This window comes from Clostridium sp. D5 (genome assembly GCF_000190355.1).
GTDB lineage: Bacteria > Bacillota > Clostridia > Lachnospirales > Lachnospiraceae > Faecalicatena > Faecalicatena fissicatena_A.
Genome location: NZ_GL870819.1, coordinates 1 through 107,872, shown reverse-complemented (window position 1 = coordinate 107,872; position 107,872 = coordinate 1). Strand labels below are relative to the sequence as shown.

Sequence of the window (107,872 nt, the reverse complement as noted above, 5' to 3'; positions counted from 1 at the left end):
GGGACGGACTGTGAAAAACACCTGTCCTGTTGGAAATGCATTAAGCGAGCCCTAGCAGCAGTTAGAGGAAATCCGCAAAATCAGCCTGAAAAAAGCTGCTTCCGAAGCAGCTTTTTAGAACGCCTGAGGCGTTTAATCATCAGATTAAACGGTGAATGCGTTCGGTTCAGACTGATTTTGCGGATTTCCTCTTACTGCTGCTTGGCGCAGCGGCCTGTATTTCCAACAGGACAGGTGTTTTTCACAGTCCGTCCCGGTTCCCGGTAAGCGTCCCCCCTCCTAAATCTCGTTCCCTAAATCCATCTCTTTTTTTCCAGTTTCCAGAATCAACAGTTTCACCAGAATCTCCGCCGCCTTCTCAAGTGCATGCATAGCACCAAACACTGATGAAAAATCATTCCCGGTCATAATAACCCCATGATGCGCCCAGATCACCACATCATGATCCCGGATATATTCCGTGGTTAAACTGCTGTTTTCTTTCCCCGTCACCTTCCAGGGGATAATTGCCACACCTTTTTGTATCACCTTTTCACATTCGGCGCTGATCTTAGTCAGCTCTTCCGAAAACTTTTCATTTTTTAAAGGGAGATAATAAGTTAGCGTAATCAGATTACTGGGATGGGCATGATAGACCACTCTTGCGTCCCCACCCATGTTCTTCCTTTCTTTATGACATAAAAGATGAATGGGTAAAGACAGAGTGGGTTCCATCCCGTTTTCAGCGCCCCACACTATACGGTACCGCTTCCCCTCTTTATCCAGTTCGATCATGCAGATCGTTTCCCTTGGAGCATCCATAATGTCCCTGAAACTAATCCCTTCACACGACACCAGAATGAACTCTTCCGCCAGTTCCGGGACACACACAGCAAGCGCTTCCCACTCCTCCGGCTGCAGTTCTTCCCTTACATTTTCAACTTCGCCGGCCTTCACCCTGTAAGAAAGATTTCCACCATGTCTTTCATTCCAGTTATGCTCCCACCCATCATTAGCCAAACGAATAAAGCCATTTACAAAATCCGCATATAGAAAATTCATAAGCGCCTCCTTAGATGATAAAAAATTAGGAATCCTCACTTCCTATCTATAATCTATCATAACTTTTTTCAAATAAATCCACAACTAAAATTCATTTCCAAGTGATTATTTCTGCGAGATTTCACTGTTGTTCATCCAGTCGGCAGGAAAGGTCTTCTCAGGCAGTGGATATTTACGAACCGGTGCGCCGGATGGAATTGAGGCATTGCGCTTCTCCCAAGGCTCCCTATCCCTCCGTTCGCGCCGCAGCTGCGGCCGCACTCTAATTCCCTATAGTAAATTTTTTTTGTTTGTGCTAGAATGAAGAGGGTTTTGGCACTCTTTGCCAAACCTTAGATACTAAATTTTGATTAAATATAAAGGAGAACAATTATGGCAGTCATCCGACCCTTTCAGGGCGTGCGGCCCGCAAAAGAACTGGCTTCGTCTATCGCCGCACTGCCTTACGATGTATATAACCGGGAAGAAGCCAGAGACGTGGTGGACAAAAACCCGCTTTCTTTTTTGAAAATAGACAGGGCTGAAACGCAGTTTGCCCCGGATATGGATATGTATTCACAGCCTGTGTATGACAGGGCGAGGGACACTCTGGAGGAGATGATCCAGGATGGCTCTTTTGTCAGGGATGAGGCTCCCTGCTACTATATCTATACTCTCACCATGAATGGACTGACACAGACCGGACTTGTTGGCTGTGCTTCGATTGATGATTACATGGAGAATAGAATTAAGAAACATGAAAACACAAGGGAAGATAAAGAACTGGACCGGACGCGCCACGTGGACACGCTGAGTGCACAGACCGGGCCGATTTTTCTGGCATATCATGCCCGCCCTGAGATGAACACTATTCTGACGGATGTAAAGATGACCGCACCGCTCTATGATTTTACAAGCGAAGATTCGGTCAGACATCAGGTATGGAAAATCAGCAGCACTGAAAATATTACACAGATCGCTCATATTTTTGAGGAAATTGATAATATCTATATAGCAGACGGACATCACCGGGCAGCTTCCGCTGTGAAGGCCGGGCTGAAGCGCCGCGAAGAACATCCGGACTTCAGCGGCAATGAGGAATTCAACTATTTTCTTTCCGTCCTGTTCCCGGCAGAAGAGCTGCACATCTATGATTATAACCGGGTTGTTTCAGATCTGAATGGTTATGCATTTGATGATTTTCTGGATATGCTCAGAAGCGGTTTTGAGATCTCCGATCCGGGCAGCGAGGTCTGTCGTCCTTCCTGCAAGGGCGAAATCGGACTTTATGGAAACGGCAGCTGGTACCGCCTGACTGCAAAACCATTCCTCCTGTCGGAAGATCCTGTTAACAGGCTGGACGTATCTATATTGCAAAATGTAGTACTGGGTCCGCTGCTGAATATCCGTGATCCCAAGACAGACAAACGGATCAGCTTCGTAGGTGGAATACGCGGGCTGGACGCGCTTGCACAGACAGTGGATGAGGGCGGCGATGGCGCTGCATTTGCCATGTATCCGACCTCTATGGAGGAACTGCTCGACGTAGCGGATGCAGACAGGCTGATGCCGCCCAAGTCTACCTGGTTTGAGCCAAAGCTCAGAAGCGGATTGTTTATCCATCAGTTCGAGAGATAGATTACAGCTGTTCAGGTTCATGTACAGCTGCAATAGATTGCAGATACAGTTCCATCACATGAATAAAAAAGGAGATGTAATGAATGGAAAGAAATGACCTTTGCTGGTGCGGCAGTGGAAAGAAATATAAAAAATGCCACATGGCAATTGAAGAAAAGTTGAAATTTCATGCGGACAAAGGCGAGATCGTCCCGGACCGTAAACTGTTAAAAACTCCATTCCAGATTGAAAAGATCAAAGAAAGTGCTGCCCTGAATACAGCAGTGCTGGATGCGGTCGCAGAGCAGATTCACATCGGAATGAGTACCGAAGAGATTGATAAAATCGTCTATGATGTAACAACAAAAAACGGCGGTATTCCGGCCACCCTGCATTATCAGGGTTTTCCGAAAAGCGTGTGTACTTCGCTGAATAATGAGATATGCCACGGAATTCCGGATAAAAATATCATTCTTGAAGAGGGTGATATCATCAATGTGGATGTATCTACTATATTAAATGGATACTTTTCTGATGCTTCCCGCATGTTTAAGATGGGTAAAATATCTGACCGCGCCGAGCGCATTATAAAAGTAACTGAAGAATGCGTCGAGCTTGGCCTGGCAGAAGCCAAACCCTGGGGACATCTGGGCGATATCGCTGATGCAATCAACACACACGCTCAGGCAAACGGCTATTCCGTTGTGGAGGAGATCGGCGGTCACGGCATCGGGCTGCAGTTCCACGAGGATCCATTTGTCAGCTATGTGACTCCTAAGGGAAGCGAGATGCTCCTCGTTCCGGGAATGATGTTTACAATTGAGCCTATGATTAACGAAGGAAGCCCTGATTTCTTTATTGATGAAGAAAACGACTGGACCGTTTACACCATTGACGACGGGCTTTCTGCACAGATCGAATATATGGTCATGATAACCGAAGATGGAGTCGAAGTATTAACCAAATAAGAATTTAATATAAAAGGCCGCCCAAAGGGGTCAGACCCCTTTGAGCGGAATGGACATATGGGCGCGGTATATAGGCCCTTTATGGCATTACCCTTCCAAAGTTACACCAAGCTTTTCAAAAAATACCGCTAAATTACAATAGCGTCTTAAAGAATTTCCATGATTCATAATAAACTTCCAGGTCTCTTCGTAATCGCCCCCAACATAGAAATCTCCTTCATACAATAACTTCAGAAATTCCTCCGGATGGCCGCTGTAATAGTCTGCAAACTCATAAGCCAGCTCTTCTTTTTCATCACTCCTTAAATCAGTGCTGATATTATGGAGTACATGTTCCAAATTTCTTGAAAAATAATAGATCTCATAAGGTATTGAGGCTTGAAACGATTTCGTCATGTTTAATTTTGCCAATTTCATTAAGTGAAATACAACGGCTCTTTTGCTGATATTTCTTCGCACAAGCCGGTTTTTATCCTTTGCTTCAATATAGGTCTCAAAGTATTTCGTCTTTTCCGTATCCGACTGCACAATCTGGGAACCGGAAACAAATGCACCGTCCGTGTCAATAATTTGTACCACTTTTAGAATATCTTTTATTTTAATAAATGGATTCTTATATAAATATGCAGCAACTTTTTCCTGAACGGCCTCTTCAATGTATTTTGCCGTCATATTTTCCCCCGCCGTAATGTCTCCGTGAACCACTCCAAAGGTAATTTCCTGTTCCCCAATCAGCCTGGAAAAAACCAATGCCAGCGTATCCTCATCCGATGGACCCTCAACCATAATTAAAATAATTTTCTTAGTCATCCGGTTCAACCTTTCCCGCTCTGCGCATGGCCAGCTCTATCTCATATATATTTGTTTCATGATACAGCCGCTCTTTCTGCCCGCCCAGCTTAATGCTTCTAAGATAAGAAAGTCTCTTATTCTGCGTATTTTTAATATAAGATGTCTTAATATACCGTTCCTTTGGATTGACAGTTGTATACATCAAAGAATCATTTTCCAGCACTTCCAGGGGACGCAGATTATGAGACGTAAAAATCAGCTGACCCTTAGCTTTGTCCTGCATTGCATCAAGCAATTCTCCTAGCAAATACTCATACACACCGGAATCCAGCTCATCCACCACCAGACAATAAGATTCCCGGTTATAACATGCCACCAGGCTGCTGCAGATCGAAATAATTTTTTTAATTCCTGCAGACTCATACATAAGCGGTATCCGGGCTCCATTGCGTATAGTTATGACCTCAAAACGAATGCCGTCTTTCCCATTTTCCATTAACTTATCGAACTTGTTATAGATCTTCAGTTCAATTTCCGGTACCAATGCTTTTAACACAATGTTTATCTGTTCGATCGCAGCAGAAATATATGGAAATATGTTTTTATCAGCTTCATTTACCTCTGTCAGATTCAGCATAAAGCCCCCCGGTCCCTGCTTCATCTTTGGCCATTCAATATTGACCGGCAGTGCACGTAAATTAAGCGCCGATAAGCCATACTGTGAATTCTCAACTACAGTCAGGCTGCCTGCAGCAAATACCTGCAGAATATGGCTCAGCTTATAAATCTTTGCAGCCTCTCCTTCCGCCCGGGCAAACACATTCTGCGACCTTTTTGAGAACAAAAAAGAAGCTGGTTCCGGCCTCCGCTTTTCGTCATTATAGTCCTCCGTGAACTGCCGGGCTATTCCAAGCGAAACCAGATGGTTCATATCTTTCTTAAAATAGTGATAATACTTTAATGGATGGAAAAGCTCTTTCCTGCCCTTTGAATAATCAAACACAGGTGACAGCCTCGTGGGTTTATCCGCATCCAACTGTTTCACACTTAAATTTTCATGGCTGATACAAAAACAGTCTTCACCGTTTTTTAACAACTCTATCTCATATTCAGTATAAAATACATTTCCATCATCCATAATTTTAAAACAGTACTTAACCCGTGCCGTTTCACTTTCGGATCGTATATAATAATAAAACGCTGCCGGAATGCGCCAGCCACTCAACAGGTATTTCAACAGCACCATACTATCCGCCACAACCGTTTTCCCCGATCCATTCTGCCCGTATAAACCGAGAATATTTCCCTTATCTCTATCAGTAAGTGTAATCTTACCATGTACAACATTTTTAATATCACATATCTCTACAGAAATAAGACGCACAACATTATCCACCATAGTCCCTCCCGATTCTTAATTTATCCCCATTATATTCTATCATTTCCACATTTTCAATTCTTATACAGTATTTGTTAATATTTTTAACGTTTTTACATTAAATTAATGCCAAGGCGAGTCCGGCGCCTGGCGGGGCAATATCTGCTGGTAAAAATCCCTAAAGACACGCTTAGTACTACAGCAAAATTTCAATCTTCGTCTGCAAAATGAACGATAGGCACAATGGTTTTTTCTGATATGATAACATATGATATTTCAGCGTTGCCGCACAGTCTATTCAAAACGCGGATATGCCCTGCCGGGAGGGATCCCTGCAGGGCATATCTTCATCTGTGTAATGATGCCTTTTTGCCATTTCTGTTTTGTATTTTCTGGTCAGTATTATTGGAGAATGTGCCGCTTTTTTATTCTAAAGTTTTGGATCTCCATTGAACTCCCTCACCGCATTGAACATTGCCAGCATATTTTCCAGCGGAGTTCCGTGCTGCACATTGTGGATTGCATTGAAGATAAAACCGCCGTCTTTTCCAAAGATCTCACAGCGTTCCAGTACCTGCCTCCGTACATCTTCCGGTGTTCCGAACGGCAGCACCTTCTGCGTATCAACTCCTCCGCCCCAGAATGTAATGTCTTTTCCGTAGGTATCTTTCAGTTTCTGTGCATCCATGCCTGCGGCCGAACATTGTACCGGGTTTAATATATCGAATCCTGCCTCTATAAATTTGGGAATGTAATCAAATACGGCTCCGCAGCTGTGTTTAATTGTCTTCCAGTCCGTATGATCATGAATCCAGCCATTGATCTTTTTAAAATGCGGCATCCAGAATTCATCAAATTTATCAAGCGGGAAAAATGTACTGTTCTGCGTACCAAAATCTGTTCCGCAGACATAGATGACATCCACTGTGTCCCCCATGATCTCGTATAATGTTTTCAGTGTCTCCAGTGCAATTTCCGTCTGGCAGCCGAAAACTTCATGGATGTAATCCGGGTATAAATACGGAGCCATATACCAGTCATCAATTGCCCTTATTCCTTTTGGATATTTTAAAAACGGTGCCGGCACGTTTGCGATATCTCCCAGGGCCGTACTTCTGGTTCCTATGACCACTGCCCTGCTGCAGTCTTTCAAAAGCTCCGCCTGCCTGCGGTAAAATTGCTTTTCTTCTTCTGAGAAAAGCTGGAATTCTTCCACATTGTCATGAAAATCCATATGATCCTCGTCAATTTCCGGCTGACGTATGATACTGTCAAAATAGTATCCGCCCTTTGGCAGATGGGCACACGGCGGAGAACTTGTATCTCCTTCCACATAGGTATAATAGCCGCCTTTGCCGTCATCCGTAACCTGGAATTCTTCCGGAACGAGCAGGGTCTGCCCAAAGTAATCCCATTCTTTATATTTGTCCGTATGACATGCAAATAAATTCTTGTAAAAATCCACTCCCTGCACATCAATGCCTATGATATCTCTCAGATCGTCTTCGAAAATCCCCAGCATGCCGAACAGATCAGAACATTTTACCGGACCTTTCAGACCAAAATATTCCCTGAGATCTTTCAGACAGCTGACGTGCATCCCTGAGCATGCCTGCGCTCCGAAGTCGATTGCCACCTTATCCGGCTGCCTGTGGTTTAATGATGTTAAAACTCTTTCCTTTGAATCCATGATTGTCCCTCCATTTTCCGTTCCTATTCTGTAAAGCCTTAAGTCTAAGTTTTATGGGGCTTTGACAATTTTTTATACCTCTAAAACAGATACCAAATCTTAGAATACATCTTTCCACTCATTAATATTGGAAGAGTCAAACTTAAACAAAGGCCCTAAAACAACTTCTGTTCCGCCATCTTTTGCCTTAATAATCTCGTAATCACCCAAATCTCCGGCTTTAAAACTCTCTCCTTCGGCACCTGTAATTTCACCATTTACCAGTGCCATTGCCGTATAACCGCCGAGCTGCCCGAGCTCGATCGGATTCCACAAATACATATACGGACAGGATTTGTCATCACCGTCTCCCATATACTCTGCCAACTCTGAAGGCAGTCCAAGTCCTGTCAGCTTAACAGAAGAATGATCGTCCTGCAAAACTTTTGCTGCCGCATTGATTCCAACGGTTGTAGGTGAGCAGATCACTTTCAGATCCGGGTATTTAGAAAGTAGCGCCTGTGTCTGATCCGTTGATTTTTGCGGTTCATCATCACCATAAGCGATCTCTGTTAACTCCAGTTTTGAATACTTATCATCCTTCATTGCTTCCTGCATAGCAGCGATCCAGGCATTCTGATTAGTTGCCTGTGAAGTTGCAGAAAGAATTGCCCATTGTCCTTCTCCCCCTGCAATATCATAGATTGCCTCCATTAAAGTCTTTCCTATCTCCGCATCTGAGGCCTGATTTACAAATACCTGCCTGCTGTCGGCATTTGTAGCAGAATCTAATCCGGATATTTTAATTCCTGCATCCATCGCCTCTTCTAGCGCTGCCTGCAGCGCGTTCTGGTCATTTGCCGATACGGTGATAGAATCGACTCCCTGTGAGATCAGAGACTGGATAACAGATACCTGGGCATCAGCCGTAGCAGCCTCCGGATGTCTGACAATTACTTCTCCACCCGCTGCTTCAATCACATCAGTAAATCCACCGGCAATGATATCCATAAAAGGATTCCCTGCTGATTTTGTCACAAGCGCGTAGACCTTCTTGCCGCTGTCATCTGCTTTTTTTACATCTTCAGCTTTTGAGCCTTCCTTGTCCGCTCCGCCGTTTCCGCAGCCAGCTATAAGACTGACAACCATTGCCACACACAACAACATACCTACCATTTTTTTCTTCATGACTTTCTTCCTCCTTATTTTAAATTCCTCGTCTATACAAAGCACACAATGTGCCTGGTATCTTTTTATCTTATTTCATCTCTATACTTTTACTCTGCAATTTAACTCCGCGGAAAATATTCGGCAGTAATACGGAGAGTACAAGCAAAATTCCCAATATGATCAGGATGATCTGCGGATTAAGGTTGATCAGCCCAAGCCCGATCCTCAGACAAATAATAATAAAAGCTGCAATAATCCCTCCCTGCAATTTGCCTTTGCCGCCATTCGTTGAGATGCCGCCGAATACCGCCATTGCTATCGCATCCATTTCAAATCCGTTTCCTGTTGTTGTGTTTGCCCCATAGAGAACGGATACAAGAAATAATGCCGCAAGCCCTGACATAAATCCAGTAACAGAATATACAATCAGTCTGGTTCTTTCTACCTGTATGCCGGCATAGTAAGCTGCCAGCTTATTGGAACCAATTGCATAAAGTCTTCTTCCAAATGTAGTGGCGCAAAGCACGACCGTGAATCCTGCCGCAAGAATAATGACAAGAAATACGATATAAGGAACCTTACCCACTTTTCCCGATATCATCCGGAATCCATCTGCCTTTGTCAGAGAGACAGAACCGCCGCTGCCAAGTGTAATCTCCGCAATTCCTCTGAATATGATCTGGGTCGCAAGAGTTACAATCATCGGAGGCAGCTCTGTAAATCTGGTAAGAATAATTCCATTTACAAAGCCACAAGCCATACCGGTCATCAGACATATGAGCACGACTGCTATAAAGGGGATTCCTTTGTTATATGCCGTGCAAGCCATCGTGGCTGACAAGCATACGATTGAACCTACTGAAATATCAATATCACCCATGATCAAAATATAGGCCATTGGCAGGAGAATGAACACCTCCGTCAGGTATTTCGGCATCTCACGTAATACATTTGAAAACTGATACATAGAGGAAATATTTATACAAAAGATATTTACAGCAATAAATAACACAACCAGCATACCTTCCCAACTCAGAATTCTTTTTTGCCAAACCTTTTCAGGTTTATTGGCAATACTTCTTCCTGATTTACCAGCCATAGCTAAATCTCCCTTTCTTTCAGATTATTTCTGTCAATTGTTCTTTGCGTAATTACATTCAGTATAATTACCACTAAGATGATCACTCCCTTTACTGTATTCTGTGCAATCGCCTCTATCCCCACCAAAGGAAGTGCCTTTGCAATAACAGCCAGAACCAGGCCGCCAAGCAGCGCCCCTGCAACGCTTCCTCTGCCGCCGGACATACTTACTCCGCCAATTACGCAGGCTGCAATGATATCCATTTCTTTCCCGTAGAGCATATTGGGCTGTGCTGATGAATACACAGATACTGCAATTGTTCCGCAGATACCTGCCAAAATACCCATGATTACATACACGAACAGTTCTACATTGCTTATATTAATACCAGAAATCGATGCGGCTTCTTTATTGCTGCCTACTGCATAGACCTTCCGTCCAAGCCTGGTCCATTTCATCATAACGAAAAATAACGCATAGACGCCAATCAAAACCCAGATCACATAGTTGATCCCCCAAAATTTATCCAGGGCAAAGCTGCTGAACGTCCCCAGATCCTCTGCACTGACCCATTCATTATTTGCAACCAGATATGCGAGCCCGCGGTAAACATACATAGCCCCCATCGTCGCTATGATAGGCAGTACCTTGCCTCTGGAGATCACAAGTCCATTGATCAGACCACAAAGGCCGCCTATTGCCATTGCAATCAAAAAAAGTAGAAACACATTTTTCACCACTCCATATTTCATCAGCATTCCTGCTGTCATGCCTGAAAGGGCCAGTGAAGATGCAACCGAGATATCTATCCCGCCTACCAGCAAAATGCCCAGCATTCCAACTGCCATAATCATTGTTACAGTATTGTTCCTTAACATATCAATGATAGATTTATAAGTCATAAATGATGGACTTTTTATTGTAATAGCTGCACAGAGCAGTACCAGCACCACGAGCAGGCTTATTTCCCTGGATGTCGTAATCGTCTTAAGAATTGATTTGTTCTTTTTCATATTCTGCCTCCTGCAAATCTGATGACTTTTCCATTGCCAGCTCCAGAATCCGTTCCTGTGTCGTTTCATGTCCGTTCAGCTCCCCAGTCACCTTTCCATTACACATGATCACGATCCTGTCGCTCATGCCGAGTATTTCTGGCATCTCAGAAGAAATCATGACAATGGCGTATCCCTGCTCCGCCAGATCCCCCATTATCTGATAGATTTCGGCTTTTGCTCCGACATCAACACCTTTTGTCGGTTCGTCCAGTATGACAACCTTCATCTCTTGTCCCAAGGCCTTAGCAACTACGACCTTCTGCTGATTGCCTCCTGACAGAGAGGAAGCCTGATCAAAAATAGTAACTGCTTTCGTATCAACGGATTCCAGTAACTCCTTCGATATTTTACGCTCTACTTTATTGTTATTAAATCCCCATTTTGCATGTTTGTGCATAATCGGAAGGGTTACATTGTCACCCAGTCCCCAATTCAGAATAAGCCCCTGCTTCTGCCTGTCCTCGGGCAGCAGAATGATCCCGTTTTTAATGGCATCTGCAGGTTCTTTAATCTTCACCTCTTTTTTATTTAGATATAATTTACCCGAATCCGGTTTGGTAACCCCGCATATGCTTTCTACCACTTCTGTTCTTCCAGCCCCGACCAGACCGGTAATTCCTATAATTTCTCCTGCTCTTACACTGAAAGAAACATCTTTATAATATCCTGCTCTTGTAAATCGCTCTACTCTAAGTACCTCTTCCCCCAACTGTACACTTGGTTTTGGAAAAAGATCCTTTATTTCTCTTCCTACCATCGCTTTGATCAGCTCTGCATTGGTAATGCCATCCACCAGATATGTATTGATGTACTGTGAATCCCTAAAAACCGTAATCCTGTCTGCCAAACGGTACATGTCCTCAAACCGGTGTGATATAAATATGATGGATACTCCGTTTTCTTTTAATCTGTCTACAATTGTATAAAGTTCTTCAGACTCATTCTTCGTCAGAGCAGCCGTCGGTTCATCCAAAATAATGATTCTCGCATTCGTTGACAGAGCTTTCGCTATCTCCACCATTTGCTGCTGAGCTACAGAAAGCGTTCCCATTTCATCCGTTGGTGCAAAATCTGTATTTAATTCTTTTAAAATCTTTGCTGCCTGAAGGTTCATCTCTTTCCACTGGATCATCCCATATTTCAACATCTCGTGTCCCTTAAATATATTTTCGGCCACAGACAGATCCGGATATGATGTTGGGTGCTGATATACCGCTGCTATCCCGGCCTCCTGTGCATCCCTTGGCCTTTTGAACTCAACCTTTTTCCCGTCAAGGAACATCTCCCCTTCCTCTGCTCTATGTACCCCGGTAATAACTTTAATAAGTGTAGACTTACCTGCTCCGTTTTCTCCCATCAGTGCATGTACTTCACCTTTTTTAAGTTGAAATCTGACGTTATTAAGCGCTTTGACTCCCGGAAATATCTTCGTAATTCCTTTAAGTTCCAATATATACTCTGACACCTTTCACCCTTCCCTTCCTTAAATTAATTCCCTTTTTCCAATGATGACTTTACTTTTCCTCTCAAATTTAAAATCAGCGGGCTTAAAATATATTTTGAGAAGTGTTTACTTTTATTTATTTTCAATTATATTTCTTATATCCTTCTCGAAAAATATGATTCAAGACTAAAAATGATATAATTAAGACTTGTTTTTCCTCACATGTTTTTGTATAATTTATCTATATTTCTTTGCTTTTTCTTTTTATTTTTGTTTCTCCATATATTTAATAACTGAATTTCCTCTGTAAAATTAGATATTTTATGACATATCGAGCATTTTTCAGCAAGGAGGCTCTTATGATTTTCACTTTAAATTTTCAGTCAACACTGGAACATGAGGAAATTCTTCCTGTAGATCCTGTGGAATTTCCATACATTTGTAATTATGCTGAATTAAATAATTGTATTGACCGATGCTTCCCTTGGCATTGGCATCCATTTTTCGAATTGGACTATATCGTGGAAGGTGAAATAGAGCTCAGAACAGCGGATAACGTATATAATCTGAAAAAGGGAGATGTCTTTTTTATCAATTCTGGAGTTATGCATAGTGTTCATGCAAAAGATAAAATGTACGGATGTAAAATCTATGCCCATTTATTTGATATGCATTTTCTGTCTGGAACGTATAATAGCCTGTTTGAACAAAAATATTTTCTTCCCATTATAAAAAACCAGGATTTTCAAATTTATCTTATTCATTCAGACTCTCATCGAAGAATTCGGATGATCCAAATTTTTTTAAGAATGATAGAATTGAATAAACAGGAACCTTTCGGATTTGAGTTTGAAATCCGGAGGGAATTATGCAACTTTTGGTGTATGCTACTTGAAGAAACTGCAGATTTACGTAAGCAGAATACTGAAAGGAACACCATTGATGTCGACCGTCTAAAAAAAATGATGCAATTCATCCATGAGCATTATGCGGATAAAATAACCCTCGGGGATATTGCTATTTCCACTAATATCAGCACCCGGGAATGCAGCAGATGTTTTCAGCGCTGTATTAAAATATCTCCGATTAATTATTTAAATGAACACAGGATTCGTATGGCAGCGCAAATGTTGCTCCAAACCGATAAAAATATTATTACTATAAGTGAAAACTGCGGTTTTAGTTCAAGCAGCTATTTTAGTAAACTTTTTCAAAAAATAATGGGATGTACTCCCAAAAATTATCGAAAAAAATAGAGAGGGATTTTAATCCATCTCAGACTTTTTTAATCTATCTATAGACCACCTACAATGATACCTGTCATTCCGCCTTTGCGGTATCTGTCCCCCTCACCTAACACCAATTTCAATCTCAACAGGATTGCCAAGGCAGTCATAGGCGCTCCAGCCGCGTTTCATTCAGGATGCTGTGGAACTGATCCTTCAGAACTATACACAAAAACTCACATTGGATGATTTTTCAAGAATATTTTCGGTTAATAAATATTATTTTCAGAAACTATTCAAGAGGTATATCGGCTATACCCCCAAAGAGTTCCTTACACTGACGAGGATTAACAATGCCAAAAAACTGCTCCGCTCACAAGGTTCTTCCATTGATCAGATCGCCGAAGCGGTCGGTATTGATAATGCCAGCCATTTTATAAGTATTTTTAAGCGCCACGAAGGTATGACGCCTAAAGAATACCGCATTCAGGAAGCTTCAAAATTGTAATGACCATAATAAAAAAGGAAACGCTGCACTCACTAATACAGGAATGCCGCGCTAAATATTTAGTGCGGCACTCCCTCTCCTCCAGCTATATGGCATTACTTTATAACTCTGCCGTTTATGATTCACCGGTTTTATTTTGATGAATCACTGTTCGCTCTTCCTTATTTCCGTCCCTGCCAGCATTTCATAGTATTTCGCAATAGCGCTGTGATCGTTCCCGCCACAGTCATTTGCATGGAGATACTGCAGAATATCCAACACCATGGATGTCAGCGGCATAGGAGAACCAACGCCATGCGCCGTGTCCAGTGCATTATTGAGATCCTTGATATGCAGGTCTACTTTAAAGCCCGGCTTGAAGTTTCCTTCCGTTATCATTGGTACTTTTGCATTCAAAACCGTGGATCCTGCCAGACCGCCCTTAATAGCATCGAATACCCTGATCGGGTCAACTCCTGCCTTCGTGCTGAGCATAAAGGCTTCCGAAACCGCGGCGATATTTAATGCAACAATGATCTGGTTTGCTAACTTCGTCGTGTTCCCGGCTCCCAGATCCCCGCAAAGTACAGCAGTGCTTCCCATAACCATAAACGTGTCATACATGGCATCGAAGACTTCTTTTTCCCCCCCTGCCATAATGGATAAAGTACCGTCGATTGCTTTCGGCTCCCCGCCCGATACCGGAGCATCCAGCATTTTAACACCCTTTTCTCTGCATGCCTTTCCGATCTCCTGAGAGGCCAGCGGAGCAATAGAACTCATATCAGCCAGTATCGTTCCGGGAGCCGCCCCCTCCAGAACGCCATTTTCACCTAAAACAACCGTTATTACATGAGGAGAGTTTGGCAGCATTGTAATAATATGGGAGCACTGCTCTGCTATATCTTTTGGGGATTTACCTGCTTTCGCACCCTCACGCTCCATTTCAGACAGATTTTCCTTAACAATATCATAGGCAATCACTTCATACCCTGCCTTTAACAGATTGCGAACCATTGGCTTCCCCATAATTCCAAGTCCTATAAATCCTATTCTCATTTTAACAACCTCCTGCCATTTTTCTTATAGCTTCTATGATAGTTTCTTTTGTAAGCCCGTGATAAGCAAGAACATCCTGATAACTGTGGGCGCTGCATCCGAATGTATCCTGGATCCCCACAAACTCTATTGGTTTACATTCTTTACAAAGCGATTCCGCAACTGCACTTCCCATGCCGCCGACAACATTATGTTCTTCTGCCGTAACTACTGCCCTGCAGTCTTTTGCCAACCCGGCAATGATCTCTCTGTCCATTGGTTTTATTGTAGACACATTTATTACTTTCACAGAGATTTCCTCTGCCAGTTCCTGCGCCGCCTCAAGTGACAGCCCCACCATATAACCTGTTGCAAACACTGCCACATCAGAGCCTTCCCTGAGTACCGACGGTATCCCTATCTCAAATTTTGCTCCCTCTTTTGTTACATTCGGATAATCATTACGGTTCAATCTTATGTAACAGGGGCCCTGCATCTCAACCATTGCCTTCACTGCTTCTGCTGCTTCGTTCGCATCGGCAGGGCACAAAACTGTCATATTCGGAAGCGCCCTGAAAACAGCCAGATCCTCCACGCACTGGTGTGTTGCGCCATCCCCGAAGTCGGAAAGGCCGGAGGAGGAACCACAGATCTTTACATTGAGCTTCCCGATGGCGATCGTCTGGCGGATCTGATCGAAAGCCCTTCCCCCGGAAAAAACTGCAAAGGAGTTTGTAAATGGAATCTTGCCGGTCTGAGCGAGGCCTGCTGCCACGCTTGTCATATTGGCCTCCGCAATTCCCATCTCAAAATGTCTTTCAGGAAATCTTTTTTCAAAAATATTTCCCATGGTTGATGCACCCAGATCCGCATCCAGAACTACGATTCTATCGTCCGTTTCTCCAAGTTCTGCCAGTGTATTCCCATAAGCCAGTCTCTGATTTGTGTAACTCATAGTCATCCTTCCTTTCCTTAAGCCAGTTCCTCCAGTGCTTGTTTATAAGTTTCCTCTGTCAGCTGTCCATTGTGGTAGCCGACTACATTTTCTGCAAAGCTTACGCCCTTTCCCTTGACTGTATTTGCTACAATCACACTTGGAACGCCTTTTACTTCATCCACCCGGTCCAGTGCCTCCAGAATTTCTTTCATACTATGCCCGTCAATTTCAATTACGTTCCATCCAAAGCCCAGGAACTTTGCCATAATGTCACCCGAATTCATTCGTTCCTTGGTTTTTCCGTTCGCCTGCAGACCATTCCGGTCCACGATGGCCACCAGATTATCTGCATGGTAAGCGCTGGCTGCCATGGCAGCTTCCCATACCTGGCCTTCCGCAATTTCTCCGTCTCCGAGCAGTACATAGGTCTTCCTGCCCAGCTGGTTCATTTTCTGCCCCAGCGCCATTCCCAGGCCGATGGACAGCCCCTGTCCCAGTGAACCTGTCCCCGCCTCTATTCCCGGAGTCTTATTCACATCGGGATGTCCCTGCAGATAAGAACCGATTTCCTTTGTGGTTTTCAGATCCTCTGCCGGAAAATATCCGCTTTCAGCCAGTGCGGCGTACTGCAGGATCGCAACGTGGCCCTTGCTTAACAGGAAGCGGTCGCGGTCCTCCAGTTTGGGATTTTTGGGATCGTGTTTCATCTTATAGAAGTATAAGGCAGCAACAATATCTGCCGATGAATTTGATCCCCCAATGTGACCTGCCACGCCTACGCCAATGCTGATAATGACATCTCTTCTGAGCCGTTTTGCAGTTTGCTGTAATTCTTTTATTAATTTCTCAGTGTATTCCATATGTAAGACCTCCTACTTGTCTGTAATAACTACCTTGACCAGTTCGCCCGGCTGATGCGCCAGTTTTTCAAAATATTCCGGGACCTGTTCCAGGCGAATCTCTCTGCTGATTAATGGTTTCACATTTAAACTGCCGCTGTTTAACATTTCCACCACTTCTTTAAACTCTCCGTATCCATATAAAAAAGAACCAAATACAGATAACTCCCTCGTCACAATTTCCTGCATATTAATCTCTACCATTGGTTTGTTGTTCCCAATCCAGACGGCCTTCCCGCCAAAGGCAAGTGCTGACATTGCCTGCTGCACCGTGGGGGTTGCCCCAACTGCCTCAATAGCCACATCTGCCCCCAACCCGTCTGTTTCTTCCAGGACTTTTTTCTTAAAATCTTCCTTGCCGGGATTGATTAATACATCTGCCCCCATTTTTTTTGCCAGCTCAAGGCGGCTGCCGCTCAAGTCAGAAACCAGTATTTTTGCAGGATTCTTCATCTTTACACATGCCAGCGCCAGCAGCCCTATCGTTCCGGTTCCTATCAGCAATACATTTTTTCCTTCCAGTTCCCCCGCATGAGAGACGCCCCTGTAAGCAACTGCCAGCGGTTCCATCAGAGAACCGATGGCCCATGATATCTCTTCTTTCAGAGGAAAGCAGCACTTTTCAGGAACACAGATATACTCGGCAAATGCACCGTCTACATCCAGAACACCGTATGCCTTTTTATTCATACACAGATGAACATTTCCTTCCCTGCACATTTTGCATTCCCCGCAGAAGTCTACCGGATAAACTGCGACTCTGTCTCCTGGCACGGCTTTTCTGACTCCGTCTCCGGTTTCAACGATCACGCCTGCAAATTCATGCCCCATAATCATAGGTTCCAGCCTGCGCCCCGTCAGGCCAAGATAACCATGAACGTCACTTCCGCAGATTCCGCAGGCTTTCACCCGGATCTTTACTTCTCCTGTTCCTGGCTTTACCTCAGATACATCCTGATACACTAATTTCTCAGGACCTTCATAAACAATTGCTTTCATACTTCACCTCATAAATTTTTATAATTGCCTCTATTTAGGAATTTCACAGATATAAGACTCTATTTCTCTTAAGACCGCAGGCTCCAGCCCCAGCCGGTTTCCGATCCCTAAAAAGAACGGAAGCTTTGACATTTCGGGCAGAGTCATATTCTGAATCTCCGCCTGATCCGTATGCTTTAACATCGGAACACTGCTGTAAAGAAATTCTTTAATATCGTGATTTCCTGTGAGCTCTTTTACACTGTCCGAAAGGCTGTAGTGTGCACGGTACTCCTTCCGCAGATGATATTTTATTTCGTAAACGCCGTTTTCGGCCTTCAATATCTTCCCCTCTTGATACTGCAGCTTTTTCCCATTTATGGATATCTCCCCATCTACGGAAGGAAGTACAATATCTGCACATGCATCAAAAGGAATTCTGCATCTGAAATAAAGTTCACGGTTCCCCTCTATCTTCCAGAAGACCTCATACTTTCCCGCCATTGTCTGTAAGTGCAGATCCAGCCAGCCAACTTCCGGATGAATCTCTGGTTTGATCACAACTTTTGAAAATCCTGCGCCGTCCTCCCTCGGACGAATCCCCGCCATATGGCAGTACATCCATTCCTGAATGGATCCGTTCGCATAGTGATTCAGAGAATTCATACCAGTGTCACTCATGCTCCCATCCGGATTCAGGGCATTCCAGCGTTCCCATATGGTGGTTGCGCCAAGTGTCACAGGATAAAGCCAGCCCGGATATTCTTTTCCAAGCAGCAGCCTGTACGCAAGATCACTTCTCCCACAGTCCGACAGCGCGTCCAGTATCAGGGGAGTTCCTACAAAACCGGTCTTCAGAGTATAGCCATCTTTCCGGATTCTCTCGATAAATCGTTCCCTGATCTTCTCTCTTTTTGCTTCCCCCTTCACAAGGCCGAATTCTAATGCAATGATATAAGCAGTCTGGGTATCAATGCACAAATTGCCGTTTACGGTAAAGTACTCTTCCTGAATTGCCTTCTGGATTGCATCTGCCTTTTTATGGTATTTGATATGGTCCGCCTCTTTTCCAAGAACTTCTGCTGACTTGGCCAGAATTTCCACAGAATAATAAAAATACGAACTGGATACGTAATATACGTCCGTACCCCCAGTCGGCATATGATAATATCCCCCATCCAGAGCAAGCCAGTCACCATAGTGGAATCCATTCTGCCACAAATCAGGGTTCGTTCCATTCTCAAGATTCTGCTGGTCTATGTAGGCAATCCAGCCCTTCATGCTCTCGTATTGTTCTTCCAGAATGCTTGTATCCCCGTAATACCGGTACATCTTCCACGGAATAATCAGTGCGGCATCCCCCCATGCGGCAGATGTCCGGTCATTTCTTCCTACAGAAGGGACAACCTGCGGAACCAGTCCGCCTGTATCTTTCTGTTCCAGAGCTATGTCATTCAGATATTTGCGAAAAAATGCGTAACAGTCCATATTCAGGCATGCGGTCCCGGAAAATATCTGTGCATCCCCGGTCCACCCCAGTTTTTCATCCCTCTGAGGACAGTCTGTTGGAATATCCAAAAAATTTCCTTTCTGGCTCCACAGGATATTTGAAATCAACTGATTCAGCAGCTCATTTCCAGTTGTAATCTCCCCGGTCCGATTTAAATCCGAATAAATAACTTCGCCCTTAAAATCTTGTATTTGTACCTCCGTAAAGCCACACAGCCGCACATAGCGGAAACCGAAAAAGCACAGCCCGGGGCCAACCTCTTTTTCTGTGCCGTCGGAAATATAATCAAACCTGGCTTTTGCGGTCCGGTAATTTTCGTTGTAAAAACAGCCATTCTGCAGTACCTCTCCATACTCAAGGCTAAGTTTCTGCCCTGCCCTTTCCCGGCAGATAAAGGATACCCACCCCACCATGTTTTGTCCCATATCCAGAACAATTTCGCCCGCCGGAGTCCGAATAACAGCCCGTGGAGAAATAATTTCCTTTCTTTTGATAGGAATACCGATCCTATCCTTCACTATCTTTTTATCCAGCAGACCTTTTTTTACCGGATAATACTTTCCATCGTCCGCTGTATCGTCCCTGAATTCCCCGTTATAGATATCGGATAATATGGTTTTGCTTTTCTTTACTTTCCAGGAACCGTCCGAGCTTAAAACACATGCTCCGTTTACATAGAAATCTGCCAGCAGTTCAAATGCCTTCCCCTGCCGGTACTGGTCGTTCTGACGGTATCCATACATGCCCTTATACCAGCCGTCCGCCGCCCGGACCTCCAACAGGTTTTCTCCTTCCTGAAGCATGCCAGTAACATCATAAGTCTGATACTGTATATAATGGTCGTACGCCGTTATGCCCGGAGCCAGAATCTCATCCCCTATGCGCCTGCCATTCAAAAATGCTTCATATACTCCCAAACATGTTATATAAAGCCGCGCTGTTTTTACCGGCTGATCCAGCCTGAATGATTTAACATACACTGGATGTACCGCCGGATCCAGGTCCGGAGAAATGCACTCTCCCCTGAACCCCTCTGCAAGCAGCCCGGTTTCGAACCATGCCGGTTTGCTTTCCGAGCACCTGCCCGCGCGATCCCATACCTGAACCTTCCAGAAATAACGGTGCCTGGGTTTTAGCTCTATGTTGATTCTCGTTCCAATCCCCTGCACCGATGCGGAACGCTTTGTATCAAAAACAACGTTATTTAACGCTTCATCCTCATACACAACAATACGTGCGCCGTCAGTCTTCTCATCATTACTTCCCTCTACGATATAACTTGCTGTGATTGTTTTAAATAAGTATCCCAGAGGGTTTTCTATGTGGTTAATTTTAAGGCTGTGTATCTCCATCCGCTTCGTTCCCCTTTCCCTGCACTTTTCATCTCCTCATTTATCTTCTAACCTTTTACGCTGCCAGCCGTGAGTGATGAAACAAAATATTTCTGAAGGAACAGGAATACCAGATACAGCGGTATAATAATCATACAGATTGCCGCGCACAGCAATGGCCAGTTGGTTCCGAATTCCCCTTTAAAATTCATCAGTCCTACCGTAAGCGGAAGCCCTGCGGTTGTGGTAAGCGTTGCCGTCTTGGCCCACATAAGTTCTCCCCAGATAAAAGTAAAATTCATAACAATACAGGTTGCAAGTGCACCTTTCATAAGCGGAAGAACCACTTTAAAGAGGTTCCTGATCTCGCCGGATCCGTCGATTCTGGCCGCCTCCAGCAGCTCCTTTGGGATCGTGTCGAAAAAGTTTTTCAATATAACCGTAGTTCCGGGGATGGACCATCCTACATATGCAATTATAATCGGTATATACTTTACTCCCAGCATACCGGCTTTGGACATCATCATATAAAGCGGTATGATAATCGTTTCCGTCGGGAGAAGCTGGATTGCAAAACAGAGCATAATAATCAGTTCCGTATGCGGAATGCGCAGTCTCGCCAGGGCGTATGCTGCCATGACGGATATTACCTCAATACAGACAAGGGAGACCACTGCTATGATGATACTATTCAAAAAGTATTCCCCTATGTGCCCCTGTGTAAATGCCTTAACAAAATTATCGAGTCCCAGTTTCTGCGGAAGCGCCCATATATCTGCGAAAAATTCTTCCAGTGTTTTAAACGAAGTCTGCAAGGAAAAAAGAACCGGATACGTCCATATCACCACAAGCAGGATCAGCACGATCCTGCTGGCAACCGGAAACAGCTTTATCTTCTTCCGGCTTTTTCCTGTATGTACCGCCGCTGCATTAGTACTCATATTTGTCACCTCCGATTCCTTTCCTTAAAATGCCCAGGATCACCACAACAATGATTGCATATATCACACTGTTTGCTGCGGCAAGTCCATATTTATTAAACATAAATGCCTGCTCAATGATTTTCAGCGGGGCGGTCTTGGAGATATCTCCCGGCCCTCCGCCGGTCATGGTAAATACAATATCATAGGTTTTAAATGCACTCATAACGCACATGGACAGTGCAAGCTGAATAGTTGGTTTAATGAGGGGAAGGATAATATGACGTACCTCCTGCCTGTAAGTAGCCCCGTCCAGCTTGGAGGACTCAAAAAGGTCAATTGGAAGTCCGATAATCCCCGTATACACAAGCATCATTACCGTGCCGCTGCTTCTCCATCCCTGCACGATTCCTATTACTGCCAGCACCGTTCCTTTCTTTGCCAGCCAGGCCGTCTGCAGGTCTCCCATCCCAATCAGTCTCAGAATATTATTCAGCAGACCTTCATCCGTTGCCAGAACCAGGGTAAACAAAAGCCCTACCACAGACAGCGGGAGCATGACCGGACTATAGAATACAAAACGGTAAACCGCACCTTCGATCCTGCTCACCTTATAGATTAAAAGTGAAAGCCCAATCCCCAAGGCCATTGCCACCGCCGTAGCGATGAGGGCGATCACCAGTGAAAAGCCGATTGCCTTCAGGCTGGCCCTGTCAGCAAAAAATTTGAAATAATTACCTGCACCGTTGAAGCTCATTCCCGATACGCCGTCCCAATTGCAAAAACTCAGCACAACATTCCATATAACTGGTATTATAGTTGCAAATGTTACAATAATCAGTGCCGGGATGCAAAACACGCCGCCAATCATCTGCAATTTTACGGTCGTGCTTAACCCGCTTTTTCCCACTTTCTTCATTTTAGCGGACACTCTTTACTCCTCCTTTCATTATTTTGCTCACCATATCCAGTTATTTTCTCCTGAAAAAGGGCAGAAAAATACTGCCTTAAAACAAACTCGCCGTTATTTCAAGGCAGTACCCGCTTCAAGTGAACATGTTAACAATATGCTATTTATCCAGAGCTGCTTCTCTTAATTCATCCAGTTCGCTCAAAGCTGTCTCTCCATTATAGATATAGTTCGCCGGCATCTGGTTCTGCATGTAATCAGAAAGCTCGGCATCCACATTTATAATCTCTGAAGGATAAATCTGATCAATACATCTGGAAATAGACTGCATAAACCCCTCATCAACTGCTGCATCCTCCGCAATTTTTGCGCATGGAACCTGTCCGTTTTCTGCACGGTATGTCATAATCTCTTCCCCTGTCAGCCATTTCATAACTTCCACGGCGCCCTCCACGTTTTTCGCACATGTTGGAATAAAGTAACCGTCACAGCCGCCCAGCAGAGGGTTTGTCGGATTATTTCCCATGATCGGGAAGTCGCAGACTTTAAATTCCTTCAGTCCGGAATTGTCGATCGTCGTCTTCATCGCAGTGGAAGAATCAAATATAAATCCGATTTTGTGAGCGGAAATCGCTCCGTACAGCTGATCTCTTGTAACTGCAAGTGCACCGTCTCCCGGATAAAACAGACCTTCATCAAATACAGCTTTTACCTTATCAAGTGCCTTTACAACTTTTTCATCCTTAAAAGAAATCTCACCTGCATTCCACTGATCCAGTTCTTCATCCGTATCCCATGCCTGCATCACTGCGTTTCTGGATAACCAGCATGCGTACATATCGGCAATTCCTGCACCTGAGGCGTCTGTATTTTCCTCGATCTTCCGGCTTAAATCGCAAAATTCTTCCCATGTCAGCTGGTCACTCAGTTCCTCATCCTTGATTCCCGCGGCACGAGTCACTTCCAGGTCCACCAGCATTGCTGGATACACTGTCTTATACGGTAAATTATAAAGTTTCCCGTCATAAGTTCCGATGTCCAGCATACCCTCGTTGAATGTGGCTTTCCATTCATCGTCCATATATTCATTCAGATCTGTGGCAAGCCCCACCTCCGTAAAACTGTTCATCTGATTCGGCCAGTATTGAACCAGATCCATCTGCTCGTCCGCTGCCGCCGCTGTTTTTACAGTCTGCTCTACAGATGCCGCATCCCAGGGTTTTGTGACAATATTGTATTTGTCACCGAACTTTTCAATCAGCTTTTCTTCCACTGTGTTGTTTACATCCCCCGGGTTTGTAATCAGAATAACCAGGTCCTGTTTTCCGTCAGAGGCCTTGTCTTTGCTTTTGCCCTTATCTTCGTCCGCACTTTGCCCGCAGCCGATAAGCGACATTGTAAGAATCCCTGCCAACAACGTTGCTAATAACCTTCTTTTCATTTTCTTTCTCTCCTTCTCTTTCTTTGATGTTTTTATTATATCAAGCCAGTTAACCTCTCATTTATGACAAAATTCTATAAAAATATATCACTTTTCTATACTCCACGTATTATTTCGAAAATAATTCTTTAAATATCAAAAGGCAGAGAAATAAGCAAACTTTTTACTTTTCTCTGCCCCGGAGCGTATCTGATCATTCGTATGTCCGGCCATCTACATTGCTCAGACGGACGTGATGTATACGCAGACGCGCACTGCTATATATTCTGTTTCAAGAGTACTTTCACTATAATGTCAAACTTTCAGGGATTGCTGTTCAGCTTTGTTTTTCCTTCCTTATGGCTCCTGCACTCTTACCAGTACATCTGTGAAAAGTCCTTGAGAAGTATGCATAACTCCCAAATCCTGTTTTTGCGGCGATCTCGTGTATGGGAATGCTGGTATATCTCAGCATGCTGACAGCTTTTTGAACTCGAAGGCTGATCAGATAATCCGTAAAGCTTTTTCCCACCTCTTTTTTAAACTTCGCAGAAATATAGTTCGGGGTGCGGCCAAAAACACTGCCAATAGATTCCACACTGATCGGTTCTCCGTAGTGTTCTTCCATATAATCACAGATATTTCTAATCAGCAGGGAAAACTCCTCCGCATTGCCGGATGACCGTTCCCCGTTTAAGGACCACTTCAAATATTCTTCAAATTCCTGGATACTTTTTTCGAAGTGGGCGGCATCCTCAATCACACTCTTTTCAAATTCGGGCCCGCTTTCCATTCCCCCCCGCTGCAGCAGCGACAAATAACAGTGCCTAAAAAAAGCCGCCATTCCGGATTTCCGGTATCTTTCCTTTTCAGCCAGTTTGCTGAGTTCCGAAAATATTTCGTGCAGTTCTTTCTGCTCCCTGCGCAAATAGGCGTCCACGATCCGGTTCTGATAATACTTCTGCCGCTCCTCCGGAAATTCAGCCTTCTGGCTCTGCTCCCCGGTTATATATAAGATACATTCTCCGCTTTTCCCATAATATGTCCGGTCCAGCGCATCGTTTGCATGCTGGTAAGCAGTATGAAGTTCCTTCAGCCCCAGTGAATCAGAAATTCCGGCAGTCAGTGCCAGTCCTTCCTGCAAAAGCACTTCGTTCACTTCGCCAATCGCCTTCTTAATCTCATACTGAAAGTTTAAGTTCCTCATCTGTGAACTGTCCCCCTGGCAGATCAAGGCTAAACGGTTCTCCTGAATGACAAATACGGCACCTTTGTCCATGAGCCGTTCTTTAATCTGCGTGATTGTTTTTTCTTTTAATGGCTTTTTCAGCATTTTCCCATTGGAGCGTTCAATCTGCACTAATACCAGAAATGAAAGGTTGCCTGTAATATCGTATCCATACTTATATGCCAGAAGCTGTTTCAGTTTATCCTCATTCCCGATTGCTTCCCCTTTTGACAGTAAGTGAAGAAAGCTTTTCTCATAGATGCCAAAATAGACATCCTGCTCCTCGATCCTGGATGAAAGCTCTCTGGCATTTTTCATCACGATGTCAATCAGCTTATCCGGTTTCACGGGCTTCAAAATATAGTCATCCGCTCCCAGTCTGATTGCCTTCTGGGCATATTCGAACTCAGAATATGCGCTCAGAAGAATATACCTACAGTTGTCCAGATTTTTACGCACGACTTCCAGCAGCTCCAGACCATCCATATCAGGCATCCGGATGTCTGCAATGATAATGTCCGGTTTCTCCGCCGTCAGTTTTCTGGCTGCCTGCGCGCCGTCCGCATAATCAGTCACCTCTGTAAACCCATACTTATCCCACTCAATTCCGTAACGGATCCCTTCTCTGACCTGCCTGTTGTCGTCCACAATCATTAATTTCATGCTTTCTCCTCCATACCGACCGTAACCTTTACTATGGTGCCCCATCCGCGCCTGCTGTAAATCTTAACCCCAAACTCCCCGCCGAAACGCAGCCGGATTCTGTCATTTATATTTCTAAGTGCAAATGCTGATTCAGGGTTTCCGTCTTGCAAAATTCGGTTTAATCCCTCTGCATCACATCCGATTCCGTTATCTATCACAAAAATATGCAGCCTATCGTTCTTTTTCCTTATCCTGATTTTTACTTTTCCATTCATTTTCGTTTTATTCAGCCCATGCCCTACCGCGTTTTCTATGAGGGGCTGGGTGATCAGCTTTGGAATCACATATGCCTTAAGCTCTCCCGGAACATCTTTTATAAACTCGATCCTGTCTCCCATTTGGAAATCCAGTAAAAATATATAATCATTTATGAATTCCAGATCTTCCCGGATAGGGATCATCCCCTCCCCGGACGCCAGTATTTTGCGGTATATATCCGCCAGAACCTCCAGCAGTTCGCTGACTTCATAATCCTTATTGCGAATCGCAAGCCAGTGGATAGAATCAAGAGAGTTATATAAGAAGTGAGGATTTATTTTAGCCAGCATCATCTCCCGCTCCGCTTCCTGGGTTTTAATAGTCTGAACATAGACCTGATTAATCAGTTTATTGATGTGAGACACCATATCCTCAAATCCGCTCTCAACATTACCGATCTCATCCCCTGCCACTTCATACTCTTTTTTTTCAAGAACGCCCTGCTTTACCACGTGAATACGCTCTGCAAGATGATGAAGAGGCTTTATAATCGTTTGATTCTGAATCATCCCATAGATACATCCAAACAATACACACAATAATATAACAGAAAAGATAAATATGAATTGTGTACCCAGATAAGATATTTTCTTTTCTGTCTGCAGCATATACCAGCCGCTCTCATCGCATTTTGCATAAAGGGCAATCTGCGGGCCTTCACTGCTGTCCACAGTAAAATATCCGGTATCTTTCCGATTATCCTCCGCCCAGATATTGGATCTGCACAATTCAATCATTTTAGAATCATCTGAATTGGACAGAATCACATTTCCGTCTTCATCAAACAGAACAATATCCTGTCCTATTTCATTATCTGAATAAGGCAGCAATTTTCCCAGTACCGCTTCCTCATCAATATGTATACTTAATACGCCTTCATTCTGAAGCGTCAGTTTCTTCATAATGCTTGTATAAAATGAAATCTGAGGCCTTGTTGTAACATGAATCCCCGGCTTAAAGTTTACCTCGTTGCCGGCCGTCCATAGATAGAGGACTTCGTCTGACTCAATTTTATCGGTGAATTCTTTATTCTCTGACTCCTCCATATAACTGGATCCACGCTGAAATAGCACCTGCCCGTTTTTGCTGACCGCAATCACGCTGCAGAATTCGATCTTATCCACCGCTGAGTTCATTTTCTGCGCAGCATTCTTATAGTCCATAACCGTTGCATTTCCGGACAAAATGGCATTGATAGAATCATCTCCTGACAACACGGCGGCCTCTCGGGTAACATTTTGATTCAGGGTATCGATATCATTTGCCGACCGCAGAAGCTGGTTGATCTGCATTTCATACTGGTTCCGCTCACTCAGCCGGAACATCCTGACACTGAACAATATCCCCAGAACAATAATGGGGATAATCACAAAGAGTATCAGGGACATAATCATCTTCTGGCGGATCGCCATTTGATTATAGTATTTTTTTAAATATTCTCTGAAATGGGGTTTTTTCATTGTATTCTCTCATCCTCGTATTAAGTAAGATAAAAAAAGAATGGGGTTACCATCCTTATTATTGTTTTCAGGAAGTCCTGTTTTACATTCCTATATTTTCCATCTACAGTCTACCACAAATTGCACAAGAAACAAATGATAATTCTCTGGTAATGAGTGGAAATAACCAATTTAATAAAAGCGAAGTGTACTTTATACATACACTTCGCTTTTCATCCTACTTTTCCACCGGCACACGTACTACTTCTTCGCCCACATAAAAGAGCAGCTCGCTTACATTTTCATAATCCGCCATTTCATAATTATACCCACGCCCTCTGTATTTCGTTCTCTCCTCATTCGTATACTGGCTGTTAAGATGCTGAAGTACATTTTCACGCACACTTCCATCCTCATACACCAGACCCATAGGATATGGAGGATCAACAACATGTTCAAATTCAACCTCCACAGCTTAGTATGTTTCCCGCATCCAGCTCCCTTCAGATTCCACCTCACGATGGACACCCTTGCCTTCGGCTATATCCTTCCCACTACGGAGCGGATTCCAGACTTACACTGGTTAGAAACGTGCGCCGCCGGGCGCACTACTAAAAAATCGCTCAGACCTCACGGTCCGGGCGATTTTTCTTTTAGGGAAGTTCTTTTACTTCCCCTATAAAGACGGGGTGCCCTAAGGCGCCCCGCAAACCCCCAATTTTATTTTATAGCCTTTTCTTCTTCCAGATGATAAGGACTGTTGTGCCGCCTGCCAGCAGGCAGATTATGAATAACATAATAAATGGAGAGTCATCTCCTGTCTTAACCGTATGATTCTGGCCTGACGGAACCTTAGATGGGTTTAATGGTTTTGTTGGGTCTGATGGCTTCGTTGGCTCGGATGGTTTTGCCGGCTCTTCGCCTGCTGAAGCAACTGTAATCATAAACGGAGATAATGAATCAATTGTAATCGTGATTTTCCCATCTTTAACAACTGTTTCCTTAGCTTCAATCTCTCCATCTTCTTTCATGTGATATACAATTGCATCACGCCCATTGTGCTTCTCACCAACCTGGAAGGTAAGTATAAACGATCCTTGTGCTTCTCCGGTTACAGACACCTCATAAGCGCCTAATGCTTCCATGCCTTCCGCCATTTTTGCCTCCAGCGCTTTATATGTATCGTTTTCCACTGGTATTACAGCCACATTCAGAACTGCATCCTTACTAAATATTCCTTGTATCTCTGTAGGTGGTGTGGTACCGTCCCCCTTGTTGATAAGTATATCCTTCTTATCATCTGGATCTACCGGCGGATTGCCTGTTTTTGCTGGGACACGGACCGTGATAGTCTTTTCAGCACTCACAGTTTCGTCTGCCACACTTGTGACAATAAAGGTCACATCAACATCTGCTACTTTATCCTGTGGAACGATTGTCCCGTCCAAAGCTATGATATTTTCATTGCTGGTAGACTTAATCGCGATACTAAAGCCCTCCGGTACCTCCGGCATAGTCAGCTTTGTTTCGTTTTTCCCCGGCATGGTGACTGTAAGGGAATCTGCTACCTCTTCCACCGTCATTGTTCTGGACGGCACTGTTACTGTGATTACCTTTGACGCTGATTTTCCATCTTTTGTAACCGTAAAAGTCAGCTCAACGCTTGTCACCTCTGAAGGTGGAATAATTGTGCCATCCAGAGCAATCACATTAATATTGCCGGAGGCTGTGAGAGCTACGCTGAATCCCTCAGGTACTACAGGCATCTCCAGCTTCACTGCATCCTTTTCCGGCGGGGTGACGGTCAGCGCATCCGCTACCATCTCAACCGTAGCCGTTTTTGCCGGCACTGCTATTGTAATAACCTTTGTCGCAGATTTACCGTCCTTTGTGACGATAAATGTCACATCAACATCCATTGCCTGTTCAGGAGGCGTTATCGTTCCGTCCAGAGCGATGACATTTTCATTGCCGGACGCTGTAATGGCTACACTGAATCCGTTTGGAACTGCAGGCATGGCCAGCTTTGTCTCGTCTGGCTGCGGCATAGTCACTGTCAGCGCGTCTGCCACCATCTCAACCGTAACGGTTCTTGGCGGAACTACGACAGTGATGACCTTGGATGCCGAATCTCCCTCATCTGAAACGGTAAAGGTCAGTGCAACGCTTAGTGCCTCATCCGGTGGTGTAATTGTGCCGTCCAGTGCAATCACATCTTCATTGCTGGACGCTGTAAGGGCAACATTGAACCCAGTCGGCACTGTCGGCATCTCAAGCTGTGTTTCGCCAGGTGCAGGCGGCCTAACTGTCAGACTTTCGGCTACTGTATCCACCGTGTCAACCGATGCTGACACTTCTTGAATAAACTTCGCGTCAGCCCAGTCTGAATGGTCGCTCCAGTCATTCTCGCCCTGTTCAACCACCAGAGTTATTGTTTCAATGCCTTCGTCAAGCGGTATGTTCACCGCCTTCTGCTCCGTGTTAAATACCATCTCTCCGCTGTCAAATACTGCGTTTGTCTCGTCACCATTCAGATATACTTTAAAGGTAACTGATGCATTGAAACCGTCCGGGTTCTGTGAGTAATCAACTCCTACCATAGCTTCAAATGAAGTATATCCCCTGTCCTTGATATTGTACGTAATTTCTGATGGAGCGTGGACTCCAAGTCCCTTTTCGTATGTAACAGGTGCATTGCCTGAGCCGGTAAGCTGTATAGCAGCTCCGCTGTGACTCACATCCTTGCCGATGCTTCCGCCGTCACCTGAAGTACCGCTTGTCCACTCCAAATCGGATAAGTAATCCAATGCCGCCACGCTCTTGATCGTGACACTTTTCGTCCCAAGCAGCTTATCGCCCTTGGAAACCTGTAATATAAGGGTCGTGTTTTTCACATCTTCATCGATGCTTAATACACCCTTATCGCTGATAACTACGCCTGCAACAGGTTTCTGCAAGCTCCATTCACATTCAAAATCCGGTATAGCTGTTCCATCCGCGGTAAATATTTCGGCTGTATAATTTGCTGTTAAAGCTGTGCCTTCCACCTTTGTCAGGATATCTTTTCCCTGAATTTCTGCATGGTCGGCCTCTGTTGAATCCATATACTGGACAGTTGAAAGCGCGCATGTGGCATCCCCACCGTTGTTGCCGTCAGGATCCATAACCAGCTGCAGCTTATCACCCTTTGCTACATCCGCTGAAAAGGATATATTCAGGGTTCCTGTGCTGCCCAGCACTTTCCACTCACTGTCTGCTGGCCATACCTTTTTCCCGTTCTTTAGTACCTTAAATGCAACACTCCCAGCCTGTCCGGTATATTTTGTGGCATCCGTCTGGAACATAACCGTTCCATCCTTAGGCACTTCAAAGGTTCTGACCGCTAAGGTATTCTCTGCTGAATGCAAGAATCTCGGCCCGGAATAAATCCAGTTGCCATTTCCCTTGCCCCATGCAGATTCGCTTTTGATGTAGCCGAACGCATTGTCTGGCATTGAAGTAATCTCGCCGCTGTTTTTGTCCATGGTCTGGTAATACCAGTTATTTGCGCCGTTCTTACCCGGAACTAAGCACTTGACTGCCGGGAAAAGGTTGTAGTCATTTTTCCCAGTTGTTTGAACAATGTATGTCTTGCTACCCAGCCCGTCCGGTGAAATAACTTCAAATACTATCTGTCCGTCTTTATTCAGTGAAACCTTGGTGTAGTCTACGTTGTCTAAATTAGTTTCCTTATGCGCGGGCATCTCAGTACCGTTGATTTTGACTGTAGACTCGCTGTTTACCGGCAGAGCCTTCACATAGAAGTCCTTTTCATATCCCTCCAGAGGCATTGTGTAATCTGTCGTTTTGGCATCAAATGCGATGTCCTTGCCACCTATAGAAAAGCCCTTGAGGTTATAGTTATTAACAGTATCAACGCCTTTATCTGCATAAACCTCAAATTCCTTTATGGAAGCCCTTGGCTCTCTGCCCTCGCCTCCTCCCTGTGTCAGCTTCACATCAGTAAATTCAACCTTAATATACTGCACGCCTTCTGCCGTAAACTTATCCAGATTGTCATTGCCGTGCGCTGTCTTGGAACCAGTAGCTTTTTTATCCCACTTATTTCCGTCTTTGGAGGTATAGATATCATACGTACACTGCAGATAGTCATGTTCTACCGCCAGCTTTGCATTCCGTATATTCTTAGCTTCTCCCAGGTCAAGCTGCCATGACTGGGGTTTTCCTTTCGTCACATCCTTCCCGCTTCTCCATAATGTAGTGATATTGCCGTCTACTGCCGAAGCAGGGGGCGTATCTGTATCAGAGGAGGATGCCTTTGCTGTCTTATTCAGCGCCAGGTTCTCTCTCAGCTCACTTTCATCCGGCAATGTGTTTCCTTCATAAATATAAGGGGAAAGCCACAAAAGGTTGCTTGTGTTGGCGCCGGTTATATCCTCCCCGACCAGTGTCATTGTCTGGGCTCCGGATAAGTCAATATCAATATCTACGATATTATCCCTTACAGGACTGGATACATAGCGCAGGACACCGTCCAGGTAAATTTTAAAGACTGCCCCGCCTGTTGTATTGGAAGAATCCTTCAATGCCGCCTTTGCCGTCAACCGGCTGTACGTGCCTTCCAATGCATAGTTGACACGGGTCATATTCGTAAACTCAATGCTGTTGTTGTATGGATTCTCGTTTACAGTAACAGTGCCTTTGGTAATATCCTGTACGTCAAATCCGGGGATTGTATATTCTTTCTCAGTCAGAAACATGGATGCAGTATCCAGCGGAGGTCCTGCTGCAACCTCTTCATACGGCACATACTTCTGTGTAAACTCTTCTGTAGTGATTGTGGCTTCTGCCGATGTCAGACCGGCTGCTTCCACCTTCACTTTAACCGGACCGGCTGTCATTCCTGCCTGTATCATGACACCCATGATACCTGCCTCTGCGTCCACCGGGTTGGATCCGACACGCCTGTTACCATCGCCAATAATTTTCGCATCTCCCTCTAAACTAAAGGTAAGCGTATTTGTTGCTTCCTGGCAAAGGTTGCCGTCTGCATCCAGCACATAGGCATAAGCCATGGCCGCGTCAGAGCCATCTGCTACCAAATTCGCCCCGCTTTGGTCTACTTCAATTTTTAACTGTGCAGGTACGCCGGCTGTGTGCATCTCTTTTGTAAGTATAACATCACCGCTGCCGGAAAGTCCCTCTGCCTTCAGATAAGACCCTGCTGTATAAGGAACATTTTCAAACAGGTACGGCGGATGATCCAAAAGTCCTGCCGTTTTATCGTTAATCGGATTATGGGTCTGCGTCCACAGCTCTGTCCCGTCTGCGCCGATTACCGATAGCCTTACTTTATCCGTGTTACTGTATACATAGATAATTCTGTTTGTATCTGTGCCCACCGGGGTATTCTTTTTATCAAGAATTGGTGCGTTTGCCCCCCAGCTGCTTGCAATAAACATGGACGGACCAGTTTCCGCTCCCTTTGACTCCAAGTAAGCGTCCCGTTCAACTGGACGTTGGCTCTCAAACGCATAGTAGGAGTATTTGGGGATCCTTCTGAGATCCATTATTCCGCATGGGGACATGGTGTCATGATAACCCCTGTTATGGTCAATCCCAATCCACTGTACGACCCCTACGAAACGTTTATCGCTCCGGTTATAGTTCTGGATGCCCTGGGACAAGGAGCAGGCTCCTGTGCCGATAAAGGTGAAGCCGTTCCACAGCTTATTGTTTCCCTGAGTCACCATAGCAGCCTCGCCGCCCGGATAGAAGGTACCCGGTCCCCGTGTGACACGGCAGAAATCCTTAACCAGTCCGTTCTGCTCTTCCCAGTGGTCTCCATATTCACGAATCAGGGACATGGCTGTATCAGACCAGCTTGCCACTTCCTCCGGTGTACCGTACAAAACATCGGCAACTGCACCCTTGTGCGGATTCTCTGCTGATGTCTTGAGTGAGGGATGCTCCTTCTTCGCCAGTGCTTCACAGTCATTTGTAAAGTTGGCAGGAACGCCAGGAGATTCATTTAAGGAAATCTCAAAGGTAAAGATGGATGGATGGTTGCGATCCCTTCGGATCATCTGCTGTATATCGCTCTTTACACGCTTTCCAAATACAGGGTTGCTGTCCCAGTACTGCCAGCCAGGTACACAGTCCATAACAAAGATTCCCAGCTCATCACAGGCATCCAAAAAATCGGAAGAGGGGACATGGTGTGCAACCCGGACGATATTGAACCCGGCTTCTTTAAATTTGATTGCATCTCTTCTCTGCAGACTTGTGGAAGCCGCAAATCCGATATAAGGATACTCCTGATGCCGGTTTACACCAGAGAGGAAGCCCGGATGCTCCCCATTAATCAGTATCCCGGTTTCTTTGCTCATTTCCACCTTGCGGATACCGATAGGGGTTTCTACTTTATCAATCTCTTTGTCGCCCACAGTGACGTGGGATACCAGCTTGTACATATTAGGTGTTTCCAAATTCCAAAGCTTAGGCTTTGTTACCTTGATAGACTGCTCAAAGGTATCTGCCTCCCCGTTTGTTATACGCTTTGTATCTGTTCCCTGTGCTACAACGCTGCCTTCACTGTCCACTACCTCTGTTTTCAACGTCACATCCTGTGGGGCTTTTGCCTCGTTCCTGATATGTGTTTTAACCGACACTGTTGCTTGGGACTTTGATACCTTGGGATAATCCACAAGGACGCCTCCACCGGCTACTACATCTTCAAAATTTGCATTCGTAATATGTATCGGATTTGTTACCTCCAGCCATGCATTGCGGTAAATGCCTCCAAAATAACTGTAATCCAACTGCTTTTGCGGTTTTCCCGGTGGCACGAGACCGTTGTCGCTGTTGTCTGCAAGCACGGTGATGACATTGCGTGAGCCATCACATTTTACCACATCCGTAACATCTAATATGATTGGCAGATAACCACCGTAAAACGTATTTGTCCCGGTTTTGGCCGCTATTGGGGACTGCAGGTGCTGACCGTTTACCCATACGTCGGATACACCCATAATTGCTTCAAACTCAATATAGAGCTTTTTCCCCTGATAGGAATCGGGCAGGCTAAAATGCTTGCGGTACATAGCCTGTCCCTGGTAGTTGCCGCCATTTGTTCTTCCGCTGTTCTGATAAGGCTCCTCGCGGACAGTATGGGGTAGGTTGACATTCTCCCATCCTTCCAAGTCGGACATTGGATAATCAACCCCGGTTGCATCAGGAATGTTTCTTCTTATAAACTTCCACCCCTGATTGAAATTTAATTTCTCTCTTGAACCTTCATAACTAATGTTTAGCGCTGCCCCGGATTCCGGTGCCGCCTTTGCTGGAATTGGCTGTAATGTAAATATCAATATAAAAACATACAAAAATGATAAAATCCTTTTTCTCATGGAAAATTTTTCCTTCCTTTAGTTTCTTGGCACTGAAAAACACCTGTCGACTTTCATCCTTTTTATAAAGTTATAACATCTCCTTTCTACTACAATATATTTATGGTTCATACCCCTTACAACCAGTAAGGATTTACCCATCTTGTTACTTAAACTGTTAGAATGTAGGTAGCAATCGGTATACCGGCTACCTTTCCTTTAGGGTACAATTAATATTGTAAAACTGCTGCTGCCTTTTGCTGTAACTTGCCATGAACCATTTCTTTATTCCCACGGGCAACGGTTATAAGTGCCAGTGGCACTTGTTTAGAACGAACCGCAGTGAAACCTAGACCCCAAGCCATACCTGCATGTTCTTGGCGACTGCCGCGTAGGTCGCGAAACGTCCAGTGGACGTTTGTTCAGCAACGACCGGAGCGGAGCATAGACCAAATCCCCTGCTGCTTGCTGCGCTGCAAATTTGATGCCCCGTTGCTTGCAGCGGGGGCTTTGACTAAACTCCAGGCATTGACTGCCTATATTTGACGTTTCTTCTTCACTGTTATAGCAATCACTGCTCCTCCAGCCATCAGGCCAATCAGGGTTGCTGCTACCGGGCTTGCATCGCCTGTTTTCGCAGCTGATGGCTTTCCTGTGGTCTGACCCGGTTTTGATGTATCTGGTTTCTGTGGATCTGGTTTTGGTGTATCTGGTTTCTGTGGAGCCGGTTTCTGTGGATCTGGTTTCTGTGGACCCGGGTTCTGTGGATCTGGCTTTTCTGGTTCCGGTTTTTTACCCGGGTCAACTGCAACCATAAATGTAGCTAATTCCATGGGGTTCTCAATTGTAACCTGACCGTCCTTTATCTCTGTTTCCCATGATACGATTGTGTGGTCACTGGTCAAAAGCTTAACAACAGCCCTCTTCCCATTGTATTTACTATCGACAGGGAAATGAAGTGTTACAGCACTTACGTCAACCCCTTCCGGCAGTCCTTCCAACGCCACCTGGTACGCGCCTAGTATGTCTTCCTTGCCCACTAGGGATGCAGCCAGTTCCTTATAACTTTCTTCAGAATCTCCAACTGGTGTAATATTAAGTGTTGGATTCGCATCGCCCAGCAGTTCCTTGGGTATCTCTGCCTTTATGCCAGTGCCGTTGACATCTTCTATGACTGCCTGAGACTCCTTCTTAGCAAACACAGCCGATACTGTAATATTTTCCATTACGTCAGCCACTGTATACTGGCTGCCTTCAAGTAATACCACCTGGCCGTTCACAGACGCCTCTATGATATGGCAGCCTGCGTCCGGTGTAAAGGTATAAGTTACACTGCTGTGCTCCCGAAGCGCATCTCCCTCTGTGCTTGAGGTAATCACGCCGTTCTCAGCAGAAGTGATTGTCTGGCTGTAATACTTAACCGGCTCCTCACCCTTAGCAAACTCGGCTGATACTGTAATATTTTCCGTAACTGTATCTACGGTATACTGGTCGCCTGTCAGCATTACCTTTTGACCGTTGACAACTACCTCCTTAACAAAGTAGCCTTTGTCCGGTGTAAAGGTATAAGTCACGCTGCTGTTTTCCAGCAGCTTGTTTCCTTCCACACTTGAAGTGATTACGCCATGTTCGGCAGGAGTAATTGTCTGTGCATAATATTTAACTGGTGTTGCTTTGAAATCTGCAGTAAGCTTGATGTCTGCCCAGTCTGCATGGTCACTCCAGTTATTTTCTCCCTTGAGGGCCTTTAATGTAATCATGTCTGTATTACCAATGTCAACGTCGAATTTTTTCATTGGAGTCGTTGACAGCATCACCTCACTGTCAAATAATTTTGTATCTCCGGCAAAAATCTGGAATTGGACACTTGATTCATTTGAACCATATTTTGCGTAGTCAATCCCTACATAGCCTTGCAGCTTGTTAACACCCAAGCCTGCCACATCGTAGGATATAATCGACTCGGCGTGTGTTCCGATACCTTTTTCAAAGGTGACAGGATTACCGTCTTTATCAGGTATGCGGATAACTGATCCGCTGGATGCCTTATCCTTCTGTATCTGATCATATCCAACAGTTGCTCCCGACTTCCAATCTAAGTCAGAAAGATATACCGCTTTTTCCAAGTCTATATAGTAGGACTTTTTCGTTTTACCATCACGGGCCGTAATCTCAATATCTATAGCAGGGGTTTCCTTATAAATATTCAGGGATTGGATAAGGCTGCCTTTTCCTTTAAATACTTCCTTGCCGCTGGATACTTTTATATCCGCGCCTTTATCCTCTGCCTGGATTTTCATAACTACCTTGTCACCAGGTATCGTTGTAGACAATTTTCCCCTGTCGTCAAACTTGTCTGCTATGTCTTTTTCGTTAAGAGCAATGCCAAGGACATTGGTATTCTCTTTATAAGGCTTAACCACCTTAATGTGATAGGTCTTCCGTGTAATTCCGTCACCGGCAAGAGCCATCACATATACGTCATTAACACCATTCTTCAGAGAAGTGGACTCTAACTCGCTTCCGATAACCGTATCCTGGTTAATAGCAAGGCGGAGACTTCCGTCTGATTCTGCTGCAACTGCTAACTTGGACGCATCTTCCGGTAATTCAGTGACATATTCATACACATCCGGGTCAAATCCGTCAATACTGCTGCCGTTTAAGGTAATGTTCTGAACTGTGACGTCACTGTTTGCATTATAAATTACATTGATAATATATTTTTTCGTAGTTATATTGTCCTTTGCTGTTACAACAACATAATAGGTATTCAGCCCATTTCTGAAATTAACCTCTGCTGAATATTGCTCTCCTGACTTTGTGAATGGAACTGGCTTGCGGTAGTGGTCGCTCTGGAGCTCTACCTTGCCGATGGAAGCATCTGCAGTGATATTAATCATACTGCCTGAGGCTTCCGTATTCACAAGCCAGTTTCCGGGCGTAAAGTCACTTATATCAAGTCCAATCTCTGGCATGGTAATGCCTTTTATAGCCACATTGTTGCTTTCAATGCTGTGGACGTTAATCTTATAGATGACATCCTTGCCTCTCTCAACTGAGATAACATCCTTGTCCTTTAAGCTTTCAAGCACAAGCGATCCGACATTCTGCGGGTCTGCTGTTACCGCCTTATCTCCCACGGAAATCTTAATGGTTCCCTCGTCCGGCATGATTGAATGGTAAGACAGTTCAACCTTCGTTAAATCAGCCGGTAAGTATACATCAAAACTTCTCTTTGACATATCGTCTTTTAAAAGCTCTTCCCCGTTTATCTCTAAGCTGTCAAGGGTAAGGTCAACACTTCCTTTCTCCACGCTTATGCTCTGCTGGGCAGGGTATCCGGGTGCACCGCCGGCATCCTTTGGATAAACCTCACATTTCAGCGTGCCAGAGGCTTTTGCCGTAAACCTTGGGACATCCGTTACCTCCTGCTTTTCCACACCATCTTGCGTATAGTTCCACAGGTACAGGCTTGCACCCTCGCTGTCGTTGTCAGCATCACTGAAATCATAGCTTATCTCAGCACTTTCACCCACATAGTAACTTTCTTTTGAGAAGTGCAGGTTATTGACTTCTGGAGCCTGGTTTACATTGCCCCATGAAATTGTCGCCTGGTTCTCAAGATCCTGATATGACACATCCGAGCCTGCTGCCCTGAAATCTGAGAAGGTGACTTTTGTGCCGCGCTCATCATTCCCCCATGTAGCAAAACCGATTTTGTAGTTGTCCCCCAGCATAGAGGCATCCAGGTCTCTTAGCTTCTGCCATTCTCCATTCCCAACTTTAAAATCAAGGGAAACGGAATCGCCGTTTTTGGTGAACCCAAGCAGGGCAGTTGACACACTGTTTTCAGAACTATTCCCGCCGGTCTCTACGGCGGCTCCTCCAACTTCCCGGACACTGGTAATGCCGTCATAATGTGACTTTTTGCCAATTGTAATGTAATTGTTGTCATCCTCGTATAAGATGAAGGCTCCCGTATCCCATTGGTCGCTTTCCCTTACCGGGAGATTGTCTACCTTTACAATAGTACGCATCGCGTTTTTATCAATTGAATCCGGTAATGTATACAGGAACAGGTTCTGTACATTATTATCAGACTGATATAAATCTCCACTCTGCATGTTTATAGTCAGACTATCGCTGTTTAATTCGTAGTTACCCTTACTCTCCCTTACGATACTGAAGGCAGGGTTTACTTTTTCAGTGGGCAGTGAAACGACAACCGGAATCTCGGTCTCCATACCTTCCACACTAGCTTTAACCCACACAATACCGTTCTGTTTTGCAGTAACAACCCCGCTTTCATTAATTGTTGCCACTTCCGTGGCACCGCCTGTCAGGAAATCTGACACACTCCAACTGATAGCAGATGATGAGCTGGTCGTTGCAGTGATTGTCTTCTGCTCGTCCGGCTGCTCTAAGATTACCGGCTTTTCTGTCGTAATTTCAAGACTTGGTTTTACTGCCGTATCAGCCGATACTGTAACGCTGATGGCGTTGGATTTGATAATCGTGTCATTCCATACATAATACGCGTAAACTTCAGCCGTCCCCTGCTTTTTCGCATAGAACTTTCCGCTGTCGTCCACAGTAACAACCGAAGGGTCAGTGCTTGCATACCGGATGTTCCTTACAGGGTCTGTTACGACACCATCGCGATTATCCATAACCTTGATGTCGCTGTCCTTGTTTGTCAGGTAGGATTCTGGCATACCACTTAATACAGCATATTTTTTCAGACCGTCATCATAGGTATTGCCCTCCAGGATAACATTTTTACACTTCGTAAATTCAAAGACGTTATCCTGCGGACGGGTGTTGGTGTCTCCTGTGGCGGTGGTGGTTACCGCTCCGACCTCCCCGACAGCAAGCTGGTTCTTGTCCTCTGCAATTTGGATGCTTACATCCGGGTTTTTCCGCCATACCTTATTATTGCGGATTGTTAGGTTTTCCACGCTCTCTGCCTTAACAACCGTGTCCACATCCATATGGAAGGTATTGTCCTCAATCGTGATGTTCTTATGGATTGGGTTGTCGGCAGAAGGAAGACCTCCGCCCTTTGTAACCGGATGGAAATAAACCGCTGGGGCATATTCCCAGGAGGTCCTTCCGATATTTTTAATATGAAACGTATTGTTCCTGATCTCCATATCGCGGATCGGTCCGGACTCATACCACTGATCGGAGTCGTTGGAGAGATATATCGTGGCCATTGACATATTTAAAAATGTATTGTTTTCAATGAGTACTTTATTTCTCGTTGTACACAGGATACCCCTGGTCGGCACATTTTTAAATGTGTTATTCCGTATTGTCACAGCCGGTGCATAAGTGACATTTTCAGCCACATATTTAGGTTCACTGCCAATCCTGTCACTGAGATCCACCGGCAGGGTTTCCTTGAAGCGAACCTGCATTGTCCTTAAATCATTACCGTCCTGTCCCGGATCAGTCACTGCCTCAACGGTATACAATGTTTCGTTATCCGTTGATTCCAGCGTATCCCTTGTGAAGAATGCTACCTTATCGCCCACATGGAACTGCGGAAATCCCCCCTGCTGCTGGTGGATATATTTTAACACCAGATTATGGTCATCTACCCGGTTCTCCACGCGGGTGAATGTGCCGTGCAGATTAATCGGATCATCATGGGAATTGGAGAAATTACAGTCCTCAATCAAAATCTGGCCCGCTGCACCAGAAGCATGTATAATATCCGCATAGCTCACGGTGATATGCCCCGAGTTCTTCCGCGGCATAAAATTACATTCTCTATAAGTCACATCCTTGCTCATCTGGATAAGCCAGCCAAACCCATGCATAAAATGGACATTGACCTTCTCAGCCAAAACGTTTGTAGATTCCCATGTAAATGCCCCTGCTGTTTCGCGCACAGCACTGCTTGCAAGCTCGAGAACCATGCCCGCCTTCTGCATCGCCGGGCGGTTGTTGCCGGTATAGGTTATCCGCACAACGGTGTCGCTAATCTTTGAGATGGAGGATACGTTCTGGAAGGGTGTTTCGCTGGTGAAATACGCCCTTGTCATCTCCTCATCCGGCTGGTAGCCTACAATTGAATATGCATTATGTATCCCTGTTTCGGTCCAGTAGTACTCGCCGGTATATGGACTTTTCTCACTGTACCATTTGATTGTGCTTCCGCTGATCTCAAATGGGAAGCATTTGGGGATATAGAAATCAGTATAAGCTTGTCCCCCATCCATGCCCATATCCATGATAGTCATCTCTGACACCGTCGGAACCGCAAAGTCCCATGAGAAGTTCCTGAGTGTTATATTATCGGACTTCACAACCGCAAGGGCCATCATATTGCCATGCATCATAAACAGTGAGCCATTGCCTTCAACCGTAAGATTCTTATGCTCCTCAATCAGAATGCCTATTGTTTTTTCAGGATGCTCGATACTGTTTGTGTTGGAAGTATGATACTCCCTTACCTCTGCATAGTCCTTGTAGATGTGGTACTCCCCTTTAGGGAAGTTCAAAGTTACTTGATTACGCCCGTCGTCCTCTGCCTTCTTGGCGGCCTTCAACGCCTTCTGGATTGCTACTGTACTGTCCTTAATTCCTGTGGGGTCGGCACCGTAATCCAGCACATTGATTACCTTTCCCGCCGCCTTGGGAGCCTTCGCTAATACCAAAAGCCCCTGGCTTAAAACCATACAAATGACTATGCCTAGGGCTATCAGCCTCTTCGCAGTTCTTACCCCCTTCACTGCTTTTGTTCTTTTTGAACCCATACCTTTCTTTCCTCCTCTATAACAGCATAAATTCTCGGAATTCCCAGCCCTTATTTTTTCAAGTCTTTCCCTCCCTTTATACAGTAAAAATCACCCACTTTTTTCGCCAAAAAGCTTGGCAAATTACCAAAAATTTGTGGCGAAGCCGATTGAATATATCTAATTTTTATCGACTGGAGGCTATTTTTATGTTACCTTGTAACATCGGCGGACATGCTGCCTATCAGGACTTTGTCCTGACTGAACTTTTTCATAACTATCCTGATCCTTTTGCTCTTCTCAAAAAACCCTCTCTATGCGATTCTCAACGGCTTCTCTTTTTGGGATGTTCCTGGTGTTGGTACCCTTTATGATTTCTGCACCCGTTTATGGGATTCCGATTCCTTTAGTGACCTTCCTGTTTTCCCTTTACTGGAACGGGCTTCCAGACACGATATGCTTTCTGTTTTGGCATTATTTACGCACAAGATATTTTCTCATATCAATTGCGCATGCCACAAGAATAATTAAACCTTTGATTACATACTGCATGCTCTGGTTGATAGATAAAAATTGCAGCGCAACAAAAATGATACGTAATATAAACACACCAAGTACAACGCCTCTGATCTTACCGGTACCACCTACGAAAGAGACACCACCTATGACGCAGGCCGCGATCGCATCCAACTCATAGTTGGCTCCGGTTCCCGCTCCGTTTGAACCGATACGTGCGGCTTCAATAAATCCGGTAATACCATACATACATCCTGCCAGCGTATGTACCAGAATGGTTGTTCTCATAACATTTACACCGGATACATTTGCCGCTTCCGGGTTGGAACCAACGGCAAACATATTTTTACCGAATGTAGTTTTGTTCCACATAAACCACATAAACGCAATCACAACACATGCATACCATACATAATTCGGAATCGGTACTCCGAAGAATTTCACAAAACTTCCTGTTACAAAATCCTTGTAAGAGTTGTCAAGTCCTGATAACGGCTGTCCGTTATTGCCGTTTACCATAACGAACATTAATAAAACACCATATACCATTAACTGCGTTGCAAGTGTTACAATAAACGGATGTAATTTAAACTTCGCCACAGAAAAACCATTTACCCATCCGACAATACCGCCGACTACAATAACACCCAGAATTACCAGCGGAATGGGCACAACCGGAAGATTTGGAAAAATTTTTGTAGCATAGGATGCAGACTGCAAAAGTGCTGCGGAAATACAGGCTGTCAGACCTACAACGCGTCCTGCGGAAAGGTCCGTACCTGTCAGTACAATCGTACCTGCAATACCACAGGCAATCGGAATATTTGCCGCAGACAGTGAAATAATATTTACCAGTGACGATACGGTTAAAAACCTTTTATTTTGTGTGTATGTATAGATGATAGCTATGATAATCAACACAAAGATAGCGTTATTGATAATCGCTTCTCTCCAAAAGGTTGATTTTTCCTTACCATCCAGTGATTTGTAATTCGCATAACTTGCTTTAAAATTATTAATTGCTTTCATCTAACCGGATCTCCTTTATACGTATTGGGCTGCAAAAGTCATAATTTGTTCCTGCGTTGCTTCTTTGGCATCAACTTCCCCTGCAAGTTTTCCGCCGGACATAACTAAGATTCTGTCGCAGATACCAAGCAGTTCGGGCATTTCCGAAGATACTACCACAACCGCCTTTCCTTTATTTGCCAAATCTATGATAAGTTGATAAATTTCATACTTCGCACCTACATCAATCCCTCTTGTAGGCTCATCTAGTAATAATACTTCCGGATTAGTCAAAAGCCATCTTCCGAGAATTACCTTCTGCTGGTTTCCACCGGACAGGGAACGAATCTTTGTCTCCTGTGTAGGCGTTTTTGTACGCATGGCGTCAATGGACCATTTTGTATCTTCTTTCATTGACTTTTCACTCAGATACAGCCTATGCTTTTTATGCTTCTTCAAATTTGAAATAACCGTGTTCTCCCGGATACTCAAAATACCGAATATACCGGTTGCACGCCGTTCTTCCGTTAAAAGTGCAAATCCGTTATTAATGGATTCGCGCGCGTTACGGTTTAGTACTACTTTTCCATCCAACTTAATTGTACCGGATTTCCTGGTCGCAATCCCAAAGAGATTCTCCAGTGTTTCTGTACGTCCGCTGCCGTCAAGGCCCGCAAGACCCACGATTTCTCCCTTGCGCACTTTAAAAGAAACATTATTGAGCAGAGAATACTGTGCGCTTAAATGCTCCACCTCAAGCATTACTTCCCCTGGTTTATTTGTTTTTGGCGGGAACTGATTGGTCAGTTCTCGTCCAACCATCAAACGGATAATTTCTTCCATCGAAAGGTCAGCGGCCTTTTCTGTTGCCACCCAGGTACCATCCCGCATGATCGTGATTTCATCCGATATCCGTTTGATTTCTGCCATTTTATGAGAAATGTAGATAATTCCACATCCCTGATCTCTTAACATATTGATAATTTCAAATAAATGTTCCACTTCTTGTTCCGTCAGAGATGATGTTGGTTCATCGAACACAATAATCTTAGAATGAAATGAAACTGCCTTTGCAATTTCCACCATCTGCCGCTGTGATACCGGCATTGTGCTCATAATCCGGTTTGGATCTACATCAATGTTTAACTCTTCAAATACTTCTAATGTATCATGATAAACCTTTTTCTGGTCTACCATAATCCCTCCCTTTTTGGGGTAACGCCCCAGCCAGATATTGTCCATGACATTGCGTTTCAATGCCTGATTCAGTTCCTGATGCACCATGGCCACACCATGCTCCAGCGCTTCTTTGGAATTCTTAAAATCAATTTCTTTTCCTTCCAGTGTAATGGTTCCCCCATCTTTTGAATACATTCCAAACAGACATTTCATCAGTGTAGATTTTCCAGCGCCATTTTCTCCCATCAATGCATGTACGGTACCTTTTTTTACGGTAAGGGAAACATGATCTAATGCTTTCACGCCAGGGAACTCTTTTGAAATATCCGTCATTTGTAATAAAACATCTTGTTCCATAATATGCCCTCCTATCTCTCATCCCCGCAGTCTCCAGCGGGCTAATTGCCATCTGTGCATCTTTGGCAAGTTCTTTCCTAAGAGAAAACGGCCGCCAACCAGTGGCTGCCGTCTTTCTTTTTGGCAAGATCTGTTTTATTTTCCTGTATATTCTGCATAAGGAATGTAAATCTTGTTGCTTACATTCTCAGAAATGTTGTAAGAATCTGTTCCATCCATTAAATCTTTTCCGCCTGTCGCATTCTTTGTAAGATCAGCGATACAATCAGCCATACCATCAGCATCCTGTTTAATTGTTCCTACCATTTTACCGTCAGCGATTAACTGTTTTGCAGCATCTGTAGCGTCAACACCAAATACTGGAATCATTTTATCGCCTTCTTTACCTGTGTTATAACCTTTATCATTTAATGCCGCAATAGCACCTTCTGCCATTCCGTCATTGTTACAGATAATTAATTCGATCATGTTCTTATTGCCTTCATTGTATTGAGAAAGGTTTGTTGTCATATAATTGTTAGCAGCTGCAGTACTCCATGAACCATCCTGGTCAACCTGGTACTTGTCAGAATTAGAAGCATCAAAGTATTCTAATGCCGGCTTTCCTGCTTTTTTAATGACTGCGTCCGCATCTTCTACTGCAAACTGTGTACGGTAGATTGCTTCTGCGTTTCCTAACTGTCCCATGAACATTGCATAAGATATTTTTCCATCTCCGTTTAAGTCCATCTCTTCAAAGTTTTCTACTACGTAGTTACCGATCATCTTGCCTTGCATATGACCTGCTTCAGGAGCATCTGTTCCTACAAACGCACATTTGTCATAGCTTCCAAGTACAGTACCTTCTTCCTCTCCCTCTACTGCGCGGTTGAAGAAAATAACAGGAATATCTGCCGCTTTTGCTTTGTCGATGATCTGTGTAGACGCATCTTCGGCACCAGATGTTACGATATTTACGATCAATAATGAAGCACCTGTCTGAATTGCAGTATCAATCTGCTCATTCTGAGTTGTCTGGTTGTTATTTGCATCATAATCCTGGTATTCAACATCCATCTCATCCAATTTCGCATCCAATGCAGTACGTACGGAAGCAATGTAAGTATCTGAATATGTATAGTAGAATACTGCTACATTCCCATCTGCCGAAACCTTTTTGTCAGACGAACTTTCTTTTTTTTCAGACTTGTCTGTTCCGGAATCACTTCCCCCGCCGCAGCCTGCAAGCATTCCCATAACCATTGTAGCTGCCATTAAAACAGCTAAAACTCTCTTTTTCATAATATACCCTCCTTTTGGTATGTCTTATTCGACACAAAGTATAGCATCCCAATTTTAGAAATCCCATAGGATAATCTATTACAATTTTACAAATATCTATGCAAAAAACTGCCGTAACTCAAAAATGATCACCCGTTGTTCACGGGTTATTTCTGATTTACGGCAGTTTTCTCTATTTCAAATACGCATTGGCGTATTTGAAATGTTAATATTTCTGATCAATGGCAAACAGCATCCTTTGGCTCTCTTCACTATACATGGTATCTTTCGTCACAAGTTTTACCGCAGTATTGATTTTTTTTCCCTCCAATGCATGATTATTTAACAGATTATATGCATTCTCCACGCCGAGATACCCCATGGCATAAGGATTTTGTACCACCAGCGCATCCACTTCTCCGGTCTCCATCATATCCACACAGGCCACGTTACTGTCAAATGCAACCACTTTTGTGTGATCCGCAGCGTGCAATTCTTTCACCGCTTCGGCTACTCCAATACTGGTCCATTCATTAAAAGTAACAATGGCATTCATTTCCGGATGCTCTTTCAACATCCGCTTCGTTTCTGTTTTAGCTGATTCAATCGAAGAAAGAACATTGACCGACTCCACGATCACAGCCCGCTTATCTTTTTCTACTGTCTCACGGAAGCCTCTTTCCCTTGTCTGCCCGTTTTCTGTAGTTTTATCAAAATTCACGATCCCAATATAGAGTACTGCATCATCACTGTCAAGAACTGCTTCACCAGCCGTACAACCTGCCTCATAATTATCGGTTCCGATACGGCAGCTCACTTTTTTGCTGTTCACATCACTGTCTATGACAACAATCGTAACCCCGGCTTTTGCCGCTTCGTCAATCGCCTCTGCATTTGCTTCATAATCCACTGCTGAGAATACAATTGCATCAACACCTTCCTCCACTGCTTTTTGAATCATATGATTCTGTGTTTCATAATCTTCCTCGTTGGCAGGGCCTTCAAAAGAAAGATCCATATTATACTCGGTCGCGGCAGCACTTGCGCCGGAATATACAAGCCCCCAAAATGCAGAATTGGTGGATTTTGTAATCAGTGCCACTTTTTGCTTCTTTAAGGTTCCTGTGTCCGTTTCCTCTTTATCTATATAGGCTTTCACGTTTTTACAGCCGGACAACATGCCGGTACACAAAGCCAGAGCAATAATCGTAAACAGCCATTTCCAATACTTTTTACTTTCCATCGTACTCTCCCTCCGTCACTTTCGGCATTCTGATTGATACACATGTTCCCTCATCAAGTTCACTGCTGATCGTAAGCCCGTATTCTTTACCAAAATATATCTTAATACGGTCATTTACATTTTTAATCCCGATGCCTGTCCTGCTGCCGGATTCTTTGTGCAGGATTTCTTCACATTGTGCTTCTGTCATTCCCACACCGTTGTCTTCCACAGTAAACACAATTCCCGTTTCATCCTGATGTATTCCGATCCTTATTTCCCCTTCATCAACCATCCGGTTCAATCCATGATAAATTGTATTTTCAATAATTGGCTGAAGTGTAATCTTATTGCACAAATATGCCAGACAGGATTCATCCACATCAAATGTATACGTAAACTGGTTTTTATAACGGAAATTCTCTATTTTTAAATAACTCTCCGCATGCTGTATTTCCTTTTCAATCGGTATTAATTCATGACCTTTGCTGATACTGATCCGGAACAGTTTTGCAAGTGCATTGACCATTTCTTCCGCATCCTCATTTCTTCCGTCCTCACACAGCCAGGCGATTGCATCCAACGTATTATATAGAAAATGCGGATTAATCTGCGCCTGCAATGCTTTTAACTCTGTTTTTCTCAGTGTAATTTCTTCTTTTCTTACCTTATCCATCAAACGCTGGATACGGATTACCATATGGTCAAACGAATCAGACAGCGCGACAATTTCTTCGGTTCCGCCCACCTGTTTAAAAGTAAAATTTTCTGCATTCTTTTCAAAATCCCGCATTGCCCCGGCAAGACTTTTTGCCGGTTTTGAAAAGAGGCCGGATATCACCATTCCAACTAGCATAGCCGAAATAAGTACTGTAGCAAGAATAAAAATCAAAAGTCCCACCAGACCTTCTACCTTTGCGGTAATCATCTCATCCACGTAACATACCCCCACAATACGCCAATTGGAATTATTGATTGTATGTGCGGTGTAAATTGCATCTGTTTTGATCTCAGCACCATTTTCGACTCCGGTTCTTTCCACCTGTTTTACACCGGAATAAAGCAATTGTTGTCTTGGATGGTAAATGATATTTCGGTCTGTATCTGTAATATAGCAGTATCCTCTCTGTCCGATCCCCACATCATCCACGTAATTGGCAATTTTGTCAAACCGGATATCCATGGCAATACGCAACACATTTCCCGATGCATCTTTCACATCTTTTGAAATGGTGACCACCCATGGATAATAACTGGAAAACAGCGATTCCACATGTGGTTTACTGATTTCTACCTTCCCATATGTATCACTTGGCTTTACATAAGACAGATTGCGGTAAACTTCTTCTTTTAACTCCTGTCCATTGGACCACCAGTCAAGCAGCCTGCCAGTTTCATTATACATGGTTACGGCAACCACGTCCTCACGCATTTCTACAAGCCTCTGGATAAACTCTTTCCGTTCTAGTTCCTCTTTTTTCATGCTGTCGCAAATCGTATCCATCACCATTTCCATATCGCCGGTATAAACCCCTACCATATTCTGCACCTGAACAACTGCCTGTTCACTGCTTCGGATTGCATTCTGCTCCATGGCTTCCTTATAAATTTTGATAAATACCAGAATGATTATAACGGACGTGATTAATACAATCATCACGACTAATGACGTAAAAAGCCCGGAAAGAGACGGTTTGCTTCTCTTGTCCTGATTTTTTGTATTTTCCATGTTACTGTCCATTTTCCCTCCTGTATTGATTCGGAGATATTCCCATCGTCTTTTTAAAACAATAACTGAAATAATGTTGGTCTCGGTATCCGCATTCTTCCGTGATTTCCCATATTTTCATAGATGTACAAAGCAGTAGTTCTTTCGCTTTCTCCATTCTTTTTTGTGTGAGCAATTCTACAAAGGTATTTCCAGTCGTTTTCTTGATCAATGAACTTAAATAATTCGGACTTACGGCGATTTCTTCACTGACTTTGGTAAGCGATAATTCCTGGTCTTTATATCTGGTGCGGATCATCTCCAACGCTTTATCACATAGTATTTCCCCGCTTTTCTTGCGCTGCTCTGCAATCAGTTCTTTCGCCGCCAGGCAAAGCGAAGCATATCGCCCAAAAGCCTCTTTCACCTGTCCGACCGTGTTATGATTTTTTAAATAATACTCACTTTGCAGTTGTTGTACGAACTCCTCTCCCACAACAGAATAAACTACTTTAAAGATGACCCCCAACATCTGTGACATCAGAAAATCGGCCAGTGCAGGCGCAATCTTCCCTCCACTGATGTTTTCCGAAAATGCATGTAAAAATGATTTCAGTTCTTCATTACTTCCCCCGCGCAGTAACTCTTCCATTGTACTGACCGTAGATTCCATCAGTTCCCGGTTCACATTCACGGCACGTTCCTCATCCGCTATAAAATATACATTACTTTCCTTCTGGCTGGAATAACTCAGCGCATTGATCGATTCCAGATAGCACTCCCGGCAATTTAACAAGATATCCGTACTTCTGCTGATCCCCACCGTACAGTTCAAATGCATAATACGTTCCACACTTTGAACAATTTCATCTACAATAATATGAAGATACTTCTGAAATCCGGCCGGAGTCGCAGCCAAAATAGACACGACTCTACCCTTTAAATAACAACTGACCGACCTGACATACTTCTTCAAAATCATATCCACGGCATTCACACTTGCCCGCGTCGTCCTACCTTCTTCTCCTTCCGAAATTCTGGTTACCATAACAACATAATTCATATGTTCCGGCTTTGCATTTCTAAGAAGTCCACACGAAATCGCATTTCGCATCACTTCTTCACTATCCTGCACCGCCAATTCTTCCTGCAAACCATCCAGCAGAAGCGTCAGCATAAATTCAGACTTTTCCATCCGCTCCTGCACAAGCGACTTCGAAGAAAACTCTTCAAATTTACTGTCAATCATCCCCTTAATCTTCCAAAGTTCTTTTTCCAGTTCCCCCGAAGAAATCGGCTTCAACATATAGCTGACAATATTATACTGAATTGCCTGCTGTGCATAACTAAACTCATCAAATCCACTCAAAAATGCAATCTGCACCGTAGGTCTGACTTCTCTGACCTGCCGCGCAAGCTCTATCCCGGACAAAAACGGCATCCTGATATCCGTCAGCAACAAATCCGGCTCCAATTTTTCAACAAGTTCCAAAGCTTCAATCCCATTTTCCGCTTCTCCAACCACCTGAAACCCGATTTCTTCCCATTTCACCTTCCACACAATCCCCCTGCGGATCTCCTCTTCATCATCAGCCACGATAACAGTATACATACAACCTCCTTCATATCCCAACAGCCTTCTAAAACAATTATCTTAACATTATATCTTCTCTTCCCAATATGCACAACGAATTTATTCCCCTTTTATATTACTCTAAAGAAAAAGGGGAATTTCTATCATGTTACTCATAGATAAGTACGCCGAAAAAATTTATGGCATCATTACCTGCTATGACCGTGTGAACATACAGGGGTATATCCCCAGTTGGAGCCATGCTGAAGCTATGACCACTTATATCATACTTAATGGAATCCGTATTTTTGATTATCATAATTTCTCCCATCCCCTTACAGAGCAGGTTCGGCAAAATACAGAGAAGATTGCTCAGGAAAATGGAGTTGAAATTGAATTCATCCGCAAGCTTCACGCCTTCCGCAAAGATGACGTATCCAGCAGATTATTTCCGACTCCGGGAAATCAGAAGGTATAATCCATATCTTCTCTGCTATGGAATGCTGCAATACTTATAAACCTTGGCATGATAAAACAACAGGAAAGACATCTCTGAAATTTGATCATAGTAAATACCTTCACTACTATTTTTATTTTATTGACAGGGAACTTGGTCTCTGTTATCTCCGTGTCCCGACATGACCACCTTTCCGGCCTCAGTTTATATAAACGTTCACAACCTGCTTGCCCGCAAACCTGATAAAAAAACAGATTGACTATCGGATGCTGGATAATGCGTTCCTTAATATCTCCGATATTGAAACCGCCCAGAAACTTTCCGACCGGATTAACCCCGAAGGACTCCATAAAGTGCTTGAAGTCTGTACCAGCTGCTCACGATTCTGAAATTAGCGAACTACCGTTACCTTGAGTTCATTTCATCTTTTGATGACCACAGCAGCGGCAGGAAGAAGTGGATGAAGTCAGCCGTCCCCAGAAAGAAAAGGAACGTTCTTACCGCGGGATCAACCTTTTTGATTCCCAGGACCTGTCAGTGCTGGACGCTATCAGCAAAGGGGAATAAATGACCTCCTTTCCCTCATGGCAGTAACAGTGCTTTGCATACTCTCTCGTCCCTTCCTATCCCTCATTTGTTCACAGTATCTTACCACACGCACACTCTTTTCAAGACCTTCCATCTCAAATCCAGTAATATCCCAGCATTCGATCCGCTTATTTACTATCCTGAACCCAGGACGCTTTCCTTCTCCTTGTTCAAATAATTTCCCTGCATCTTGGTAAATCTGACGTGTTTCGTCCTTCAGGTGAATGACTGCATCCAGATGGCAGCCAAGAACGGTATTTATAAACGGAGCATTGAGATACAAGGCGATTGCTACGATAAAAAATTAGAATCAGCAGGAGGTTCCTCCTCGAAATAGTGCACATCTTTATATTTTCCAAGCGGTACTGAAAAACAGTTTACAAGATTATAAGTTAAACTGGGGTAACAGAAAGAAATGTAGACATTTTTTACCATTTGTGATATAAATAAAATACTTAGGAAATTGTGTTTTTATAGAGAATATTTATGTGAATTTATATTGATTATGGGATGTAAAGAAAATTCTAAAATTTGTTCCATTTAATTTGTACTTTTTCTTGACATAGAACCAATCGGAATTTGGATAATATTTACGTAGATTCCAACGTCCTGATAGGCAGCATGTCCGCCGATGTTACAAGGTAACATAAAAATAGCCTCCAGTCGATAAAAATAAAATATATTCAATCGGCTTCGCCACAAATTTTTGGTGATTTATCAAGCTTTTTTGCGAAAAAAGTGGGTGATTTTTATTATAAAGGGAGGGAAAGCCTTGAAAAATAAGGGCTGGGAATTCCGAGAATTTATTCATGCCGAAAGGGAGGAAAAGACAGATGGAAGAAAAAAAAGCAGCGGAGAACAATGGGTGGAAAAACAGGGTCAGACCGGCCATCTATTCAATGGCAGGCGTGTATCTGGCAGGGCTGGCTTACAGTATGTTTAAACAGATATCTGTCACCTCCGGCAGTGAGCAGATAATTACGATCATATTTACGATTTTGTTTGCGGTTCTGGGGCTTGCGTTGATCCTGTTCGGTCTCACCGTAGGTTATAAAAATTCTAAAAAGATACGAAATATTTATCAAATAAAATCTACTGATGCTCAAGACAATGGGGATGAAAACCAGTAATTGGCAGTATGGAATTGAACAAGGTCTTCTTTGCTTAAAATTCATTGTGAAGAAGACCTGTTTTTTTAATGAAAATTGTTGGTTATCTCACCAATCCCTTGATTTCACGGCATATTCGTAAGACTTCCCAACTTAATTTACTGCCAATTTACTACTAATGGATTTGAAATAAAGTCATATAAGAATTTTTGAAGGAATCTTTTCAATCAATCCATGAAGTCTCAGTCGTTTAAAAATCCTTGTCATCGCAGATGACGTAATCTCAGGAAGGTGCTGGCGGATGTTTTTCCCCTGCATCCCAAAGGCCATGTATTCCCCTCTGCTGATAACTTCCAGTACTGACAGGTCGCGAGAATCAAAAAAGTTAATCTCACGGTAAGACCATTCCTTTTCTTTCTGGGGACGGCTGACTTCATCCACTTTCTTCCTTCCGCTGCTGTGGTCATCAAAAAATGAAATAAACTCAAGGTAACGGTAGTTCGCTGATTTAAGAATCGTGAACAGCTGGTACAGACTTTAAATACTCTTTTTCAGGGGCGCTTTCTGGACACTACTGGTACTGTCTCTATGGTTCACTTCCCTCTCCACACGGAAGGTACTGATATAGTTGCAGGTGCATTCAATCCGTAGCAATAATATAAATAAGGTCAAAAAGAAAAACTATAATAAGAATTATTTTTGTTTAAAAATGAAGCCTTAACACAGGTAGTATTATCACTGCCTTCATTGGCAGCAATACTTTCCGAATTTGCCCACGTCTCAGTTACAGCTGTCTTATCTAATAATTCATAAAAATTATAAGTACTCCAAAATAAAACATTCACAGTTAAGCAAATAGCAAAAAGAAGCATAATGAAAAAGGCTCTAATATAAGATAGCTTATATTTCTTATTATTTATCTCCATTACAATTCCCTTCTTAGCCGCCGCTGCGACCAATGTGGTCAACTTAAGCTGCGTTTCTTTAAATTCTATATCTTGAAATATCAGATAATTCCGATTTATTTTATTATAACAGAAAAAAAGCAAAAATATAGCACTGCATATTCATTTTCTAAATATACAATGCTTCATAGCATAATTTACTTTGTCTACAGTCTGAACGGCCCTATAGACAGGGCCGTTTGTATTTTCTTATTTAATATCCAGTTCCGGTGGTTCATCCAGATGCTCTGAAACATATTTTCCATCTTTTTTTCTCTGCCGTACACATTCCGACAGAAGATATTCAATTTGTCCGTTTACAGAGCGAAAATCATCTTCCGCCCAAGCGGCAATGGCATTGTACAATTTCTCGGAGAGCCTTAAGGGAACCTGTTTCTTCTTGGAATCTGCCATACTTAGTATAGACTTCCCGTATTTACGATGGGCTGCGTGTCATGATTGCCGCAGAGCACCACCAGAAGATTGGAAACCATAGCCGCTTTTCTTTCTTCATCCAGTTCCACAATCTCTTTTTCATTCAACCGGTCCAGGGCCATCTCGACCATGCCAACCGCACCGTCCACGATCATCTTTCTCGCATCGATAATAGCGGATGCCTGCTGCCTCTGAAGCATTACAGCAGCAATCTCCTGTGCGTAAGCCAGATAAGTAATACGTGCCTCTATCACCTCAAGACCTGCCTCTGATACTTTCTGCTGGATCTCGTCCCGGATTCTGGAAGCTACTACTTCACTGGAACCACGCAGGCTGCCTTCATCTGCAACTCCATCGCCGGTCGTATCCACATTCGGCGCTACATCGTACGGATAGATCCTTACAATATTGCGGAGCGCACTGTCACACTGCAGGGACAGGTATTCCTTGTAATTATCTACATTGAATACAGCCTTTGCGGTATCTGTCACCCGCCACATAACTGCAATTCCAATCTCAACCGGATTACCGAGGCAGTCATTGATCTTCTGCCGGTTATTATTCAGTGTCATGATCTTCAGGGAAATCTTTCTGCTGGATGCCTCCCCAAAGGAAACTTCGTTTTTAACAGTGACTGCAAATGCCTTCTGGGCTCCGCCGTCCACATCTCCGCTCTGATTCAGCTTTGTCTTTGCCGCCGGATTGACGCTGGTGCAGAATGGATTCACATAGTAAAAACCGTCATTCTTTAAGGTACCCACATACTTACCGAAAAGTGTCAGTACCAGCGCTTCCTGAGGTTTCAGAACCTTCAGACCGCAGTACGGAATCCATCCAATGCAAAGCCAGATTATGCTGATAATCAGCAGAACAGGCAGTCCGCCGTCGTTCACAATCATTCCGCCGAAGATACAGCCTGCGATAGCTGCCAAATAGAGCAGTGTGGTGATAATTAAAACAAGCATACCATTCTTTTTTGTACTAAGGACCTTTTCATTCATAATAATCCCTCTCTTTCAATTCCTAGTTGTAGTTGAATCTTGTTCATATTTGAATGATATCACTTTGATATCATTTTGTCAATATATGCCAGACAGGAAAATTAAAATGAATTATTTAATGCTTTACAAAAAAACAAAGAGCTTAAGAACGGGGGCGCTGCCTGTAATTTTTACATCCTGCTGATCTCCCGATTCAGCAGTTCAATCACCCCATCCATATCTTCCTGCCTCACCGCATACAACCCACGCACGGCATAAAGCGGCAGCTCCTTCAATTCTTCCCGCAGATAAAAGGCATTAGAATCTGTGCCATGTATAATCTCATCCAGCTTCGGGCAGGCCTGTGCCAGATAGTCCAGAGCCATCTGCCACAATCCCTGATAAGGCGAAATTTCACTCATCAATGTATCCATACTTACACAAACCGGGACTTTCTTCTCATCTTTCTGAAGGCAAACCTCTAAAGTATCCCGAATGTCCCTGGAAGATGCCCCCACCTGAATGCAGTACTTCCCACCGCTGCAGTACCAGTCCTTAATTTCCTCGTTATACCAGGCAAAGCTCCTCCGGTCAAGCTGGAAGACCACTGTTTTCGTTTCCCCCGGCTGCAGCGCAGTTTTCACAAATCCTTTCAGTTCTCTGCGGGGCCTGGAGACGGTTCCCTCATTTTCCTGAACAAACACATTGCTCTTCCTGTCGACTTCCCATTTTTTATTCTGCTGGTCCGTCATATCCGAAACATAGAGCTGTACCACTTCTTTGCCGAATCGTTCTCCCGTATTTGTTACATCCACTGATACTTCCAGGATATCTTCTTCATCGAAGTCTGTCTTATCGGCCCGCAAGTTATGATAGGCGAATGTGGTGTAAGAAAGCCCATGTCCGAAAGGAAACAGTACTTCCATATCCTTCACATCATAATACCGGTATCCAACAAAAATTCCTTCCTGATAATGCACCGTTTTCCCATCTCCCGGGTAATTCAGATAGGACGGCACATCCTGCAGCCGGACCGGATAAGTCTCGGCAAGTTTCCCGCAGGGATTCTTTCTGCCATAGAGCAGATCCACTGCTGCCGTTCCCGTTCCCTGTCCTCCTGTATGCATCTGCAGGATGGATGATACTCTCCCAGCCCAGGGCATCTCTACGGCGGAACCTGCACACAACACCACCACTACGTTTTTCTGAACCGCACAGACAGCTTCGATCAGCTGATTCTGGCAGAAAGGCAGTCTCATGTCCGGGCGGTCATAGGACTCGCTCTCGAAAATCTCCGGAAGCCCTGCAAAGATAACTACCGCATCCGCACATGCTGCCGCATCCAAAGCTTCCTTCTGCCACGCCTCATTCACACAGTCTTCTTCCTCCGTAAATCCCGGTACATAGGACACCCCGCTGATTCCGGCGGCCTCCTGCCGTGCATTTGTCAGCTTAAATGGATTCACACATGCACTGCCGCCGCCCTGAAATCTGGGTGCCTCTGCAAACCGTCCGGTAAATACAACCTTCCTGCCTTCTTTAAGAGGAAGCAGCTGATTCTCATTTTTCAGAAGCACCGCCGATTCAGCTGCCGCCTCAACAGCCAGTTCATGATGCTCTTCCCTGGCAAAATCTTCACCCGTCGGTGTATTTTCATACTGCAGTACTTTTCCGATGATACGCCCGGCAGCCTCATCCAGCACACTCTCCTCAAGCCTTCCCAGGCGGACTGCCTCCACAAGCTGTTCATCCGTGATTCCATTGCATCCCGGCATTTCCAGATCCATACCGGCTTCCACTCCGGCCGGCCTGTGGTTGGAAGCTCCCCAGTCGCTGACTACAAAGCCTTCGAATCCCCACTCTTCCCTGAGGATGTCCGTAAGCAGATGGCGGCTCTCCGTCACATGCTCCCCATTTACTCTATTATAGCTGGCCATCAGCGCACACGGCTGTTCCTGCTTCACTGCCATCTCGAATCCTGCAAGATAGATTTCCCGCAGGGTTCGCTCGTCAATACGGGCATCAATCTTCATCCGCCATGTCTCCTGATTATTGCAGGCATAATGCTTCATGCATGCCCCCACATTCTGGCTCTGGATTCCCCGGATCTCCGCCGCCGACATCTCACCTGTCAGATACGGGTCCTCCGATAAATATTCAAAATTTCTGCCGCAGAGCGGATGTCTCTTAATGTTGGAAGCCGGCCCTAAAACCAGGGAAACTCCAACGGCCCGGCTTTCCTTCCCGATTGCCGCTCCCACACGCTCCATCAGTTCACGGTCAAAGGAGGAAGCCATGGCGCATCCCGTAGGATAACTGACCATCTGCGTACTGGCATGGACTCCCATATGATCATCTTCTCCCGACTGAAAGCGGAGGCCGCTTGGTCCGTCGCACATCCGGATCGCCGGAATTCCTCTTTCCGGTATTGCCTTCGTATGCCAGCAGTCGGCTCCGGAACACAATGACGCTTTTTCCTCAAGGGTAAGTGTCTCTATGATTTGCCTGATTTTATTCTCCAATTTCATTCCCCCTTCTTTTCACCGTATGCCAGGCCTGATATGGGGCCTAAGCTTTCTCCATTTGTTTCCACAACCTCTTTGTACCAGTAAAAGGAATCTTTTGGTATCCGCTCCAGAGTCTCATAATCAATATAGATTAATCCAAAACGTTCATTGTAACCCTGTGTCCATTCGAAGTTATCCATCAGGGACCAGTGGAAATATCCCCATACACAGATCCCCTCCTCCGAAGCCCGCTCAAGCTGCAGCAGATACCGGTTCAGATAGTCAATCCGATTCGGGTCATGCACCCTGCCGTCCAGGGAAACCGCATCATGGCAGGAAAGGCCGTTTTCTGTAATCACCACTGGCGTCTGATAGCGCTCATATAGGAAACGTGGTCCCCAGTAAAGTGCTTCCGGATCAATGGGCCAGTCCAGAGCCGTCTTCGGATGTCCGGCGGGCCTCATTCTGGGAACCGCTTTCCCATCCTCACCCAGACGGACAGTATTCCCGCTGTAAATGTTCTGTCCGTAATAATCCAGCGGCTGGCAGATCGTTTTCATATCCTCCTGCCATCCTTTTGGCAGATATTTTCCAAATTTCTCAAGCCCGTCTTCGGGGTAACTTCCCAGCATCAGAGGATCGCTGTACCAGGAAAGGCTGAAGGAAAGCTCCTCCATGGTATCTCCCGCCTTAAAGTAAAGCTCGCGTGCAGCCTCTATGGATCTTTCGTCCTCCAGTTCCGGTATCACGGGGTCTGAGCACAATGCCGCCCCCACCCGCGCATCAGGTATCCTCTTTCGGATCGCCTGAACCGCCAGACCGTGCGCCAGCAGCATGTTGTGAATCATCTTAATTACATCGCTGTCCGCCATCCGGTATCCGGGTGCCAGATTTGTACTCACAAAGGTATTGCCAAACATCATCTGTGGCTCATTAAACGTATAGAAATCCCTGATGCAGTCTCCCAGTTCATCTGCAACGGCAGCCGCATACTCTTCAAACCAGCGTGGGCTGTCCGGGTTCAGCCACCCGCCCTTTCTCATAAGAGCCACAGGGTAATCCCAGTGGAACAGTGTAGCATAAGGGGTAATCCCCTGATTTTTCAGCTCTTCTGCAAGGTTTCTGTAGAAACGGACTCCTTTTTCTTCTAACCTGCCCAAGCCATCCGGCAGGATCCGGGTCCAGGAAATGCTGAACCGGTATGCCTTGATTCCAAGTTCCTTCATCAGGGCAATATCTTCTTTATATCTGTGGTAATGGTCACAGGCCGTATCCCCCGTGTGCCCCTGAAAAATCCTGCCCTCCTGACGGCAGAATTCGTCCCACACGGACAAGCCCTTTCCGTCCTCAAAAGCGGCGCCCTCAATCTGATATGCGGAAGTCGCAGCTCCCCATACAAAGTCGTCTTTAAACATGATTTTCTCCTTTATAAATGCTCTGATTCAACACTGTATCTCTATACAATTCTAAAGTCCCATATGAATACGTCCTGCAAAACAGGCATCTTCTATTAGTACATTGAAAATTTAGGTCAGTATAACAGGAAATTAATTATTATTCGATGTACTAAGCAAGAACTTCCCGTTTCTTCGCCGCCCTCTGATTCAATACGATCACGCAGACCAGAACGCAGCATAAAAAGCACATCTGCAATACTGGAAGAAGCTGGAATGAAGTCACCGTAAACAGTTTTCCAAACAACGGCGGCATAACCGTAATCCCGGCATAGGCGCTTGCCACCTGGACTCCCATCAGCAGCTGCAGATTTTCCTGTGGAAAAAAGGATGGGGTCTGATGCAGCATAGCAGGATAGATGGGTGCCGTGATCAGTCCCAGCAGCAGAAACACTGCCATTGCGATTCCTGCCCCGTTTGTAAATAAAAGCACCAGATCCAGCATAGCGGCGGTCATGACACTGCCGAAAATCATGGTCACATTCCCGATCTTTCCGGCCAGCATACCGCCCAGGAACCTGCCCGCCGTAATTCCCAGGAAAAACATGGAGACACCCCGTGCGGCCGAAGAAGCTTCCATTCCCTTTGCACCGATCAGGTAGCTGGCGCCCCAGAGCATCATTGCATTCTCCATGGAGCAGTACATAAAGAACTGTCCTACTACAAATGCTTTTCCCCGCACAGATACAGAGCGCCGTACCGAAGCTTTTTCGCTTTTCTCCGCAATCTTACCATTCCCGGTGCCCTGCACCTTTTTCCAGAGCGGAAGCGTGAACAGAACAGCCGCAATTAAAACAGCTTCTGCCAGAGCAACCGTAATATATCCGCCCCTCCAGCCCGCTGCCGTCTGGCCAAATGCAGAGACCAGCAGAGGACCCGCCACGGCCCCGATTCCCCAGGAACCGTGCAGCCAGTTCATATGGCGTGCAGAATAGTGTTCCGCCACAAAATCATTGAGTATCGTCTGCAGCAGCCCGCTGCCGAATCCCAGAGGGACACAGCAGAAAAAAGTCCATCCAAAGGCCGGAGATATGACATACCCCGCCAGCCCGATCAGCAAAAATCCAAGTCCACATACTGCCGCCTTACCAAATCCAACCTTCCGGATCAGATGGCAGGCCGACAGGCTGGCTATAATAATCCCAATGGAAATTGTCATAGACAGTATTCCGGCGCTGTCCACGCCAACCTGGTACTCCCCCGCCATAAATGGCCAGGCGGAGCCCAGGAGGGAGTCCGGCAGCCCCACGCCTACAAATACAAAATAGATCAAGATCAATAAAATCATGCTATTCTACTGTCCCTCCAAAGCTAATCAGGTCTTCCTGTAAAACATCCTCCCTGTCTCCAAAGACCTCTTCGTAAAGAGCCTTAATGTTCTCCAGCGGAGTATCCGGCATAATCCCGTTAGCCGCAGCCAGAATCAGACCGCCGTCTTCTCTGCCAAAAAGCTTTTTGGCACTGCGGACCTCCTCGCGGATTTCCTTGGGGGTTCCCATGGGAACCAGATGCTGTACGTCAATTCCATACAGAAATGTAATTTTACCGCCGTATTTTTCGGCAACTGCTTTTTCATCCATACAGCCCTTCTGGATCGGATGCAGGACATCGATCCCCGACTCCACCAGGCTGTCCATTAACAGCGTATTATCCCCGCAGGAATGCAGCCACACATGCATCCCCTTTTTATGGATATGATCCACCAGTTCTTTGTACAGTGGGAGATGCACCTCTTTAAACACATCGGGCTGCATCATGGGGCCGGTCTGGAAGCCCAGGTCATCCGAAGTCATGATTCCGTCAAATCCCGCTTCTGCAAACCGGTCCACGATCCTTTTATGGAATTCCAGCACCTTCCGGCCCAGGATCTTTAAATTATCAAGATCTTCCACATAATCACCCATCACATTTTCCATTCCCCGGATCTGCCAGAAAAACTCATGGAATACCTGCCAGAACAGGCCCAGCCTGTAGCGGTTTCCTGCTTTTTCAAGTCCTTTTACCGCTCCGTCCAGAATTCCGGGTTCATCCGGGTCCGGAAAGTCGGCAAAAAGCTGATCCAGTTCGTCCCATTCTTCCATCAGGACTGGTGTCCGTGCAATGCTGTGGGTTTCAGCATTTGTATAGTCCTTATATCCCCACCTGTATGAAGGTCTGCAGGAAGCTGGGGCCTCTGCCCGTCCCGGCTGCAGCAGTTCACCACAGTAAACATCGGAAGGATACTCCCGCTCCAGTTTCGTCAGCTCCTCCCCATATTTTTCCTCTGTTCCGGTTCCCCACCAGTTCAGCAGGAAAGACGGTACATGCTCTGCCGCACCTTTTCGTTCGATAACAGATATCATCTCTTCTCTGGTCAAATATTTTTTCATCTCTTCATCCTTCCTTATTACTTTATTTTATAATGGGTGATTCTATATGCGTTACTGTGCACAGTAAACAGTAACCTATATGCTGCACATAACAGAAAATCTCGACAGCGCCCTTGACCATATAAAGAAATTTGTTTATAATCTCTTTATAAAGGAGGTGCTATCATGCCAACAATCCGTTCAAGCGCAGATTTGCGTAATAGCTACAATGAAATTTCTACCTTTTGCCATGATTATTCTGAGCCTGTTTTCATTACCAAAAACGGTAAGGGCGACCTTGCTGTTATGAGCATTGAGGCATATGAACAGCTCATCGGACGTTACGAATTATACGGTATGCTCCAGGAAGGGCTTTCTGATGTTAATGAAGGAAAAACCCGCCCGTTTTCCGAGACCATGTCCGATTTAAGGAACCGGCATAACCGGTGACCTATCAGCTTCATATCACATCAACTGCGGAAAGGGATATGGCGCAGGCCGCGGATTATATTGAATTTGTTTTAAAAAATCCTCGGACTGCAGACAAGCTTCTTGATAAAGCAGAGCACCAGATCAATGCCCTGGCGCAGCTTCCGCAACAATTCGCTCTTGTAGGTGATAACCTACTTGCTTCATGGGGCATCCGTTTTACACAGGTAAACAATTATCTTGCCTTTTATGTGATTTCAGAGGAAAAGCAACAAGTAACAATTATAAGAATCTTATACGCCAAGAGTAACTGGACGTCTATCCTGAGACTCGGTTTCCCTCTTGTATAGAAATTCTTTTAAGTTCCCTGCATTTTTACAGCAGGGAACTTTTTATTTCATTTCCTGGCCGCGCTTACCCCTTGACTGCCCCTGATGTCAACCCTCTGATAAAATACTTCGAGCCGAAAATAAACAGAATCACTAAAGGAACCGTGCCCATTGCCAGGGCTAATATCTTGGCCGCGTAGTCTGTGCGGTACATTCCGTTCAGCATTGCGATGCCCAGCGGAACCGTATATAAATCCATGTCGTTGATGGTGATAAGAGGAAGCAGGTAATTATTCCATGACCACAGGAATAACAGCAGTGCTATGGTAATCAGCGCCGATTTCACAAATGGCAGTACGATGGAGAAAAACACACGCATTTCGGAAGCTCCATCGATCCTGGCGCTCTCCATAACCTCATCAGGCACGGCCCCCTCTATACTCTGCTTCATCCAATACACTCCAAAAGCGTTAAATGTAAATGGAATGATAACCGGCCACAGTGTATTTAGAAGATGAAAGTTCCTCATCTCAATTACATAGGCGATTAGACTGATCTGAGAGGGGATCATCATGGTAGCTATAATGATCTTCGCGATCAGGTCGCGGTATTTAAAGCGGTACTTGGACAGGGCAAATCCTGCCATGGCACTTGTCAAAGTTCCGATCAGTGTAGCGGCCGTAGAGGCCACAAGGCTGTTTATGTAAAATTTTCCAAACGAACTGCTGCCGACGGTCTTCAGATTCTCCAGCAGATGACTTCCCGGAAGCAGAGTCAGCCCCTGAAAAAGTTCTGCCGATGTCTGGGTGCTCATACAGAGCATCATATAGAACGGAATGATCGTAATAAATGCCAGGACAAACAGCACTGCCATCGTCCCGATTCCTTTTCTCTTACTCATTCGTCAATGTCTCCTCTCCTTTTTGCCAGAGTTTTCTGCGTACGGTTCCACAGCATAACAACCAGCATGATTAAAAGAAATGCACTGTATCCAATGGCGGCACCCTTGCCATACTGCAGGTTTGTACCATTTCCAAATGCTGTATCATACAGATTCCATACAATGGTCAGACATGACCGGTCCGGTCCCCCGACCGTCTGTCCTACGGTTGCCCACCCATTAAGCAGAAGCATGGGCTCCTCCATCACCTGGCAGCCGGATATAAAACTGGTTAGAATCAGGAAGCTGGTTACCGGCTTCAGCATGGGTATTGTCACATGCCAGAGAGTCTGCCTGTGATTTGCTCCATCCAGCTTTGCCGCTTCATAGACATCTTCCGGTATACCGGACATACCGGACAGGTAAAATACGGTACAATACCCGAAATATGCCCAGAAGAGCATCAGGGCGGTCACCACCCTGGCAAGCCCCGGTGTGCCCAGCCAGTTAATACCGCTGCTGATAATGCCAAACTTCATCAGCACGTTATTCAGTATCCCGGTCTGCCAGTCAAAGATCAGAGCAAACATCAGGCCTACGGCTACAGCCGTTGTAATATTAGGCAGGAAGAATGCAACCTGGAAAAACTTTTTGAACTTTGTTCTCTTGCTGTAGATCAGGTTGGACAGCAGCAGTGCAACAATAATGGACAGAGGGATATACATCAGCATCAGCAGAGCTGTATTTCCCACAGACTTCCAGAAATACTTGTCTTCGGTAAATAATCTGATATAATTGCTCAGTCCCACAAAATTAACATCTTTCCCAAAGGTCCAGTCGGTGAGGCTGATATAGAAGGAATGTATGATAGGAAATAACCCGAATACCAGATATAAGATTACAAAAGGCGCCAGAAACAAAACAGCGTATTTTGTTTTTGTTTTCATTTTCTTTGCTTTTTTTGTCTGCATCACATTTTTACCTTTCTCTGAGGGCAAAAAACGAGACAGCCAGTGCTACAGACTGTCCCGCTATGTCATTCTTAGTTCACTTTCAAATCCGCTGCCTGATCCTGCATCTCACTGATGTACAGATCCACCGCATCCTCCGCGGTCATCTTATAGTCCGCATTCAGACTGCTGAGAACAAGTTCTATTGTGCAGATATCCGTATAGTCATACTCTGTGATCGGATTGATATGGATGGTAGGAAGGATTTCGTTGATAAATACTTCTCCAATCTTCTGTCCTGAAAAATATGTATTCTCTTCACTCACCTTTTCCTCGTCCATATAACCGGCGCCGCTTGGAATCTCTCCGTTTGCATATCTGATATCCGCGCCTTCCTCAAAGGAATCAAACTTTACAAAATCCCAGGCCAGAGCCTTATTTTCGCTGTCTTTTGTAATTCCCCAGCAGGTGCCGCCCCAGTTGAAGCCGCCCTCCGGAGGAACAATCAGGCCCCAGTTGCCTTCTCCTTCCGGGTCATTCGGTATGATAAAATTATCAAGTCCGAAGCTTGGCATCGGGCTGAAGATACTGTCCTTTCCGCCGAAGGAAGCATACCATGCCGGTGTCCACTGCTCGATCTGACTGACGATTCCCGCATCTCTGAATTCACAGACCTCTGTGAAAAGATCCTTTACCACCTCTGTCTGAATGGTACCGTCTTTTATCCGCTGCTCTTGTGACTGCCCGTTTGCAATATAGTATACATCCCCCAGTGATGTCAGCATGGATACCTTGCCGCCGCTCTTTTCTTTGACCGTCTCCCCAATATTGATAAATTCATCCCAGGAGGTAATCATCTCTGTCAGCTTGTCCGGATCATCGGTTCCAAGATATTCTTTGGCCAGATCTCTCTTATATGCCAGTCCGCTTGGATTGATGTTACGCTCCAGCCCCACCGTTCTGCCTTCCTCATCGATCATTGTTGGCAGTACGCTCTGTTCCACCAGACTTGTATCCAGGTTATAAGGCTCTGCTTTCAGATCGTCTAATATATCCATGGCAAAGAGCTGGCCTCTGTTCAGGCTCTCCCCCCATACCAGATCCGGAAGCGTTCCGCCGGAAGCCAGTGTGGTCTGGATCTTTGTCATATATTCCCCTGCATCCACTACGACCTGTTCAATCTCTGTTCCCGGATGGCTCTCCTCGTATGCCTCGATCTCATCGCTGATGTCGAACCATGTCCACATCGTAATTTTCCCGCTGATCTCATCCATGTCCGCGTTTTCTGAGGCCGTACCGGAAGTTTCTTTTCCCTCTTTTGTGCTGTCCGTTTCTTTGCCGGACCCACAGCCTGTCAGCTGCGTCATAAGCATAATTCCTGCCAGTAACATTACCAGTTTTCTTTTCATTTTATTAATTCCTCCTTTTGTCATTCCGTTCTCTCGTGTTGTTGCACAAATTATACCAACAATCCAGAGGAATCGTGTAGCATGTAATCCAACTTTTTTGTTATGAAAACCACTTTTTCCGTGTTTTTTTCTATTATTTTTTTATTTTATCTCATCTTTTTATTGATTTGTCCCAAGTGGAATCAATACTTCTACCTGTGTACCTCCGCCTTCTCTTGCCCTGATGCTCAGCTGATATTCGTCTCCATAAAGCAGGGTCAGCCGTTTGATAATATTCTGTACGCCAATGTGATTGCGTGATACATCCGTAAGCCTCATACTACCGTCCATAATTGCCCGCACCTTTTCTTCCGATACTCCAACGCCCTCGTCAGACACACAGATCCGTATATACCCAGACTCATTTCTCACTTCCCTGCGCAGCGTCAGCCAGATTCTGCCCGGATGCCCAAGGGGCACAATCCCATGGAAAAGCGCATTTTCCACAAGGGGCTGGATCACAGAGGTGGGGACATGCTCTTTTTTAAGCTCCTCGGAACAGTCTACAATCATTTTAAACATATTCTTATACCGGTAATTCTGAATACAGATATAATTGCCTATAATCCACAGTTCCTCCTCGACAGTTGAGTAATTCTTGTTGTCCGACAATTTAATTCCATCCTGCAGAAGATCGATCAAAGCTTTGGTGATTTTGACCACATCGCCCCCCTGCTCCTTTTTAGCCAGGTATATAATTGTATTCAGTGTATTATAGATAAAGTGAGGATTAATCTGGGCAACCAGCACTTCATATTCCAGATCGTGCTTATCCTTCTCATGTTGAAGCGAGGCCTGCACGGAGGCATTCAGCCTTACCACCATCTGATTGAAATCCTTACCAAGTGTCTCGAATTCATCCCGTGTATGGATATCTACCTGCGTCTCAAGATCCCCCTCTCCCACCTTCTTCATGGCATTTGTCAGCACAGAGACCGGATGCATCAGCCGAAGCATCAGCGGGATTAAGATGGCTGCAATTAAAAATACACCGCCAAGCAGCACTAACAGCAGAATCTGAACGTCTGTGCGCTGGGAATCAAATAAGCCCGGATCGCCCAGCACTGCTGTAATACTTCCGCCCATCTTTGTTTCCTGCTGCAATTTAAGCGGAAACCGCTCTTTGTCATTTTTCGTCCCGGGCTGATCAAATATTTTCTCATCCAACGTGCTGTCATTCACATACACCATCTCTTTGTCATTGTTAAAATAGCCAAGCGCATCAAAGTTTGCACTATGCCGCTGTATGATCTCATCAATCGTTTGGGTATCTATATTAATAATCAGACTCCCCCAGCGTTCACTCACATGTCTGGAAGAATAGCTGGGAATACAGATACTGATCAGGCTTTGGCCGCTCTGCCCACCTGTCCGTGAATAAGAAAATGTGTAAGGTCTGCTCACCGTATACCGGCCGTCATCACCAGGTTTGCCTGCATCCGCAGCTGCACTGCTCATCTGCTCATACCATTCCTGGCACAATTCCATGCTGATTTTATCCCAAAAGGGTACATATGACCACATCATCTCCTCTTCGCCCTTCACTAAAGCTATACTGCTGATATGTTCGGAAAGCATGATGACCTGGTTTATATAGTCCAGTATTTCATTTTTCTGCTTGAATGCCTCCACAACAGAGTCAGGAGCATCCTCCGAGAAATATTCCTGCACGGACTTATTGATCAGAATCTGCTGTCCGTACTTTTGTGCCTCCTCATAGATATTATCGATTTCCGAAGACAGCTGGTTCACAGTCACCTGATTATCTTTTTTCATCTGGTTCATCATGACATTGGAAAAATAGCGGTACAGTACAATCCCGCTTATATTGCTGACCACCAGAGTAATTCCCAGAATAATCAGGACCACTTTCACGCTCAGCCTCTGATATTTTTTTCTGCCTATTTTCATATCCTACTTCGCCTCTCCTCTGTGTGCCATATATTCCATGGGTGTATATCCGGTCTCTCTCTGAAAAAGCTGGCTGAAATACTGCGGGGACGTGTATCCTGTCATCTCCGCAATCTCATAGACCTTATAATCTCCATTTACAAGCAGATATTTTGCTACATTCATCCGGTAATTTGTCAGATAATCGCCAAACGTCATCCCCAGCTCTTTTTTAAAGAGATTGCTGAAATAGACCTCACTCAACCCCACCTGTGCCCCTACCTGTCTGGCCGTCAGCTTTTTCTGATAGTGTTCGTGGATATACTGAAGGGACTGGTCGATTTTCCGATTGTTTACCCTTTTTCCTGTGTCCGATGCCATAGATGCCAGTTCCAGAAATTCATGGACAATCCACTGCCAGATCTGCTCTGCCGTAATCAGCTTTGAAATCTCTTCTTTCTGCCGGGTCACATACTCCTTCAAAGGGGTCAGAGCATTCTCATTTCTCATCTCGTCCAGATGATAAAAAAGGTGTCGGCATATATACCGGTATTTTCCCAAATCAGAATAAGGCGTGGAATACTCTTTTTTCAGCCTGTCCAAAGATTCACAGAGCGCTTCCTTCCTGCCCCTTTGGGCTGCCTCACGGACCTCCCCCATGAGCTCCCGCAGTTCCCTGTGTCCAGTGTCTGTATTACAGCAGCGGTTTTTAAACTGTATGTACGGCACAATTTCCTGCCTGTCCATAAAGATACAGCATCCGGAAAAATCCTGCATCTCGTGGAAAGAAGCTTTCAATACGTCCGGTCTGATGATCCCCACGTCAAAAAGTGCAATTACCCGGGCCGTATGTTGCTCCCTGAAATAATCCTGTATCCTGTTCAGAAGCTCCCGAAGCTGATCCTGTTTTTCTGTAAGTGAAAAAAATTCCTTTCCCTTTTCGCCGACCAAAAGTCCCCAGCTTGTAGAATCAAGCCAGAACATCTGCAGAAGTTCCAGGTCTCCATCGGGAAGCAGGAGTTTTTCTATATCTTTCTGGCTGATCGTGATGTCTTTTGTACCGCAGTCCGCCAGTTCTTCCAGTATATAGGGACTCCTTCGTTTCAGAAGGATGCGGCAGCACTGTCTGGACTCCCCCTGTACACCTGCTTCTTCTTCCGGCAGCATATTCAGCATCAGGCTCTGGTAGTAATGATTCTGGCTGATCCCCTGTCTGCGGCGCTGCTCCTCAATCTCCCCGGAAAGACGCTCCAGAAGCGGCAGAACCACCTCTTCCTCGATCTGATTTTTCAAAAGATATTCGGTCACCCCGCAGGAAAGCGCTTTCTGTGCATAGTCAAAATCCCGGTATGCGGTCAGAATCACCATCTTCACATCCAGATTTTTCTCCCGGACTTTTTTGCACAACTCCAGGCCGTCCATGATAGGCATACGGATATCCGTAAATACGATATCCGGCTTTTTATCTTTGATCAGCTGCAGCGCCGCCTCGCCATTTGCCGCACACCCCAGAAGCTTATATCCGTACTGGTCCCAGTTCAGCAGTTCTGCAAAGCTCTCCAGCGCCAGCGGTTCATCATCCACTATAATAAAACTTGCCATCCCGATTCCTCCTCCTTGTGTCCCTCTCCCGTTCCTTTTATCTCCTGTAACCCTTATGTTTTCCCCTTAAAATGCGCAACAACGCCAGACTGATCGAAAAGGTATCAGTCCTGGCGCTGTCTGTCTTATTCTTTATTTGTTATCCAGCCGGATATGCTTGATTGTCCGCTCTACCATATCCTCCAGCCGAACCTTCCCCACGCGGAAAATGTCCGTGTCCAGCTCGTCCCGAAGCGGCTTCACCCACTCCTCGGGTATCTGGTCATACCCTTTCATCATACCTACGATTGATCCTACCGTTGCACCATTGCAGTCTGTGTCAAACCCGATCTGCACCGCATAGCAGATGGATCTGGCAAAATCCCCGTCCCCGTAAAGCAGTGCTGCCGCCACAATCATAGCGTTGGAAATCGTATGATCCCAGTGATGGACATTCTTTTCATCGTATATCTGGAAGATCTCACCGATTACTTCATCGTAAGTCTTTCCCTCCTGCTTCCATGTGATCACCTGTATGATGCTTTCGTACAGCCTGGAAGTCACCGGGATCTCATTCAGCCCCACCCGGATTACTTCTTCCATATCCTGGCATACAGCCGCCCATGCCAGCATGGCCGCCACAAACATTTCTCCGTAAATCCCGTTTTTCACGTGGGAGATCACTGCATCCCGGTATGCCATTTCCGCGGCTTCCTGGGGTTTTCCAGGATTGATATAACCAAAATAGTCACCCCGGATCTGTGCCCCGATCCATTCCCTGTATGGATTCTTGTATATGGCAGATTCCGGCGGCAGGTACCCGTTCACAAAGTTACGGAAAGCGACGCGTTCCGCCGTGCAGTATGCTGACTTGGGCTGCGTCTCCAACCAAAGTTCCGCCACGTTCCTGGAGGTAAAATTCCTTCCGTAGCGCTCCACAAGCTCACTTGCCAGAACTACATAGTTGGTATCATCGTCCGCCGGTGCACAGGTCAGTGTATCTGCATAACACCTGTCATACACATTGAAATCAAACTGTTTCCTGACATCCTCTGTGATCGCCTTCTGGTATATGTAGGTCTTCATCGGCCAGTTCCCGGTTCCCTCAAGAAGCCGTCTGATCTCATCCGACATAAATCCTTCGATCGGCTTGCCCAGAAGACAGCCGCAGACCCGGCCGTACCAGGCACCTTTTATTTTGCTGTAAAGAACGTCATCTGATATCACATTTCCTTCAGATGTTCCGCCGTCAGCTGCCGCACCGGCCTCGGGGTTCTGCGTGCACAGATGCCGTATCCCCGTATAATCGGAAGGCTCACGGTAGGAATACCCTTCCCGCATTGGTGCCTTCATGACCATCTGGAAGAGAACATCCGAAATCTCTTTTTTCTCTCTGCCCTCCGGCAGCCTGTCTACCTCGGCAAAAAGGCCTTTGAGAGGCTTCATATCCTTCCCCTCATCACAGCACTGATCGTACTCCACCATAAGCTGTGCCGAATAGTTTTCCCATGTATGCATTGTAGAATAAGAAGGCTCTATTTTTCTGGTGAGTACCATCTCCTCCGTATTCTGATAGTCTTTGCCATTAATCAGATAGTCCAAAGATACATCAAAATATTCCGCAATACGTACAAGATTATCCAGATCCGGAACAGAGGTGCCATTCTCCCATTTCTGTACCGCCTGCCGGGATACACTGAACATCTCCGCCATCTTTTCCTGTGAAATTTTTCTTAATTTTCGTAACTTTCCTATTTTATCCGCCAGCATCTTCGTACCTCCTCTTTTCATCCACTATACAGAAGTCGAGAGGTTATTACAAGCATTTGTAAGTTAGCAGAATTTGACAACCAATGGTTGTCAAAACGATAGATAACCCAGGAGAAAGATCGGGGAGAAGATATTCCCAGAACCTGTTAGGAAGAATACCAGTAGAAAGGACAATGGAATGGAATTTGATATTTATTATGTTATTCAAAAAAGGCTGCCGTAAATAGGGGCAGCGTGATTCATGCAATTATTACGCGATTGTATTATTACCATTACTATAGTACCATTTATTTACGGAGCAATCGTGTACAGAGTAGCAGCCTCCCATACTTAACAGAAGAGGGGAGGTGGTGCGTATGAATACTTATGAAGTTCTTAGCCTGTTGTTTTTGGGCGGTACTTTTCTCATTGCACTGCTTGCCTACATTGATAGGAATAACAAGCGAAAACAAAAAATGCCTACCTTTGTACTTGGCCGTCTTAGGTAGGCATTTCGTCAACTAGAGGCTAACCACTTTGTGGGCGGTTGCTCCTATTTCTGCTTTTATTATAGCATAATTTCTTTGAATATAAAGGAAGATTTTATTACACGTCTTCTATATCCAACTATTAGGCTGCTGTTCATACCCCAGCCAGCACCAGGGAACAAGCTTTAGCCTTGTGAACGGCTTGCGGCGATCCCTTCATTTCGCTGGTACATTCAATTCAACAAACTTATATATGTATTCAACTTTATCCTCTTCTGCCTCAACTGCTATTTCATTTTCCTGCGGCACGCTTAGACTTCTTTATAGGCATTATCCTCTCCAGCCTTCTTTAATAACGTCAGGAGCACATCAAACCACTCTCCACACCAATAATGTATTGAATATTTTTCATCGTACTCCCGGAATGTCCGTATATTTTCCTTTCCTGTTTTTTCTTTAAATTTTGAAAAAGCCTCGAATAAATAAACCCTATTTCTTTTTTCAGCAACTTCCTCAGGCTCCGGACTCCATATTGGATGCGGCCGATAATTCAATGCCAGATAAACCAGCTTATCGATCTCTATGCTCTCGGAATCAAAAAAATCCTCCAGATAGATTCTGTTCCAAATATAACTGCCCCATTACTTTCAGCACTCCGCCTCTGACAAAATCATCGATATCCGGAATATTAACAGTCTTTTTCTGAATTTCCAGATCTCCATTATATGTATTATAAAGAATATCCTGCAGGCTTGATGTAATTGCATCTCCAATCAGATAATCCAAAGTATCACCTGGAAGAGATATCAGTTGCATAATTTTAGGAAAACATTCTCTGTCCTGAAATTCCCCCAGCAGATGCAGTGCATAAAAATGCAGCTGATAGTTTTCATCTAGGTCATCTCCCTCTGAAACGGCTTTCTTTATTGCATCGATCAGGCAGGGAACTGCAACGTCTTTGTTTTCACTTATAATACGGAATGCTCTTCTGGGAATTTACTGCTTCTGTAGGTAATATCCTGTATTGCTTTTTGTACTAATTCTTCCAATTTTACTTCACTCCTTTGTCTTGTTATGGGCCTATTCATCTCCGGCGTACGATAATGGTCGAACAGCAGATTTCTTTCTCTATGACTGTATATATTATAACAGAGTTTACTTTATCAACCCATTTATCGTTCAAAGAAAATCTTTGTTTTTCCAGCAAGCCTCTGAATAGCCGTTCACAATTTCCCATTTTGGAGATTTTTTCATTTTGGAATATTCTGCAATTGTGCCTGATTTACCACGACAGATATACAGCGGTATTCTGTTTTACCTGCCCCCTGCTCCCGGGTAGGATCTGCATTTACAGCCTTATCACTCTCCCTGCCCTCTCTGACTGCACAATAAAAGTGATACAGATTCCCATCCTTTTCTATCACACACGGTTTATGGGCATGCAATTCGTCAATCTCACCTGCATTTCCATATTTCAGAATTGGCATTTTCACCTTATCCCAGTGATACAGGTCTTTTGAAAATGCAATACCTTCCTGCGCATGTTCCCCGTCATATCCATAGTAATACATCCCCCATAATGAACCATGGAGATTCAAAGCCTGTCTCTATACTGATTTCCATAATTGATTTATCCGTCCGCGTTAACAGATCCTTGGCAACCAATATCCGATAATACTGAATATATCCCATAATGGTATACCCGGTATTTTTCTTAAATTCTCTGTTCAGATGATCGCTGCTTAAATGCACCAGCTCTTCGAGATTTTTTCGGGTAATTGTTTCATTTATAATGCTCTTCGAGATATTTTTTTACCTTCTCTATAGCGGTTGCATCCTCCATGCACACCGCTTTTTTGTTCTGGCCCGCCCAGACACGTTCCTGTTCAATTTTATGTACTGCACTCTGCACAACTTCTTCCAGCTCCTGAAAAGATACGGGCTTCAGCAAATATTGGTAAACCCCCAGCGATATCGCGCTCCGGGCATAGTTAAATTCGGGAAAACCGGTAAGGATGATATTAATAATCTCAGGGTGCAGCCCCTGTATCCATTTAATCAGATCTAATCCGCTCTCTTTGGGCATCTCAATATCGCAAAGGGTAATGTCTATTTTTTTGATCGTGAGGATTTCCTGTGCCTCCATCGCACTATTCGCAGTATAGACCTTTTGTATCCCAATCTTTTCCCAATTTACTGCTTTTTGTAAAATCTGAATTGCAGTTGCCTCGTCATCGACCATTAAGATATTCATGTCCGCTCATCCCCCACTCAACTGTAAATTCTCCTACATAAATTTTGTATACTTATGTAGGAGTAAGTTGTTATTTATTTGTTTCCGTTGCTATACCTTATTTCCTTTCGCTTGTCAATATTTGTTTCAATATCTTTCCCATCACTGTTCATCTATCTGTCAATAAGCCGCAGCCTCTTCCACTTCTTCCCAAACCACTTCCGCTTCTTTTCCCCGATGTGCCAGTCCGATGTAGCAGATCTTCCCCTGCAGCCCCACACCATACTTTTTCTCTTTCACCTGCCGGATCGCTTCCTCCGCAAGGAGGGTCAGATTCTGCGTCTTTACTTTTGTATATTTGAATTCCAGTATGAAATGAGTATACTTCCCGGTCAGATTTTTCAGGATAAGGTCGCCTCTTCCCTTGCCGCTCTCCCTGTTACTCTTGATCTCATACTCACCATACAGACAGGAACACATTCCCAGCACCATCATATGATAGCTGTTCTCATCCTTGAGATCATGATAGGACGGCAGTTCCAGTAAAATGCGGCGGTATGCATCTGCGAATCCTTCCAGTTTTTCCAGACAAAGCATATCTCCCAGTTGTGACAGGCTGCCTCCCGATACTCCCAGATGATGTGCGGTCAAATCCTCGAATGCCCGGCCTACCTCATGATTCGGAATTTGAATTCTGCTCATCCCTCTATCCGTTTTTTCTTTCACTGTCACCATTCCGGCATTGATCAACAATCCCCAGAGTGATGCCGTACTTGCCTGTTCGTAAAAGGAACTTTCCAGTTCCACCTTTGTTGTCACAGTTCCCATCTCAATCAACTGCTCATAACCTTCCCGAAAGTCCTCTCCGCACCGGTCCATGGCATTGCGGATCATGCTGTTTTCACTGGTGTTTACCCAATAGGGATCCATGCGCTTCCGAAATGCATACATACAGATCGACCAGGGATTATACAGATCCACATTGCCGATGTGGTAGCCATCGTACATCCGCCTGACCTCATCTGTCAATTCCAGATTATAATAATTCAAAAGCGCTTCTGTCTCTTCCTCTGTGAATCCAAAATATTGAGCATACTCTGCATCATTGACAGTGCTGACCAGCAGGTTGTTTAGGCCGGAAAAGATATTTTCCTTTGCCACACGCTGGATTCCTGTCAAAAATGCTTTATCAAGAAAGGCATTTCCTTTCAGTGCAGAAGACAGTAATTGAGCAAGAACACCTCTTACTTCCTCATAATAACCACTCACATTTGCAGCAATAAACGGAGTGTCGTACTCGTCAATCAGCAGGAATACTTTCTGCTCATAGTACTCTTCCAACACCTGACAAAGCAGCTGGACAGCTTCGGTGATATCATACTTTTTCTGTATATCTCCACTTTTTATTTCCCACAGAACCTCCAGCAATTGTTCCACACTTTTTCGGCATGCTTCGGACACCCGCTCACTTTCCCATGCGAACCGGTATCTTTCGTACTCTGCCAGCAGCACATTTACGAGCCATCCCCAAAAGCCTTTTTCCACATCCCCTTTCACATTTAAAAAGGATAAATACACCACCGGATATTGATTTCTGTCTTCCCAGGTCTCTGTCTGTGCAATCGCTGTTCCTTCGAAGATCTTTTCTGCGTCCTTTGTACAGTCCAGAAATTCTGCCATCATAGACATGTTCAGTGTTTTTCCGAACCTCCTCGGCCGGGTGATCAGAACTACAGTTTCATAAGAATCCAAAAATTGTTCCACCAGCATGGTCTTGTCTACATAATAGCCGCCCAGCTCACGTAATTTGCGGAAGTCCTGCTCACCGATTGCCAGTCCTTTTCCAAGTCCCTTTTTCTCTCTGCGGCTCCTGCGCCTTTCTAAGGAATTCGGTCGTTTCGGCCTCTCTGTCTGCAGTTCTGCGTAATTGCCAGACTCGGATTCCCGGACCAGGGATGGATAACCGGGCATTGATTCGCGCCCCATTGACGGAAGATAACCGGATACCGTTTCACGAACTGCCGCCGGACAATTGTTCCCTATATATGGCATCGGGGTATTCCGGCCCACAAGTTCATCCAGCGAGCAGGTAAACACATCGGCAATCTTGATCAGCATCTTCAAATCCGGGGTGCGTTTCCCCACTTCATAGTTGGCATAGGTGGATCTGGATATTCCCAGCAGCTCCGCCATCTGTGTCTGTGTCAGGCTGCTGCCTGTCCGTAATGCCGTCAGCCGTTCGTGGAATTCTGTCTTCGCCATATAATCGCCTCCTCAAAACGTATGTTCTGTTTGTTGTTTCAAGTATAGCATGGTTGCTTTCATTCTGCAACTTTATTTTCAATATGAAACTTTTATTTTTACCAAGTAGAAATATTTATGAACCACCATTTCATTATTTGAACATTTATAATCATTCCCTTTTTTCATCATACTTGAGCCGCCAGACTTGCTTTAATCAATATTGCTGATAGGTTAACTGCCTATTCCTTTGCCACCTGCGAGGGCAGGCAGTCAAAATGTTTTTTAAAGGTCTTCGAAAAATGCTTTTCACTAATATACCCCACCCGTTCTGCCACCTCTTTTACAGATAGAGACGGGGTGTTCCGAAAAAGCTCCATGGCCTTTTTCATTCGGACTGCCGTTACAAAATCAATATATTTCTCCCCCGTCTTTTGACGGAAAATCCGGCTGATATAGGATGGACTTATATCAAATCGATTCCCCATTTCCGCAATGGTCACATCATTCATATAATTAGATGTAACATACTCCTTAATTTGCTGAATGATATCCTGATTTCCAGAATTGTGCTCCCACATAGCATTTTGCAGGAGCTTTTGGAACTGCCCAAGCAGATCTGTGTATTCTTCCCCTTCAAAGCTGCTTTTCCAAATCACAGACAAATACGCCCTCAGTGGGTGACTGTCTATTTTTTCAAAACTTTTTTTCAAACCGTCTTCATGCTCCATTTCCTGAAGCAATTCGTTTGCCAGTCCATAGTTCCCCGTCATATAGCTGGCTGTAAGCATTTCTATCTTTTCACATAAAAACCTCTTTTCCATCAGGTCCTTCTGTTCATTTAACTCCTGTAATGAGATGGTCTTATAATTTTCCTCCAGAATACGGACACCTGACAGTGCCAGTATAATCTGCTTATTCATATACAATTCCTTAAAATCCTTTGCCGCCGCCCAGACAGCTGCTACTCTTGTATTCATATCAAACACATCCGTATGGTGGCGCAGATAGGAATGAAGCCTCATATATTTTTTTCCCTCTACGATCAGGCAAAGCTCACTTGTCTGCAGAAAGAACAATGCATAGCGGTCCCTTCCCTCTATGTTCTTCTTCAGATAACTGGATAGATTTTCGTACAGCTTTGCATACAGTTCCTGGCGTTTTTTATTTTCATCTGTATCCAGAAAGAATACATAAATACTGTAAACCCCATCCTTTTGTACGGGCTGCATCTGCTTTATTCCCCCTGCCATATCTGCAAGGGCAAACGCCTGGCTCACACTGTTTTCAAAGATCTGATTTAGATTCTGAAGCTTTCTCAGCTTTTCTTTTATCATATTTTCCATCAGCTCCTTCAATTGGTCAATGTCCAGAGGCTTCAGCAGATATTCCTTAACACCAAGTCTAATAGACCGCTTTGCATATTCAAACTCTGCATATCCGGTCAGAATGCACCACTGAGTTTCCGGCGACTTACCACGGCATATCTCCAGGGCATCCAGCCCATTAATTTTCGGCATATTGATATCCACAAAAACCATATCGTAAAAATCTTTTTCCACCATATGAATCATCTCTTCCCCATCTCTGGCCTGTGAAATGTGATGGACACCTGGATACAGCTCCTCCAGCATGGACAGTAAACTAATCCGTACCAGCCTCTCATCGTCTGTTATTAAGATATTCATAATTTATCCTCTCTTTCCCCCAGGGATAACTTTTCTTCTTTTGCAATCAGCAGGTTGCATACCGTCTGGAACCGCCCTTTTCTTTCGTACCAGAAAAAGGAGTCTGGATATGTGATGAAAAGCCGATCCCGCACACTTGTAATTCCCACCCGGTCTTTGGTGCTGATATCCTTCTCCTTATATGGAATACCGTCATTTGCCACTTTAATCCATACGAAGGCTTCTCCGTTTTTGCTTTCTATCTGACAGACCTCAAGCAAAATGCTTAAGGAATTTCCATCCTTCGGCATTCCATGCAGCATCGCATTTTCAATCAGAGGCTGAAGTAAGAGCTTGGGAATAGAGAAGTCCCAAAGCCCCTCCTCCACTTGAATGTCATAGTACAGCCGTTCTTCAAACCGGACTTTTTCCAGCATGAGATAGCTCTCAATAAACTGGCACTCCTTCTGAATACTGGAATCATATCCGGGCTCACAGGTATAACGAAACATTCTGGAAAGATTTAAAATTCCCTTTTCCAGATTCTTCGTATCTCCTATCCGATTCAGCGCCTGAAGAGAATTCATTACATTATAAAAAAAGTGGGGATTAATTTCAGCCTGCATAGCCTTATATTCTGCCATCTGCTGATTCATTTTCCAGATATACTCGTGCTGTACCAGATCCGTGATCCGCTCTGTCATCTCTGTCATTGCCAGAGATATTTCCGAAAACTCCTCAATAGGGATTGGAAGCATGTATCCGTTGCTCTCCCGGTCTCCCAGACGATACTTCTGGATATACGAGACAATTCTTTCTGTAGAAACCGATATCCGGCGGCTCAAATTCATAAAAATGAAAAATGCCGCAGCCATAGCACAAAACCAGAACAGCAGGATCACAAAGGAGGTTCTGTTGGCCTCCCGGAATATGGTGCTCTGAGGCAGTATATAATCAATGCCAAACCCATATTTTTCTTCCTGCATATGGTACAGATAATGTGTTTTTCCTTCTATCTGTATCTTCCGTCCCATAAACTCCTCTGTGTCATCCGCGTTGTCCTGTGCAGTAACAAAACGTTCTTCAGTGGCAAAAGCAGGAGTCCCATCCGGAAAATAAACGACCATTCCTGCGCCGTCAGGCAGCGTAACCTTTTTGCTCAAATCTGAAAATACCGTTTGGGACAATTCCGTAAACACATATCCCTGCCGGGATGCCGTTTCCAGCTGGTTCACCGGGCACAGCATGGTGAACACAGGCTGCTCCTCATGATAGTCCGGACATCCTTTCATAAGACTGCCGGTAAGAAATATCACTTCCCCCGATGCCAGTTTTTCCAGTTTCTCATACAGCATATCTGCTTCTTTCTCATACCGCAGGATTGTCCCGCCATACTTATTCAGATAAAAGAAATTTCCCCTGTTCGTTTTTTCCGGCAAAAATCCAATGCCCCTGTGATTAGAATCCGAAACTGTCAGATACTCATTCAATGCACTTCTGTACTTGACTGAATATCTGATATACTCATATAAGTTCTCCTGGGACACATCAATTTCATTGTGGTTAACATATTGATAAAACCTTGCAATATTGGTATCAACCAGGTATTGCAGAAAAAAATGCTCCGCATTCTGCATAGAACTGCCCAGTTGGTTCGTAAGGGTCTGAAGAATAATCCGGTTGTTTGTATTATAGCTGTTCAGGAGCTGGTGATTGAAAAAGCTCAGTAGAATGAGACTGATGACAATGAAAGGCATAAGCACAGAACTTGCAAATGCTCCATACAAAGATGATTTCAGAGAATTTTTTTTCATTTTGCCCTCCTTTCATTTTTTCAGAATATTCAGAAAATGGAGCGCAAAGGGGTCTGACCCCTTTGCCCCCCTTGCAGCGGCCTTTATTTATAATTTCAGTTTCTGCATTTTCTCGCAGTAATATTGAACTACCTCGAATTTGGCATCGGGAGCAATTCTATGATCGGGGCATGGGATATATCCCCCCAGCTCAATCAGCGGTTTTAATCTCTCTATTTCTTCGTCGACCGCCTTGTAATCGCGGGCGAAAACAGTCTTGTTCATACCGCCCACACCGCGTAGTTCTCTGCCATACTGTTCCCGCCATGGAGCAATGCTGGCATTCCAGGTGCCCACCTCAATGGGGAACATGGTATTCACACCATTTTCAAGCCAGACAGGGAGCAGCCGGTCGATACAGCCATCACAGTCCACAGAAACGATATCAATATCATGCTGTTTAAGCAATGCCGTATACTTTTTATAATGAGGACCCACATATTCCTCAAAGACGGTTGGCGCAATCAATGGGCCGTTCTTAAAACAGATGTCCTCCCAGAAATGGGCATAATCAAATTTTGCACCTGTCTTTAGAACCTCCTCCAGACATTTATAACCCAGTTCTGCAATGGTGTCAATGATCTCTACATATAAATCCTCATCATCCACATACAGATAGCTTAACTGCTCTACACCCAGCAGATTTCTCATATATCCAATCAGGGAGCCGCAGTGCAGGCCAATAGGGATTTCCCTGCTGTCCCGGGAAGGAAGGTTTTTGAAAAATGCGCTGTCCACGCGCGTCTCCTTCCACTGAAGTTTTGGCAGATAGAGCTCTTCCCAGGCCTGCCGGTCCATAAGCGATGTTCCGATTTCTGCTGAAATCGAAATAATATTGGGTTTTTCCAAAACAATCAGGCCCTGCTCATCCCTTACAATCCTGCTGCCGTCCGGCTTTTCTTCCAGAAGCTTTTTTTCAAAAGCCGGAAACAGCTGATTTTTTGTGCCAGGACAGGAATTCCAGTTAAAATCAAAGCCTAACCGCTTCATAACTGAATTGTCTGCGGGGGAATTATCCCCCTCCCTCCGGTATCCGTCTGCCTCCTCCTGGGTAATATGGCCTTTCTGTGCCCACTTGTCCAGGGTTTCTTCCCAATATCCAAATGAAACTACCGGGAAGTGTTCAAATTTCTGGTAATGCAATATTGCCAGTACGTTTTCACGAAATGTCATACTTAAATCTCCTCATTATTTATTCATAATATTTGAATTGCGGCAGATATTCTTTATTTGCCTCAAACATTTCCCTCACCATGGATTTGATTTCTGCAAGACTTAAAACTGCTGATGTCAATGGGTCAAAATAGCAGGCCTGATAAATCTTCCGGGGATCGCCGGTAATGGCTCCTTCCACAGCCAGCTCCTCGATCCTTGCGCTAACATTATTTAAAAGTGCCAGATGAGGAGGCAGCGGACCAACGTGAATCGGCTCCAGCGTACCTTTGGATGCAAGCACCGGCACCTCCACACAGCAGCCCTCTGGCAGATCGTCAATTAAGCCAAAATTTCTCACATTCCCGTTGAATTTATACATCGTACCATCTCCAAACATTGCATTGAATATATGTGCTGCATACTCATTTCCACGTTTCAGATTCACTGCATTGTCAGCCCACTCCAGGAATTCCTTCTTCCAGGTATTTTCTCTTTTTTCATACTCGGTTTTCACCATAAAATAGTGCCCGGGGTTCCAGCCGGTGCCATGAGTACAATATTTTTCAATAAGATCCGGACGCTTGCGGAACCATGCCACATATTCAGAGGCATGTCCGCTGGACTCTGTCACATAGTAGCCCAGGTGGCGGAGCATCTCGTTCCGCACAATCTCCTCCTGATAATGCTCTTCTGCCGCCTTCTTAATCAGCGGATAGGCATCCTGCCCCTTCCATTTATAATCCAGATAAAAGGCCTGATGATTGATGCCGGCACAGGTATAGGTGATATCCTCCATATCGGCTCCAATCCACCTTGCCAGCATTTCTGCCGTCCCCTGGACACTGTGGCAGAGCCCCGTCACATTCACCTTTGTTTCGCTCTGCATCCCCCTGCACAGCATAGCCATGGGGTTGGTATAGTTCAAAAATATTGCACCCGGACAGTAGTTTTCGATATCCTTACAGATATCAAGCATCACCGGCAGGGTCCGCATCGCCCGGAAGATTCCGGCCGGTCCTCTGGTGTCTCCTACATTGATATCCACACCGTATTTCTTTGGAATCTCCATGTCATTCGCCCATACATGAATGTCTCCTACATTGATCGTGCTCACAACGCCATCCGCATCCTTAAGAGCCTCAATCCGGCTTTGGGTAGAAATCACTTTTGCCGGGTAGTTCCCTGATTCAATAATTTTCTCCACAGATTTCGCGGCATACATCAGTTTTTCTTCATCAATATCCATCAGGGCAATCGTGGCATCCTGAAATGCCGGAAACGTCATCAGGTCCCGCACCAGGCTTCTGGTAAAAACAACGCTGCCTGCGCCTATAAATGCAATTTTCTTCATCTTAATTTACTCCTTGTATTGTTTCTTCTTATAATAGAACGGCGGCGTTTTTATCAGCCCTTTACCGCGCTGTCCATCGTTCCCTGGACAAAGTATTTCTGTAAAAACAGATACACAATAATCACCGGAACAATGGCAATCACCGCACAGGCGGCGGCCCCGTTTAAGTCCTTCATCTGTTCCCCGAAAAACTGCTTTACGGTCAGGGTCACATTATACATTTCCTTCTTCTGCAGAATATAAAGAGAATAGCCATATTCATTCCAGGTTGAAACTGCCTGCATCAGCACGACTGAAGCTGTCACCGGCTTTAGCTGCGGAAGGATGATCTGAAAAAAGGTTCTCAGGACTCCTGCACCGTCCATATAGGCTGCTTCATCCAAAGATATCGGGATCGCCCTGATAAAGTTGCAATACATGTAAATAGACATCGGCAGTCCAAACGCCGCACTGACAGCAATAATTCCCCAATAGGTGGAAATAGCGTGGATGGAAACAAGGGTGGAATAAATTCCCACAACCATAGACATTCCCGGTACCATCATCACACCCAGTACAAAGGTCTTCATTGATTTGCTGAGCCTGTTTCTGTGCCTTGCCATAGGATAAGCCGCAAGGCACCCTGCCACTACTACAATCAGTACTGTTCCCACTGTAATAATGAAGGAATTTTTAATGGCATTCAATATATTGCTGTTTTGAAATGCTCTTACATAATTTTCCCAATATATCTCCGTCGGTGGAAGCAGCCTGGAAGTGTGATCTGTCACAGGCTTTAAGGATGTAACTACTACCACATAAATCGGCAGTAAATACACGACCAGTATGCATACTGCTATCAGATACTTCCACCAGTTTTGTTTTACCCGTTGTTTTAATGTTGCTTTTTTCATCTGTTCACCGCCCCGCTTTCTTTACATATCTATACTTTTTCTCTCAAAGTAGCGATTACTGAACAGAGAGACCGCCATAATCATAATAAAGGTGGTAATACCTATAGCAGATGCATAACCGGCTTTTTCCGAAAGAAAATACTGGCTGTTCAAATACGTCATCATAGAATGTGTGCTGTAATTAGGTCCGCCATTTGTCAGGGAAATGATTCCGTCAAAAATTTTGAGTCCCCCAACCAGGTCTATCATGACCGCACTTGTGATAGCCGGGATCAGCATAGGCAGGGTAATGTAACGAAAACGTGCAAAACATCCTGCCCCATCAATTTGTGCCGCCTCTATGTATACCTTTGAAATATTCTGAAGTCCGGAAAGATATATAATCATGCAGTATCCTGCATATTGCCAGGTGTTAATCAGGGTAATAAACAGCACTCCATTCTTTCCGTCCGCCAGCCAGTCCACTGCCCCCATACCAAATGCCCCAAGAATATCGTTGAGCACCCCATTGTCATAGGTCAAAAAGAAATACATGATGTAACCCATAATCAGGCTTGATATCATAATGGGCATATAGATCACCACCCGAACCAGGTTGTTCCCCTTAAAGCGGGAGTTGACAAACAGCGCAGCTCCCAGCCCGATTACGTTCTGAAACACAGTGGACACCAGACCGTATATGAGTGTATTGATAAATGCTGTCAGGAGCCGCTTGTCCGAAAACATTTCCATGTAATTTTCAAATCCTATAAAGAGTTTTTGCGGCGAATAACCATTCCACTTACACAAGGATACGTATACAGTCTCACAAAATGGCCTTACTACAAAAAACAAGATCAGACAAATAGCCGGTATGTAAAAACAACTCATTTTTACTGCTCGTTTCCTCATATTGCCTTCCTCTCTTTCACTACCGGTTATTCTGCTGCCACGTATTTATCCTGGAACGTATTCTTTAAATGCTCCAGCCCGGCACTTACTCCTTTTTCAGATGGATCCATAAATACCTCTATGACTGCATCCGCATCTGCATTAAACATTCCACTTGGAAAATATTCTCTGTCAAACAGGTTGTCGTAGAATATATCACCGTCAAAGATTTCCTGGCTCTCTGAGAATGCCTTGTAGCTTACATTTTCCGTATCCATGTCTTTAAGTGCAGGCAGTCCCCCGTCCAGGGCCATAATCTTGTCCGCCACTTCCGGTGTGGAAAGGTAATTTAAGAACAGTTTTGCTTCATCCATATTTTTGGTATCTTTCCAGATTCCAAAGCAGCTTCCTTCACCGATCATATACTGAGATTTTCCTTCCTCTGTCGTACATGGAATCGGCATAATGCCAAGCTGAGCATCGGGTGCTACATTTAATACCTTCACAATCTCAACTTCTGTACTAAATCCACAGGCATCTTCACCCAGGGCTGTAAGGGTCGCTGAATTATCTGCGGTAACAAGATCTTTATTAAAATATCCGGCCTGTACCATATCCGCGATCTCTTCCAGAACGCAGCTTCCCTTTGTATCCCAGTCAAAGCTTCCGTCTTTAAGCTCGTCGCCGGATGGATATTTACATCCTTCCGTGGTATAAAATGCAGGTGCCATTGCATTGTAAAGTACTGCTGCAGTCCAGGTGTCTTTTCCACCAACAAAAATTGGTGTAGTACCGGAAGCCTTTATCTTTTCGCAGGCCGCCTTAAAATCATCCATGGTACGGATATCACCCACATTCACTCCTGCCTTTTCAAGTACCGTCTTATTATATACAATACCATTTGTTACCTGCGTAACAGGCAGTACATAAATATTTTCATCATCATCCGAAATAATCGGCAGAACAGGATCATCAATTCTGTCATACCACTCTTCATCGTTTAAAGCCGTAAGGTATTCTTTATATCTTGCAATGGACCACCCGTGTGTCACAAAAACATCCGGCATTTCTCCTGATGCCATTCTTGTTTTCATAACAGCTTCATAATCAGATCCCGGTGTAACCAATTCAATCTCAATTCCTGTCTCTGCTGTAAAACCATCCAAAACTTCGCGGAACTGATCCAGTGGCTCTCCGGTGTAAATCACCTCTACCTCCAGCGTTTTGTCTCCTTTTGCCGCCTTATCCGAATCTTTGGATTCTGCTTTATCACCGTCGCTTTGTGCATTGCCGCAGCCAGCCAGTAATCCGGCTGTCATAGTTATAGCCAATCCAAACGCCGCTAATTTTTTCATTCTTCTTTTCATAATAAACCCTCCCACGTATTTTTCACTTTTCCACTGCTATATAAGCTACTTCTTTGGATATCCTGAACTTATTATATACACGTTTAATTTAGCACAAAGGAGCCGTTTTTTATACTTTAGGGGTGTTTTTTTACACGCTCTGGGGATACAAAAAGAGCCGGTCTCAAAAAACCAGCTCTTTTACACTCTTTATTCTCCACACAGGAAATCAATTAAATTCTTGTGGATAATCCCATCTCTGCCAACCTGCAGTCGGTCCATGGATATCACATATTTCGGATAATTATCTTCTATTGCATCATATGCTCCAAATTCTCTCTCTATGGTCTTTTCGCCGGACAGCATATACGCCGCCTGTATATAGAACTTTTCTTCACCCTTCTGTGCGATAAAATCCACTTCGCCTTTATATGTTTTACCTATATATACCTTATACCCTCTGGAAATGAGCTCATTATAGCAGAGTGTCTCCACAATATAATTATACTCATCTTTCACTCTGTTTTTTCTGATTTGAAAAAATCCCAGGTCACATACATAAACTTTTTCCTCAAAAGCCAGTACTCTTTTCCCACGGATATCATACCGGGGCACTTTATCGCAGATACATGCATCTATAATATATTTAACATAGTCATAGACCGTCGGCACAGATACCAGCTGTTTTTCATCATTCAGAAATGCTGCTATTTTCTTTCCGGACACGGTAAGGGATGAGTTAGCAATCAGATACTCCAGTACCTTTTCAAGTGCTGCCGGCGATGCAATCTTATTTCTCATCACAATATCTTTTAATACTACGGAGTCATATATATTGGACAGCACCACTTCCTTGCTTTCTTCCTCTTTGGCCATACAGACCAGGGGCATCCCTCCCCATTTCATATATTCCGTGAGCAGTTCCTCTTTCCCCTTTTCGCTTCCCTGCTGACTCTGAAATTCACAATATTCCCGGAAGTTAAAAGGCATGACCCGGAAGGATAATGTTCTTCCTGCCAGATGCGTTGCCAGTTCGCCGGATAATAATCTGGAGTTAGAGCCGGTGATAAATATACTTGTATTATGGGTTGAGCGGAAAGAATTGATCACAAGTTCAAATTCCCTGACATTTTGTATCTCGTCAAAAAAAAGATAATACTTATGATCATCTTTTATCTGCTGTTCAACATACTCATACAGATGATCCGGGTTACCAAGATTTCGGTATTTGTAATCTTCAAAGTTAATATAAATAATTCGATCCTTAGGAATTCCTTTTTCTTCCAACTCTTCGATAATCTGCCGCATGATTGTAGACTTTCCACAGCGGCGGATTCCTGTCAGCACTTTGACCATCTCCGAATCGAAGAAAGGCCGGATGCGCTTCAGATATAATTCCCTTTTTACCATCATCTTCATCTCCTCTGTATTGAGTATAACATTTTTTTATTACAAGAGCAATATAGTTTTAATTATATTTAAATCTGTATGCCTAATACATTATATAATAAAATATATTTAAATCTATTTTCATATTATTCATAGATTTAATTGTATTTAATTCGATTTCGCACTTCTGTCTTAGTTTTAAGTATGCACAAATCTTTTGCTTTCTATCCATAACTACAACCGGAACAACTTGGCCGGGTTATTATATAGCATCATTTTGGCAAATCTTTTCCCATTTCCATGGTGTATACCTCACCCTTATCTTTAACAGCCAGCGCCCGGGCAATATTCTCCCGGGCCATCCAAAGGTGTCCGCATGCAGCATCCAGAAACAGGCTGGCCCCGCCGGGAGGGCTTATTATTTCGTAAGACATAATTTTCTATGAAACAAAATATGCTCCCTTCCAGGCAGCAAGTTTTTATTATTTCACTTGTCTGCCTGAAAGGGAGCATATCCCTTTTTTCTTTACTATTTTTATCTATAAGGCCCCTTTTATTGCTTCGGGTACTTGTGTAATGTTATAAAAATGTTCCGTCTGCAGCAGCGCCTTTTATAATAAAATATATTTCTACCTGCAGCCGAAAAGCCCGGGATCCTGCATCAGCTCTAATGGATAATCTCCCAAATGCTCCAGTTTAAAGCCACTTTCCTTATAGCTGTTATAATCAAAGCTGTCCAGTTCATCACACGCAAGCTTATGGAATTCATAAAAGTTGGGCCACCACTCATACCCATCCCCCAGATTATTACTCAGATACGCGTCTGCAATATCACATCCCATCTTTGGAGCTACATAGAAGGCTCCCATCGCCAGTACATTTACTCCATTTCCTGTAATTGCACGAAGTGCTGCCGGTACGCTTTCCACCACACCGGAAAATACCCCCGGACACTTACTTGCCGCAATATGGATCCCCATACCAGTACCGCAAAAAATCAATGCACGCTCGAATTCTCCTTCAGATATCATAGAACCAACGCGAAGCCCTATTCTGTGAAACATTAATTCTGTACTGCTGTCTTCCTCTGACTGAACCCCAACATCTGTCACTGTCCATCCATATTCCCTCAGATGGGCAACAACGGCCTCCTTTAATGGAAATCCTGCAAAATCCGCTCCAACAAGAATCTGTTTATCTTTAATTGTTTTCATTAAATCGCCTCTACTTTCTATCCTGCATAATTAAAAATCTGATCCATGTCCTCATAAAATGCTTCCTTACTTGCAGCTGAATATTCTGTAAAGCAAGGACGCGTGAGTTTCCACCACTGCCGGGTTACTGCATCGGCATCCATCTTTGCCATATCTGCTTCATAGTCGTCTCCAACATATTCAAAATATCCAAAAACTAAATCTTCTTTCATAAAGATTCTGTAGTTCCGTATATTGCAGTCATGAATCATGCGCAGTACCCCTTCCCAATGCGGTGTATATACATCATCCATATGCAGTTTTCTATACTCCTCTACTTTTTCTTTTTTCAGCCTGCCAATCTGCCCAAATACTTTTCTGCTCATATTTGTTCTCCAATGTTATTTTACTTTTACTTTTTTAGGACGTGCACTAAAATAGTCTATTACAAGTGCCAGGATTAAAACCGCGCCCCAGATAAGCGTTACATAATATGTTGAAACACTTCTGAAACGGTTAATACCTGATTCAATAAATTTTAAAAGTATAATTGCCGCAACCACACCAGATAATCTGCCTTTCCCACCATTTGGACTGACACCACCCAACACGATCAGCAAAATTGACTGCATCGTATAATTACTTCCATAATCTGCTCTTGCAGATGCATATGTACTGAGCATCATCAGACCTCCTATGGAGGCACAAACAGACGATGTCATATAAGTTTTAAAAACCAGCTTTTTCGTGTTTATTCCCGAAAACTCAGCTACATGCGCGCTTGATCCATATAGTCTCAATTTTGTTCCATAGGTGCTTCTTTCCAGCATAAACCAGATAATAACAGCCACCAGTATGAAAACAATGACACGCACAGGAATAACTCCAAACAGGTTCGATGAAAAAATATCACAAAATTGTTTCGGGAAAGAAGATACCGCTGAACCGCCCGTAATAACAATACACAAACCAGTAATCAGCTGATTTACTCCTAAAGTGGCCAAAATCGGCGGCACCTTTAATTCTGAAATCAGAAAACCATTAAAAGCTCCTACCACACACCCTGTGAGAACTGCAATCAAAAATATTACGACAGAAAAGCCTGCTGGCATTGTTCCATCCACACCAAAAATCCAGTTCATCACATAAACACTTATAATCGTTGTCATGTTGGCTGTTCCAACTACTGATAAATCAATTCCGCCGGTCATCATGCAGAGCATGCCTCCTAAAGCCATCAGACCATACTCAGGAAACTGGCCCGCCATCGTCAGGAAATTTGCTCCTGTAAAAAACTTTCCGGCCTGTGTCAGCAGCATAAACACCAGCCATGCAATCATAATAATAATGAGACGGCTCACTTCCCGGTTTTTTGAATAAAAACTCTTTACTCTGTCCATTATGCTGCCTCCTTTACCAGTTTCTTTTTTGTTTTTTCTGTCCTGATGGACTGGTATGCACTTAAAGCCACGCCTACAACAATTACAATTCCAACGAATACGTTACTCCATGTCGTCGGCACACCCAGAAGAATCATTGAGTTCTGAACCAGAATAATCAAAAATGTACCCAGTATACACCCAATCAGTGTTCCTGCCCCGCCTGTCAGTGCAACACCACCAAGCACCACACCTGCGATAATATTCATTTCCATCCCGAGCATGTTGGTCGGATGCATCTGCTGCATCATACATACACGGCAGATACCGCCTGCTGCCGCAATCATGCCTATGATAATATACATGAAAAATTTTGTTCTTTTTACATTGAATCCTACCGTATGGGCGCTGACTGGATTGCCCCCAATCGCATAGATTCCCCGGCCAAAAATAGTATACCGCAGTATAAAGAACATGACTGCACAAACAATCAATAGAATAATAAAAGTGTAGGGCAGGATAGAGGTAAGGTTATTCGTTTTATTCGTTGCCGTAATAAACGAATTTGTACCAAATTCCTTCATCCCCGATGGTATAACAGATAATTGTTTCGCCCGCAGTGCCCCCTGCATGAATCCCTGGAATACACTGGAAGTACCGAGTGTCACTATCATGGCATTCAGGTTCAGATAACCAATCAAAAAACCATTTACAGCACCTAACAGAGCGCCGATCGCCATTGCAATCACAAAAGCCAGAATCACATTGCCGTCATAATTCTGATCCAGTAAAATCCTGGTGGATGCATATGCAGACAGGGAAGCCAATGCCGGAAAAGATACATCAATGCCTCCGGCAATGATCGCTAAGAATTCCGCCACGGCAAACATTCCGGGTACAATCATGGCACTTAACAAATCCACCATATTATTTCCGGTAAAAAACTGTCCCGAGCGAATCTGCACCAGTATTCCCAACGCAATTATAATAAGAAATATATATATTTCATTTGATTTAAAAGTCGATTTTAATTTTTTATTCATTCGCCTGTCTCCTTACATCATTGCATCAATAATCATCTGCTCTTTTACCTGCTGAGTATCATATTCGGCAACTATAGAACCTTCTTTGATGACTAAAAGGCGTGAACAGTTCTGTATTACTTCCGGAAGATCATCAGAGATAATAATAACCCCCAGGCCTTTTTGGGCTAATCGCTGCAGGATTGCATGAATATCATGTTTCGAACCGATATCAACACCGACTGTCGGACCATTCAAGATCAATACGTCCGGATTACATGCCAGCCATTTTGCTAAAACAATACGCTGCTGATTTCCGCCTGATAAGGTGGTTGCGGGATTCTCAGGATTCTTAGTTTTTATTTCGAATTCCTTTACCCACCGGTCTACTTCTTCATCTCTCTTTTTCAAATCAAACTGGCCATTTTTCTTTTTTAATGAATCTATCTCGGAAATAATAATGTTGTCTCCAATAGATCTCTGTAAAAATAATCCTTCTGACAGGCGGTCTTCTGGTACATAACCTATTTTGCTGGCAATGGCCTCTCTTGGATTTGTAATTTTCACAGGTTTACCATTTCGTATGATCTCCCCCGATGTAGCAGGCTTCAGCCCAAACATTGACAGCGCAAGTTCTGTACGCCCTGAATCCAGAAGACCCGTAATTCCCAGGATTTCGCCGCCCCGCAAAGAAAGATTAATATTTTCGAATGAACCTTCCAGAGAAAGATTCCTTAATTCAAAAATCGGGGTATCTGTTACTTTTTCAGGAATAAAAGTTTTATCTGCAAATTCACGTCCTGTCATATAATACGTGAATTTCTTATCATCTAATTCGCCGGTGCTTCCGGTTGCCACCATTTCACCATTTCTAAAAATAGTAAACCGATCTGATATTTCAAATACTTCGTTCAATTTATGGCTGATAAAGAGAATTGCAATCCCTTGTTCTTTCAGTTTTAATATGATTTTGAAAAGTGCATCTACTTCTTTTTTAGTCAGTGCAGTAGTTGGTTCGTCCATAATAATTAATTTTGCATTGAACATGAGCGCTCTGCTGATTGCTACCATCTGTTTTTGGGCAACAGATAACCTGCTTACTTTTTCATCTAAATCAATATCCATATTGATTTTTTTAATTGCTTCTTCCGCAATTTTCCTTACATTCTTCCAGCTGATTGTTTTCTTGCCTGATGCTAATTCTGAATTTAATGCCAGGTTTTCTGCAACTGTCAAATTAGGGAATAAAGAGAAATCCTGATAAATAACCTGAATTCCCATATTGATTGCATCAATCGGTGTAATCTTTTCCAGTTTTTTCCCGTCAAATTCGATGGTGCCTCCGTTGCGCTGGTGTACTCCTGAAATGATTTTAATGAGTGTTGATTTTCCGCAGCCGTTTTCACCTGCCAGACAATGAATTTCTCCAGGAACGATTTCCAATGAAACATCTTTGAGTGCATGAACATTTCCGAATGATATCTGAATATGTTCTGCCTTTAACAAACACTCTGACATATACGTCCTCCTCTTCGCTTCCAAAAGAGTCAGGCCGCCGCCAAAACGGCGGTCTGATTCTCAAAGTTTATTAGAAACCAAAACTATCTACATTGTCTGCATCAATCGTTACCCAGCCCTGACCTTCCAGTACGGTCTTAGAGCCTTCTCGCTCTGTCATTTCTGTATATCCGTCTACATTCAGGTTTAATGGTGCTGTAATGCTCTCTCCCGCCAGGACTTTACAAGCCAGTGAGACCATAGCTTGGCCGGACATTGCCGGATCCCATAATGTCAGAGATTTAATAACACCAGATTTAAGCAGCTCCGCATTATCTGCCGGCATGCCTGTACCTGTAGTAAAGAATTTATCCTGCAGTCCCAGTTCCTGAATCGCTCTTGCAACACCCGGTGCGTCAAAAGAAGAAGTTCCTAAAATCCCCTTCAGATCCGGATAAGTCTTGATCAGTTCTTTTGCCGCGTTGTATGCTGTGTCACCATTATCATCGGATTCCACACGCGGATTTTCTTCCAGCAGGGTCATCTTGGGATAATTTTCTTTCTGATATTCAACTGCAGCGTCCGCCCACTCATTGTGTGAGCCGTTTGTCAAGGAAGCAACCATCGTCGTATACACGCCTTCTTCTCCCATCGCTTCTGCAAGATTCTGCATAATAAAGGCCCCATACCCTGCATTAGAAAAAGCCTCAATATCATAATCCACATTTTTCAGTTCTGCACCTTCATGTGCAATTACTACGATTCCGGCGTCCTGCGCTTTTTTAAGTACAACATCCATGGATTCCACATCTACAGGAACCACGCAAATTGCATCTACTCCCTGGGCAATTAAATCTTCAACCATCTGTGCCTGATGCGTTGCATCAATTTCGCCTGTATCAATCTGGTAGCAATTAACCCCTGTAGTATCAGCAAATTCTTCTACTCCTGTATCCATCCTGACAAACCATGGGTTTGTAGAATCCTTTGGTACTACGGCTATCTCCCAGCCCTCATCTGAAGCCTTCTTCACGGCCTCGTCTGACGCCAGCTGTGACTGATTTTCTGATGCCGGTGAGGCTTCTGCCTTTTTCTCTCCGGACGTTTCCTTTGTATCAGATCCACACGCTGTCAGACCCAATACCATTGTTGCACATAATAATGCTGCGATACCTTTTTTCATTTCCTGTTCCTCCTTAAACATTATTTGGTTTCTATATTAAAACGTTTCAAAATACATGCAAAAAATAATATTTTTGCATTCTTATGAGTGATATCTTGAAACGTTTCAATTTCATTTAAAAATAAATGTACCGCTTTCGCAATACAAATTATTTTAACAGGATTCCCGTTCCACCAATTTTTGTGGAATTACCAGATGTTGGTTCTCCTGAGTTTTAACCAGATTCTGTGTTACCTTCCAAAGCATTTCTCCAAACAGTTCCTGATTCTGTTCAGCTGTCGTAAGCCTTGGATTTACATATCCTGAGATATCCAGATTGTCAAAGCCTATGATCCCAAAATCATCCGGAACGCGATATCCCAATTCATTCATTGCACGCATCATACCGATCGCTAAATAATCCGATGAGGCAATCCACGCATCCGGCAAATCTTCTTTTTTATGTGTCTCCAGAATTTTTTTCATAAAAACATAGCTGCTGTGTAATTTATCAAGAGCCAGACTTTTATCCGTAAATACATTTTCCAAAGGATTTTTATAACCATATTTTTCAGAAGCCTTTAAAAAATGCTCATATCTTTTCTCTAAGTTCGATAAAGTAACAGGTTCTATAAACAGACCAATTCTTTTATACTTCTTTTTCTTTAATAATTCAACAATCGTATATAACATATCCTGATTGTCAAATGATACACTGGATAGATTAAGATCCCCTGCATCCCGGTCGGCCAAAATCACATAAATATCATTCTGCAGAAGCCGCTTGATCTCTGCTTCATCCTTACTGCCATTGAAGATTATTACAATTGTTCCGCGTTTGCAGTTTTCAAGCGCTGCCAATTGCTTCTTTTCCACTTCGGCAGAGTATTCGTAACCGGAAATCTGAACCGTATATCCCGCCTGATACGCATATGCCATATAAGAACTGATAATCCGCGTGTAAAATGTATTATTCAGGTTAGGCGTCAGGATATATATCGTCTTGCTATTCTTCCTTCTCAAAGAGCTTGCTACCGTATCCGGCGTATAATGTAATTCATCTATTGCTGCCTGGATACTCTCTGCTTTCTGCGGCGAAACCTGAGCAGTTCCATTCAGATAATTCGAAACAGTTCCAATTGACACACCTGCATACTTTGCTACTTGAGTGATCGTTGTTTTTTCTTTTTTTATTGCTGCCATTCCATACCTCTATGCTAAAATTGAAACGTTTCATTTATAAATGGATTATAACTCTTTATGTATTATTCTGTCAATAAGCTTTTTAATTTTATCCATTATTCACAATATTTTCTAATATTTTTTAGTAGTTATTACTATATAAAATGAAACAGAGGACCTCTCAAGCCCTCCGCCTCTTTGCCTTCGCCTTACAATAAATCACCGCTATAACCGTACTCACCGCCGTAGCCACTATCCCTGCCCCCACGATTCCCGCTGGGTTCACGCTCCCGTACTGGCTCCTGTAGGCAATCACATTTACCGGTATCAGCTGCAGTGAAGAGATATTCATAATCAAAAACGTACACATCTCATCCGAAGCCACCCCCGGCTTCACCGTCTTAATCCCCTTCTGCCTTCTCTCCTTCTCCAGATCAGCCAGCGCAGCCATCCCCTGCAGCCCCGCAGGAGTTGCCGCCCAGCCCAGGCCAAGAAAATTTGCAATGAAGTTAGTGGTAATATAATCATTTGCCTTATGCTGCTCCGGTATATCAGGAAACAGAAAACGGATCAGCGGACGCAGCTTTTTAGAAGCTATCTCAATAATTCCTGCCCTGGTTGCGATCTCCATCATCCCGACCCAAAAAGACATAACCCCCATCATCGTGATGCACAAGGTTACCGCCTCCTTTGCAGAGTCCAGAGCCGCATTTGTGATATCCGGCATTTTTCCGTTAAAAGCCCCGAAAATGACGCCGATTATAATCATTCCCGCCCATAAGTAATTCAGCATATGTTCCCTCCTAAAATATTTTTATTTTTTCATATTATTATGTGATTTATATGATAGAATAGTAACAATGCTATCAGTATATTTTATCGGGGGTTATGATTATGATTCCATACAGTAACTTTTTTATAGAGAACTATCATACATATTATGAGGATATTGCTGAGAGAAATCTGAAAAGTCTGAGGCTTATAACGACGCTTGGTTTTGTTATGGGCATTTTGCTCATTCTGCTCAGCCTGTTTATGGATAACTTCATGAATGCAACTATCCCCTATACAATTATTTTTGTAGTTTCCGCCCTTCTGAATATTCTGGCGAAAACATATCTAAAATCGCATAAAAAACTCATACCTGCTGCCCTTTATACGATGAGCGCTGTTATGCTAAGTGTATCCGTCTATCTCGGTACCATCGTGCAGCCGGAACTGAACGCAGTGACATTCATTGTATTCCTCGTGGGACTCCCCCTGTTTATTATAGATATCCCATCCCGGAGCTGTATGTTTATGGGGATTTTCTGTGTGATTTTCTGTATTTTATCCAAAGTATACAAGACGCCTTACCTGGCTTCTTATGATATTATGAATACGGTGGTTTTTTATCTGCTTAGTATTTTTACTTTACATCAGTTCAACTACCTCAATTTCCGGCAGATTATGACAAATAACATCCTGGAAATCCAAAGAGATACGGATAAACTGACCGGGCTATGGAACCGCGGTTTCTGCGAGAGAAAAATCACTTCCTATCTGTCTATGCCCAATGCACAGGGTGCTCTTTTAGTGATCGACATTGACAATTTTAAGCTGGTCAATGATTCCAGGGGACATGACTGCGGCGATATCGTACTTAAAAAAGTAGGTGCCGTACTGCTGGATACCTTCCGTTCTACGGATATCATGGGGCGGATCGGGGGAGATGAATTTATGATATTTCTGCCCGGCTGCTCAAACGATGACCTCCCCCGGGACCGCATTGTCCGTTTTCTTGAAAATATTAATGACATTAATACAGCCGCAGACAGCGATCTGCCCCAAATCGGGGCCAGTATTGGAATCGCCCTGGCCCCTCATGACGGAACTTCTTTTAGAGAGCTGTTCAAGCATGCGGATCAGGCTCTGTACCTTTCAAAGGAAAATGGCAAGAATCAATATGCTTTCTATCATATTCTGCCCTAATCGGCAGGCATTTTCCACATGTATTCTTCCACGAGTGCAAAAGGCGCGGGTCCTACCGACAGCACTGCCTCGTGGAATTCCTTTTGTGAGAAATCACTGTTTTTCTTTTCTGCCCATTCTTTTTTCAACTCCAAAAATTCTACGTACCCAATGTAATATTTCAGATAATTTCCCGGAGAACCGATAATCAGCTCATAAATCCGTTCTATAGTCTTTGCGTCCTTAATACCATAATTTTTGAAAAATGAGACGGTATCAATCCTGCTCCATCCATCATAATGTATCCCCATATCCGCAAGGGCATAGAGCCCCAGTATGATAGAGCTGTTTTTCTGCAGCAGTGTGGCCTGTTCTTTGCTTAAGGAGGATAAATAGTAGCTGCACATTTCTGCATAGGTGGCCCATCCCTCCACATATCCGCCAAAATTAAAGATGCTTCTCAAAGGATCCGGATCCGTTCCGGCATAGTATACAGTCTGATACAGATGTCCCGGATACCCCTCATGGGCAAGCGTGGTATAGAGTGTGAGGTTATTGCTCATATGAGACTGATTGACATAAATTACATTTTCCTCTGTATTATCGATGGCCGGTATCATGTAAAATGCAGGACTCAGATGTTCTTCCATAGCCTCCGGCACATATTTAACCTGTGTCACCGTCTCCGGCGGCTCAGGAAAAGCGCCTCCGGTCTTATTCTCCAGTTCATTCAGTATCGTAACGGGATTATTATCCTCCATAGCTGCGGTCTCTTTTGCCTGGCTTCCCGCAATATTGAGTACCTCCTCCATAGCCTCCAGATCAGAGATAATCTGCCGCCTTGTCATGTCCTCCAGTTCCGGCACCGTCTTTTCTGAACCCGTAGATTCCGCCACTACCTGTTCATAGTATGCCTTTCCATCGGGCAGGTGGCAAAGCCCCTCCTCATTTTTTCCGCTTCCTTTTAAAGACTGTACAGCCGAAATCAACTGATTATATGCGGGAAGGACATAGCTTTGAAGCATCTGCGCATTTCTTTTTATATATCTGCTCTGGGCCTCTGTTGAAAGCCCCAGCTGCCCGATCCGCTCCACAAAAGTAGAGACCAGATAATTACTCTCCCCCATTTCCATAAATGCAGTACACTGCGAAATCACCGTATCCGCTGCGTAATCTGCCATAAACAGGCCCGCCGCCGATTTTTCTTTTTCAAATGCAATAAGCGACTCAAAATATTCGGGAGTTGTCTTCATCAAATTCAAATATGTATCCACATCTTCCTCATTATAAAACTGATATTCCGACAAGATGACCGGCAGCTGTGTCTGAATCCCGCTGACCAGGCCAAGAGGCTCTTCGTACAGAAGGTAATCTGCATTTTTTTCTGCCATTTGCAGATAATAGTCCAGGACATCGTAGGTCAACTGGTTCTGCACTGAAAGACTGTCATAGGAAAACGTTTTAAGCGCTGCCCGGAGATTTTCCAATGAAGCCGCTGTTCCTTTAGAATCTGTAGTAAAACTTCCAAAAGTAACAGGCGCCGCCTTGATTCCATATTTCTCCGGTTCCTTCAATGAATAATGCAGACTGATCGAATTTGAGGAAACCTCCTGACAGAATACTTCTTTTGTAAATGACTGAAATGTTTTATTCTGGCTGGTATTTGTGCTGAAGCTGCACCCGGTAAACAAAAGGGCCGCTGCTGTACTGATTGTAAGACACACGGCAAGAAGCCGTTTTCTGATATGTTTGGGAATTAGAGATGACATAGGAACTCCCCCGAAGTCTTTGTTTCATATTATGTGGAAAAAGCCGCTGTTATGCTAATGCCAGATATTCACGCTGTTTTTACTACACGTCCTTACAGGCAGGTCTGTTGCAGAACTGCAGAATAAGGTATTGTTTCCGGAGGATAAGCATATAAATAAAACAATCATAATACATATTGCTGAGGTACATTTATGCAGTTTTTTCTGTATATAACAGATTTCATTGTGCCGTTTATCATCCTGGCCATCGTTACTTACGGCATACTCATGAGGACCAATGTTTACGATAACTTTATCAAAGGGGCCAAAAGCGGTTTCTTTACCGTCATCAAAATCATGCCAACCCTGATCGGACTCATGGTCGCCGTAGGAATCCTGCGCGCCTCCGGATTTCTGGACTTCCTGTCATCAATCATCGGTCATTTTACCACATACATTGGTTTCCCCGGAGAACTCGTGCCTCTCACCATCGTAAAAATGTTCTCGTCCTCCGCCGCCACCGGACTACTCCTGGACATCTTCAAAGAATACGGAACCGACTCCCGGCTCGGGCTCATCGCCTCCATATCCATGGCATGTACAGAAACTATTTTCTATACCATGAGCGTTTATTTTATGACCGCAAAAATCAAAAAAACGAGGTATACACTCACCGGAGCCCTCCTGGCAACCTTAGCCGGACTGGTAGCAAGCGTCTTCCTCGCCGGAATCATGTAAAGGGGTCTGACCCCTTTGCGCTCCGTTTTCTGAATATTCTGAACTTTTAATGAAATCTGGTCTAAAAAAGTCTCCCCCCTTTGCATTGGCTTACGGTATGTGCTAAAATTGTGGTAAGAGAAAGCGGAGGTGTTGCTATGGCAAGCGTGACTTTTAAGAATTTAAATAAAACATATCCTAATGGATTTATATCCGTTAAGAACGTATCTCTCCATATAGAAGATGGAGAATTCGTTACTTTTCACGGCCCCAGCGGCTGCGGAAAGTCCACTATTCTCCGCATGATTGGAGGACTGGAGGATATTACCTCAGGTGAGATATACCTCGGTGGTGATCTTCTTAATGACATTCTCCCAAGGGACAGAAGCCTGGCAATGGCCTTCCAGAATTATGTCCTGTATTCCTATTTCAATGTTTACGATAATATGGCACTTGGCCTCCGTCTCCGCAACCTCCCACGCGGAGTGATCGATTCCCGCGTTAAGACGGCTGCCGATTTTCTTGGTATTGGTAATATGCTTGATAAAAAAATAAAGTCTATCTCCGATGAGGCCAGACAGAAGGTCGCACTTGGACGTGCTGTCGTATGCCACCCCAAAGTTCTTCTTGTGGATGAAGATTTTGCCAGACAGAATGAACAGCGGCGTATGGAGATGATTGAAGATATTCAGAAGATAAATAAAGTGCTTGGAATAACCGTGTTGTATGTGACTAATGATTATGACGAAGCCCTGACAATGGGAAACCGGGTTATAATTATGAAAGACGGAGAGATCACAGAAATCAGAGAGCATCTCAGAGGGATTTGAAAAAAGAAAAAAGGGGTCAAACCCCTTTTTTCGCAACTTTTCCGTTTCTCAATATAAATCTGCAAATGAAAAGGCGCATTACATAATATGCAATACGCCCTTACACAGTTCAATCCAAGTCTGATGCTGTATACTCCGAAGCTTCCCTTCATGCTGTGCATGGATGTCTGATCTGCTGTCTATCCCCGATGTCTAACCTGATGCCTGTCTATAATGTCTGCCCCGCTGCCTTACACGCTGTGTATCCAGAATGTCCTGTCCGGAGGTCTTAAAAGAGAAAGGACTGCCACAGAATGCGGCGCCTTAGTCTGCCTGGTTTTTTTGAACTTGTAATTTATTCTATACTTCCCTTCCTCAATCGTCAATGTGACAATTTTCTAAAATTAAGGTGGAAATTTTTAATCTCTATGTCTATACTGACTAATCTTTAACAAAGTAGCTATTTCTGCCGTTCCAGATAATTATAAATCTCCCGTTTTTGAACTCCCCGGTCCTTCGCAACCATCTTCATAGCATCCTTTTTATCGATTCCCATGGAAGTATATTGTTCCATATGTGCCTCGATGCTCATCTCTTCCCATTTTTCCCGTTCCTCACGCACTGCCTCGCTTCGGCTGCGCCCTTCAATCACAAGTACACACTCTCCTTTTGGATCATGCTCCCCGTAGTAGGCAGCCGCATCCTCAAGTGTCGTACAAAATGCAGTCTCATGCCGTTTGGTCAGTTCTCTGCACACAGTAATCCGTCTGTCCCCCAGACGCTCCAGCAGAAGTTTTAACGTCTTCAATAGCCGGTGTGGAGCCTCATATAAAATAATGGTACGAAATTCATTCTCCAGCTCTTCCAACACCCACTCCCGTTCTTTCTTATCCATCGGAAGAAACGCTTCAAAAGCAAACCGCCTGGTAGACAATCCGGATAATGTAAGCGCCGTAATACATGCCGCGGCACCGGGAAGCGAAGTTACTTCAATTCCGGCCTCATAGCACATCTTCACCAGCTCCTCCCCCGGATCTGAGATCCCCGGCGTTCCCGCATCTGTAATCAGTGCAATATTCTGGCCGGCCAGCAGCTTTTCCACAAGCTTCTGCCCCTTTTCAAACTTGTTATATTCATGGTAGCTTGTCATGGGAGTCTGAATCTCAAAATGATTCAGCAGCCGGATACTGTTGCGCGTATCCTCAGCAGCTATCAGGTCAGCTTCCTTCAGCGTCCGAACCACCCGAAACGTCATATCTTCCAGATTCCCGATCGGGGTAGCACATAAGTATAATGTTCCTGACATAAACCCTCCTTATCAGCTGCAGCTGTCCCGCCCGCCTCTATCGTACATAATGACAGGCGCCTCAATTTTTACTCTGGACTTCCCGCCTTTAATTCCTTCAATCAGAACCATCGAAGGCTCCTTATCCACATAAGGGTGAATAAACTGGATACGCTTTGGCTCAATCTTATACTGATTCATCTTAATAATAATTTCCGCAAGACGGAAAGGCTTATGTATCATATAAAACCTTCCCTTGCTCTCCTGCAGTAATTTCCCGCTCTCCCGTAAAATATCATCCAGCGTACAGAGCACCTCATGCCTGGCAATTGCCTTGGCATCCTGCGGATTCTGCAGTCCATGCTCCGACAGCATATAAGGCGGGTTTGTCACAATAACATCAAAAAAGGCAGGCCTGAATATCTCCGCTGCCTCTTTGATATCTCCTGTTACAATATCAATCTGATCCCCGAGCCGGTTATGCTCCACACTCCGCTCTGCCATATCTGCACTTTCCGCCTGTATCTCCAAACCCGTAAAATGCTTTCCCCGCGTCTTCGCCGCAAGCAGAATCGGAAGGATACCAGTCCCTGTTCCCAGATCCAGAACCGTCTCATCCTTTTTTACTCTAACAAAATCGGAGAGCAGCACGGCATCAATTCCAAAACAGAACCTCTCTGCATTCTGTATAATCTCATAACCGCCCAGCTGGAGGTCATCCAGCCGCTCTCCCGGTTTCAACTTAGTTGTCATCTAACTTCGATGCTCCTTCACCTTTTTCCAGCGCGGCCAGCTTCTTCATCTCTTCCTTGGACACCTTAGCTTTTTTGCGCCGCGGCCTGAATTTTAATTCCTCCGCTCTGTATTCGCGGATCTCTTTTTCGTCATTTTCCAGAATCACGATTACCTTAACCAGTTTCCGCAGAACACTCAGCGAATGAACCGAACCGGTAAGCCCTTCCGGCGTCGTTACGGAATCACCGAGAGAAGGAAGCTGGCTGTTCAGCTCCTCATATGTCTCCTCCTCGTTGGTCAGGCAGCACATCAGACGCCCGCATACCCCCGATATCTTCGTTGGATTCAGGGACAGATTCTGCTCCTTCGCCATCTTTATGGAAACTGCTGCAAATTCAGACAGATAGGTATTGCAGCACAGCGGCCTTCCGCATATTCCAATGCCACCGCGGATCTTCGTCTCATCTCTTACACCGATCTGACGGAGTTCAATCCTGGTGCGGAACACTGCTGCCAGATCCTTAACCAGCTCCCTGAAATCTATCCTGCCGTCTGCCGTAAAATAAAACAGCACCTTATTATTGTCGAATGTATATTCCGCGTCAATCAGCTTCATTTCCAGGCCGTGCTTGCGTATCTTCTCGAGACAGATCCGAAAGGCATCCTTTTCCTTCTCGCGGTTCTTCTCCTCAACGCGCCGGTCCTGCTCAGTAGCCACCCGGATCACCGACTTCAGAGGCTGCACTACCTCCTCGTCCTTCACTTCTTTCGGCCCGCTCACAACTCGTCCGAATTCAACGCCCCTTGCAGTCTCTACAATTACATTGTCACCCTGTGTGATGTCAAACTTCCCTGGTGCAAAGAAATATATCTTTCCTGCGGTGCGGAATCTCACACCTATTACTTTCGTCATCCCGTTAATTCTCCTTTATCGTCAATAAAAGCAGTTCCATCGTCAGTTCAAAATTTACATTGGCTTTCATGCGGGACTTTGCCTTCTCTAATGCATCCAGAATAATCTCAATCCCCTCATAGGAGCTCTTGCTCGCCCGATCTTTAATATACTTCAACTGATCAGAAAATACAACCCTGTCCACGTTTCTAGTCGCCTTATAAATCAGTACGTCCCGATACCATATGGCGATCACATCCATATAATCCGTGATATCCAGTTTATAGGACATACAGCTCTTCACTGCCTCAATCAGCTCGCTCAGGTCCATATCATTGATATTTCTCAGCAAATGAACTGCTTCTTCCTTGATCTCATTAAAATGCTCGGAAGTGGCCAGCATAATAGCCTTCCCCATATTGCCCTGTGCAAAGGCCACACATACATCCGCTTTGTAATCCGGCACCTGCATCTGTTCCATCAGATACTTTTTCACAAGCTGGTCTTTAATATTCCTTAACTTGAGCATCACACATCTGGACCGTATTGTCGGAAGCAGCGTCTCCGCATTCTCCGTCAGGAGCATTATAATTGCATATTCCGGCGGCTCCTCTATGGTCTTGAGAATTGCATTCTGTGCCTGTACGCTCATCATATCCGCATCTGCTATAATATAAATCTTATACCTGCTGCTGTAAGGCTTAATGACAATGTCATTATTCACCTGCTCACGTATATCGTCAATACTGACCGTATTCGGCTTCTCATGAGTCACCTTAATGATATCCGGCTGATTATTATTCATCGCCTGTTTACAGGACTGGCATTTACCGCAGGCATCCCCGTCTTCCTCCCGGTTCTGACACTGCAGACTCATTGCAAATAAATTAGCAAGCAGTTTCTTGCCTGAACCTTTTTCCCCATTCATTATATATGCATGTGAAACCTTGTCCGTCTTCACTGCATTGCCTATATATTGTATAATATTTTTGTGTCCAACTACATCCTTAAAACCGCTCATTACATCACCTGCTGCCTCTCTGTATTCCTTTGTAAGCTGATACTTTGTTTATTGATATCTGTTCAGAACCATGAACAGTTACGTTTATTGTACTATAGCATTCTTACAAAGTTGTGAACTACTCATTAAGTATATCATAATTTTTCGTGAAGATATAGCCCATAAATACGGGATTTCTTTGTTATTTTATCGTCACCCTGTCTCTGTATTATATCATACAAAGAAGGTTATAAAACTGATTAAAAACTATGGAAACGTCGTATACTTCTGCTATTTTCCAAGTCACCCGCTTATTTTCTGATTGATGATATACTAAAAAATAAGTTTGTTTTTCAATTTGTAAAATTTTATCCTCTTTGTTACAATATAGACTAAAGTGTGCGCTGGGTTCACACAGAAACGAACCGCTGCCAGTGTCACCACAGCCGGATTGAAAATTGATGGATCAGACCGCAAAGCAAGGTAATAATATCATTAATATCCGAACTTTAGAAAGGATGAATCAGATGAATAAAAAAAATTTAAAAATGCTGCCTGTCAGCAGCAAATATATGGAACAGTATAATGCACTGCTACGGTATGTTTTTCAGGTAACAGACCAGGAACTCAGCTCAGTTGGATGGCAGGAAAAGGAAATCATCCGTGCGAAATTTCCCACCATGGAAAAAGCCGATGTAATCGGATGGTTTGATAATGACAACCTTGTTTCGCAAGTGGCCGTTTACCCAATGCAAGTCCAGATTTTTGGAAAAAAATATGCAATGGGCGGGCTTACGGGTGTTGGTACTTATCCGGAGTATTCAAATATGGGATTAATGCACAAGCTGCTGGAACAGGCCTTGAAGAATATGCGAAAAAAGGGACAGCATATATGCTATCTTTATCCCTACTCCATCCCCTATTACCGCAGGAAAGGATGGGAATTAGTTTCCGACAAAATATCCTATGAAATCAAAGACTATCAGCTTCCGAAAAACCGCCAGGTTACAGGTTCTGTCCAAAGAGTCAGGACAGAAAGCGAAGAGCTGAAACTGGCATATGCCCGGTATGCAGAGCATACTCATGGGGCCGTTATCCGTGATGAACTGGCATGGAATGAATATTGGCTGTGGGATCCCGATGATATTATGGCAGCGATTTATTTTAACGAGCACAATGAACCCGATGGATATCTTATTTATTGGATCGCAAACGAAGTATTCTACATTAAAGATATGATATTTAACAATGAAGAAGCGCGTACCGGATTATGGAATTTTGTTTCAGCCCATTTTTCTATGATCAATCAGGTAGAAGGAAATATATATACGGATGAGCCTCTGGCCTTTTTACTCGAAGATGCCAGTATTAAAGAGACGATCTCTCCGTATTATATGGCCAGGATTGTAGACTTCCCAGCATTTATAGCAGACTACCCATTTAAGGCCGATGCTGCCGAGCGTGAGTGGCGATTTACCATGACTGACCCGATCTTGGACTGTAATCAAGGTTCATTTTTATTAAAAATTTCCAAAAATGGACGTGGAGAAGTTATTAGTATAACAGATCAATGTACAGATAAAATCAGTATTCAGACCATGACAACTATGCTGATGGGATACAAAAGACCTGATTATCTCGCTAAAATCGGGCGATTACAAACAAGTGAGGATATCATTGATATGCTGGAAGATGCCATTGAGCAGCAGACTCCGTATATATCTGATTACTTTTAAAATATCGGGTAATACGGATGTAGGATATTACATTACTCAATACCTCCTGTGACGGCGTTGTTCAGGCCTGTTCTAAGCATGCAAAATGGCCGCAGATCGATTAAAAATGCCTCAGAAGGGATTTATTCACCAATACTCAATTTATCCCTGAATGGGCCAATAAAAGCAGAACTATTAAAGCAGACATACCTGGTTATATCATTTTTTATTTTCACTCATAATTTTTCCCCAATCCGGACATCCTATACCGAGGTGATATTATGGCATCTTATATAGCACCCGAACTCCGGGACAAGTTTGAATCATTACCGATAAACTTGAAAAACTGTATACTCGAAAAAAATGTTCAGTTAAAGAGCATTCACGATCTTATTCGTGTACTTGAGGATATAGTAGCAGAAGGAGAAGCAGAGTAATCTGCTTCTCCTTCTCTGTTCAAAAGAACTATTTATAAATCATCCATCTCTATCTTCAGATACGTTTGGATTTCCTCAATACATTCTTCCATGTTATCATTTTGAAATCGCTTTATAATCCCCGCATTATTCAGGTTCTCTTCCGAAAAATCCTCCTGATCTGCCAGGAACCGCCTGCACATTTCAGAGTATTTAGGTTCATTTTGCTGCCGCTCCCTCATAAGAGCCCGTGCAAGCCGCTCACCATCCTCCACTTCTATATAAACAGGGACCAGCCTGTCCTTTCCAAAATAACGCCGCATAGCCTCATATGACTGTAGTGTTCCAATCACAAGATAGTGATATTTATCCAGATCTATCTGTCCGTCATCTGCCGTGTAATACTTCCATACCCCGCACTTTGTATCATAGGCTCTCATCTCAATGACAGTCCCCTGCTTTTCCATCCTTTCCAGCTTTTTCTCATCCGTAAAATAATATTCCACCCCATCCGTCTCCCCTTCCCGGATCGGTCTTGTCGTATATAAAGTGATGGTCCTGAACTGAGGCAGCATTTCCTTTAGTTTTTTAAAAACTGTATCCTTACCTGAAGAACTTTTCCCCATAATGTAGCATATCTTACCCATTTATCAACACCTCAATTTTTTCTTCCTTTTTAATACCTTCCACGGAAAATCCCAGAGCACGGTATCTACTAAGCGCGGCAGCAACCTCTTCAGAAATCTCTTCCCCCGGAACAATCAGCGGAATACCCGGGGGATAAACATAAGCATATTCTGAAGAAATTCTCCCCACGGATTCCTTCCAGTCCAGGCTTTCTGTCTTCCTGGCACTTCCTCTTCCGGCCGCTGACTGTGTCTCTGCGCTGGTATATACCTGTTTTAGCACAGGCAGTGAAAATTCATCCGTTCCTTCTTTTTCAACTGTCAGCTCAGAATCAATTTCCAGCAAAGCATCCGTGAGACGCTTCATGCCCTCTTTCGTATCCGCCATTGACGTCATGGCAATCACATAGGATCCGGCTGCCATTTCCATCTGCAGGTGATACCGCTCCAGAAGTATCTCATAGAGCTGCCTGCCTGTTATACCGGTTCCTTTTACCGAAATGACTATCTTGGATTTATCATAAACTTCTGTTTCAAGCAGTTTCAAACATTTTAATTTCTGCAGAATTTCCCGGGACCGCTGTAACAACACCGCATATTTTTCAAAATACAGATGCCCCATATCCTCCATCATATCTATGCATGCATCTATACTTGCCATCAGGACATAAGAAGGACTACTCGTCTGCAACATGTGCAGATACTTCCTGATCCCCTCGCTGATACCCAGGTTTTCTTTTAAATCGCTTTTTTCATTGATATGGATTAATGCAGTCTGCGTTAATGCTGGCAGGGTTTTGTGAAGGCTGTGGATAACAACATCCGCCCCCAGCGACACCGAGTTATCCGGAAAATATGGATGAAACCCCAAATGTGCTCCATGAGCCTCATCTACAATCAGAGGAATTCCTTTCCTGTGAACGGCAGCCGCAATCGCTCCTATATCAGAAATAACCCCATCGTAAGTGGGGGAAGTAATAATAACTGCCCTAATATCCTCATATTTCCCCAGAGCATATTCCACATCTGATGTTTGAACCGGACCATTCAATTCTATATCTCCATAAAATTCAGGATAAATATAGACCGGACGCAGCTCATTCATTAATACCGCATGATAGACCGATTTATGGCAGTTTCTGGCCATTAAAATTCTGTCCCCCTTTGCGGTACTTCCCATAACAGCGCTCAATATACCGGATGTACTGCCATTAATCAAATAATGTGTCTCTGAAGAACGATACAGGGCTGCTGCACGCTCTTCAGCCTCCTGCAGAATGCCTCTTGCGTGGTGCAGATCATCAAATCCTTCTATTTCTGTAATATCGATTGCATAGGGCAGATCACAGCCGGTCAGAATCCCTCGACGCTTATGTCCCGGCATATGAAAAGCATAATAATCCGTACTGTTGTACTCCCGCAGTTTTTTATATAAAGTATCCATTGCTGACTCCTGTTTCCCTCTCCATAGTACCCTCTTAATATGTTAACATAAAATACAGAGGTATCACAATCCTTTTAAGAAACAAAAAATACCGCAATCCTCTAAAAATACTGGATTTGCGGCATTTCTCTGTAATGAGCGTGCGGGGATTCGAACCCCGGACAACTTGATTAAAAGTCAAGTGCTCTACCACCTGAGCTACACGCCCGTATGAACTTGTCTTTCTTTTTGGCAAAGAAAATGCCCAGAGCCGGAATCGAACCAGCGACACGAGGATTTTCAGTCCTCTGCTCTACCAACTGAGCTATCTGGGCATTAGACTTAAAAAGTCTGAGTTGCGGGGGCAGGATTTGAACCTACGACCTTCGGGTTATGAGCCCGACGAGCTTCCAGACTGCTCCACCCCGCGCTATTTAATTTTTTCTTATCTCTAATGAGATAAAGCCGATGATCGGACTCGAACCGATAACCTGCTGATTACAAATCAGCTGCTCTGCCAATTGAGCCACATCGGCGCTTAACCTTACGGCATATGAGAATTACTTCTCAAGTGGATGGAGAAGGATTCGAACCTTCGAAGGCGTCGCCAACAGATTTACAGTCTGCCCCCTTTGGCCACTCGGGAATCCATCCATTTTTGTTAAGTGGGACCTATAGGGCTCGAACCTATGACCCTCTGCTTGTAAGGCAGATGCTCTCCCAGCTGAGCTAAGATCCCACATAATTAATGCTTTTTACTAATCGAGTAAAAAAGCAACGACCCAGAAGAGACTCGAACTCTCGACCTCCGCCGTGACAGGGCGGCGCTCTAACCAACTGAGCCACTGGGCCATATGAAGATATATACCTTCAAAACTGCATACAAAGAATTAAATCCATCCATTATCCTATCACCTTGTTTGGTTATGCCCTCGACCTATTAGTAACAGTCAGCTCCATGTGTTGCCACACTTCCACCTCTGCCCTATCTACCTCGTCGTCTTCAAGGGGTCTTACTAACTTGACGTTATGGGATATCTCATCTTGAGGGGGGCTTCACGCTTAGATGCCTTCAGCGTTTATCCCTTCCCGGCTTGGCTACTCTGCTATGCTCTTGGCA

At 44.2% G+C, this 107,872-nt stretch carries 81 protein-coding genes, 7 tRNA genes, 1 rRNA gene and 1 pseudogene; 13 read left to right on the top strand and 77 right to left on the bottom strand.

Annotation, left to right across the window (positions count from 1 at the left end):
• Positions 1–279: 279 nt before the first annotated feature.
• Complete coding sequence (gene rhaD / locus HMPREF0240_RS19810; RefSeq protein WP_009005186.1) at positions 280–1,041, bottom strand: rhamnulose-1-phosphate aldolase; 762 nt, start codon at positions 1,039–1,041, stop codon at positions 280–282.
• Between the two features lie 372 nt (positions 1,042–1,413).
• Between rhaD and HMPREF0240_RS19805 the strand changes: the two genes are divergently transcribed.
• Positions 1,414–2,658 carry a DUF1015 family protein gene (locus tag HMPREF0240_RS19805; protein WP_009005185.1) on the top strand — a complete coding sequence of 415 codons (1,245 nt, stop codon included), beginning with the start codon at positions 1,414–1,416 and terminating at the stop codon, positions 2,656–2,658.
• Between the two features lie 83 nt (positions 2,659–2,741).
• Complete coding sequence (locus HMPREF0240_RS19800) at positions 2,742–3,605, top strand: methionyl aminopeptidase (RefSeq protein WP_009005184.1); 864 nt, start codon at positions 2,742–2,744, stop codon at positions 3,603–3,605.
• Positions 3,606–3,692: 87 nt separating this feature from the next.
• Here the strand turns inward: HMPREF0240_RS19800 and HMPREF0240_RS19795 are convergent, their stop codons facing one another.
• The 7 genes from HMPREF0240_RS19795 to HMPREF0240_RS19765 all read right to left on the bottom strand — a co-directional run bounded on the left by HMPREF0240_RS19795 (position 3,693) and on the right by HMPREF0240_RS19765 (position 12,215).
• Positions 3,693–4,415 carry a hypothetical protein gene (locus tag HMPREF0240_RS19795; protein ID WP_009005183.1) on the bottom strand — a complete coding sequence of 241 codons (723 nt, stop codon included), beginning with the start codon at positions 4,413–4,415 and terminating at the stop codon, positions 3,693–3,695.
• The gene (locus HMPREF0240_RS19790; protein WP_009005182.1) at positions 4,408–5,796 is read right to left on the bottom strand and encodes an AAA family ATPase; all 1,389 of its coding nucleotides are present in this window, start codon (positions 5,794–5,796) and stop codon (positions 4,408–4,410) included. Before HMPREF0240_RS19790 ends, HMPREF0240_RS19795 begins: the two co-directional genes overlap by 8 nt.
• 409 nt (positions 5,797–6,205) lie before the next feature.
• The gene (locus tag HMPREF0240_RS19785; RefSeq protein ID WP_009005181.1) at positions 6,206–7,465 is read right to left on the bottom strand and encodes a uroporphyrinogen decarboxylase family protein; all 1,260 of its coding nucleotides are present in this window, start codon (positions 7,463–7,465) and stop codon (positions 6,206–6,208) included.
• A 99-nt stretch (positions 7,466–7,564) separates the two neighbouring features.
• Entirely contained in the window at positions 7,565–8,632 is a 1,068-nt protein-coding gene (locus HMPREF0240_RS19780; RefSeq protein WP_035314292.1) for a rhamnose ABC transporter substrate-binding protein, read from the bottom strand.
• A gap of 70 nt (positions 8,633–8,702) precedes the next feature.
• Positions 8,703–9,713 carry an ABC transporter permease gene (locus HMPREF0240_RS19775; RefSeq protein WP_009005179.1) on the bottom strand — a complete coding sequence of 337 codons (1,011 nt, stop codon included), beginning with the start codon at positions 9,711–9,713 and terminating at the stop codon, positions 8,703–8,705.
• 2 nt (positions 9,714–9,715) lie between these two features.
• Entirely contained in the window at positions 9,716–10,708 is a 993-nt protein-coding gene (locus tag HMPREF0240_RS19770; protein WP_035314289.1) for an ABC transporter permease, read from the bottom strand.
• On the bottom strand, positions 10,683–12,215 hold the full coding sequence (locus tag HMPREF0240_RS19765; RefSeq protein ID WP_009005177.1) for a sugar ABC transporter ATP-binding protein: 1,533 nt from the start codon (positions 12,213–12,215) through the stop codon (positions 10,683–10,685). Before HMPREF0240_RS19765 ends, HMPREF0240_RS19770 begins: the two co-directional genes overlap by 26 nt.
• A 338-nt stretch (positions 12,216–12,553) precedes the next feature.
• On the opposite strand from HMPREF0240_RS19765, the gene HMPREF0240_RS19760 reads away from it, so the two are divergent.
• Both HMPREF0240_RS19760 and HMPREF0240_RS19755 read left to right on the top strand, forming a co-directional pair.
• Entirely contained in the window at positions 12,554–13,450 is an 897-nt protein-coding gene (locus tag HMPREF0240_RS19760; protein ID WP_035314287.1) for an AraC family transcriptional regulator, read from the top strand.
• Between the two features lie 172 nt (positions 13,451–13,622).
• A complete protein-coding gene (locus tag HMPREF0240_RS19755; protein ID WP_035314286.1) occupies positions 13,623–13,928 on the top strand; it encodes a helix-turn-helix transcriptional regulator in 306 nt (101 codons plus the stop codon).
• Positions 13,929–14,072: 144 nt separating this feature from the next.
• Here HMPREF0240_RS19755 and garR read toward each other — a convergent pair whose 3' ends face one another.
• The 19 genes from garR to HMPREF0240_RS19660 form a co-directional block, all read right to left on the bottom strand.
• The gene (gene garR / locus HMPREF0240_RS19750) at positions 14,073–14,966 is read right to left on the bottom strand and encodes a 2-hydroxy-3-oxopropionate reductase (RefSeq protein WP_009005175.1); all 894 of its coding nucleotides are present in this window, start codon (positions 14,964–14,966) and stop codon (positions 14,073–14,075) included.
• Between the two features lies 1 nt (position 14,967).
• Entirely contained in the window at positions 14,968–15,900 is a 933-nt protein-coding gene (locus tag HMPREF0240_RS19745; protein WP_035314285.1) for a transketolase C-terminal domain-containing protein, read from the bottom strand.
• A 17-nt stretch (positions 15,901–15,917) separates the two neighbouring features.
• Positions 15,918–16,742, bottom strand: coding sequence for a transketolase (locus tag HMPREF0240_RS19740; RefSeq protein WP_035314284.1), 825 nt, complete (start codon positions 16,740–16,742; stop codon positions 15,918–15,920).
• 12 nt (positions 16,743–16,754) lie between these two features.
• On the bottom strand, positions 16,755–17,780 hold the full coding sequence (locus tag HMPREF0240_RS19735) for a galactitol-1-phosphate 5-dehydrogenase (RefSeq protein WP_009005174.1): 1,026 nt from the start codon (positions 17,778–17,780) through the stop codon (positions 16,755–16,757).
• Between the two features lie 30 nt (positions 17,781–17,810).
• Positions 17,811–20,621, bottom strand: a complete 2,811-nt coding sequence (locus HMPREF0240_RS19730; protein ID WP_050794584.1) for an alpha-L-rhamnosidase — start codon at positions 20,619–20,621, stop codon at positions 17,811–17,813.
• Between the two features lie 47 nt (positions 20,622–20,668).
• The gene (locus tag HMPREF0240_RS19725) at positions 20,669–21,541 is read right to left on the bottom strand and encodes a carbohydrate ABC transporter permease (protein WP_035314283.1); all 873 of its coding nucleotides are present in this window, start codon (positions 21,539–21,541) and stop codon (positions 20,669–20,671) included.
• On the bottom strand, positions 21,531–22,451 hold the full coding sequence (locus HMPREF0240_RS19720) for a sugar ABC transporter permease (protein ID WP_035314282.1): 921 nt from the start codon (positions 22,449–22,451) through the stop codon (positions 21,531–21,533). Before HMPREF0240_RS19720 ends, HMPREF0240_RS19725 begins: the two co-directional genes overlap by 11 nt.
• Before the next feature lie 139 nt (positions 22,452–22,590).
• A complete protein-coding gene (locus tag HMPREF0240_RS19715) occupies positions 22,591–23,871 on the bottom strand; it encodes an extracellular solute-binding protein (protein WP_009005170.1) in 1,281 nt (426 codons plus the stop codon).
• A 316-nt stretch (positions 23,872–24,187) separates the two neighbouring features.
• The gene (locus HMPREF0240_RS19710; RefSeq protein ID WP_035314280.1) at positions 24,188–25,741 is read right to left on the bottom strand and encodes a response regulator; all 1,554 of its coding nucleotides are present in this window, start codon (positions 25,739–25,741) and stop codon (positions 24,188–24,190) included.
• Entirely contained in the window at positions 25,738–27,501 is a 1,764-nt protein-coding gene (locus tag HMPREF0240_RS19705; protein ID WP_009005168.1) for a sensor histidine kinase, read from the bottom strand. The genes HMPREF0240_RS19710 and HMPREF0240_RS19705 overlap by 4 nt, the downstream gene beginning before the upstream one ends.
• 217 nt (positions 27,502–27,718) lie before the next feature.
• A complete protein-coding gene (locus tag HMPREF0240_RS19700; RefSeq protein ID WP_009005167.1) occupies positions 27,719–27,952 on the bottom strand; it encodes a hypothetical protein in 234 nt (77 codons plus the stop codon).
• 253 nt (positions 27,953–28,205) lie between these two features.
• Entirely contained in the window at positions 28,206–34,889 is a 6,684-nt protein-coding gene (locus HMPREF0240_RS19695; protein ID WP_009005166.1) for an NPCBM/NEW2 domain-containing protein, read from the bottom strand.
• Positions 34,890–35,404: 515 nt separating this feature from the next.
• Positions 35,405–41,635, bottom strand: a complete 6,231-nt coding sequence (locus tag HMPREF0240_RS19690) for an NPCBM/NEW2 domain-containing protein (RefSeq protein ID WP_009005165.1) — start codon at positions 41,633–41,635, stop codon at positions 35,405–35,407.
• A 453-nt stretch (positions 41,636–42,088) separates the two neighbouring features.
• Complete coding sequence (locus HMPREF0240_RS19685; RefSeq protein ID WP_009005164.1) at positions 42,089–43,159, bottom strand: beta-methylgalactoside transporter; 1,071 nt, start codon at positions 43,157–43,159, stop codon at positions 42,089–42,091.
• Positions 43,160–43,174: 15 nt separating this feature from the next.
• A complete protein-coding gene (locus tag HMPREF0240_RS19680; protein ID WP_009005163.1) occupies positions 43,175–44,674 on the bottom strand; it encodes an ATP-binding cassette domain-containing protein in 1,500 nt (499 codons plus the stop codon).
• Between the two features lie 135 nt (positions 44,675–44,809).
• A complete protein-coding gene (locus HMPREF0240_RS19675) occupies positions 44,810–45,955 on the bottom strand; it encodes a galactose ABC transporter substrate-binding protein (RefSeq protein ID WP_009005162.1) in 1,146 nt (381 codons plus the stop codon).
• Between the two features lie 205 nt (positions 45,956–46,160).
• The gene (locus HMPREF0240_RS19670) at positions 46,161–47,177 is read right to left on the bottom strand and encodes a substrate-binding domain-containing protein (protein ID WP_083806401.1); all 1,017 of its coding nucleotides are present in this window, start codon (positions 47,175–47,177) and stop codon (positions 46,161–46,163) included.
• A complete protein-coding gene (locus HMPREF0240_RS19665; RefSeq protein ID WP_009005160.1) occupies positions 47,167–48,897 on the bottom strand; it encodes a sensor histidine kinase in 1,731 nt (576 codons plus the stop codon). Before HMPREF0240_RS19665 ends, HMPREF0240_RS19670 begins: the two co-directional genes overlap by 11 nt.
• Entirely contained in the window at positions 48,887–50,476 is a 1,590-nt protein-coding gene (locus tag HMPREF0240_RS19660; protein ID WP_009005159.1) for a response regulator, read from the bottom strand. Before HMPREF0240_RS19660 ends, HMPREF0240_RS19665 begins: the two co-directional genes overlap by 11 nt.
• Positions 50,477–50,603: 127 nt before the next feature.
• Between HMPREF0240_RS19660 and HMPREF0240_RS23600 the strand changes: the two genes are divergently transcribed.
• Positions 50,604–50,915 carry a hypothetical protein gene (locus HMPREF0240_RS23600; protein ID WP_009005158.1) on the top strand — a complete coding sequence of 104 codons (312 nt, stop codon included), beginning with the start codon at positions 50,604–50,606 and terminating at the stop codon, positions 50,913–50,915.
• A gap of 1,400 nt (positions 50,916–52,315) precedes the next feature.
• Positions 52,316–52,612 carry a hypothetical protein gene (locus HMPREF0240_RS19645; protein ID WP_198137828.1) on the top strand — a complete coding sequence of 99 codons (297 nt, stop codon included), beginning with the start codon at positions 52,316–52,318 and terminating at the stop codon, positions 52,610–52,612.
• 174 nt (positions 52,613–52,786) lie between these two features.
• Here HMPREF0240_RS19645 and HMPREF0240_RS19640 read toward each other — a convergent pair whose 3' ends face one another.
• The 8 genes from HMPREF0240_RS19640 to HMPREF0240_RS19605 all read right to left on the bottom strand — a co-directional run bounded on the left by HMPREF0240_RS19640 (position 52,787) and on the right by HMPREF0240_RS19605 (position 61,280).
• Positions 52,787–53,032, bottom strand: coding sequence for a hypothetical protein (locus HMPREF0240_RS19640; protein ID WP_009005155.1), 246 nt, complete (start codon positions 53,030–53,032; stop codon positions 52,787–52,789).
• Positions 53,033–53,259: 227 nt separating this feature from the next.
• Positions 53,260–53,517 carry a hypothetical protein gene (locus tag HMPREF0240_RS19635; protein WP_148486388.1) on the bottom strand — a complete coding sequence of 86 codons (258 nt, stop codon included), beginning with the start codon at positions 53,515–53,517 and terminating at the stop codon, positions 53,260–53,262.
• 228 nt (positions 53,518–53,745) lie between these two features.
• Positions 53,746–53,949: a PTS ascorbate transporter subunit IIC gene (locus HMPREF0240_RS19630; protein ID WP_009005153.1), complete on the bottom strand. Its 204-nt coding sequence runs from the start codon at positions 53,947–53,949 to the stop codon at positions 53,746–53,748.
• Between the two features lie 2 nt (positions 53,950–53,951).
• On the bottom strand, positions 53,952–54,971 hold the full coding sequence (locus HMPREF0240_RS19625; protein ID WP_009005152.1) for an SPFH domain-containing protein: 1,020 nt from the start codon (positions 54,969–54,971) through the stop codon (positions 53,952–53,954).
• 170 nt (positions 54,972–55,141) lie between these two features.
• On the bottom strand, positions 55,142–57,472 hold the full coding sequence (locus HMPREF0240_RS19620) for a glycoside hydrolase family 3 C-terminal domain-containing protein (protein WP_198137827.1): 2,331 nt from the start codon (positions 57,470–57,472) through the stop codon (positions 55,142–55,144).
• 2 nt (positions 57,473–57,474) lie between these two features.
• On the bottom strand, positions 57,475–58,872 hold the full coding sequence (locus HMPREF0240_RS19615; protein ID WP_009005150.1) for a GH1 family beta-glucosidase: 1,398 nt from the start codon (positions 58,870–58,872) through the stop codon (positions 57,475–57,477).
• 151 nt (positions 58,873–59,023) lie between these two features.
• Positions 59,024–60,199, bottom strand: coding sequence for an MFS transporter (locus HMPREF0240_RS19610; protein ID WP_009005149.1), 1,176 nt, complete (start codon positions 60,197–60,199; stop codon positions 59,024–59,026).
• Between the two features lies 1 nt (position 60,200).
• A complete protein-coding gene (locus HMPREF0240_RS19605) occupies positions 60,201–61,280 on the bottom strand; it encodes a methylcobamide--CoM methyltransferase (RefSeq protein WP_009005148.1) in 1,080 nt (359 codons plus the stop codon).
• A gap of 165 nt (positions 61,281–61,445) precedes the next feature.
• On the opposite strand from HMPREF0240_RS19605, the gene HMPREF0240_RS19600 reads away from it, so the two are divergent.
• Together HMPREF0240_RS19600 and HMPREF0240_RS19595 are read left to right on the top strand one after the other, a co-directional pair.
• Complete coding sequence (locus HMPREF0240_RS19600) at positions 61,446–61,709, top strand: type II toxin-antitoxin system prevent-host-death family antitoxin (protein ID WP_009005147.1); 264 nt, start codon at positions 61,446–61,448, stop codon at positions 61,707–61,709.
• Positions 61,706–62,038 carry a type II toxin-antitoxin system RelE/ParE family toxin gene (locus HMPREF0240_RS19595; protein WP_009005146.1) on the top strand — a complete coding sequence of 111 codons (333 nt, stop codon included), beginning with the start codon at positions 61,706–61,708 and terminating at the stop codon, positions 62,036–62,038. The genes HMPREF0240_RS19600 and HMPREF0240_RS19595 overlap by 4 nt, the downstream gene beginning before the upstream one ends.
• A 64-nt stretch (positions 62,039–62,102) precedes the next feature.
• Here the strand turns inward: HMPREF0240_RS19595 and HMPREF0240_RS19590 are convergent, their stop codons facing one another.
• From HMPREF0240_RS19590 to HMPREF0240_RS19565, 6 genes are all read right to left on the bottom strand, one after another.
• The gene (locus HMPREF0240_RS19590) at positions 62,103–62,918 is read right to left on the bottom strand and encodes a carbohydrate ABC transporter permease (RefSeq protein WP_009005145.1); all 816 of its coding nucleotides are present in this window, start codon (positions 62,916–62,918) and stop codon (positions 62,103–62,105) included.
• Positions 62,915–63,868: a sugar ABC transporter permease gene (locus HMPREF0240_RS19585; protein WP_198137826.1), complete on the bottom strand. Its 954-nt coding sequence runs from the start codon at positions 63,866–63,868 to the stop codon at positions 62,915–62,917. The genes HMPREF0240_RS19590 and HMPREF0240_RS19585 overlap by 4 nt, the downstream gene beginning before the upstream one ends.
• 71 nt (positions 63,869–63,939) lie before the next feature.
• On the bottom strand, positions 63,940–65,256 hold the full coding sequence (locus tag HMPREF0240_RS19580) for an extracellular solute-binding protein (RefSeq protein WP_050794581.1): 1,317 nt from the start codon (positions 65,254–65,256) through the stop codon (positions 63,940–63,942).
• Between the two features lie 159 nt (positions 65,257–65,415).
• Complete coding sequence (locus HMPREF0240_RS19575; protein WP_009005142.1) at positions 65,416–67,206, bottom strand: histidine kinase; 1,791 nt, start codon at positions 67,204–67,206, stop codon at positions 65,416–65,418.
• A gap of 3 nt (positions 67,207–67,209) precedes the next feature.
• Positions 67,210–68,787, bottom strand: a complete 1,578-nt coding sequence (locus HMPREF0240_RS19570) for a response regulator (protein ID WP_009005141.1) — start codon at positions 68,785–68,787, stop codon at positions 67,210–67,212.
• 132 nt (positions 68,788–68,919) lie between these two features.
• Complete coding sequence (locus HMPREF0240_RS19565; RefSeq protein WP_009005140.1) at positions 68,920–70,536, bottom strand: ADP-ribosylglycohydrolase family protein; 1,617 nt, start codon at positions 70,534–70,536, stop codon at positions 68,920–68,922.
• A gap of 356 nt (positions 70,537–70,892) precedes the next feature.
• Between HMPREF0240_RS19565 and HMPREF0240_RS25115 the strand changes: the two are divergent.
• Positions 70,893–70,985 (top strand): annotated as a pseudogene (locus HMPREF0240_RS25115) (putative holin-like toxin); the annotation flags it as partial.
• 329 nt (positions 70,986–71,314) lie between these two features.
• Here HMPREF0240_RS25115 and HMPREF0240_RS25110 read toward each other — a convergent pair.
• From HMPREF0240_RS25110 to HMPREF0240_RS19460, 21 genes are all read right to left on the bottom strand, one after another.
• On the bottom strand, positions 71,315–71,557 hold the full coding sequence (locus HMPREF0240_RS25110; protein WP_009005139.1) for a hypothetical protein: 243 nt from the start codon (positions 71,555–71,557) through the stop codon (positions 71,315–71,317).
• Between the two features lie 40 nt (positions 71,558–71,597).
• Complete coding sequence (locus tag HMPREF0240_RS25105) at positions 71,598–71,999, bottom strand: DUF1186 domain-containing protein (RefSeq protein ID WP_347462635.1); 402 nt, start codon at positions 71,997–71,999, stop codon at positions 71,598–71,600.
• Positions 72,000–72,253: 254 nt separating this feature from the next.
• Positions 72,254–72,574, bottom strand: a complete 321-nt coding sequence (locus HMPREF0240_RS19550; RefSeq protein ID WP_009005137.1) for a hypothetical protein — start codon at positions 72,572–72,574, stop codon at positions 72,254–72,256.
• 212 nt (positions 72,575–72,786) lie between these two features.
• On the bottom strand, positions 72,787–73,257 hold the full coding sequence (locus HMPREF0240_RS23590; protein WP_050794579.1) for a response regulator: 471 nt from the start codon (positions 73,255–73,257) through the stop codon (positions 72,787–72,789).
• A gap of 159 nt (positions 73,258–73,416) precedes the next feature.
• Positions 73,417–75,498 carry an AAA family ATPase gene (locus tag HMPREF0240_RS19540; protein WP_009005136.1) on the bottom strand — a complete coding sequence of 694 codons (2,082 nt, stop codon included), beginning with the start codon at positions 75,496–75,498 and terminating at the stop codon, positions 73,417–73,419.
• Between the two features lie 221 nt (positions 75,499–75,719).
• On the bottom strand, positions 75,720–77,165 hold the full coding sequence (locus HMPREF0240_RS19535) for a response regulator (protein WP_009005135.1): 1,446 nt from the start codon (positions 77,163–77,165) through the stop codon (positions 75,720–75,722).
• Positions 77,162–78,958, bottom strand: a complete 1,797-nt coding sequence (locus HMPREF0240_RS19530; protein ID WP_009005134.1) for a histidine kinase — start codon at positions 78,956–78,958, stop codon at positions 77,162–77,164. Before HMPREF0240_RS19530 ends, HMPREF0240_RS19535 begins: the two co-directional genes overlap by 4 nt.
• Before the next feature lie 87 nt (positions 78,959–79,045).
• Complete coding sequence (locus HMPREF0240_RS19525) at positions 79,046–80,170, bottom strand: uroporphyrinogen decarboxylase family protein (RefSeq protein ID WP_009005133.1); 1,125 nt, start codon at positions 80,168–80,170, stop codon at positions 79,046–79,048.
• 19 nt (positions 80,171–80,189) lie between these two features.
• A complete protein-coding gene (melA, locus tag HMPREF0240_RS19520) occupies positions 80,190–81,503 on the bottom strand; it encodes an alpha-galactosidase (protein ID WP_009005132.1) in 1,314 nt (437 codons plus the stop codon).
• A gap of 53 nt (positions 81,504–81,556) precedes the next feature.
• Positions 81,557–82,396, bottom strand: a complete 840-nt coding sequence (locus HMPREF0240_RS19515; RefSeq protein WP_009005131.1) for a carbohydrate ABC transporter permease — start codon at positions 82,394–82,396, stop codon at positions 81,557–81,559.
• 21 nt (positions 82,397–82,417) lie between these two features.
• Positions 82,418–83,287 carry a sugar ABC transporter permease gene (locus HMPREF0240_RS19510; protein ID WP_009005130.1) on the bottom strand — a complete coding sequence of 290 codons (870 nt, stop codon included), beginning with the start codon at positions 83,285–83,287 and terminating at the stop codon, positions 82,418–82,420.
• Between the two features lie 26 nt (positions 83,288–83,313).
• Positions 83,314–84,633, bottom strand: coding sequence for an ABC transporter substrate-binding protein (locus tag HMPREF0240_RS19505; RefSeq protein WP_035314270.1), 1,320 nt, complete (start codon positions 84,631–84,633; stop codon positions 83,314–83,316).
• Positions 84,634–84,822: 189 nt separating this feature from the next.
• Complete coding sequence (locus tag HMPREF0240_RS19500) at positions 84,823–86,025, bottom strand: ATP-binding protein (protein ID WP_242833364.1); 1,203 nt, start codon at positions 86,023–86,025, stop codon at positions 84,823–84,825.
• Positions 86,026–86,630: 605 nt separating this feature from the next.
• Positions 86,631–87,215, bottom strand: a complete 585-nt coding sequence (locus HMPREF0240_RS19495) for an RpiB/LacA/LacB family sugar-phosphate isomerase (RefSeq protein ID WP_009005126.1) — start codon at positions 87,213–87,215, stop codon at positions 86,631–86,633.
• A gap of 17 nt (positions 87,216–87,232) precedes the next feature.
• On the bottom strand, positions 87,233–87,580 hold the full coding sequence (locus HMPREF0240_RS19490; protein WP_009005125.1) for an L-rhamnose mutarotase: 348 nt from the start codon (positions 87,578–87,580) through the stop codon (positions 87,233–87,235).
• A 15-nt stretch (positions 87,581–87,595) separates the two neighbouring features.
• Complete coding sequence (locus tag HMPREF0240_RS19485; protein WP_009005124.1) at positions 87,596–88,594, bottom strand: ABC transporter permease; 999 nt, start codon at positions 88,592–88,594, stop codon at positions 87,596–87,598.
• Positions 88,594–89,616, bottom strand: coding sequence for an ABC transporter permease (locus tag HMPREF0240_RS19480; protein ID WP_009005123.1), 1,023 nt, complete (start codon positions 89,614–89,616; stop codon positions 88,594–88,596). The genes HMPREF0240_RS19485 and HMPREF0240_RS19480 overlap by 1 nt, the downstream gene beginning before the upstream one ends.
• 12 nt (positions 89,617–89,628) lie before the next feature.
• Positions 89,629–91,113, bottom strand: a complete 1,485-nt coding sequence (locus HMPREF0240_RS19475; protein ID WP_009005122.1) for a sugar ABC transporter ATP-binding protein — start codon at positions 91,111–91,113, stop codon at positions 89,629–89,631.
• 70 nt (positions 91,114–91,183) lie between these two features.
• On the bottom strand, positions 91,184–92,275 hold the full coding sequence (locus HMPREF0240_RS19470) for an autoinducer 2 ABC transporter substrate-binding protein (protein WP_009005121.1): 1,092 nt from the start codon (positions 92,273–92,275) through the stop codon (positions 91,184–91,186).
• Positions 92,276–92,428: 153 nt separating this feature from the next.
• Positions 92,429–93,457, bottom strand: coding sequence for a LacI family DNA-binding transcriptional regulator (locus HMPREF0240_RS19465; RefSeq protein ID WP_009005120.1), 1,029 nt, complete (start codon positions 93,455–93,457; stop codon positions 92,429–92,431).
• Between the two features lie 160 nt (positions 93,458–93,617).
• Positions 93,618–94,229 (bottom strand): nucleoside recognition domain-containing protein, encoded by a 612-nt coding sequence (locus tag HMPREF0240_RS19460; protein WP_009005119.1) that lies wholly within the window; start codon positions 94,227–94,229, stop codon positions 93,618–93,620.
• Between the two features lie 101 nt (positions 94,230–94,330).
• Between HMPREF0240_RS19460 and HMPREF0240_RS23585 the strand changes: the two genes are divergently transcribed.
• Positions 94,331–95,407, top strand: a complete 1,077-nt coding sequence (locus HMPREF0240_RS23585) for a GGDEF domain-containing protein (RefSeq protein WP_050794578.1) — start codon at positions 94,331–94,333, stop codon at positions 95,405–95,407.
• Here the strand turns inward: HMPREF0240_RS23585 and HMPREF0240_RS19450 are convergent.
• Positions 95,404–97,155 carry a DUF885 domain-containing protein gene (locus HMPREF0240_RS19450; RefSeq protein ID WP_009005117.1) on the bottom strand — a complete coding sequence of 584 codons (1,752 nt, stop codon included), beginning with the start codon at positions 97,153–97,155 and terminating at the stop codon, positions 95,404–95,406. The two genes, HMPREF0240_RS23585 and HMPREF0240_RS19450, sit on opposite strands and share 4 nt — an antisense overlap.
• A 192-nt stretch (positions 97,156–97,347) precedes the next feature.
• On the opposite strand from HMPREF0240_RS19450, the gene HMPREF0240_RS19445 reads away from it, so the two are divergent.
• Entirely contained in the window at positions 97,348–97,872 is a 525-nt protein-coding gene (locus HMPREF0240_RS19445) for a nucleoside recognition domain-containing protein (RefSeq protein WP_009005116.1), read from the top strand.
• Between the two features lie 137 nt (positions 97,873–98,009).
• Positions 98,010–98,681, top strand: coding sequence for an ABC transporter ATP-binding protein (locus HMPREF0240_RS19440; RefSeq protein ID WP_009005115.1), 672 nt, complete (start codon positions 98,010–98,012; stop codon positions 98,679–98,681).
• Between the two features lie 439 nt (positions 98,682–99,120).
• Here HMPREF0240_RS19440 and rsmI read toward each other — a convergent pair whose 3' ends face one another.
• The 4 genes from rsmI to HMPREF0240_RS19420 are packed head-to-tail and all read right to left on the bottom strand — an operon-like array spanning position 99,121 to position 102,593.
• The gene (rsmI, locus tag HMPREF0240_RS19435) at positions 99,121–99,966 is read right to left on the bottom strand and encodes a 16S rRNA (cytidine(1402)-2'-O)-methyltransferase (protein WP_009005114.1); all 846 of its coding nucleotides are present in this window, start codon (positions 99,964–99,966) and stop codon (positions 99,121–99,123) included.
• Positions 99,967–99,978: 12 nt separating this feature from the next.
• Positions 99,979–100,698, bottom strand: a complete 720-nt coding sequence (locus HMPREF0240_RS19430) for a tRNA1(Val) (adenine(37)-N6)-methyltransferase (RefSeq protein WP_009005113.1) — start codon at positions 100,696–100,698, stop codon at positions 99,979–99,981.
• Complete coding sequence (locus HMPREF0240_RS19425) at positions 100,688–101,593, bottom strand: stage 0 sporulation family protein (RefSeq protein ID WP_009005112.1); 906 nt, start codon at positions 101,591–101,593, stop codon at positions 100,688–100,690. Before HMPREF0240_RS19425 ends, HMPREF0240_RS19430 begins: the two co-directional genes overlap by 11 nt.
• Positions 101,594–101,597: 4 nt before the next feature.
• Positions 101,598–102,593, bottom strand: a complete 996-nt coding sequence (locus HMPREF0240_RS19420) for a DNA polymerase III subunit delta' C-terminal domain-containing protein (RefSeq protein ID WP_009005111.1) — start codon at positions 102,591–102,593, stop codon at positions 101,598–101,600.
• Between the two features lie 506 nt (positions 102,594–103,099).
• Here HMPREF0240_RS19420 and HMPREF0240_RS19415 point away from each other — a divergent pair.
• Complete coding sequence (locus HMPREF0240_RS19415; RefSeq protein WP_009005110.1) at positions 103,100–104,308, top strand: GNAT family N-acetyltransferase; 1,209 nt, start codon at positions 103,100–103,102, stop codon at positions 104,306–104,308.
• A gap of 448 nt (positions 104,309–104,756) precedes the next feature.
• Here HMPREF0240_RS19415 and HMPREF0240_RS19405 read toward each other — a convergent pair whose 3' ends face one another.
• The 10 genes from HMPREF0240_RS19405 to HMPREF0240_RS19360 form a co-directional block, all read right to left on the bottom strand.
• The gene (locus HMPREF0240_RS19405) at positions 104,757–105,350 is read right to left on the bottom strand and encodes a guanylate kinase (protein WP_009005108.1); all 594 of its coding nucleotides are present in this window, start codon (positions 105,348–105,350) and stop codon (positions 104,757–104,759) included.
• Complete coding sequence (locus HMPREF0240_RS19400; RefSeq protein ID WP_009005107.1) at positions 105,343–106,773, bottom strand: aminotransferase class V-fold PLP-dependent enzyme; 1,431 nt, start codon at positions 106,771–106,773, stop codon at positions 105,343–105,345. Before HMPREF0240_RS19400 ends, HMPREF0240_RS19405 begins: the two co-directional genes overlap by 8 nt.
• A 135-nt stretch (positions 106,774–106,908) precedes the next feature.
• A tRNA-Lys gene (locus HMPREF0240_RS19395) sits at positions 106,909–106,981 on the bottom strand.
• A 33-nt stretch (positions 106,982–107,014) separates the two neighbouring features.
• A tRNA-Phe gene (locus HMPREF0240_RS19390) sits at positions 107,015–107,087 on the bottom strand.
• 21 nt (positions 107,088–107,108) lie between these two features.
• A tRNA-Met gene (locus HMPREF0240_RS19385) sits at positions 107,109–107,182 on the bottom strand.
• A 33-nt stretch (positions 107,183–107,215) separates the two neighbouring features.
• Positions 107,216–107,288, bottom strand: a tRNA-Thr gene (locus tag HMPREF0240_RS19380).
• Positions 107,289–107,324: 36 nt separating this feature from the next.
• Positions 107,325–107,406: transfer RNA gene (locus HMPREF0240_RS19375), tRNA-Tyr, on the bottom strand.
• 12 nt (positions 107,407–107,418) lie between these two features.
• Positions 107,419–107,491: transfer RNA gene (locus HMPREF0240_RS19370), tRNA-Val, on the bottom strand.
• A 39-nt stretch (positions 107,492–107,530) separates the two neighbouring features.
• Positions 107,531–107,604 (bottom strand) — tRNA-Asp (locus tag HMPREF0240_RS19365).
• 68 nt (positions 107,605–107,672) lie between these two features.
• Positions 107,673–107,872, bottom strand: a 23S ribosomal RNA gene (locus HMPREF0240_RS19360); the annotation flags it as partial.

Bases quoted from the DNA above. Each gene is read 5' to 3' on its own strand.
- rhaD (WP_009005186.1), bottom strand. From the start codon at position 1,041: ATGAATTTTCTATATGCGGATTTTGTAAATGGCTTTATTCGTTTGGCT.
- HMPREF0240_RS19805 (WP_009005185.1), top strand. From the start codon at position 1,414: ATGGCAGTCATCCGACCCTTTCAGGGCGTGCGGCCCGCAAAAGAACTG.
- HMPREF0240_RS19800 (WP_009005184.1), top strand. From the start codon at position 2,742: ATGGAAAGAAATGACCTTTGCTGGTGCGGCAGTGGAAAGAAATATAAA.
- HMPREF0240_RS19795 (WP_009005183.1), bottom strand. From the start codon at position 4,415: ATGACTAAGAAAATTATTTTAATTATGGTTGAGGGTCCATCGGATGAG.
- HMPREF0240_RS19790 (WP_009005182.1), bottom strand. From the start codon at position 5,796: ATGGTGGATAATGTTGTGCGTCTTATTTCTGTAGAGATATGTGATATT.
- HMPREF0240_RS19785 (WP_009005181.1), bottom strand. From the start codon at position 7,465: ATGGATTCAAAGGAAAGAGTTTTAACATCATTAAACCACAGGCAGCCG.
- HMPREF0240_RS19780 (WP_035314292.1), bottom strand. From the start codon at position 8,632: ATGAAGAAAAAAATGGTAGGTATGTTGTTGTGTGTGGCAATGGTTGTC.
- HMPREF0240_RS19775 (WP_009005179.1), bottom strand. From the start codon at position 9,713: ATGGCTGGTAAATCAGGAAGAAGTATTGCCAATAAACCTGAAAAGGTT.
- HMPREF0240_RS19770 (WP_035314289.1), bottom strand. From the start codon at position 10,708: ATGAAAAAGAACAAATCAATTCTTAAGACGATTACGACATCCAGGGAA.
- HMPREF0240_RS19760 (WP_035314287.1), top strand. From the start codon at position 12,554: ATGATTTTCACTTTAAATTTTCAGTCAACACTGGAACATGAGGAAATT.
- garR (WP_009005175.1), bottom strand. From the start codon at position 14,966: ATGAGAATAGGATTTATAGGACTTGGAATTATGGGGAAGCCAATGGTT.
- HMPREF0240_RS19745 (WP_035314285.1), bottom strand. From the start codon at position 15,900: ATGAGTTACACAAATCAGAGACTGGCTTATGGGAATACACTGGCAGAA.
- HMPREF0240_RS19740 (WP_035314284.1), bottom strand. From the start codon at position 16,742: ATGGAATACACTGAGAAATTAATAAAAGAATTACAGCAAACTGCAAAA.
- HMPREF0240_RS19735 (WP_009005174.1), bottom strand. From the start codon at position 17,780: ATGAAAGCAATTGTTTATGAAGGTCCTGAGAAATTAGTGTATCAGGAT.
- HMPREF0240_RS19730 (WP_050794584.1), bottom strand. From the start codon at position 20,621: ATGGAGATACACAGCCTTAAAATTAACCACATAGAAAACCCTCTGGGA.
- HMPREF0240_RS19725 (WP_035314283.1), bottom strand. From the start codon at position 21,541: ATGAGTACTAATGCAGCGGCGGTACATACAGGAAAAAGCCGGAAGAAG.
- HMPREF0240_RS19715 (WP_009005170.1), bottom strand. From the start codon at position 23,871: ATGAAAAGAAGGTTATTAGCAACGTTGTTGGCAGGGATTCTTACAATG.
- HMPREF0240_RS19710 (WP_035314280.1), bottom strand. From the start codon at position 25,741: ATGAAATTAATGATTGTGGACGACAACAGGCAGGTCAGAGAAGGGATC.
- HMPREF0240_RS19705 (WP_009005168.1), bottom strand. From the start codon at position 27,501: ATGAAAAAACCCCATTTCAGAGAATATTTAAAAAAATACTATAATCAA.
- HMPREF0240_RS19695 (WP_009005166.1), bottom strand. From the start codon at position 34,889: ATGAGAAAAAGGATTTTATCATTTTTGTATGTTTTTATATTGATATTT.
- HMPREF0240_RS19690 (WP_009005165.1), bottom strand. From the start codon at position 41,635: ATGGGTTCAAAAAGAACAAAAGCAGTGAAGGGGGTAAGAACTGCGAAG.
- HMPREF0240_RS19685 (WP_009005164.1), bottom strand. From the start codon at position 43,159: ATGAAAGCAATTAATAATTTTAAAGCAAGTTATGCGAATTACAAATCA.
- HMPREF0240_RS19680 (WP_009005163.1), bottom strand. From the start codon at position 44,674: ATGGAACAAGATGTTTTATTACAAATGACGGATATTTCAAAAGAGTTC.
- HMPREF0240_RS19675 (WP_009005162.1), bottom strand. From the start codon at position 45,955: ATGAAAAAGAGAGTTTTAGCTGTTTTAATGGCAGCTACAATGGTTATG.
- HMPREF0240_RS19670 (WP_083806401.1), bottom strand. From the start codon at position 47,177: ATGGAAAGTAAAAAGTATTGGAAATGGCTGTTTACGATTATTGCTCTG.
- HMPREF0240_RS19665 (WP_009005160.1), bottom strand. From the start codon at position 48,897: ATGGACAGTAACATGGAAAATACAAAAAATCAGGACAAGAGAAGCAAA.
- HMPREF0240_RS19660 (WP_009005159.1), bottom strand. From the start codon at position 50,476: ATGTATACTGTTATCGTGGCTGATGATGAAGAGGAGATCCGCAGGGGG.
- HMPREF0240_RS23600 (WP_009005158.1), top strand. From the start codon at position 50,604: ATGTTACTCATAGATAAGTACGCCGAAAAAATTTATGGCATCATTACC.
- HMPREF0240_RS19645 (WP_198137828.1), top strand. From the start codon at position 52,316: ATGGAAGAAAAAAAAGCAGCGGAGAACAATGGGTGGAAAAACAGGGTC.
- HMPREF0240_RS19635 (WP_148486388.1), bottom strand. From the start codon at position 53,517: ATGGAGATAAATAATAAGAAATATAAGCTATCTTATATTAGAGCCTTT.
- HMPREF0240_RS19630 (WP_009005153.1), bottom strand. From the start codon at position 53,949: ATGGCAGATTCCAAGAAGAAACAGGTTCCCTTAAGGCTCTCCGAGAAA.
- HMPREF0240_RS19625 (WP_009005152.1), bottom strand. From the start codon at position 54,971: ATGAATGAAAAGGTCCTTAGTACAAAAAAGAATGGTATGCTTGTTTTA.
- HMPREF0240_RS19615 (WP_009005150.1), bottom strand. From the start codon at position 58,872: ATGTTTAAAGACGACTTTGTATGGGGAGCTGCGACTTCCGCATATCAG.
- HMPREF0240_RS19610 (WP_009005149.1), bottom strand. From the start codon at position 60,199: ATGATTTTATTGATCTTGATCTATTTTGTATTTGTAGGCGTGGGGCTG.
- HMPREF0240_RS19605 (WP_009005148.1), bottom strand. From the start codon at position 61,280: ATGAAAAAATATTTGACCAGAGAAGAGATGATATCTGTTATCGAACGA.
- HMPREF0240_RS19600 (WP_009005147.1), top strand. From the start codon at position 61,446: ATGCCAACAATCCGTTCAAGCGCAGATTTGCGTAATAGCTACAATGAA.
- HMPREF0240_RS19590 (WP_009005145.1), bottom strand. From the start codon at position 62,918: ATGAGTAAGAGAAAAGGAATCGGGACGATGGCAGTGCTGTTTGTCCTG.
- HMPREF0240_RS19585 (WP_198137826.1), bottom strand. From the start codon at position 63,868: ATGCAGACAAAAAAAGCAAAGAAAATGAAAACAAAAACAAAATACGCT.
- HMPREF0240_RS19580 (WP_050794581.1), bottom strand. From the start codon at position 65,256: ATGAAAAGAAAACTGGTAATGTTACTGGCAGGAATTATGCTTATGACG.
- HMPREF0240_RS19575 (WP_009005142.1), bottom strand. From the start codon at position 67,206: ATGAAAATAGGCAGAAAAAAATATCAGAGGCTGAGCGTGAAAGTGGTC.
- HMPREF0240_RS19570 (WP_009005141.1), bottom strand. From the start codon at position 68,787: ATGGCAAGTTTTATTATAGTGGATGATGAACCGCTGGCGCTGGAGAGC.
- HMPREF0240_RS19565 (WP_009005140.1), bottom strand. From the start codon at position 70,536: ATGCTGGCGGATAAAATAGGAAAGTTACGAAAATTAAGAAAAATTTCA.
- HMPREF0240_RS19550 (WP_009005137.1), bottom strand. From the start codon at position 72,574: ATGTATTACTATGGATATGACGGGGAACATGCGCAGGAAGGTATTGCA.
- HMPREF0240_RS23590 (WP_050794579.1), bottom strand. From the start codon at position 73,257: ATGAATATCTTAATGGTCGATGACGAGGCAACTGCAATTCAGATTTTA.
- HMPREF0240_RS19540 (WP_009005136.1), bottom strand. From the start codon at position 75,498: ATGGCGAAGACAGAATTCCACGAACGGCTGACGGCATTACGGACAGGC.
- HMPREF0240_RS19535 (WP_009005135.1), bottom strand. From the start codon at position 77,165: ATGAATATCTTAATAACAGACGATGAGAGGCTGGTACGGATTAGTTTA.
- HMPREF0240_RS19530 (WP_009005134.1), bottom strand. From the start codon at position 78,958: ATGAAAAAAAATTCTCTGAAATCATCTTTGTATGGAGCATTTGCAAGT.
- HMPREF0240_RS19525 (WP_009005133.1), bottom strand. From the start codon at position 80,170: ATGACATTTCGTGAAAACGTACTGGCAATATTGCATTACCAGAAATTT.
- melA (WP_009005132.1), bottom strand. From the start codon at position 81,503: ATGAAGAAAATTGCATTTATAGGCGCAGGCAGCGTTGTTTTTACCAGA.
- HMPREF0240_RS19515 (WP_009005131.1), bottom strand. From the start codon at position 82,396: ATGAAAAAAGCAACATTAAAACAACGGGTAAAACAAAACTGGTGGAAG.
- HMPREF0240_RS19510 (WP_009005130.1), bottom strand. From the start codon at position 83,287: ATGAGGAAACGAGCAGTAAAAATGAGTTGTTTTTACATACCGGCTATT.
- HMPREF0240_RS19505 (WP_035314270.1), bottom strand. From the start codon at position 84,633: ATGAAAAGAAGAATGAAAAAATTAGCGGCGTTTGGATTGGCTATAACT.
- HMPREF0240_RS19500 (WP_242833364.1), bottom strand. From the start codon at position 86,025: ATGATGGTAAAAAGGGAATTATATCTGAAGCGCATCCGGCCTTTCTTC.
- HMPREF0240_RS19495 (WP_009005126.1), bottom strand. From the start codon at position 87,215: ATGAAAACAATTAAAGATAAACAGATTCTTGTTGGAGCGGATTTTGCA.
- HMPREF0240_RS19490 (WP_009005125.1), bottom strand. From the start codon at position 87,580: ATGAGCAGAAAAGTATTTGGGCAGATTGGCAGGCTGAAAAAAGAAAAA.
- HMPREF0240_RS19485 (WP_009005124.1), bottom strand. From the start codon at position 88,594: ATGGACAGAGTAAAGAGTTTTTATTCAAAAAACCGGGAAGTGAGCCGT.
- HMPREF0240_RS19480 (WP_009005123.1), bottom strand. From the start codon at position 89,616: ATGAATAAAAAATTAAAATCGACTTTTAAATCAAATGAAATATATATA.
- HMPREF0240_RS19475 (WP_009005122.1), bottom strand. From the start codon at position 91,113: ATGTCAGAGTGTTTGTTAAAGGCAGAACATATTCAGATATCATTCGGA.
- HMPREF0240_RS19470 (WP_009005121.1), bottom strand. From the start codon at position 92,275: ATGAAAAAAGGTATCGCAGCATTATTATGTGCAACAATGGTATTGGGT.
- HMPREF0240_RS19465 (WP_009005120.1), bottom strand. From the start codon at position 93,457: ATGGCAGCAATAAAAAAAGAAAAAACAACGATCACTCAAGTAGCAAAG.
- HMPREF0240_RS19460 (WP_009005119.1), bottom strand. From the start codon at position 94,229: ATGCTGAATTACTTATGGGCGGGAATGATTATAATCGGCGTCATTTTC.
- HMPREF0240_RS23585 (WP_050794578.1), top strand. From the start codon at position 94,331: ATGATTCCATACAGTAACTTTTTTATAGAGAACTATCATACATATTAT.
- HMPREF0240_RS19450 (WP_009005117.1), bottom strand. From the start codon at position 97,155: ATGTCATCTCTAATTCCCAAACATATCAGAAAACGGCTTCTTGCCGTG.
- HMPREF0240_RS19445 (WP_009005116.1), top strand. From the start codon at position 97,348: ATGCAGTTTTTTCTGTATATAACAGATTTCATTGTGCCGTTTATCATC.
- HMPREF0240_RS19440 (WP_009005115.1), top strand. From the start codon at position 98,010: ATGGCAAGCGTGACTTTTAAGAATTTAAATAAAACATATCCTAATGGA.
- rsmI (WP_009005114.1), bottom strand. From the start codon at position 99,966: ATGTCAGGAACATTATACTTATGTGCTACCCCGATCGGGAATCTGGAA.
- HMPREF0240_RS19430 (WP_009005113.1), bottom strand. From the start codon at position 100,698: ATGACAACTAAGTTGAAACCGGGAGAGCGGCTGGATGACCTCCAGCTG.
- HMPREF0240_RS19425 (WP_009005112.1), bottom strand. From the start codon at position 101,593: ATGACGAAAGTAATAGGTGTGAGATTCCGCACCGCAGGAAAGATATAT.
- HMPREF0240_RS19420 (WP_009005111.1), bottom strand. From the start codon at position 102,593: ATGAGCGGTTTTAAGGATGTAGTTGGACACAAAAATATTATACAATAT.
- HMPREF0240_RS19415 (WP_009005110.1), top strand. From the start codon at position 103,100: ATGAATAAAAAAAATTTAAAAATGCTGCCTGTCAGCAGCAAATATATG.
- HMPREF0240_RS19405 (WP_009005108.1), bottom strand. From the start codon at position 105,350: ATGGGTAAGATATGCTACATTATGGGGAAAAGTTCTTCAGGTAAGGAT.
- HMPREF0240_RS19400 (WP_009005107.1), bottom strand. From the start codon at position 106,773: ATGGATACTTTATATAAAAAACTGCGGGAGTACAACAGTACGGATTAT.